The sequence below is a fragment of the Bradyrhizobium sp. 613_E4_N2_2 genome (genome assembly GCF_052075995.1).
GTDB classification, from domain to species: domain Bacteria; phylum Pseudomonadota; class Alphaproteobacteria; order Rhizobiales; family Xanthobacteraceae; genus Bradyrhizobium; species Bradyrhizobium barranii.
In genome coordinates this window covers 737540-852882 of the sequence record NZ_CP197234.1, presented here as the reverse complement: position 1 = coordinate 852882, position 115343 = coordinate 737540, and the positions used below count along the sequence as shown (strand labels likewise).

Here is a 115343-nt window from a genome sequence, read left to right as displayed (position 1 = left end):
TGATCCCGCAATACTCCACTTCGCGCCTGATCGACCGCCTGGTCGACGAGGGGCTCGCCTCCCGGCGCGAATGCAAGATCGACAAGCGCGGCCAGTTCGTGGAGATCACGGAAGCCGGCCGCGAGTTGCAGAAGCGGATGTGGGGCGCCTATTCGGCCGCAATCGAAAAATATGTCGGCTCGAAACTGTCCGATGCGGATGCCGTCAAGCTCAGCGGTCTGCTCGACCGTCTCGGCTGCTCGTGCGGCGAGATGAAACTGCCGCCCGTCCACGTCAACGAAACCACGCCGTCGCGATGATCGTGCGGCACACCAGCTCGTCCGTGCACCCCCTGGGTTCGCGGACCACCCCGTCACCCGCGCGCCTTCGATCGAAGCGCCCTTTTTGATTAGAGTTTGATATGGCGCGAGACCAGATCGATATGACGCCGCTGCAGTCGCGCGACGAGCTCGTCGCGTGGTTCGAGGCCGGCTGCAAGGACCCGTCCGAATTCCGCATGGGCACCGAGCACGAGAAGACGCCGTTCACGCTCGAAGGCCACCGTCCGGTGCCTTACGAGGGTGCGCGGGGCATCGGCGCGCTGCTCGAAGGCATGAAGCTCCTGCTCGGCTGGGAGCCGATCATGGAGAAGGGCAACATCATCGGCCTCTACGACGTCACCGGTGGCGGCGCCATCTCGCTCGAGCCCGGCGGACAGTTCGAGCTCTCCGGCGCGCCGGTCGAGAACGTGCACCAGACCCAGAGCGAGCTGATGGCGCATCTGGCGCAGGTGCGCGAGATCGCGACCCCGCTCGGCATCGGCTTCCTCGGGCTCGGCATGACGCCGTCCTGGTCGCGCGCCGACATCCCGGTGATGCCCAAGGGCCGCTACAAGATCATGACCAATTACATGCCGAAGGTCGGCCAATACGGCCTCGACATGATGTACCGGACCTGCACCGTGCAGACCAATCTCGACTTCTCCTCCGAAGCCGACATGGTCAAGAAGCTGCGCGTCTCGCTCGCGCTGCAGCCGGTCGCGACCGCGCTGTTTGCCAATTCGCCGTTCACCGAGGGCAAGCCGAACGGCTTCCTGTCGTTCCGCTCCGAGATCTGGCGCGACACCGACAATGCGCGTTCGGGCATGATGCCGTGGGCATTCGAGGACGGCATGGGTTTCGAGCGCTATGTCGACTACGCGCTCGACGTGCCCATGTATTTCGTCAAGCGCGACGAGGATTACATCGACGTCTCGGGCTCCTCGTTCCGCGCCTTCTTCGATGGCCGCAACAACAATCTGCCCGGCGAACGTCCGACGCTGTCGGACTGGGCCAACCATCTTTCGACGATCTTCCCGGAGGTGCGCCTCAAGCGCTATCTCGAGATGCGCGGCTCCGATGGCGGCCCGTGGGGCCGCCTGCCGGCGCTGTCGGCGTTCTGGGCCGGGCTGCTCTACGACGATGTGTCGCTCGATGCCGCCTGGGACCTCGTGAAGCACTGGACCGCGCATGAGCGCCAGGCCCTGCGCGACGACGTGCCGCGGTTCGGCTTCAAGGCACGGATCAAGGACCGCTATCTGTTCGAGATCGCCAAGGAATGCCTCGTTCTGGCCCATGCCGGCCTGCGCCGCCGCGGCCGGATCGACCAGCTCGGCCGCGACGAAACCCGGCATCTGGAGCCGCTCGATCGCATCATCGATTCCGGCCGGACCCCGGCCGAGGAGATGCTGGAGAAGTTCAACGGCGCCTGGAACGGCTCCGTGGAACCGGCCTACGCGGAATACGCGTTCTAGGCCAGAGGCCGACGACCAGGACCTGAGCCGTTCATCGCCCATACAGGTTTGCGGCGATCAAATGACCGGCTGAAAAAACCTGAGCGCCGTCAATAACTCGAAAGCTGTTCCGATGGGGAAGGGCCGCCTGCGTGGGGCCGTCATGGCAAGCGTCGTGGCCTGCGCCACGTTGCTTGCGCTCGTGTTTGCGAGCGCGCCTGCGCGCGCCCAGACGGCGTTCGACCGGCCCGGCGGCGACTATTTCAGCTCGCCGGTGACGTCAGGTGACCCCGAGGATTGCGCGCTGCAGTGTGAGCGTGACCGCCGCTGCCGCTCCTGGAGCTTCAACTATCCCGACGTCGAAGGCGGCTCGGCTGTGTGCTGGCTCAAGAACACGGTGCCGCCGCGTGTCCCGGGCAGCTGCTGCATCTCCGGTGTGCGTGGCGCCGGCGTGATCGAGCCGCGGATCGAAGGCGTTGAAACGTCGATCGACCGCCCCGGCGGCGACTTGCGCAATTTCGAGATCAAGGACGGCGAAGGCGAAGAGGCCTGCAAGGCCGCCTGCATCGCCGACAACAAGTGCCGCGCCTTCACCTATGCCCGTCCCGGCTACACCGGGCGTGAAGCGCGCTGCTTCCTGAAAAAGGAAATCAAGCCGCCGCGCCGCAAGGCGGGCTTCACGTCGGGCGTGGTCAGATAGCGCGCTGCGAATCCGGTGACCCGCTCCTCAATTCGCCGCCGACACCAGCCTGTCCCCGCACGCATTCGCGTAGAACTTGCCGCCGCATTGGCGCTTGATGGCGGCGCAGCGCACCGCGGGAGACGCATTTTCCGGACCGCTGAAGCCGCAGCTCAGGCCGTCGGCACTGCGACCCGTCTTGCCGGCGGCAAAGGCGGCGCTGGAGGCGGTGATGCAGACGACGAGGAAGGCCGCGGCGGCGATTTCGATCAGCAGTCTCATGGACGTTTCCTCCACACTGATGGCTGAATCTGCCCTCAATCTAGCACCGAATCCGCATCTCTCCGTACGCTTCCGGGTTCCCAAATCGGCCCGTTCCTTGCATAAATTTACGCCAGCGCAGTGCACGGCCGCGCCAGCGATGGTTCCGGTGCAGGGGCAAGACGCGTAGAGTTAGTGGTGTTCTCGCGACCAGGAAGTGACGGCCTTGCAAGATCAATCGTTCCAGCCAAGTTTGCCGGCCTCCAGCCAGCCCATCGACGAGCTCGCGCTGGCTGACGTCAAGGGCGCGATCCTGGCGAAGCTGCGCCTTGCCATCGGCAAGGATGCGGGCATGGCCACCAAGCACGACTGGTACCAGGCCGCAGCGCTCGCGCTGCGCGACCGCATCGTGCATCGCTGGCTCACGGCCGAGAAGCACAGCTACGATGCGGGAAGCAAGCGCGTCTATTATCTCTCGCTCGAATTCCTGATCGGCCGTCTCTTCACCGACGCGCTCAACAACATGGGGCTGCTCAAGATCTTCGAGGTCGCGCTCGGCGATCTCGGCGTATCGCTGCCTGAGCTCCGCAAATGCGAGCCGGATGCCGCGCTCGGCAATGGCGGCCTGGGGCGGCTCGCCGCCTGCTTCATGGAGAGCATGGCCACGCTCTCGATCCCCGCGATCGGCTACGGCATCCGCTACGATTATGGCCTGTTCCGCCAGATCATCAATCAGGGCTGGCAGCAGGAATATCCGGACGAATGGCTGAGCTTCGGCAATCCCTGGGAATTGCAGCGGCCCGAGGTGATCTATCACGTCCATTTCGGCGGTGGCGTCGAGCATGTCGACGACAAGGGCCGCGACCGAGCGATCTGGCATCCCGCCGAGACCGTGCAGGCGATCGCCTATGACACGCCGATTGTCGGCTGGCGCGGCCAGCACGTCAACGCGCTCCGCCTGTGGTCGGCACGCTCGCCCGATCCGTTGAAGCTCGATGCCTTCAACAAGGGCGACTATGTCAGCGCCAGCGCCGAACAGTCGCGCGCGGAAGCGATCTGCAAATTCCTCTATCCGAACGACGAGAGCCCGGCGGGCCGCGAGCTGCGGCTGCGCCAGGAGTATTTCTTCGTCTCCGCCTCGCTGCAGGACCTGGTCAATCGCCACCTGACCTCCGACGGCCAGCTTCGCAGCCTCGCGATGAAGGTCGCGGTCCAGCTCAACGACACGCATCCGAGCCTCGCCGTCACCGAGCTGATGCGCATCCTGGTCGACCTGCACAATTTCCGCTGGGACGAGGCCTGGAAGATCACGGTCGCGACGCTGTCCTACACCAACCACACGCTGTTGCCCGAGGCGCTGGAGACCTGGCCGGTCGAGCTGTTCGAGCAGCTATTGCCGCGCCATCTCGAGATCATCTACCGCATCAACGTGCAGCATCTCGCGCTGGCCGAAGCGCGCGCGCCCGGCGACATCGATTTCCGTGCCTCGGTTTCGCTGATCGACGAGAGGAGCGGACGCCGCGTGCGCATGGGCCAGCTCGCCTTCGTCGGCTCGCACCGCATCAACGGTGTCTCGGCGATGCATTCGGACCTGATGCGCGAGACCGTGTTCCACGATCTCAACCATCTCTATCCCGGCCGCATCACCAACAAGACCAACGGCATCACCTTCCGCCGCTGGCTGATGCTGGCGAATCCGAAGCTGACCGACCTGCTGCGCGAGACCTGCGGCGAAGCCGTGCTCGACGATCCGACCCAGCTCAGCCTGATCGAAACCCGCGCCAGCGACGTCGAATTCCAGAAGAAGTTCCGCAGCGTCAAGCTTCACAACAAGACCGCGCTGGCGCGCCTGATCGGCGAGCGGCTCGGCATCAAGGTCGATCCGACCGCGCTGTTCGACGTGCAGATCAAGCGCATTCACGAATACAAGCGCCAGCTCCTCAACATCATCGAGACGGTGGCGCTGTACCAGGCGATGAAGGACGATCCCAACGGCAACTGGGTGCCGCGGGTGAAGATCTTCGCCGGCAAGGCGGCGGCGAGCTACCGCTACGCAAAATTGATCATCAAGCTGGTCAACGACGTCGCAGAGGTCGTCAACAACGATCCCGCGATCGGCGGCAAGCTCAAGGTCGTCTTCCTGCCCGACTACAATGTCAGCCTTGCGGAGGTGATCATTCCCGCGGCCGATTTGTCCGAGCAGATCTCGACCGCCGGCATGGAGGCCTCCGGCACCGGCAACATGAAGCTGTCACTGAACGGCGCTCTCACCATCGGCACGCTCGACGGCGCCAACATCGAGATCCGCGACCATGTCGGCGCGGAGAACATCGCGATCTTCGGCATGGAGGCCGGCGACGTGATGATCCGCCGCAAGCAGGGGCTGGATGCCTCCGACGTGATCCGCAATTCGCCAAAGCTCCAGCGCGCCATCAACGCGATCGGCACCGGCGAGTTCTCGCCCGGCGATCCCGGCCGCTTCGAATCAATCGCGCACGCGCTGCGCTATCTCGACCACTACATGGTCAGCGCCGATTTCGATTCCTATTACGAAGCGCAGCGCAGCGTCGACGCACGCTGGCAGGTGGCGCCGGCCTGGACGCGCGCCTCCATCCTCAATGTCGCGCGCATGGCCTGGTTCTCCTCGGACCGCACCATCCGCGAATATGCCGAGGAGATCTGGAACGTGCCGGTCAATCCGACCACGCCGCTGCTGCCGGATCTGCGCGACGTCGCGGGCTGATTTTCCGCAACGTGAAATCGGCGATACCTGCGAGGTTATTGATTTGGCAGGATAGGCATCATATTACGGCTTGAGCTTTTTCTGGCCGGAGTCGATCGTGCCTGTCGGCGAGTATACGAGCCCGGATGGGCAGCTTCGATTGCTGGTCATATGTCCCGACGGGGACTGGACGCTGGGGTTCGACGGATTCTCCTGGCACACGCACGGCAGCATCCTTGCCAGTCTTTCAGGCAAGGACGAGGAAGCTGCCATCGGCGACTTCGTCGCCGATCTGATCAGCGGCAAGAGTATCATTGCGCTGAAGCGCATAGGAGGCTCCGTCGCGGATGCCTGGGTCACAGATAATCCGGCAGACGATGTTTTGAGTTCGCAGCAATATGGCCCTGGTGATGAGACGATGGAGTTTCGTCGTTGGGACGGAAGCTCAGTAGAGGTCTAATCCCATGCACGCCAAGCTCCCGCACCCGTTCGACGACGCCACCCGCATCAGCGCCGGTGACTCCAGCTGGCAGGGGCACACCAGCGACGACTACTGGGCGTTTGTCGGCCCGTTCGGCGGCGCCACGGCCGCGACGATCCTGCGTGCGCTGATCGACCATCCGCAGCGCGCCGGCGATCCGCTGGCGCTGACCGTCAATTATTGCGCGCCGATCGCCAAGGGGCCGTTCGATCTGGACGTGCGGCTGGTGAAGGCCAATCGCTCCAGCCAGCATTGGAGCGTCGAACTGTCGCAGGACGGCGCAGAGGTCGCAACGCTAGCCACCGCCGTATTCGCCGAGCGCCGGCCGTCCTGGGAGCACAGGGTGGCGCAATATCCGAACGCCACGGCGTTCGAGGCAACGCTGCCATTCCCAAAGATCTCGGCGTCCTGGGCCAACCAGTATGAATTCCGCTTCGTCGAGGGCGAGATGCGGATCGGCCCACCGCAGACCGAGCTCGCCAGCACCTATTCCAAGCTCTGGATCGGCGACCGCACGCCGCGCAAGCTCGACATGCTGTCGCTGATGTCGATGTCGGACGCCTTCTTCGGCCGCATCTTCCACGCCAGGCGCGAGCTGGTGCCGTTCGGCACGGTGTCGCTGACGACGTATTTTCACACCGGCAGCGAGGAGCTCGCCGCCGAGGACATCACGCGCGTGCTCGCGACGGCCGATTCGAAGATCATGCACAAGAGCTATGCCGATCAGAACGCCGAGCTGTGGTCGCCGAACGGCAGGCTGCTCGCGACCACGACGCAGATTGCGTATTTCAAGGCGTAGATGCTCTTCCCCTCTCCCCTTGTGGGAGAGGGTGGCTCGTCGCGAAGCGACGAGACGGGTGAGGGGTCTCTCTCCGCGAGCGCTTCTCTTGCAGTTGAACGCGCGGATACAACCCCTCATCCGGCGCTTCGCGCCACCTTCTCCCACAAGGGGAGGAGGAAGAAACAAAAAGGGCGGCCTCGCGGCCGCCCTTTTGCCTTGAAGACAGAGCGAGCGATTACTCCGCCGCGAGCTTCACGTCCGGCGCGGCTGCGCGCACTTCGGCGTCGACCTGGGCTTCGAACTTGGCAAAGTTCTTCTGGAACATGCCGACCAGCGCTCGGGCGGTCTTGTCGAACTCGTCCTTGTCCTTCCAGGTGTTGACCGGGTTCAGGATCTCGGCCGGCACGCCCGGCAGCGCGGTCGGGACCGCGAAGCCGAAATATTTGTCGGTGCGGAATTCGACGTTGCGAAGCGAGCCGTCGAGCGCGGCGGTGAGCAGCGCGCGCGTCACCTTGATCGGCATGCGCGAGCCTGTGCCATACTTGCCGCCGGTCCAGCCGGTGTTGACCAGCCAGCAATCGACATTGTGCTGGGCGATGAGGTCGCGCAGCATGTTGCCATAGACGCTGGGGTCGAGCGGCAGGAAGGGAGAACCGAAGCAGGTGGAGAATTCCGGCTGCGGCTCGTTGCCGAGACCGCGCTCGGTACCGGCAACCTTGGCGGTGTAGCCGGACAGGAAGTGATACATCGCCTGCGCCGGCGAAAGCTTTGCGATCGGCGGCAGCACGCCGAAGGCGTCGGCTGCCAGCATCACCACGTTCTTCGGCTGCGGCGCGCGGCCGGTGCGCGAAGCGTTCGGGATGAAGTCGAGCGGGTATGCGGAGCGCGTGTTCTCGGTCTTGGAGCCGTCGTCGAAATCGACGATTCGGGTGTCTTCGTCGAGCACGCAGTTCTCGAGCACCGCGCCGAAGCGCGTCGACGCCGCATAGATCTCGGGCTCGGCTTCCTGCGAGAGCTTGATGCACTTGGCGTAGCAGCCGCCCTCGAAGTTGAAGACGCCGTTCGGGCCCCAGCCATGCTCGTCGTCACCGATCAGCGTGCGGTTCGGATCGGCCGACAGCGTGGTCTTGCCGGTGCCTGATAGCCCGAAGAAGATCGCGGTATCGCCATTGGCGCCGACATTGGCCGAGCAGTGCATCGGCATCACGCCGCGCTCGGGCAGATAGTAGTTCAGCGTGGTGAAGACGGACTTCTTCATCTCGCCGGCATAATAGGACCCGCCGATCAGGACGATCTTGCGGGCGAAATCGATCGCGACGACGTTCTCCGACTTGCAGCCGTGGCGTTTGGGATCGGCGCGGAAGCTCGGCATGTCGATGATGGTGAGCTCCGGCGTGAAGCTCGGCAGCTCGACCGCCTCGGGGCGGATCAGCAGCGTACGGATGAACAGCGAGTGCCAGGCGAGCTCGGTGAACACGCGGGTCTTGATCCGGTAGGCCGGATCGGCGCCGCCATAGAGGTCCTGCGCGAACAGGCTCTTGCCTTCAGCGTGCTTGAGGAAGTCCTGGTAGAGCGCCTCGAACTGCTCGGCGGTGATCGACTGGTTGCCGGCCCACCACATCTTCTTGTCGGTGGTGGCGTCACGCACCGTGAACTTGTCCTTCGGGCTGCGGCCGGTGAACTCACCGGTGTCGGCGCAAAGCGAACCGTCTGCCGACAGCACCGCCTCGCCCGCAGAAAGTGAGTATTGATAGAGTTGCGGCGCGCCGAGGTTCCAGTGAACCCGTTTGAGATTCTTTAAGCCGAATTTGTCGGCACCGAAGGCACCGTTGCGCACGCCCGTCTCTTGCACGAAAAATCCTCCTAGAACCCGCGACACTCAGCGCGATCAAGCTTTGGCGCCATCGCAGTCACCGTGAATTATAGGCCGTCCGGCCTCGGTTGAACGACGTAATAATGGTGAACGCTGGCGTTGCCAAGCCGATCTCGCAGGATTTGGTTTATTCAAGGACCGCGCCAAATGCCGCGCATGTCAGCTCTGAGCGAGCGTATCAAAAAAACACGAATGATCGCGCAACCAAATGCGCAATTCGGCGTTTCCTCTGGTTATTGCGACGCACAATCGCGGGACCGTCCTATCGTACCTCGCCTTCGCCGATGAGCGCGAACGGCCCCCACATCGCGGGATAGGCGTTGCGCGGTGACGAGGTGTCATCAACGTACGTCAACATCGCGCGGCGCAAGGCTTCGGCACGGCCGATTTTTGGTTCGTTCTTGAGCAGTTCGAAAGTCGACGTGGTCAAGCGGGTGGCAGCTTCCGAATCCACTGCCCAATGCGAGACCAGCAGCGCACGTGCACCCGCGTAGAAGAACGAGCGCGCCAGCCCCGACAGGGCCTCGGCGCCGGGCTTGTCGCCGGTGATGGTGTTGCAGGCCGATAGCACAACCCAATCCGCGTTGAGCTTGAGCTGAGCGACTTCACTTGCCGTGAGCAAGCCGTCATCCAGCTCCGTCGGCCGATCGGGAATGGAGAGCGCAAGCGAGGGCTCGCCCAATCCCTTGATATCGCCGGCAACGAGACCGTGGGTGGCAAAGTAGATGATACTGTATTGAGCAAGCGCTGCACGCTTCAGCGTCGTTTCGCTGGCATCGCGGCCGAGATGGATGTCGGCCTCGGCCGCGCCGACATCCTTTGCCACCGCGTTCAACTCGTCCGCGGTATCCGGCAGTTGCGGCAGCGCCTGCGCAAGCCGCGCGCGATCGACGCCGGCACCGCGCCAAAAATCGCTATAGGCAATTGTTGCAATGTTGCGTGCAGCGACCTTGCCGCTTGCCGCGCGACGATCGGCCGGCCCTTCCAGCGCGGGATTGAACACGGGATCGCCAAAGCCGGTCATCGGCTTCACGCCCTGCTCCCGGCGCGCGACGGCACGCAGCGATTTCAGGCTGACCACCGAGGGCAGCACCGACACCGCCTGACGCCGCAACAGCCAGGCGGCGCTGCGATAGCCTTCGAGCGTGTCCGGGATCGCAGCTTGCGGCGTCTCCGTGACGAGCAGATGAAACGGCAACGCCGTCAGCGCGGCCGACGGCACCACCAGCAGGTTGCGCTTGTCCTTCGTCAGCCCTTCGACCGGGCCGAGAAGCGCGACATAAAGCTCGTTGGCGAGCCCGAGGTCGAACAACCCTGATTTGCCGGAGGCATCACGCGCCTTGCCGACATCGAGCCCCTTGCGGAAGGCAGTCACCTTCTGCATCAGCGCGTCCGCGCCGAGCGGAATCTCCTTCCAGTCGACGCCTTCGCGCGTGATCGCGACGACATAGCTCTGCTTGTCGACGACGGAGTAGAGCACCATCGCCTCGTCGGGCGACAGCAAGGGCTGGATATCCTTGACCGCCAGCGGCAGGGGGTTGGAGAGCGACGCATAATCGGGAAACTCGACCGCGAGCGTCTTCTGCAAGCCTGTGCGCTCGTTCGCTATCGCCGCGATCCGCACCCGGCTGCGCTGCTCGGCCGCGACGTCGCGCTGGGCCGACTGCTTCGACACCGCGGCGATGATCGCCTTGTCGAGCGCCTCGGACTCGGCCGCAAGATCCTGGTCCCGGCGCACGAGCTCAGCGAGCCTGTCGCTGCCCGCAGCAAGGCGCACGGCCAGCTTGTTCACGGCGGAGGCAGCGGAGGATTGCGTGCCGCGCTGAATCGCGGCAAGCGCCTCGTCCAGCGCCCTGTCGTCAGGCAGCAGATATTGCTGTCGCGCGGCGAACAGGACCGGCAGCACGACGCGCAACTGCGCGCGATTGGTCGCAAGCGTCTTTTCCGCGAGCGGCAGCGCGTCGGCGTTCCGGCCGGAGACGTAGAGGAAATAAGCGAGATTGCTGGTCGAGGTCGTGACGTCCGGATGATCGGGACCGAGCGCACGTTCGCGGATCGACAGCGCACGGCGATAGAGCGGCTCCGCATCGGCATAGCGCTGCTGGTGCTCGTAGAGACCGGCGAGATTGTTCAGCGAGCGCGCGACGTCGGGATGGTCCGGTCCCAGCACTTTTTCGCGGATCGCGAGCGAGCGCCTGATCGGCGCCTCGGCATCCGCATCGCGGTTGAGGTCGCGATCGAGCTGGCCGAGATTGTTCAGGAGCGTCGCGACCGCCGGATGCTCGGGGCCACCGGCCTTCTGGTAGATCGCGAGCGCGCGCTGAAACAACGGCTCGGCTTCGGCCTGACGCTGCTGCTTGACATAGTATGTGGCGAGATTGTTGAGGGACTGACCGACGTCGGGATGCTCGCGCGACAGCGCCTTCTCGCGCACGGCGAGCGCACGCTTGAACAGCGGCTCGGCCTCTGCAAAGCGGCTCTGCCTCTGATAGAGCGCGGCGAGGTTGTTCAGCACCGGTGCGATCTCGACACTGTCGAGACCGGTCCCCTTCTCCATCAGTGCAATGGCGCGCTTGTAGAGCGGCTCGGCCTGGTCGTCGTGGCCCTGGTCGGCGTAGATCTGCGCGAGGTTGTTGAGCGCACCGGCGAGATCGCGATTGTTGGCGGTCTTCTCGAGAGACGCCACCATGGCCTGCGCCAGCGGCAGCGCCTCCGAATATTTGCCGGCGCTTCGGAGTGCGTTGATCCGCGCGCTCTCCGCGGCGAGACCTTTCTGGGCAAAGCCGGGCGTGGCAAGCGATGCGGTGATCGCGAGCGCCAAACCCGCAACCAACGTCAAATAGCGGCGTGTCATGAACCCTCTCGCTGCCGACTTCGAACCATTACGGTCTTGGGTCGCAGCGATGGGGGGCAGCGTTCAAATTGTTGCGCGCTAGTCCACCTTAGCGCGCGCTTCGCCAGCAAGGCGGACCAGCATCTTGCGGAGCTCCGTGCCGTCAGTCACCCGCTCCGGGAAGTCCAGCCGCAGCGCCGTCTGACCATCCTGCATGTCGAGGCCTTCGGGGTCGCAGCCGGTGCAGCGCCAGTCGCCCTCCGCCGCGCCGAGGAGTTTTGTTGCATAGAGGCCCATGGCGTCGCGGTGGTCGGCATTCATGTGCGCGACCGCCCCCTCCTCTGCCGCCAGCAAATCCTCGGCACCTGTTAGGTCCGTCAGGAACTGCTTGGGCTTGAGATCGACGATGCGGCCGAAGCCGGCGACCAGATGGGTTCCCGTGGGCCGAATTCTGAAGAAGGAGAAATCCTTAAACGAAACAAAGGCTTCGGCCGATGGATGGGCATTGAGATACCGCCGCTGGAGTAGATCCTTGTCGGCATCGGCCTGTTCCGCCCGACCGGACAGCATGATTCGGGCGCCCTCCAGCGGATCGCCGGCCGCGCGCTCGTCCAGCATCAGGGAGACCCGGTGATCCGCCAGGATGTTCCTGGTGTGCACGGCCAGGCCCGAGATCAGCAGGATCGGCGAGCCGTCGGGGTGGCTCGCCAGATTGACGAGGGAGCAATAGGGATCGCCGCTGCCGGCCATCAGCGTTGCCAGCGCGCCCTGGCGCGAGCGCCTGAGCAGCGATTTGGCGAGCTTTCCGGGGTCGAAATCAGGGGTCGGGTGCATCGGCTTTCTCGGGTCAGGTGGTTGCAAGGGAGGTCTTTTTTCGGGTAAACGGGGGTCAGGTTAAGGGTCGAAACGCGGCGAATCTGCTGCGCTTCGTGGAACTTGGTCACACTTCAGCCCAGCTTGCATTGCTCGGTGACAAGGTTCGACCGCCGAATTCGGCACCCGTGTATGCGGCGCATCAGTGAATTGCTCGCCGTTTCAAGCCACGACCCAAACGGAAAGCAGAAAGCAGAGGCTCATGCCCACAATCGCTTTGGTCGACGACGACCGCAACATTCTCACATCCGTCTCGATCGCGCTGGAGGCCGAAGGCTATCGCATCATGACTTACACCGACGGCGCCTCCGCGCTCGACGGCTTCCGCACCACCCAGCCCGATCTTGCCATCCTCGACATCAAGATGCCGCGCATGGACGGCATGGAAACGCTGCGCCGGCTGCGGCAGAAATCCGACCTGCCGGTGATCTTCCTGACCTCCAAGGACGAAGAGATCGACGAACTGTTCGGCCTCAAGATGGGCGCCGACGACTTCATCCGCAAACCCTTCTCGCAGCGCCTGCTGGTCGAGCGCGTCAAGGCTGTGCTGCGCCGCTCTGCGCCGAAGGACCCGACCGTCGCGCCGAAGGAGAACGATGCCAAGGCGCTCGACCGCGGCCTGCTGCGCATGGACCCCGAACGGCACACCTGCACCTGGAAGAACGAGCCGGTGACGCTGACCGTCACCGAATTCCTGATCCTCCAGGCGCTGGCGACCCGGCCCGGCGTGGTGAAGAGCCGCAACGCGCTGATGGACGCCGCCTATGACGACCAGGTCTATGTCGACGACCGCACCATCGACAGCCACATCAAGCGGCTGCGCAAGAAGTTCAAGGTGACCGACAACGAGTTCGAGATGATCGAGACGCTCTACGGCGTCGGCTACCGCTTCAAGGAAGCCTGAGGCTCACGCGCCTTCACGAAAGACTGAGAGCATCGCCGGTTCTCGTTCCATCGGGACCGGGATGGCTCTAGGATGCGGGGACCCTTCGCACGAGATGTCCTAACGCGGGCGTAAGCATTGCTTGACCGAACGCAGCCTGACGAGAACCAGAATGCCGGGGATATCGCATCCGACGGCGTACCGGAGCACGTCGCCGACGACAAGCCGGCCGCGCAAGGTTGGCGGCCGCTGTCCTGGCTGACGCGCGCCGGTCAGTATTTCTTCGCACTCTCCTTCTCGAGCCTGACCCGCCGCATCGTCTCGCTCAACCTCGCCGGCCTCGTCGCGCTGGTCGCGAGCATTCTCTATCTCTCGCAGTTCCGCGCTGGCCTGATCGACGCGCGTGCGCAGAGCCTGCTGGTGCAGGCCGAGATCATCGCCGGTGCCATCGGAGCGTCGGCGACCGTGCAGACCAACGCGATCACGGTCGATCCTGACCGCCTGCTCGATCTGAAGCTCGGCGACAGCTACGGCGAATCCGACGATTATTCGGCGCTGAACTTTCCGATCAGCCCGGAGCGCGTGGCACCCGTGCTGCGCACGCTGATCTCGCCGACCAAGACCCGCGCACGGATATTCGATCCCAACGGGACGGTGCTGCTCGACAGCCGCGACCTCGAGAACGTGCTGATCTTCCCGTTGCCGCCGCCATCGCAGAAGCCCGGCGTGATCGAGCGCGGCCTGACCTCGGTGCGCCTCTGGATCAACCGCGGTGACCTGCCGCTGTATCGCGAGCTCGGGCGCGAGAATGGCAATGGCTATTCGGAAGTGAGCGACGCGCTCCAGGGCCAGAAGCGTTCGATGGTGCGGGTCAATTCGCGCGGCGAGGTGATCGTCTCGGTCGCAGTCCCCGTGCTGCGCTCGCGCGCCATCCACGGCGCCCTGATGCTGTCGACGCAGGGCGACGACATCGACCAGATGGTCACCGCCGAGCGCCTGGCGATCCTGAAGGTCGGCGGCGTCGCTGCCGCGGTCATGATCATGCTGTCGCTGCTGCTCGCCAGCACGATCGCAGGTCCGGTGCGCCGGCTCGCCGACAGCGCCGAGCGCGTCCGCCGCCGCATCAAGGCCCGCATCGAGATTCCCGACTTCACCCGGCGCCGCGACGAAATCGGTCACCTTTCCGGCGCGCTGCGCGACATGACCAGCGCGCTCTACAGCCGCATCGAGGCGATCGAGATGTTCGCCGCCGATGTCGCGCATGAACTGAAGAACCCGCTGACGTCGCTGCGCTCAGCGGTCGAGACGCTGCCGCTGGCGCGCAACGAGACCAGCCGCGCGCGCCTGCTCGAGGTGATCGAGCATGACGTCAAGCGGCTCGATCGCCTCATCTCCGACATCTCCGACGCCAGCCGCCTCGACGCCGAATTGCAGCGCCAGGATGCGGTCCGGGTCGACCTGCGCCGCCTGCTGACGACGCTCGTGTCCGTCGCCAATGAAACCAAGCTCGGCCATGACGTCGCGGTCGAAACGCGCTTCGAAGGCCGCGGCGCGACCGACGCGTTCTCCGTGACCGGGCACGATTCGCGGCTCGGGCAGGTGGTCTCCAACCTGCTCTCCAACGCGCAGTCATTCTCCGAGCCCGGCAGCAAGGTGCGCCTCACCTGCCGCCGCGTCCGCTCCGAGATCGAGATCGTGGTCGACGACGACGGTCCCGGCATCCGCGACGACGCGCTGGAGCGCATCTTCGAGCGCTTCTACACCGACCGTCCGCACCAGGGCTTTGGCCAGAACTCCGGCCTCGGCCTGTCGATCTCCAAGCAGATCGTCGATGCCCATGGCGGACGCATCTGGGCCGAGAACCGCCCGGGCCCGGCGGACGAGGACGGAGCGCCTACGGTTGTCGGCGCGCGTTTCGTGGTGAGGCTGCCGGCGCTATGAGCGACGGTGGCCCCAGCGTTCACGCCTCCGCAGTCAAGGTCGGGACTCTGGCGGTGCTGATCCGCGGGCCCTCAGGCTCCGGCAAGTCGCGCCTTGCCTTCGATTTGATCATGGCGGGACGCGCTGGCGTGGTCGAAAGGGCCGTTCTGGTCGGCGATGACCGTGTCCATCTGGCGACAGTCGGCGACGAAATTGAAGTCCGCCCCGCGCCGCTGCTGGCCGGCCTGATCGAGATTCGGGGACTGGGAATCCGCCGCTGCGACTTCGTGGAGCATGCGACCGTCGGCCTCGTGGTCGATCTGGACGCCGCCGACGCAGAACGGCTGCCTGCGGCGGAATCGCTGAAAACAAGCATTTTCGGTGTCGAAATACCGCGAATCCCCGTCGGGCGCGACTATTCGCCCCTCCCTTTGGTTGTTGCGGCCTTGACCACTACCAAGAGTTCATCTTCCGTTAACCCTTCAGGCGATTGTTTGAAGGGAAATGGTAACCATATGAACCCCACTATCGCGACCGAATAGACCGGCGCAGCTCCCCTCATCCATCCGTCTAGTTTCAGGGAGATACGCAACATCCCCTCTTGCGCGGGGGCTCTGGATGGTCAAAGTGGCGCGTTCGTGCGGTGCACCAAAAGCGCCCGCGAGGAGTTTTCCGATGATTGGTCTAGTACTTGTGACCCACGGGCGCCTTGCCGACGAATTCAAGGCAGCGCTTGAGCATGTCATGGGCCCACAAAAGCAAATCGAAGCGATCACGATCGGTGCCGAAGATGATTCCGATCTCTGCCGAAGCGACATCATCGAGGCGGTCAACCGCGTCGATTCCGGCGACGGCGTCGCGATCCTCACCGACATGTTCGGCGGCACGCCGTCGAACCTTGCAATATCCTGCATGAGCCGGCCGAAGGTCGAGGTGCTCGCGGGCATCAACCTTCCCATGCTGGTGAAGCTTGCCAAGGTGCGCGAGGAGCGTCCGCTGCCCGACGCGATCGCGATGGCCCAGGAAGCGGGTCGCAAATACGTCACCATTGCCAGCCGCGTGCTCGCCGGCAAATGAGCGACGACGCGCCGCTCGGAAACCAGGCCGGGACAGGCGTGCCGGCGGGAGCCATTTCCAAAGACCTCCTGATCATCAACAAGCGCGGCCTGCACGCCCGCGCCTCGGCGAAATTCGTCCAGGCGGTCGAGCGCTTCAACGCGCAGGTGTGGGTGACGCGCGGCGGCGAGACCGTCGGCGGCACCTCGATCATGGGCCTGATGATGCTGGCCGCAGGACCGGGCACGACGATCACGGTCGCCGCCGCCGGTGACGATGCCCAGGCTGCGCTTGCGGCGATTACCGAGCTCGTTGAGAGCAAGTTCAACGAGGAAGGGATCTGAGCCACGCGCTCAGTGCCGTAGGGTGGGCAAAGGCGCGAAGCGCCGTGCCCACCATCTCGCGACAATCGCCATAGAAGTGGTGGGCACACTTCCGCCGTCGCTCTTCGAGCTATGGCGGACAAGTCGCTTTGCCCACCCTACGAGACCGACAACGCCGAAATCACTTCGCCGGCGGCGCGATGTAGATATTCCAGCTCATCGCCGGGCCGGCCTTGCCGTGGGTGAAGCGGCGCGTCGTCATCACGATGCGCTCGGCGTTCGGCGCGATCTCCGAGACCCATTTCTCGAACGCCGGGAGGCGGCCATCGGTCGGATCGAACACGCCGATGAAGCCATACTTCTTGGCATCCTCGCGCGACGTCAGCCCGGAATCCCAGGCTTCGAGCGGCATCAGCGCGGCGGGATGATCGGGGCTGTAGAACACCATCGGCTGGATCGACTCCATGGTGCCGGCGACGACCGCCCAGCGCGAGCCGAAACGCGTGTGCCAGGCCTGCGTCAATTCATGCGCCAGCTCCGAGCGCGCGCCGTAGGTCGCCGTATTGCTGGCATTGGCCGCCATCTCGCGCGCGGCGATCCAGGGCGAGGCGGCGAGCGTGGCGACGCTGAGCACGAGCCAGATCGCGGCGATGTTGAACAGGGCCGCACTCTGCACCCGCAGCGCCGGGATCGCGACCAGTGCCAAGGGCACCAGGAAGAACAGCGAGATGCCCCAATCGGTCTTCATGTAGATGCTGAAGGCCAGCGCGCCGAGCGGCGGGCCGACCGCGACGATGATCTGGATGATCCAGACGTTCAACGCCTGCGCAACATTGACGCCGGGATTGGCGCCGCGCCCCCAGGCGCGCGTGACGATGCGTAACGGTGCGCGCAGCAGCAGCGTGAACCAATGCGGCACCAGCGCCATTGCGAGAGCGGCCAGCGCCACCGGCAACGCCAGCAGCGCCAAATTATGCAGGGCGTAGCCCGCCACGAGCTGATGGACCTGGCGGCTGTCATCGAGGCTGTAGGTATCGCCGGCATAGGTCAGCGGCACGAAATGCACGCCCGCAAGCCAGACGATGTGCGGGATCATCGCCACCACCATCGTCACGATCGCCACCCACGGCGCCGGCGACAGCAGGAATCGCAGCCGATCGGGATGAATCAGCGCGGCAAGGCCGATGGCGCCGATCATGGTCAGCACCCAGTATTTCGTCATCAGCGCCAGCGCGCCGGCGAGCCCGAACCAGATACCGGACTGCCAGGTCCGCTTCTCGAAGGCGTTGAGATAGGCGAGCACGAGCAGCGGCAGCGTGACGAGCTGGAGCAGGTCGGGGTTGTACTTGAAACCCTTGAAATTGAAGATCGGATAGAGCGCGACCATCACCACGACCAGGAACGCGCGCCGCGCGTCCACGACGCGCAAGCTCAGCAGCCAGCAGATCACCATGCCGACGCCGACGGTCGCCATCGCCAGCGCATAGGTCGCCCAGTCCGCAGCCGGGAACACCTTGAACCAGAGGCCGGCGACCCAGCCCGACAGCGGCGGGTGCTTGCCGTAGCCCCACAGGAACTCCTGGCCCCAGCCATAGGCTTCTGCGACGTCCATGTGAACGTCCTGCGCTGCCTTGAGATTGATCAGGATGAAGGTCCAGATCACCGCATGCAGGATGGCGAGCTGGATCACCAGCCAGAGCCGCGCTTCGGGCCGGATCGCGCAGGCGACCAGCCAGGCCCGGAAGCGGTTAAGGCTCACCCGGGCTTTTACGCGTGTTCGGGCGGAGGGGATCGAGGTCGTGGACATGAGCCTGGACATGGGCCGTTGCGTAGCGCGTTTTGGGCCCTCGTGGAATCAGCTTGGCGTGAAGAAAGGCCCTGAAAATACAGCAATATGGTTGCCGCACGGGGATGTGAGTGGTATCCCGCGCCCATGACGACCGTCCCCATTTCCAACATCCGCAACTTCTCCATCGTCGCCCATATCGACCATGGCAAGTCGACGCTGGCCGACCGCCTGATCCAGATGACCGGCGGCCTCACCGACCGCGAAATGGCGGGCAAGGAGCAGGTGCTCGATTCTATGGACATCGAGCGCGAGCGCGGCATCACCATCAAGGCGCAGACGGTCCGCCTTGCCTACCACGCCAAGGACGGCAAGGATTACATCTTCAACCTGATGGACACGCCCGGCCATGTCGACTTCGCCTACGAAGTCTCGCGGTCGCTGGCGGCCTGCGAGGGTTCCCTGCTGGTGGTCGACGCCAGCCAGGGCGTCGAAGCGCAGACGCTCGCCAACGTCTACCAGGCGCTCGACAACAACCACGAGATCGTCCCGGTCCTGAACAAGGTCGACCTTCCCGCGGCCGAACCCGAGAAGATCAAGCAGCAGATCGAGGACGTCATCGGCATCGATGCCTCCGACGCCGTGATGATCTCGGCCAAGACCGGCCTCGGCGTCCCCGACGTGCTGGAAGCCATCGTCACCCGCCTGCCGCCGCCAAAGGGCGACCGCGACGCGACCTTGAAGGCGCTCTTGGTCGACAGCTGGTACGACGTCTATCTCGGCGTGGTCGTGCTGATCCGCGTCGTCGACGGCGTCATGAAGAAGAGCCAGCGCATCCGCATGATGGGCACAGGCGCGGCGTATGACGTCGAGCGCGTCGGCTTCTTCACCCCGAAGATGGAGCAGGTCGACGAGCTCGGCCCCGGCGAGATCGGCTTCATCACCGCGGCGATCAAGGAAGTCGCCGACACCCGCGTCGGCGACACCATCACCGACGACAGGAAGCCGGTCACCGAAATGCTGCCGGGCTTCAAGCCGGCGATCCCGGTGGTGTTCTGCGGCCTGTTCCCGGCCGACGCCAATGACTTCGAAACGCTGCGCGGGGCGATGGGCAAGTTGCGCCTTAACGACGCGAGCTTCTCCTACGAGATGGAAACCTCGGCTGCGCTGGGCTTCGGCTTCCGCTGCGGCTTCCTCGGGCTGTTGCACCTCGAGATTATCCAGGAGCGGCTGTCGCGCGAGTTCGACCTCAATTTGATCGCGACCGCGCCAAGCGTGATCTACAAGATGCACCTGACCGACGGCCAGGAGATCTCGATCCACAATCCCGTCGACATGCCCGACGTGGTCAAGATCGCCGATATCGAGGAGCCCTGGATCGAGGCCACCATCCTCACTCCCGACGAATATCTCGGCAGCGTGTTGAAGCTGTGCCAGGACCGCCGCGGCGCGCAGAAGGAGCTGACCTATGTCGGCTCCCGCGCCATGGTGAAGTACGATCTGCCGCTCAACGAAGTCGTGTTCGACTTCTACGACCGCCTGAAATCGGTCTCGAAAGGCTACGCCTCGTTCGACTATCACCTGACCGACTACAAGGTGGCCGATCTCGTCAAGATGCAGATCCTGGTCAACAACGAGCCGGTCGACGCGCTGTCGATGCTGGTGCATCGCACCCGCGCGGAGGGGCGCGGCCGCGCCATGGTCGAGAAGATGAAGGAGCTGATCCCGCCGCACATGTTCCAGATCCCGATCCAGGCGGCGATCGGCGGCAAGGTGATCGCGCGCGAGACGGTGCGCGCCCTGCGCAAGGACGTCACCGCGAAGTGCTACGGCGGCGACATCACGCGTAAGCGGAAACTTCTGGAGAAGCAGAAGGAAGGCAAGAAGAAGATGCGGCAGTTCGGCAAGGTCGACATCCCGCAGGAAGCCTTCATTGCCGCGTTGAAGGTGGATAGCTGAGGCGAACGCTCAGGCCACTCCGGACCCGACGAGATCGGGGCCCGGCCCGACATAGCGGGGGCAAGCAAAATTCGCGAAAACAACCCCATGCACAGTAGCCGCGCCCTTGTCGGCATTGGGTTTTTTCGATTTTACGAAATCGATTTGACCCGTCGGGCAAAACAGGGGCATGATGGCATCATGGCAGCGGGTGTCCAGCAGGCGTCCATCAGAACGCACCATCTCCGCCGCCGACCGATTGGCAACCTTTGAATTCGATATCCAGGCGCCACGTCGGTGACGGCCTGCTTCGGCTTCTGACCCGTCAGCCGACCTGCCAAGCACTGCTCCTCGAAGACCGCTTTTGACCCGAAGGCGACATTGGAGCAACTCCGTCCATTGCCCTTCGGGAATAAGGTTGTTATGTTTAATCGACGCCACCACTGCTTGTAGCTCTCTTGAATAGTCGCCCACTTCGAGGTGGAGTTGTGGAGGACATTACTATGAGATTTTCCTCGCTGTTCCTTGTGGGCTTAGCTGTCGCCATCTTGTCGAATGCACCCGCCAACGCCGTGAAGAAAACTACGAGGCCGAACACTCCATCGACAGAGATATTTTACTCGGGTGCGCATGCCAAAGTGCTTGACCCGGATATAAGGGCGTTTGCGCCAGCCAAGGCCAGGACGTACGTGGAATGCAAACAAGGGTTATGGGCGCAAGGTGCAAACCCCAACTATCAATACGCGGTCTGTAGCAGTATGGGGTACAAGAACTGACCAATTCACGCACGCAGCAGAGGCCGCCCTCAGATGGTGGCCTCTCTGTCATATCGGGTCTTATGAGGCGAGCAGGGAACGTCGCCTCCTGGCCCGTGTGAGACATGGCGGTGCAGTCCGACGATTTCCGTTCACAGGGGTAAACCGGAAGAGAACGGCACGCGGCCATAGTGACGCGATAGACTGATCGCCGGCATCACCCCTCCGGTACTCCGGCGATGTATAATCCCCTAACCAAGCGCCTGGCTCCTGCAACGAAATTCGCGTTGCCGCGCACTGGAACGTTTCTGACGCGACGGATCGTAAATGTTGGATCAAGTGCAAGTCCAGTTTTGGCGGCCACTTGCGCCTCGTCCAGCCTCCCAAGAAGCGCGAGCGCTGCAGCGTACCCGAAATGCAGCAGCGGATAGTTTCGGTTGGCCTCGATTCCTCGGGCACACCAAGCGGCCGCTTCAGCGTCTGCTGAGATCTGGAGCTTGGCAAAGCCCGCCGTATTCATCCATCGGAAGGCGGAGATATCGCGAGGGGAAAGGCGCAGTGCTTCGTTGACGTGGAACTCGGTATCCGCACCGCAACCCATATAAAATTTGGCCTGACCCATCATCTCGTGAGCGTCAGCCAAATTGCGATCCAGGGCCAAGGCTCGCTCGCACTCAGCTACGCCTTGGGCCGTCCGGTTCGTATAGATGAGCACCATGGCCAAGGTGAAATGAGCCCAGGCATGGTCCGGAGCGAGGCGGAGCGCCTTTAGCACCATGGTCTCTGCCGCTGCCAGATACGGAGGCCCGTTGTCTTTCAAGAACGCCGCGACAAGCACCGTCTCGACCAACGCTCTCCAACTCATGGCGTCGACATTTTGCGGATCAGTCGCCAGAGCCCGTTCAAAAGAATTGCGAGCTTCTGTCAAATTCTCGAGTGTCACCCCCCTATTGCAAGAATGGCGGCCCTGGAAATAGAGATCCATGGCATCGGGATTCAACGTTCTTGCCGCGCGACGCGCCTCGGCCACGATGAGTTGGTTGTCTAAGGTCCGCGCAATCCTGGCTACGATTTCGTCCTGCATATCGAGCAGATCGGCGAAGGGCTTGTCGAAGCGGTCGGCCCACAAATGATTGCCCGTCGTCGCGTCGATCAATTGAACATTCACCCGGAGACGATTGTCGCAACGCTGCACCGAGCCTTCAAGCGCGTAGCGAACATTCAACTCACGACCGATCTGCCTGACATCGACCGATTTGCCTTTGTAGGTGAACGCGGTGTGTTGGCCGATGACAAATGAGCCACTGATGCGTGATAAATCCGTGGTGAGGCTCCCGGTCACACCATCGACAAAGTAGTCCTGCTCGGGGGCGCTGCTGAGATTGACGAAGGGCAACACAACGATGGAAAGGCGAGGTGGTGAAAGCGACCTCTGCGCCGTATAATCGTTCTGCGCCACATGGCCAGGGGGGACGGTTGTGGACCTTTGCGCCTCCTGCACTGTGCCAACAAAGCGGAAACCCTTGCGGGGCATCGTCCTTATCAGACGCTGTCTCTCGCCCGTGTCGCCAATTGCGCCGCGAGCAGCATTCATGCGCGTCGTGAGCGCGGCATCCGAGACGATGCGACCACTCCAGACAGCGCCGAGGAGGTCGTCCTTGCTGACAACCCGCTCCCTGTTGCGAATGAGGTAAAGGAGCAAGTCAAACGTTTGTGGCGCAGTAGCAATCAGCACGGCTCCGCAGCGCAGCTCGCGCTGGTCCGTGTCCAATACGTAGTCTTCGAAGAGATAGCGCAAGGCCGTCTTCTCCGCCCGATAGACCACATTTCTTCCCAAACGCGCTCATCGCAGAAGGACACCAAGAATAGGCCGGAGACGAGAGAAAAGTAAGCTGTTCGTTCAGGGATGACCGACGGCGGCCGATATGGAGCGGCTAGGCACTTCCGCTCGTGCCCCATCGCTTCCGTTGACGCGGTGCAGCTATGTCGGGTGATGGCGGCAGAGCGGAAGTTTGCCCCTGAGCGTCAAACCGACGCTTTTGACCCAACCCGGACATCGCAGAGCCACCTTTGATTTTCAGTATGGCCTTTTAGACGCTAAGATGCGTTGACCTAGACTCTGGCTAGGGGGCGAACATGAGGCGGCGTGCTTTTCTCGGTGCCGTTTGTGGTGCGGTAGCATTGCCGCGGCTGGCTGCGGCGGCGGAGAGCGCCAAGAAGAAACTTCTTGCTATTTTCGTCCCGTCAGAGCCGAGCGCGGACTGGCACGAGCTTAGCGGGAAAAGGTATCCTCGAGCCCTCTTCGCCGAGCTGCGACGGTTGGGACAGATCGAGGGACAAAACCTCAAAGTCGAAAGTTATGGACGAGAGCAAAACACGTCCGGCCTCGAGGCCTTGGCGACGGAAATCGTTAGCAGCAACCCGGACGTCATTCTCCTCGGTGGTCCTGGCGCACTCATCTTCAAAAAACTGACATCGCGTATTCCAATCGTAACGATAACTGCCGACCCCGTTCGACTGGGGATTGCCGAAAGTCTGGCTCGCCCGGGCGGAAATTTTACGGGAGCCAGCATCGACGCCGGTCCATCAATTCATGGAAAGCGGATTGCACTGCTGCGCGAAATCTTTCCTTCAATATCAAAACTTGGCTTGCTCGCTCTTCACATCCAATACAGCGGGCTCGTCAAGGATTCGCCTATCCCCGCAGCGGCCCAGGAGGCTGGCCTACCTATCGCGGTGTCGCTACTGGATGTTGGTGCTCAAGAAAATGACTGGCGGGCAGCGGTAGAGAGCCTTTCCGGCGAAGGCGCGAATGCAGTCATGGTGGTCGACTCCCCTGAAACTTTTCAAAACAGCGCTTTGATCGCCAAGTTGCTGACCGACGCGAGACTTCCGGCGATTTTCGCGTTCACCGAATCCGTCGAAGCCGGGGGCCTAATGGCCTACTCCTTTGATCTAGTCGAATTGTATAAGCGCGCGGCCAACAACATCGACGCAATTTTCCGCGGAGCAAAAGCTGGCGATATTCCATTCTACCAAGTGACCAAATTCGATCTGTCCATCAACTTGAAGACGGCCAGGCAGCTGGGCCTTTCCGTCTCTCCTGCACTCTCGGCCAGCGCCGACAAGGTCATCGAGTGAACAGGTCCGGTTATAACCCGCGGGTGACATGCCCGCGCAGTCTGACGATTTCCGTTCACAGGGGCAGACCGGAAGGGAGCGGCACGCGGCCATAGTGACGCGATTGATCCGAAGGCGACACGGCGAGCTTCAACTTCGGGACGTCAACCCTATTGGCCAATCATAGTTCGAGATTACTGAGCCTGCTTCAAGTAGGCTTCAACCTCGCGCAGGTCGTTCTGCGGAGGAAATGACAGGAGAGCCTGAGACGGACTGCACCACGGATAGGGAAGCGAAGATAGCCAGCGCATCACGCCATCGAGTTCGGCGCCCGATAAGACTTTCATGACTTCAATGGTGATCACCAGCCTCACCACTTTTCCGTGCTCATTGAAATGCCAGTCGTAACGTCCGCATCCAACTCGCAGCGCTTGCCCGCTGGCCTTTGCGGACATCCCCACCAACCAATGGCACTGAAAGCGCGCTCGGTCAGTCTCGGAAGGCCGGGATAGGCAGAACGTGTAGATGTTCTCGTATTCGACACCAAAACGACGCACCAAAATTTCTTCCACGGCGTTCAAGCCGGAAGCCGTGGTGGGGAACGAAATGGCGTCGGTCTTGACCACCATTTCGAGCGCAATGTCTTCAGAGAACGCCCGCCTCATCAAGAACGGTCGGTTGCCGTCCTTGGCCAAGATATAGGTTCTTACTGCTTCGGCAGGTGTGGGCATGGTGCCTCAGGCTAGCACACTCAGGCTCCAAACGGGAATGTCCGCTTCTCGCCCATCAGCGAAGTGGCAACACCTTTCATTGAGGTCCGCTTGGTGGGGTAGAACGGACTGACTTTGCTCACTCTGAGTTCTTCGCATTTTGACCCAATTGAGACATCGGTCGCGTTCCAGCGTACCCAATATGAAGAGCTACAACCCGCCGATTCAGGCCCCGACCAAATTTGACTGGTGATCAACTTCAAGATCGCCAAAAAGCGCTCGACCTCGACGTGTCGTTGCATCTCCAGCGGCCCCACCGACGAGGTGATCAAACCAAATTGGAGATGCTGTTTGCCGCCGGTTCCAGCCAGCCGATGATCTCTTTGTTGACGTGGTGAATTGCGAATGCGAGGTGCGTGTCGGTGGACTTAACGCCGCCGAAGCAGATGACTCCGCAATCGTTGAAGCGGTGAGGATTGGTGCAGTCAGCCGCCCAGGGAACTGGTTACGCGCCAGTCGTCACGATGCAGTTGATCACAGACGGGTAATCACTTTGCTCCTGTAAGCGAATAAATTCTTTGATTGCGCGATAACACGTCGGCATCGACGCACTTCCACCCATGCTTTGGTTCGCCCAACGATCCAACATGACATGCGTCTTGACAATTTCTGCGTTCGCCGCACGCAGTATGCCGATGGAAGGCGAAGCCGTTTCAAACAGATACTTGTGGAAGCTGATCACGAAAGTATCGCTTCTCGGTAACCCGTTGCCATACGGAAGAAGGTCCACATCCCGCACAGTCTTGATATTTTTATAGAGCCACTGCGAATCGATCAACGCTTTCCCAATCCCTCTTCCCTCAACGCCAAGCGGAGCAACCCACTCGGGGCCCGGGGCTATGGTGGACCAAAAGATCACGCGATCATCACGGCGGTTCTCCATCGCCTTGAGCATGCAGAGGAATCGTTCCTTTTGTGGATCGTTCGAATGCTCCACATCGTACTGGAGCTTCTTGAGTTTGTCGGGCCAAGGTATGGGTGCAGGTGGGGGCGGCGGCGGCACAGCGGGAAGATAGATTTTGCGCAGCTTCGGGTCAGCCCCGATAAACGCGTAATTGCGCCCCCCGTCACGGCTGTGGCGGCAACCCACGAGCTCTCGCAAATACCAATTCACCTCCTCAGGAACGTGCGTTTGGAAATTGAACTCGATTAACGCCCACGCATCTATGTGCTCGCGCGCCGCAATTTTCCACCAGTCGTCCGTATCTAAGACCGGATATTCGCGCCCGCCTTTGGGCGGCCACAAGCCGCGTTTCTGCACTGGATTAAGAGGAACTTTGATATTGACCATTCAACGCCTCCCGCACAGCCCGAACCGTAGCGCGATACGCACCGGCCACGGTGGCGAAAGAAATGAAGTTTCGCCGGAAACATCGGAATGGCAACACGTCGGCGACGCGCCGGATATGAACTATCTCACATTTGTTCTGGCGCCAGCCGCTCGCGGACAATGTCGCCCCTTGGCGCCACGAGAGAACTTCCGAAGCTGGCGCTAGACCGGAAGTCGTCGGCTAAGGTCCAGGCTGGTGCTTCTGACCCAAAGCGGAAAATCAATGCGCTATCACCTTACCTCGTCAGCGCGGGGCGGGAACAATACGGGACTTTTCTCTGGCATGTCTCCTCTTCGATTTGTGGCGCAATCGAACAGCCACCGCGGCGGCAAATCCGTGAGTAGCGCCACCAAGTGACATGCAGCCTGTTCCTTTGAGACGCCCGGCGGGTAATAGATTGAGGAGTCGCGATCGATTCCGGCATAGAACTGAGCCCGTTTGGCGATGATTTCGCGCTCCTTCTCGTCCGCGAGCTTGAAGCACAAATCTATCAGCCCCCCGTCCGCCGTGCCTCGCGACAAATCAGTTGAGAACGCCTTTTGAACGGCCTCGATGGCCAAGGATCTCTTTTCCTCATCGACCGCTTCCTTCTTACGCTTGATCCACGTCCTCGCGCACCAGGTCGCAATGACTGCGAGCCCAAAAGCAGCCAGCGTAGCCAATACCGAGGCCTCCGGAGCCAGCCAAGCCGACAACGACGCCAAGACCAGGAAAAGCCAAACAGCGATGGACGCAAGGTAAATCGTGCCGACACCTACTCGGTGGTCGACTTTCCACGGGATGCCGAAAAGACGAAACTTGAGCGACGCGCGCGGGCGGTTGGCAAATGCTCCATCCGCGAGACCAAGGCTTCGTTCAATGTATGCGGCACGTCTCACGAGTTCATCATACAGCTCGTCATTTCTCGTATTGTAGGTCACGAGCCCGATCGTTGCGATCAGGCCAAACAACGAGAATACAAAGCTCCGGCCATCAATGTGGTCGACTTTGAGCGCAATGGCTACGGCGGTCGCGATCGGCAGCAGACCCAGCAACTTGAACCGGATGTCGGTCAGCGTCCGAAAGTTGCTGCAGACCTCGCCGTATTCCGTGGAAAGTGCGTTTCGACGATCTTGGTCCATGGCCTGCTCCGCGAAACGTCCAGTTCTTGTCGAACCGAAGTTAGTTGGCGCGCACAGTGCAGTTTAGCACGCGCGCGGGTCTACCAAATGTGGGCTAGTTCACGCTTGCGCTCCGGCATACTGAAGTCAGTCCGCCCCCCAACGACGTTGGTGAAGTTGGGTTTTCGTCTCTGATCAATGTCTGCTGCTGGCCCATCAGCGAAGTGGCGACACCTTTCATTGAGGTTCGCTTGGCGGAGTAGAGCGGGCTGACTTTGCTCACTCTGAGTTCTTCGCATTTTGACCCAAAGCAGACCTAATCTGTTCAACTTCTCAAAATTGGATTATAGTGCCACTACAACCATTCGGTGCGCAGTGCTGTAGATGAAATCGGTCAAGCGAAGCCTAGCTCTTGTCGCTGCGATGACGAGCGCAATCATTGTCGGTCCGCCGCGTTCCTCGGCGATGGAGAACAAGACGCCCATTGCGTATTTTTCAGAAGGCGCGCCAGACAATCTCGTAGAGGCACTGAACAATTTGTCTCCCGACGCTAGGGATGTCGTCGTTGCGAGAGTTCGCTTGCAGCAACCCGTAATATGGATGGGTGGCCGTCACTGCGAGCTTTGTACCAACGATGTATGGTTCGCCCGTCTGAGAATCACGGAGACTCTCAAAGGCAAAGCTGAAGTCGGCCAAGTGCTCGATGTTTTCCTAGGCCAGCGTAGCGAACACCGAAGGTACATCGCCATTCCCCGCACACCGGATCAACGGGGCCGAGAGTACACGGTGGCGATCTATTCTATGGGAGATGGCATTCAGCGGCTCGCTTCATTTCCAATAAGTAAACCACAATACGACAGATTATCCTCTGATTGGCTTGCATATGAAGGCGAGCGGTCGAGGGCAGGATTTCGGGATTAGGTCGTGGGTCCGCTTCTGGCCCGTGTGAGACGTGCCGGTGCAGTCTGACGATTTCCGTTCACAGAGGTAGACCGGAAGAGATCGGCACGCGGCCATAGTGACGCGATTGACCCACAACGGAAGTCGGCTGGCCAGGTTTACTCAAGCGCGCGCCCGCCACAGCGTAACCGCAAGCAGGATATAGGCCGCACAAGTCCACAGCGACTGCCAATTGTTCGGTCCTTCGCTAAGCGCCGCATAGATGGCTGCCACCAGGAATACGACGGCAAACATCGCTTCCGCCATGGGGCGGATTCCTTTCTTCGGGCGATTGAGCTGCGTCATCGCCGCAAAAGGGACCGCCGCCATAGTGAGCGCCGCAAAGGGAAAATCCTTTTCGCGCGGGTCAAACATCAAGCCCAGCGCGGTCTCCGTGCCGATCACGATGATTACGATCAAGATCAATCCGTGCATGATCGCCAACCCCGATGGGGTCCGGTAGTCCTCCGGACCCAGCAATTCCAGAAATGTGGGCGGTGCGCGCCCGGACATCAGGGCGTTGGCGCCGAACAGCGGCGAGGCAGTTGCCGCCGCCAGAAGTGCGCCCCACAGAAGCCAGCTGCCCGCGCCGTAGCTTTCATAGAACATCTTTTGAGCGGCCACCCCGAACAGGACTCCGGCGGTGGTTGCCGATATTCCGACCGCAAGCCACGAGACGAGCCGGGGCTGCGAGAGCTTCCGGCGCAAGGTCAGCCATGCAGCGCCGAACACCAGGATCGCCAGCGCCATTCCGCTGCTCATTTGCAGTTTCCAGAGCGGATAATTGCTGACGGGGATGCCGGGCGGATATTTCAGCGTGCGCTGCGCGGAATCGAATAAGCCCCACGATCCGCCGACGGTGCCCTCGAACTCATGCTTCCACAATTCATCATACGCCTCGAACAGGTTGACGCGGAAATTCTCGCGCCGGGCAAGATCGAGGACCTCCGAGATCACCCGCGCCTGATTGGTGCGCGATGGTAGCGCCGACTCGCGCATCCGCCCTTCGCTCGGCCAACCTGTTTCTCCAATCAGGATTTCCTTACCCGGAAACGCCGACGCCACCTGCTTTCGGACGGCGTCGACGTGAGCAGCGGCGGATTTCGCCGCGACCGGGACATTTTCCCAATATGGCAGGATATGAAGGGTGACGAAATCGACGGCGTCACCGAGTTCCCGATAGCGCAGCCAGTACTCCCAGACGTCGGAATAGGTGACGGGGACCGGCACCTGTGCCTTGACCGAGCGGATCAAGGCAGCAAGATCGGAAGGTGTCATCTTCCGATGCAACAGAACCTCATTGCCGACCACGAGTGCGGTGATGGTTTCCGGATATTGCCGGGCGAGGCGTATGCCCGTGGATATCTGCGTCGCGCTCTTCCGTCGGTCCCTATCGAGCCAAATTCCCTGAATGACTTTCAGCCCCACCTTGGACGCAAGTTCGGGGATCTGATCGAGACCAAGATCAGTCGCATAGGTACGGATACATTCGGTTATTTTGGCAAGCTGGGCGAGATCTTCCGCGATCTGGTCCCGCGGCACCGGTGTCGGCGACTCCGACGTTTGGTTGTTGCGGAAGGGCGCGTAGGATATGCATTGCAGCTTGGCATTCGGATCGATCGGCGCGCGCGCCAGGTTGATCGGTATGGCCAGCCACCACCACACCGCGGCGATCGCACCCAGGGATATGATGAGAAGCGCCAGAGGCGTGCGGGGCGAAATAGTTGACCCTCCAACGTAGAGATCGTCGGTCAACCGGCATGTTGTCGTGACCCGACAACAACAGAGATCATCGTCCGCCGGTCCCTACCTGACGTGTGAAAGCTGGTGCCGGATCGTCCGTGCCGCAAGAGGCGAGTCAACGTCAAACAAAGGCCTTAAGGGCTACCGCGGGGCGGGTAGAAATAATCCTCCCCATCTCCCGAGATGGCCTTCGGGGACCGGCAGCAGAGTGGCCTTGCTCTGACGGTCGCCGTGCCGGCTAACGGACGCCGCCTGTTGGCCCGAATGCGAAGTCCAGATCGGTCACGGGTGGTCCGGTAGTAAGGGCACGCTGGCAGCGGGCTCACCCAGCGCGTAGCAGACGCGATTGACCCGAAGGCGACAGATCCCCATTGCGGCCTGCTCGTGTACAGCTCGCCAATTGTGGGTTAGGTTCCGGCGTTGTCGTGTGCCGCACGTAGCTGATCCTCCAGCAGGCCTGGGAGTTGGTCATGCAGCCGATGAACGAGGTCCCCTTCGAGACGTCCCTGGCTGAATATGCCGAAGACATGCTCGACGCCTGTACGCGATGCGGGAAATGCGTCGAGGCCTGTCCGAGTGTCGAGCCGGCCGGCATCTCGCGGACGACAAAGTCCGAAGACATCATCGGCGGCATTCTCGAGCTGGTGCGTACCGGCAACGGCCCGGAAGCGTCGCGCAAATGGGCGCAGTCCTGCATGCGGAGCGGGGCATGCATCAAGGCGTGCAGCTATGGCGTCAATCCGCGTTTCCTGCTGAGCATGGCGCGGCTTGGCATCGCGAAGTCGGACAATGAGCTTGCCGAACGGCGCCGGCGGGGTGTCGAGAGGTATCGCGACGGCAGTCGTGGCGTGAACGCGCTTTCGCGCCTGCAACTCGATACGGACGTGCTCGAACGACTGGGTCAGAGATCGGCGTCGGTCGCCACGCCCGTTGAAGCGCCGGATTTCGTGTTTTACACCGGCTGCAATGTGCTCAAGACGCCGCACATCGCCTTGCTTGCCCTCGATATCATGGACGCGCTCGGCGTCAGTTACCAGGTGATGGGCGGGCCGAGCCATTGCTGCGGCATTCTCCAACTCAAGTCTGGCGACGCAGAGATGGCCGGTCGTATGGGATCGAGTACGATGGAAAAGCTGTCGCACTCGAACTCGGGGCAGGTGATCTCCTGGTGCCCGTCGTGCTACGTCCAGTACACGGAGACCATCCTGCCAACGGTGGAGCGACAGCACGGGTCGCGCCCGTTCGAGATGAGCCCATTCATGCGCTTTCTCGGCGACCGGCTGGGGCAGCTCAAGCCGCACCTTCAGCGCAGGGTCGAAATGCGGGTCGCGCTGCACAGGCATCCCGGCGTGGCCGGCGTCGTGGAATCCGCAGCTGAGATCTTGACGGCGGTACCCGGTATCGAACTCGTCGATCTGAACCAGCCGGCGGTGGGTTTGCAGAGCGTGGATGTCGGCGCGCTTCCAAAGTACAAGCGCGAATTGCAACTTATGGAGCTTGAGGCGGCGCGCGATGCAGGTGTCGATGCACTGGTCGCGGTCTATCATTCCGATCATCGCGAACTGTGCGCGCACGAGCGCGACTGGCCATTCCGTATCGTAAATATCCTTGAAGTGGTTGGCGAAAGCATGGGCCTGCATCGGCACGATCGCTACAAAGAGCTCAAGATCATGCAGGACGCCGACCAGATCGTCGCCGACTGTAGCGACCTGATCGCAAAGCACTCGCTTGATCCCGGCAGTGCGCGTGACGTGGTGGTGAAGGTGTTGCTTGGCGACCAGCCACTTCCCCTGAGGCGTGGCGCGCCCCCGGAGACGCGCGCCGGGGGCGTGGAGCCGTCGTAGCAGCTTGACGTCACCTGTTGGCCCACCGCGCCGGTGAGCCCGGCGCAAACCGGAGGTCGCCGGCTGAGGGGTCAACCGACGCGACTGACCCCGAAGCCGGCTATTCCTCGACTGATCAATTTCCGTCAGGTGCTCTGCGCGGAAAGCCGACGACGCCCGTCAAGGACGTCGATCTCCTGCCCCCGCACGGCTTCACGACGTCTTCTGCTTCGCCTGCACGTGTCGCGCGAAGTTGTCGAGGATGGCCTGCCAGCCGCCCTGCTGCTGCTCAACCGAGTGAGTCGGTTCGCTATCGAAGACAACGCGGACGACGACGCCCTTCGCCCCGGGCACGAACTCGACTTCGGCCTTGCGATCGCCGAATGAATATTCGATCAGCTTGTGTTCGACAATCGTCGTGTAAGTCCCGGCGAAGTCAAAGCCCATGCTGCCGTCCTTGGCTTCCATGCGCGACGAGAAGACCCCGCCCTCCCGCAGGTCGACCGTAGCCTTGGTCGTATGCCAGTCGTCGGACGCGGCGTTCCACTCCATGATGTCAGCAGGTGTCGTATAGGCACGCCAGACCTGATCGATGGGGGCTGCTACGGTGGTTTCGACGGTGATCCTCATGAACATAAGCTCCTGGTTCAATTTTCTAGGTGACGGCATCACTGACGTGTGCGGGGTCCATCCAAGGACGATCGAGACTGGTCCAAGCCGACAGGGTCGAGCCGTCAAAGCGTTGAAAACACAAAAATGTCAAAACGTCTGTTGGCCACCCACCAGCGGCCGCGAACAAATTGGGGATGAGGGTCACATTTGTTCGATGCGGCCCGTGGCCATTGAACCCGACCCGGGCTCGACGACACTATCTCCCTGCGTCCTAAGCGGCCCCGCCCATCCGTGGGCGATACGGGGGAGTGTCTGTCATGCGAAAGCGAAACTGGCGATTGATTGCCGTAGGCTCGGTGCTGCTGGTGCTCGCCGTCCTGTTCTTCCTCTCGATGCGGGACATGACGCCGTGGTCCAATGATCCTGCCGCCCTGATGCGCACGGTCGGAGAGGTCTCGGGCGCTGTCGGCGGCATCAGCCTCGTCATGATCGTCTTCGGTCTGATCGGCAGGAAAGCGCCGGCCTGACAAACGTCGTTCCGGAAGGCCGGACCACGGCGGCATCACGCCTGCGCGATGACAGGGAATAGCGGGTCCTCGATGCAAATCTGAATGTCTGAACCGCACATGCAGGGCGGGATGCATTTGGAGACACCTATGATCACCTCAAAGATGCTGATTGTGGTCACGATCGTATCGACGATGGGCGCAGCTTCGGCGCAACCTTTCCACCCGTCGCTGCCCGGAAAGGAAACGACCACCAGGCCGTGGACGGCCCCGGTCGGTCACCGCCAGCCCCACGCCTCCGACGTGCCCTCGGCAAGTTCGGGATCGCTGGATTTCCTCGACCAAGAGGATGCCGACGTCGATCGCAAGATCTCCGGCGTCTGCCGGGGCTGCTGATCGATCCTGCGCCAAGGCCTGATGGAATGAGACTCGACTGCCGCCCCAACGGACGGCAGTCAGTGTCCGACCTTTCGGAATTCGACCAGGCTGAACGAGCCGACACCGCTGGTGCCGACGAAGGCGAAGCCGGCCAGGACGCCAAGCCTGCGATACTCGGCTTCCGTCCGCTCGCGGCCGCCAAGTCCCCGCAGCATATTGAGGTCGCTCATGGCGCAGGAGCGGTCCTGGCTCTCGGTCGTCGCAGGCTCCGGCATGATCCGTTCGATCATGATCAACGTTCCGCTGGCCGGCAGCGCGTCCCGGCAGTTGCGCAGAATGACTTCGCAACGATCGTCTCTCCAATTGTGCAGGATGCTCTTCATCAGGATCGTGTCGGCGCCGCCCAGGACCTTCTCGAAGAAACTGCCGGCGACGAACCGGCAGCGATTGGCGATGCCAAGCCGGTCAAAATGCGCCCGCGCTCCCGGCTCGCAGCGCGCCAGATCGAAGGCGATGCCCTCAAGATGCGGGTTGTGCTGGAGCACGCCGCCGATCAATTCGCCGGTGCCGCCACCGATATCCATGACGACGCGCGCGGTCGCGAAGTCGTGGGCCGCAACGATCCTTGGAACGATGCTCCGCGTCAGGCTGACCATCGCGGCGTTGAAGCGGCGGGTGAATTCCGGCGCATTGCTCGTCGCGGCATAGCGATCGTCGCCATCGCCGCGCAGCTCGCCCGCGCTCTTGCCCGAGCGAACCGACTCGACCAGTCCGATCCAGGATTGCGCGAGCATCTCGCCCTCGAAGAGAACCCAGTCCTTGAAGGAGGGATCGGCGGTCTCGTCGAGCTGCCGGCCGAGCTCGGTCATGGCAAACCGGTCGCGGTCGGCCTGCCTGCACAGGCCAAGTGTCGTCAGGCCAACGAGCAGCCTGCGCAGCGCACTTTCATCGGCGGACACCAGCCGGGCGAGCTCGGCCACCGATTTCGCCTCGTGGCCGATGGCCTCGGCGAGATTGAGCTTCGCCGCCGCATAGATCACCGCGGTGATGCGATGCGACTGCACGAGATCATGCACGGATGCCGGCCCGCTCATGTGTTGCCTCCTGTCAATGCCGGTTCAATCGGTCGGGACGAACCCCGTTGTCTGCACGATCGCCTTCCACCGGTCGGATTCGGATGCGATCAGCCGGGCGAAGTCTTCCATGGCGATCGCGTCGGGCTCGACGGCCAGCTTTGCCATGCCGGCCTTGACCTCGTCGGTGCGCAAGGCCGCCTGGATCGCGGCGTTGAGCTTATCGACGATCGGCGCCGGCGTCTTGGCCGGAACGAAGAACGCAAACCATGTGAGGTCCTCGAGCGACGGATATCCGGCCTCCCGCATCGTCGGCACCGCCGGAACAAACAGGCTGCGGCGCGGTCCGGTGGTCGCCAGCGCGCGAAGATCGCCGGATTGGACGAGCCCGAGCGAGCTGCCGATCGGCATGACGGTCGCGGCAATCACGCCCTTGACCAGATCCTGAATCGCACCGCCGCCCTGATAGGGAACGTGAAGAAAATCGAAGCCGGCGCTGCGGCCCAGCATCGCACCGAGAAAATGCAGCGAGGTTCCGGCGCCCGGCGAACCAAAGGTGGCGTGCTTCGGATTGGCGCGGCACCAGGCCACGAAGTCCGCCAGCGTCTTGACGTCGGCCGGCACGCTGGGACCGACCGTCAGCAATGTCGGGGTCGAGGCGACGGTCGACACAGGTATGAAATCCCGCGGATGGTATCTCAGCGTCTTGTAGACGTGCGGAAAGAACATCATGAAGCCGAGCGGCGCGAACAGCATGACCGATCCGTCGGCGTCGGCGCTCTTCACCGCCTCCACCGCGATGCGACCGGCCGCGCCGGGACGGGTCTCGACCACGATGGTTTCCGCATAGCCGCTCATATGGCCGGCCACGAGCCGCGCCAACCCATCCTGCAGCCCCGGCGTGAAGCCCGTCAGGATATGCGCGGTTCTCGCGATCGGCTGTGCAAGCGCCCGCGGTGAAATATGCGCAGCGGCGAACGCGGCAGCTGCCGCTGACAACACATCACGACGCGTGATCATCACCCGTTTCCCTGATCGAGCCCAGACCAAATGAGATCGCCGCATGCTACCTGGCCATCGCTGCGGTCTCTGGAGCCATGGATGAGCCGGGTCGCACGAACACAAAACGGGATATCGCAGATATCTGCGCGTCCTCACGGCCATCCTGGCCGATCAGGATGAGGCCTGCTCCGCCATTCGCCACCGTCAGGACGACCGCTTCGCCCGCCCACGTTCCGATAGGCTCCATCCCGATGGTGAGAAACTCACCGATCGGCTGGTCCAAATACTGAAGTCTCAGCTGCGGCGCGATTTCGGCGGGCGCCAGAGCAAGACCGAGCTGTTGTGCACGCGCATAGATTTCCCGCAGCGAAGCCTCGCCTTGAAAGCCGAGCTCGGCAACCGACACGGCAACAAGCTCAACCTCCGCCTTCTTGCGACTTAGCGTAAAGGCCGGTCGAGCGAGTATCTCATCAGCCGAATTTCCGACGCCGCAGCCCATTGCGCTCATCGCGCTGCGAAGAGCGAACGTGTCCGTGAATGTTCCTATCCGGATCGTCTTCCACGCCAGGACATCTGCAGCCGAGCTGATCGGAATCTCCGATCTGCGAGCCGGCGGGTCGACCTTGACCGCCAGCTGCCTCCGCAAACCATCCTGCGCAGTGCATTGAGCCTCGGCGCGATCTACGGAAATCAAGCTGAACAGGTTGACGACCAACAGGATCGCAAGCGCACTGCCAATGCGCCAGGGTGCCGGACGATCGGGCCTTGCGCGGCCTTGCTGCAAGGCAATGTAGTCAATCTCGGCGCGCGTCGCGCCGAGATCAATCAGCTCCCGATCGCTGAGGGCACAGAGAGCGGTTTGTACCTTCAGTCGTCTTCGGCGCTTCTGCCATGCGCTCCAGACCCGCAGGAAAAGGCTGGTCACTTGCTGCACGGGTGTGGCAGTCCGTCGCACCTGTGCAACGCCGTTGATGGTACTCATCGGCGATATCCCTTGGCGATACCTTTACCGAGGGCAGGATGTCAGGACTTCGCCGGGCACGCTTGACGTGCAGCTTACATTTTCCTGACCGGCGCCTTACTTTACGCCCCAGCAGGTGCAGAGGCGGCTTCATCCAACGACGGGAGTGGCAACTTGCGCTATCTCTTCGATGAATACGTGCTCGACACGGATCGGCGCGAGCTGCATCGCGGGGCCGATGCTGTTTCCGTTGCGCCACAGGTCTTCGACATTCTCGACTACTTGATCGGCAACAGGGAGCGTGTCGTCAGCAAAGACGACCTCATGAACGCGATCTGGAAGGGGCGCATCGTATCGGAGGCCGCGCTTGCGACCCGCATCAATGGCGTCCGCACGGCAGTCGGCGATTGCGGGGAAGCGCAGCGCCTGATCAAGACGATCCCGCGCAAGGGCTTCCGTTTCGTCGGAGCAGTTCGGGAAGTACGGGAGCCGGATCCTTCAACCGTCCCTCACCGGTCAGAAGCGAGAGGAGCGGCCCTCCCGCTACCGGATAAGCCCTCGATTGCCGTACTCCCTTTCGTCAGCCTCAGCTCCGATCCCGAACAGGAGTATTTCGCAGATGGCATCGTGGAGGAAATCACGATGGCTCTGGCTCATTTTCGCTGGCTGTTCGTGATCGCACGCAATTCGAGCTTTGCGTATAAAGGCCGGGTCGTTGACGTAAAGCAGGTCGGCCGCGAGCTTGGTGTACGCTATGTCCTCGAAGGTAGCGTGCGCAAAGCCGGAAATCGCATTCGAATCGCGGGGCAGCTGATCGATGCCGAAACTGGAACGCATCTCTGGGCAGACCGCTTTGAGGGCCCGATCGAGGACATGTTCGATCTGCAGGACAATCTGACGTCCAGTGTCATAGGCGCAATCGCCCCGAGGCTGCAGCGTGAGGAAATCAAGCGGGCAAGGCGGAAGCCACCCGAAAATCTGGATGCGTATGATCATTATCTGCGCGGGCTGACGAAATCCCGTTGGTCCAACAACGCAAACACCGAGGCGTTGCAGCTCTTTTGCAAGGCGACCGAACTCGACCCTCGACTGGCTTGTGGCTATGCCATGGCCGCCTGGTGCTATACCCGGCGCAAGGCGAACGGCTGGATCAGCGATCCCGCGAAGGAAATTGCGGAAGCCACCCGGCTGGCCCGGAAGGCCGTAGAACTGGGGGCAAATGATCCGGTTGCACTGTCCGTGGGTGGATATGCGCTCGCCTTCATAGCCCACGAGTTCGACGACGCGGCTGCTTTCGTGGATCGAGCTTTGGCTGACAACCCTAACTTCGCGCAAGCCTGGGCCACCAGTGCCTGGCTGAGAGTTTGGAGGGGAGAGCCGGATCTCGCCCTCGAGCACTCCGCACATGCCGTGAGATTGAGCCCGCTCGATCCGCCCATGTACTACGACGCGCAGGGAGCCATGGCGTATGCGCATTTTCTGGCGGGCCGCTATGACGCGGCAGTATCATGCGCCGAGACCGCATTGCGCGGTCAGACGAGTTTCCTGCTCGTGACCTGCATTGCCGCAGCCAGCAACGCATTCGCTGGGCGGCGTGAACGAGCGCAACGATCCCTCCTGCAAGCCCTTGAATGCAATCCAGATCTTCGTGCCAATCTCGAAAATCTGGCACCGTTTCGCCGGGCAGATGACTTCGCGATCTTCGAGAAGGGTCTCTGCGAAGCGGGCCTTCCGGAAAAGCACGACGTTGGCACCCCCTGACGGGGTGGACCAATGTTCGCGGCTTACATTTTCGGGAGCGAAGGCCTATTCTCCACGGATTATTGCTCCCGCGCCCTCGGAGAATAGAGGGCAGGCTTGGAGAATGGTGCCATGCGCTATTTCTTCGAGGACTGTGCGTTGGACACCGAGCGGCGCGAATTGCGGCGCGGGCTCGATGTGGTGCCCACGACACCCCAGGTTCTCGATCTGCTCGAACATCTGATCCGCAGCAGGGATCGCGTCGTCAGCAAGGACGATCTCGTCAACGCGATTTGGAATGGCCGGATCGTATCCGATGCGGCGCTGACGACCCGGGTGAACGCCGTCCGGCGCGCGATCGGTGACTCCGGTCAGCAACAACGTCTTATCAAGACATTTCCACGCAAGGGCTTTCGTTTCGTGGGCGCCGTGCACGATGAGGATCGGCAACCAGGAACCACGGCAGCAGTCATGGTCCCGGTTACCTCTGCAAACGCTGTTGGCGAACGGCGATCCGCAGGCTGGCTGGAGGACCTCAGAGGCCGTTTGAAGCTCGTCGGCAGCGTGCTGGCGTCGGTCGCCGCCATCGGCGCAATTGCCGGTGGCGTTGCCGGATACTGGAATGCCTGGAAGACGGTCCGTACCGACGCACAACGGGAAGCTCAAAATATCCAGCCACAGCCGACAGTCAGGCCCGAGATCGCGCCTCGCCTCTCTCTCGTCGTGTTGCCCTTCGCCAGCCTCAACGACGGTCCGGCGCAGGACTCCTTTGCCGACTTGATCTCGACAGGCTTGACCACCGATCTCGCGCGAACGCCCGCCACTCTCGTTGTTGGACGCGACACCGCCTTGACCTACAAGAAGAAGGTGATCGATTTGCAGCAGCTCGGGACGGATCTCCACGTCCGCTGGGCCGTGCGGGGCGCGGTGAGACGCAACGGAGACCAGGTGCGGGTCAACGTATCTCTGACCGACCTTCAGACCGCCCGCGACATCTGGTCGGATCGGTTCGACGGCGACCTCGCAAACCTGGCCGCCTTGCAGGATACCATCGCAGCGCGGCTTCTCTGCGTGGCACACTTGCACCTCCGTCAATATGAAGAAGCCCTTCAACAGTGCAGCCGCTCCCTCAATATGACCGGCACGGATTTTGAGGCCTACATGAGCCTGATCTCGGCTTACGGGTGGCCGGGGCAACGGGCACGCGGGGGCAGCGAAACTGCGGCACAAGACACATCCTAAGCCGACGTTGCGGCGGCCCATCGCGCGTGCCGATGCTCAAGGCGCTGCAAGGTAACGAGCTCTGTACCCGCGCATTGCGCGTAACCTTGCCCTCCGCCGATAGATGGGCCACCATCCCCGCGCGCACCATCAACAAGAGCAAAAGCGCAGAGGAAACGCATGAGCAAGCCGTCAGGGTTCGACTATGGCTGGGTCGTTGTCGCCGCGGGAGCGCTGATGACCTGTGTCGGCTTCGGCACGATGCTGTCGCTTGCGGTCTTCCTGCAGCCGATCTCCGAAGCGATGGGCTGGTCGCGCGCGGGCGTGTCGGCGGCGGCGACGCTGGATTTCCTCTGCATGGGCGTTGCCGCGTTCTTCTGGGGCACGCTGTCGGATCGATTTGGCACCCGCATCGTGGTGCTTGCCGGAAGCCTGCTGCTGGGCCTCGGTCTCGTGACTGCGAGCCAGGCAACCAGCCTGTGGCAATTCCAGCTGTTCTTCGGCGTGCTGATCGGCGTCGCTGCCGGCAGCTTCTACGCGCCGATGATGGCGCTCGCGAGCGCCTGGATCGAAAAGAACCGCAGCCTCGCGGTGGCGCTGGTCTCCGCCGGCATGGGCGTGTCGCCGGTGACGATCGCGCCGACCGCAAGCTGGCTGATCACGGCCTATGACTGGCGCACCGCGATGCTGGTGATCGGCATCGCCGCGTGGGCGCTGCTGATCCCGGCCTGCTTCCTGGTGCGGCCGGCGCCGCAGGCGGCTGGCCCAGCAAGCACCGACGCGGCACCGGAGATCGAGCTGACCGCGGCACAGGCGCTGCGCACGCCGCAATTCATCGTGCTCGCAGCCGCGCATTTCGCCTGCTGCGCGGCGCATTCCGGCCCGATCTTTCACATGGTGTCCTATGCGATGGTGTGCGGCATCGCCCCGCTCACGGCAGTGACGGTCTACAGCGTCGCCGGCGTCTCCGGGCTCGGCGGACGCCTGCTGCTCGGCGCGGCAGCCGATCGCATCGGCGCAAAGCCCGTGCTGGTCGGCGGCCTGTTCGTGCAGGCGATGTGCATCGCGACCTATCTCGCGGTGGCGCAGCTCGGTGAATTCTATGCGCTCTCGGTCGTGTTCGGCCTCGCCTATGGCGGGGTGATGCCGCTCTATGCAGTGCTGGTCCGCGAGTACTTCGGCGCGCGCATCATGGGCACCGTGTTCGGCGCGGTGTCGGCCTTTGCCAGCCTCGGCATGGCGCTCGGTCCATGGGCCGGCGGGCTCGCGTTCGACAATTTCCAGCGCTACACATGGCTGCACGCCGGCTCCTTCGCGATCGGGCTTGCCGCCGTCGCAGTGGCGCTGAGCTTTCCGACCAAGCGCAGGCAACAGCTCGACCTTGGCCGCGCCGCGGCCTAACGAGGCAACGCATGAACAGGCCGCAGGGCTTCGATCTCGTTGAACGTGCCCGCGCCATCGCACCGCTGATTGCGGGCGAAGCGGACGAGATCGAACGGACGCGGCGGCTGACGTCCACGGTCGTCTCCGCGCTGATCGAGAACGGGCTCTATCGCGCGCTGCTGCCGCAAAGCCTGGGCGGCGCCGAAGTCCCCATCGAAATCTTCATGGAGATGCAGGAGGAGATCGCAAAGGCCGATGCCTCCACGGCCTGGTGTCTCGGCCAATGCAGCGTCTGCGCGATGATCGCAGCTTCGCTCAACCACGACATTGCGTGCGAGATCTTCGACACGCCGCCCGGCATCCTTGCCTGGGGCGCGATCGCGCATGAGGCGCGTGCGGTCGAAGGCGGCTATCGCGTCACGGCGCGCTGGGATTTTGCCTCGGGCTCGCGGCAGGCGAGCTGGCTGGGGGCGCATGTCCGCATCGTCGGAGCCGACGGGACGCCGCGCAAAAATGCCGACGGTTCGCCGGAGGTTCGTACCATCCTGTTTCCGGTCGCGAGCGCGGTGCTGCATGACGTCTGGCAGGCGATCGGGCTCGCCGGCACAGGCACGGACTCCTATGAGGTGAGCGACCTCTTCATCCCCGAGCGCTTCACGGCGTTCCGTGACGTGCCGTCCGCGCTGGTTGAGACGGGTCCGCTCTACAGGATCGGCACCGGATCGACCTTCAGCCTCGGCTTTGCCGCTGTCTCGCTGGGCGTGGCGCGCGCGACGCTGGATGCGGCCATCGCTTTGTCGCGGGCAAAGCACCAGTCGCTGGCAGCGAGCGCCATGCGCGACAACCAGGCCGTCCAAGGCCTGATCGGCCGCACCGAGGGCGATCTGCGCGCCGCGCGCGCCTATCTCTATGCGACGGCGAATGCGATGTGGCGCGACCTCTGCGCGACCGGCCAATTCAGCCCGGCGCATCGCAGCGCCGTTCGCCTCGCCGCGACCTGGACCATCCATCAATCGGCCAAGGTGGTCGACGCCGCCTATCACATGGCCGGCGCGACTGCGGTGTTCCGCAGCAATCCGTTCGAGCGGCGCTTTCGCGACATGCACGCGATCGCGCAGCAGATCCAGGCGCGGGATACGCATTATGAGGATGTGGGGAAGGCGATTTTGGCGGAGGGACGCTGAACTACAGCCGCAACGACGCTGCGCTCCCTCGCCCCGTTCTTACGGGGCCGCGACGAGCTTCGCTCGCGCTGAGAGGGTTGGGGTGAGGGGCATCTCTCCACACGGGCGGTCGTTGAAGGACCTGTACCCACTCACCCGGAATCCGCGCTACGCGCGCATTCCGATCTCTCCCCGCAAGCGGGGCGAGGTAAGGGGCAGCGCACCTCACGCCACCATCGCAGCCTTCTCGTCACCATCGATGCCGCGCTGGGCGGCGAGCAGGCTGATGATCTCGGCGTTGGGCCGGGCCTTGCTGAACAGAAAGCCCTGGCCCTCGTCGCAGCCCTCGGCACGCAGGCAGCTCAGTTCGGCTTCGGTCTCGACGCCCTCGGCGGTGATGGTGACGCCAAGGCCTTTGCCGAGGCTGACGATGGAGCGGATGATCGCCTGGGCCTCGCGGTTGGCGCCGAGATCGCGCACGAAGGACTGGTCGATCTTGATCTTGTCGAACGGGAAGCTGCGCAAATAGCTGAGGCTGGAATAGCCGGTGCCGAAATCGTCCATGGAGATGCGGACGCCGAGCGCGCGTAGCGCATGCAGCGTCGCCAGCACCTGCGCGCTCTTTTCGAGCAGCAACGTCTCGGTGATCTCGAGCTCCAGCCGCCGCGCCGGCAGGCCGGAATGTTTCAGCGCGTCCGTCACCACCGAGAGCAGATTGCCGCTGCGGAACTGGAGCGGCGACAGGTTGACGGCGACGCGGACATCGTCCGGCCAGGTCGCGGCATCCAGGCACGCCCGGCGCAGCATCAGGCCGCCGAGCGGATTGATCAGCCCGGTTTCCTCGGCGACCGGAATGAACTCGGCCGGCGAGACCATGCCGCGCTCGGCATGCGGCCAGCGCACCAGCGCCTCGAAGCCGGTGATGCGGCCGCTCGAGAGGTCGATCAGCGGCTGGTAATAAGGGCGCAGCACGTCGTTCTGGATCGCGTCGCGCAGCTCAACCTCGATCTTGCGGCGGCTCTGCGCCTTGGCGTCGAGCGCGGCCTCGAAGAACGCAAAGGTGCCGCGGGCATCGGCTTTGGCGCGCGACAGTGCCATGTCGGCGCTCTTGAGCAGTTTTTCGGAATCATCGCCGTCGCCGGGCGCCATCGCGATGCCGATGGAGGCGCCGATCACCACGGAATGGCCATCGAGCAGATAGGGATCGGCGATGGCTTCCAGTAAGCGCTTGGCCAGCATCACCGCATCCTCGGGACGCGTTAGCCCGCTCTGCACGATCGCGAACTCGTCGGAGTTCAGCCGCGCCAGCGCGTCCTCCTCGCGCAAGGTCGAGCGCAGCCGCTTGGCGACGCCGCGCAGCAGCTTGTCGCCGACCGCGTGTCCCAGCGTGTCGTTGACCGCCTTGAAATTGTCCAGCCCCAGCATCAGCAGCGCGACCTTGTCGGAGCTGCGCCGCATATGCAGCAGCATCTCGTCCACCTGCTGGCGCAGCAGGTTGCGGTTCGGCAAGCCAGTCAGCCCGTCATGCTGGGCCATGAAGGCGAGCCGCGCCTCGGCGCGCTTGCGCTCGGTGATGTCCATCAGCGCCAGCAGCACCGCGGGCCGATCGGCATAGGTCAATTCGCGCGAATAGATCGCAAGGTCGATCAGCGCGCCGTTGGCCTTGACGTGCTTCCAGGTGCGCGCGGCCTGCTCCTCGCTGGACCGATCGGTGGTCCAGGGCGGCTCGCTGTCGAAAGCCTGCAACGAGCGGATCTTCAGCTTCTCGAACTCGGCGCGGCTATAGCCGTAATGGGAAATCGCGGCATCGTTGACGCCGAGGATGCGCTCGTCGTCGAGCGCACAGACGATCATCGGGACGGGATTGCCGTCGAACAGCAGGCGGAACGAGGCCTCGCGCTGCTTCAACTCGGTGATGTCGACGCGCAGGCCGACCACGCCGCCGTCGTCGGTCAGCCGCTCGTCGATCAGGATGACGCGGCCGTCCGCGAGCATCTGCTCGTGGCGCGCGCCGGGCTGATAGAGTTTCTGCAGCCGCTCGGCGATCCACTCGTCCTCGTGGCCGGCAGCCTCGGGATAGTCGCCACGCGCGACGCCGATGCGCAGCGTGTCCTCGAGGCGCGCGCCTTCCTCGAACAGATCGGCGGTCTTGCTGTAGATCTCGGCGTATTTCCTGTTCCAGAGCACGTAACGGCCTTCGGCATCGAGAAACACGATGCCTTGCGGCAGGATGTCGATGGCCTGGCGCAGGCGCTCATGGGATTTGCGGGCCTCGGCAATCGCGGCTTCCGCCTCGGCGCGGCGGCGCAGGAGTTCGTCGCGTTCGGAAACGGGTTGAGGCGCGCGCGCGAAGCGCGGCTTGCGCGGCTGTCGGCGAGCCCGGGGCGAGCACGCCTCTCTTTCGCTTTGCTGTTTTTCGAGACCCCAAACTCAACTCTATGCGTCCCAGTCGCGCCCAGTGGCAGCAAGTTTTGGGGCAAGTGTCTGAAAAAAAAGTAATCTTGGGTGGCTTGTCGGTCGGTCGCACAGTCTGGTGGCCGCAGAAAAGCAGCCCTCATTGCCGCTTTGCGCGGCGCGACAGCGCCGCCGGGCGTGCCAAGCCCATCACATCGTCGTCATCGGAGAACGCGATGGCGCAAAATTGCGCGCTGCCTTGAATCATTTCCGAGATCGCGCGCGAATGCATACAGAGGGCTGGGAGCACGCCTCCCACGCACGAATTTTGGTCAATGCACGAGAGGGTTATCGCGTCGTTAAAAATCGGCCGGCCGCGCGTAGGGAACTGCGACTTTCGGACAATATTTCGGCCGAAGGACTGTTTCTTAACCCTGACGCAGCGTTGCGTTATAAGGATGACAGCATGAGTCCCCGCCGCCTCGCCCCTCTCCTCCTTGTCATGACGTTCCTGACCGTCGGCGCCGCGCTGGCCCAGGACAAGGGCAGCGTCAACTCAAAACCGCTACCGCCGCTCGCCAACCCAAACGATCCCAGCATCGGCGCCAAGGAGCTGTTCGCGCGAAAGCTGCTGCCGTCGAAGGGAACGGCTCATGTCATCGGCTCCTACACCAAGGGCTGTATCGGCGGCGCCATGCAAATGCCGCTCAACGGCGACAATTGGCAGGTGATGCGGCTGTCGCGTAACCGCAATTACGGTCATCCCGACATGATCGCGCTGATCAAACGGCTCGCGGCCAGAGCGCACAAGGACGCGGGATGGCCGGGCATTCTGGTCGGCGACATCGCCCAGCCGCGCGGCGGGCCGGCACTGTCAGGCCATGCCAGCCATCAAATTGGCCTGGATGCCGACATCTGGCTGACGCCGATGCCGGACCGTCGTTTGTCACGCGAGGAGCGCGAGGACATGTCGGCGGTGATGATGGTGCGCCAGGACCGGCTCGACATCGACCCCAAGGTGTTCACGCCTGCTCATGTGCTGGTGCTGCGCGACGCAGCGCAGGAGCCGGCAGTACAGCGCATCTTCGTCAATCCCGCGATCAAGAAGGCGCTGTGCCGGGAGGCCAAGGGCGACCGCTCGTGGCTGTCGAAAATCCGGCCGTGGTGGGGCCACGACTATCACTTCCACATCCGCATGCGCTGCCCTGCGGGCTCGAGCGAATGCGAAGGCCAGTCGTCGCAATCCGAGGACGAAGGCTGCAAGCCGTCCGACCTCGCCTACTGGTTCAGCGACGCCGTGCTGCACCCGAAGCCTCCGCCGGAGCCGCCGAAGCCAAAGCCGCCGATGACGCTGGCGCAGATGCCGGCGGCCTGCAAGGCGGTGCTGCACGCGGTGGATGCGAAGCAATAGGCGGCTGGCTGGGCAAGCTGCCGCCTCGCCCACCGCTGTCGTCCCGGGGCGCTTGAAGCGCGAGCCCGGGATCCATAACCATAGGGGGCGGTGGTTGAGCGAAGCGGTAACTCCGAGTCTTCGTCAAATTCCTCCCTGGGACTATGGATCCCGGATCTGCGCTCCGCTTCGCTGCGCTTGTCCTGGATGACAGAGTCATTACTGGCTCCCATCCTCTGAAATGCGCTAGGATCGCCTTGCCGCTTTGCCGTAAGCCGAGCGGCCCTGTCGGGACGCGCATCCCGCCCTTCAGCAATGACCGCAAGCCCCGCATCGTTCGCGTGGCCAACGATGAGATTTGACATGCGCGTCCTCACCTTCCTCGCCGTGCTCTCGCTCAGTGCGACCTCCGCTCTGGCCGCCGAAGAGCCCAGCGGCTGCGACAAGTTCAAATGGCCGATCGAGCGTGAGCGCGCCGCGCTCACCGCGCCGGACCGCGCCAAGCTCGTCTCGGGGAGCGAGCAGGCGGCCTTGCCGTCGTCGGCCATCACGCTGGGGCTGGTGGCCCCCGCGGACGCAAAGCTGCCGACGTCGCCCGAAAGGGCGCCGAAGGACGGCACCTTCGCGGGCTTCACCAGCATCAAGGCGCCGAAGGCCGGGCTCTACACCGTCAGCCTGTCCAGCGGGGCCTGGGTGGACGTGGTCCAGGACGGGCATTTCCTCAAGCCCGTGGCCTTCAGCGGCGCGACCGATTGCGACGGCATCCGCAAGACCATGAAATACGAGCTGTCGGCGCAGCCTTTCGTGCTCCAGGTCAGCGGCGCCAAGGACAATTCGCTGTCGATCGCGATCCTGCCGGCACAATAGGCCAAACGGTCGCCTTTGACCTCGGGCTCCGGCCTGCTATCTTCGCAGCTGCGATATCCCTGCCGGCCGTAAGCCGTCGCAAGGCCCCGTGGAACAGCGCTTTCCGCCCGTCGCACGCCAACCCACCCAACGCCAGATTTGCGCGTGCATTCGCGCGCGCGAACTCGCACGGAGCGCACTCCATGATTCGTATTGCCGGACTTTTCACCGCTTTCGTCCTCCTCGCAGGCGCGAGCCTTTCGCCCGCCGCCGCCGAGGACAAGACCATCACCGTGTTCGCCGCGGCCTCGATGAAGAACGCGCTCGACGAGATCGACGCCGCCTACACCGCCAAGACCGGCGTCAAGTTCAGCGTCAGCTATGCCGCAAGCTCGGTGCTTGCCAAGCAGATCGAGCAGGGCGCGCCGGCCGACGTGTTCGTCTCCGCCGACACCGACTGGATGGACTACGCGATCTCGAAGAAGACCATCAACGAGCCGACCCGCGTCAATTTGCTCGGCAACAGCATCGTGCTGATCGCGCCGAAGGACTCCAAGATCGACAACGTCACGATCGCGCAAGGCTTTGACCTCGCCAAGCTCGCGGGCGACGGCAAGATCGCGACCGGCGACGTCAAGTCCGTGCCGGTCGGCAAATACGCCAAGGCGGCGCTGGAGAAGCTGGGCGCATGGCAGGCTGCGGAGCCGAAATTCGCCATGGCCGAGAGCGTGCGCGCCGCGCTGACGCTGGTGGCGCGTGGTGAGGCCAATCTCGGCATCGTCTATTCGACCGACGCCAAGGTCGAGCCCGGCGTGAAGGTCGTCGGCACCTTCCCGGCGGATTCGCATCCCGCGATCATCTATCCGGTTGCCGCGACCACCACCGCGAAGCCCGAGACCAACGACTATCTCGCCTTTCTGCGCTCGACCGCTGCCAAGACCATTCTGGAAAAATACGGCTTCAAGTTCCTGATCAGCCCGACGACTTGATATCTACAACTTGATGCTCGAGATCTCTCCCGCCGAATGGACGGCGATCCTGCTCTCGCTCAGGGTCGCCGTCATCGCCACGCTGGTCGCAACGCCGTTCGGCATTGCGCTGGCATGGCTGCTTGCCCGCCATGATTTCTGGGGCAAATCGGTGCTCGATGCGCTCGTGCATCTGCCGCTGGTACTGCCGCCTGTCGTTACGGGCTATCTCCTGCTCCTCACCTTTGGTCGCAAGGGACTCGTCGGCGGATTTCTGGCCGACTATCTCGGTATCGTCTTCGCGTTTCGCTGGACCGGGGCGGCGCTCGCCTGCGGCCTGATGTCGTTTCCGCTGCTGGTGCGCCCGATGCGGCTGTCGATCGAGGCGATCGACCGCCGACTCGAGCAGGCGGCTGAGACGCTGGGAGCGGCGCCCTGGAAAGTGTTCTTCACGGTGACGCTACCTCTGGCGCTGCCCGGCGTGCTAGCCGGCATGGTGCTGGGCTTTGCCAAGGCGATCGGCGAGTTCGGCGCGACCATCACCTTCGTCTCCAACATTCCCGGCGAAACCCAGACGATTTCCTCGGCGATCTACTCGCTAATCCAGACGCCCGATGGCGACGCGGCCGCGGGACGACTCGTGATCATCTCGATCGTGCTCGCGCTCGGCGCGCTGATCGCCGCCGAATGGTTCGCCCGCCGCGCCACACAGCGCTTGCACGGGAACTGACCATGCTGCGCGTCGACATCGAAAAACAACTCGGCGAATTCTCGCTCTCCGCAACCTTCACCAGCGAAGGTCGCGTCATCGGCCTGTTCGGCGCGTCGGGCGCCGGCAAGAGCTCGCTGGTCAACATGATCGCAGGCCTGCTGCGGCCCGACCGCGGCACCATCGTGATCGACGGCGAGACCGTCGACGACACCGCGGCCGGCATCCATGTGCCGACCTATCGCCGCCGCATCGGCTATGTATTCCAGGACGCGCGGCTGTTTCCGCATCTCAACGTCGCGCAGAATCTCGACTATGGAAGGCGGATGAACGGCCTCACGCCCGATCCTGCCCAGCACAAGCGCATCATCGAGCTGCTCGACATCGGCGCGCTCCTTGATCGCCGTCCAGGAAAGCTCTCCGGCGGCGAACGCCAGCGCGTCGCGCTCGGGCGCGCGCTGCTGTCGAGGCCGCGCCTGCTGCTGCTCGACGAACCGCTCGGCGCGCTCGACGAGGGCCGCAAGCTGGAGATCCTGCCCTATCTGGTGCGGCTGCGCGACGAGGCCAATGTCCCCATGGTCTATGTCAGCCACGACGTCGCCGAGCTGCGCCAGCTCGCGACGCAGATCGTGATGCTGAAGCAGGGCCGCGTGACGTCGTTCGGCGGGGTGAAGGTGTTGACGTGAGGGGCGCTGACGGCTTGCCGAGACACCTCGCCCCACCATCGCTGTCATGAAGGCGGGGCATCCAGTACGCCGCGGCTTCTCGGTTCAATCACAATCGTCTCGGATTACTGGATCGCCCGGTCAAGCCGGGCGATGACAGCGAGGTTGTGGCGGCGGCGCGCAAGCAATGGTGAGCGCTAAACCCCCGCCACCGACGTCCACAAATCCGCGAGCTTGCGCTGCAGCGCCTGCCGGCGCGTCAGCGGCGCGGGCGTTTCCTCGTCCTCCGGCAGACGCAGGCCGACGAGGTTGACGCGGCCGCCGGAGATGCTGCGCGCGACCAGCACGATCTCGTCCAGCGGCAGCTCGGCGCCCTCCTTCGGCGCGCGGTCGAGATGGACGTCGAAATAGTCGGCGAGGGTCAGCTTGCCGTCATCCTCGCCGACCTTCACGCCGTAGATCTCGGCAAGCTCGGCCAGCGTGTGCTCGCCGGAGACCATGAAGTCGCCGAGCAGATGCGGATCCGGCGCCGAGCTCGGCTGCATGTCGACGAAGAAGCGGTCGAGCGACTCGGCCTTTTCCGGCGGGGCCAGCAGATAGATGTAGTCGCCGGGCGCGATCGGCTCGGCTTCCGTCGGGGTCAAGATGTTCTCATTGCGGATGACCAGCGTCGGCTTGGACCAGGACGGGATCAGACCGCGGCGGAAATACAGGCTCTTGGGCCGCACCGGATAGCCGACAAGTTGCTGCTCGAGCTGGCCGGGCAGATCCAGCTCGACGCGGCGTGGACCACGCTCGGCGCGCGGCAGCGCCACGTGCAGCTTGCGCGCCGCGGGCGCAAGCGTCCAGCCTTGCAGCAGCAGTGAGATGATGACGACGACGAAGGCGACGTCGAAATAAAGATAGGCCTTCGACAGGCCGACCAGCATCGGGATCGACGCCAGGAAGATCGCGACGGCACCGCGCAGGCCGGTCCAGGCGATGAAGATCTTTTCGCGCCAGTTGAAGCGGAACGGCGCCAGGCACACGAACACCGCGATCGGCCGCGCGACCAGCATCAGGACGAACGCAACCCCGACCGCCGGCAACACGCTGGTGCCGAGCCGGCTCGGCGAAACCAGCAGGCCCAGCAGCACGAACATCACGATCTGCGCCAGCCACGTCGCGGCATCCAGGAATGCCACCACGGAATTATGCGCGCGGGTCGGGCGGTTGCCGATGATGATGCCGGCGAGATAGACCGCGAGGAATCCGGAGGCGTGCATGATCTGCGAGCCGCCGAAGATCACGAGCGCCGCGGTCGTGACAAACGGCGCATGCAGGCCCTGCGGCAGCGCAACCCGGTTGAGCGCGACGACGACGAGACGACCCCCGAGGAAGCCGACGACGGCGCCCAGCACCGCCTCCTGGATGAACTCCATCGCCACATGGCCCGCCGAGCTCGATCCCAGCGAGATGTATTCGACCAGCATCAAGGTGAGGAAGATCGCGAAGGGATCGTTGGTGCCGGATTCGGCCTCCAGCGTCGCGCCGACGCGCGGACGCAGGCGCAGGCCCTGGGTGTGCACCAGCAGGAACACCGCAGCCGCGTCGGTCGAGGCCACGACGGCACCGACCAGCAGCGCTTCCGTCCAGTTGAGGTCGAGCGCGTATTTGGCGAACGGCGCCGTGATCAGCGCGGTCAGAAGCACCCCGACGGTCGCGAGCACAACGGAGGGCGCGAGCACGGTGCGGATGCTGGCAAAGCGCGTCTTCAGGCCGCCGTCGAACAGGATCAGGGCGAGCGCCACCGAGCCGACCAGATAGGTGGTGCGGACATCGTCGAACTGAAGCTGCCCGGGGCCGGAATCGCCTGCGAGCATGCCGATGGCAAGGAAGACGAGCAGCAGGGGCGCGCCGAAGCGCAGAGCAAGCAGGCTCGACAGGATACCGGCCATGACGAGGACGGCGCCGAGCAATATGGCGAGGCTGACAGAGTCGAGGGAAGCCATCCACCTTCCGGGTACAAATCGCTGGAATTGCATCCTTATCGTCGGCAGACTCCCACGCCAACCCATTTTCTCCCGCTCGCGGCAATCTGCCCGTATTTTGCGGCCTTAACGCGCTTCACTTAGCGGTGTATCGATGGCCCGGCGGCGCCCTTTGTGGAATTCTGCGCCGCCCTCGAATCAAATCCTCCCGCCTGCTTGCCGACGAGACCGATGGACATGGACCTCAAAGACTTCATGGAGTTCGTGCAGACCACCGCGCGCAGCGTCGGGGCGGAAATCTCCTCGCCCTGGTTCTACCTGCAATTCGGCCTGATCCTGGCCGCGGCCGGCATCGCCTATGCCGCGGAAGCCGGGGTTCGCAACCGCATCGACATGACAACGCTGGCGATACACTGGCCGCTGCCGCTCCGGCACTTCGCCCGGGTGATGGTCTCGAGCGCCTCGACGGCGGTGTTCACCCTGATGGTGATCCTCTCCCGCGTGGTGATGTATCACGCGACCTGGCCGAGCCGCAGCTATCTCCTGATGGTCGCCGCCAAGCTGGGACTGGCCTGGCTTGCGATCCGGCTCGTGACCTCGGTGCTGCGCAACGCCTTCATCGTCAAGCTGGTGTCTATCTCGGCGTGGTTCGTCGCGGCGCTGTCCATCATCGGACAGCTCGACACGACGGTCGAGCTGCTCGATTCCTTTGCGATCGTGCTCGGCGGCCTGCGGCTGACGCCGCTGCTGGTGATCAAGGCCGGCGCGCTCCTGCTCATCGCGCTCTGGGCCACCAACATCGCCAGCAATTTCGCCGAGAGCCGGATCAACTCGACCACCGATCTGACCCCGTCGGTGCAGGTGCTGCTGGTCAAGATCATCCGGATCGGGCTGCTGGCCATCGCAATCGTCATCGCGCTCGGCGCGGTCGGTATCGATCTCTCGGCGCTCGCGGTGTTCTCCGGCGCGGTCGGCGTCGGCATCGGTATCGGCCTACAGAAGATCGTCGCCAACTTCATCTCGGGCATCATCCTGCTTGCGGACAAGTCGGTGAAGCCGGGCGACCTCGTCACCATCGGCGACAATACCGGGCGCATCAGCGCGATGAAGACGCGCTATATTTCCGTCGCCGCCGGCGATGGCCGCGAATTCCTGGTGCCGAACGAGGACCTGGTGACGCAGAAGGTCGTCAACTGGACCTATACCGACAAGAACACGCTGGTGAAGATCGCCTTCGGCACCAATTACGACGCCGACCCGCGGCTGGTTTGCAAGCTCGCCGCGGAGACCGCGGCCGCCCATCCCCGCGCGCAGAAGGGCAAGCCGCCGAACAGCATCCTGACCGAGTTCGCGGAAGCCGGGATGAAGTTCTCGCTGACCTTCTGGATCGCGGACCCCGACGGCATGGATGGCGTCAAGAGTGACGTGATGCTGGCGCTATGGGAGGCCTTCAAGCGCGAGGGCATCCGGGTTCCCTATCCCGTCCGCGAGATTCGCGTCCGGGGCGGCGCCCTGCCGGTGGAAACCACCGTAGAAGTCCCGAATTAGGCCCTGTTTCGGGCGCAAGAGCCACACCTGACTTGCATGAGGGCCCGTGATCATTAGATTATGGCCCTGAAATCAAGCCCTTCCGCCGACATCGAGACCAGCCCCGCATGAGCTACGTCGAAGCCTCCGATACCTCCCTGCGCAAGACCGGACAGATCAAGCTGCACGGGCCGAGCGCCTTCGCCGGCATGCACAAGGCGGGCGCGCTGGTGGCGAAGTGCCTCGACGAGCTCACCGATATCGTCGGGCCCGGCGTGCCGACCGAGCGCATCGACCAGTTCGTCCGCGACTTCGCTTTCAGCCACGGCGCCTATCCGGCGACGCTGATGTATCGCGGCTACCGCTACTCGACCTGCACCTCGCTCAACCACGTGGTCTGCCACGGCATGCCCGGTGACCGTCCGTTGAAGGAAGGCGACATCGTCAACATCGACGTCACCTTCATCGTCGACGGCTGGTACGGCGATTCCAGCCGGATGTATGCGGTCGGCCCGATCGCCCGCAAGGCCGAGCGGCTGATCGAGGTGACGTATGAGGCGATGATGCGCGGCATCGCCGCGGTCAAGCCGGGCGCCACCACCGGCGACATCGGCCACGCCATCCAGAGCTTCGTCGAGCCGCAAGGCATGAGCGTGGTGCGCGATTTCTGCGGCCATGGCCTGGGGCGCATGTTCCACGACGAGCCGAACATCATCCATATCGGCCGGCCCGGCGAAGGCGTTCAGCTCAAGCCCGGCATGTTCTTCACCATCGAGCCGATGATCAATCTCGGCAAGCCGCACGTGAAGATCCTCTCCGACGGCTGGACCGCGGTGACCCGCGACCGCTCGCTGTCGGCGCAGTTCGAGCACTCCGTCGGCGTGACCGCGACAGGCGTCGAGATCTTCACGCTGTCGAAGCGGCACGGCGAGACGCAGATCGGGTGATGCCCGGCAGGACCGCGATGCGATCCTGCCATCCTGTTCGCCGGCGACGATCCGTCGTCAGAGGCGGACCTCTTACAGCACGTAGCCACCATCGATGGTGAGGCTGGCGCCGGTCATATAGCCGGATTCCGGGCCCGCCACATATGACACCAGCGCGGCGATCTCGCCGGGCTCACCGACGCGCTTCAACGGAACGATCTCTTTCAGCCGCGACACCATCGTGGCCGTCATGTCGGTCTCGGTCGGGCCCGGCTGGACGTTGTTGACCGTGATCCGGCGAGGCGCCAGGTCGAGCGCAACGCCGCGGACCAAGGAGGCAACGGCGGCCTTCGTCATGGCATAGACGCTGCCTCCCGGCGTCCCTGTCCGGATCGCCGTGTTGCTCCCGATCGTGATGATGCGGCCGCCGTCACGCATCTGCCCGGCTGCCGCCTGGATGGCCAGAAAGACGCCGCGGATATTCACATCGAGAATGAGGTCGAGGTCTTCCAGGCTGAACTGCTCGACGGGACCGAGGCGGAGAATGCCCGCGTTGACGACGACCGCATCAAGCACCCCAAGCCGGCTCACGGTCTCGGCGACGGCCGCGCGAATCGCGGCGGGATCGGCGCTATCGGCCTTGATCGCGATGGCCTTGCGGCCAGCGTTCTCGATCGCGGCCACGATTTCGGCGGCACTGTCCGGTCGCGACACGTAGGTTAGCGCGATATCGAACCCGTCCCGTGCGAGACGGACCGCGATCGCGGCGCCAATGCCGCGCGCTCCACCAAACACCAACGCGACTTTGCTGCTCATTTTCTCTCTCCTCTTTTTGAACGATCGTTCCAGATTTGACAAAAAAAAATTACCCGAGGGCGCGCAATGCGATTGCGCCGAGCGCCCGTAATTGGCGCGGCCTGGCGCCACCGCGCGCGGCGATTCGAATACCGGCAACATTCGCCAGCAGAAACTCGGCTGCGTCGTCGGCGTCGAGATCCCGCGCCACGTCGCCGTCGGCCTGCGCTTCGCGCAAGCGTTTCGAAACAGCGCCCTGGAGCGCGCGGCCTGACGCCGCATGGATGCTGGTGAGGTCATCCCGCGAGCGGCCGAACTCGCTGATCGAGCCGATGCCCAGGCAAGCCTCGTTCGCGTCGCGAACGACGCGGTCGATCATCGCCCTGAGGCCGTCAATCGCGCGCGGCGGCGCCCGCAGCGCGGCAAGATGGGCTTCGACCTCGCTGGCCGCGTAGCGGCGCACCGCGGCGCAATAGAGTTGCCATTTGTCGCCAAACGTATCGTAGATGCTCTGGCGGCCGATCCCCATGGCGTCAACAAGCATCGGCGTAGAGGTTCCCTCGAAACCGTGCTCGCGAAACGCACCGATCGCGGCATCGAGCGCCTCGTCCTGATCGAATTCCTTGGTCCTTGCCATGATACGACAATAGTTATTCTGGAACGAATAGTCAATTATCAAATGCAGCGGCATTGCCCGCGACATGGCGGGAAGCAGATCGGGTGATGCCTGGCTCGGCGGCCTAGTGGCGGCGCCGGAATGACGACGGCGGCCGCTTGTAGGTCGCGACAAATGCATCGTTGAATCTGCGAACGCTGCCGAAACCGGCGGCGAAGGCGATCTCCGACAATGTCATGCTGGTCTGGTCGATCAGACGCTTGGCTTCCTGCACACGGCGGGTCGCGGCGATCTCGCTCGGGCTCGCACCGGCGTGGCGCATGAACAGGCGGAGCAGATGGCGCGGCCCGACTCCCAGGACTTCCGCAAGGTCCATCATCGACGCGCGATCCAGGAATCCGTCATTGATCAGGCGCATCCCGCGCGCGACGGTGGTGGCCGTTCCCATCCAGGCCGGCGATCCCGGCGCGGTTTCCGGCCGGCAGCGCAGGCACGGGCGAAAGCCGGCGCGCTCGGCGGCAGCGGCGGTCGCATAAAAGGTGACGTTCTCGGAGCGCGCCGGGCGAACCGGGCAGACCGGCCGGCAGTAGATCCTCGTCGAGCGAACGCCGGAGAAGAACAGCCCGTCGAACGCGCGTGCCCGCGCCAGCCGCGCCCGATCGCAGGTGTCCCAGTCGAGATGCGGCGGCAGCGTTTGCCGATGTGCCGAGCCTGTTGCCATGGCGGAAGAATAGTTTCATCGCAGCCCGCCGAGTAGCTGGAATCGGACTCGATCGGGCGATGAGGTCCGAATCCAGCCAGCCTGCGCCACCACGCCGGATCATGGTCCCGGTCCATCCCGGAGCAGATTCGCAATGCACACGCAGGCCCAACAAACGACGTCAGGACAAACCACGCTCACGTTCGAGATCGGGCTCCTGCTCCTCCTCTCATTAATCTGGGGCAGCTCGTTCACGCTGATCAAGGTCGCAATCCCGACGATCCCGCCGTTCACGATGGTCGCCGCGCGCGTGACGATCGCGGCCATTCTCCTGATCGCGATCGCTCGCGCTCAGGGGCACGCTCTTCCCGCCCGGGGACCGGTGTGGGCGGCTTTCTTCGCGCAGGGGCTGCTACAGAGCGCGCTGCCGTTTACCCTGATCAGCTGGGGCGAGCTGCATATCGCAAGCGGTCTCGCCGGCGTGCTCAATGCGACCCCGCCGATGTTCGTGCTCGCGATCGCGATGATGACCGGACGCGGGCGACAGGCGATCAGCAGCCGGAAGATCATCGGCGTCGCGCTCGGTCTTGCGGGCGTCGCGGTGACGATCGGCATCGATGCGCTGTCCGCCTTGGGCACGACGGCCCCGCTGGCGCAGGCCGCCGTGCTCGGCGCAAGCCTCTGCTACGCGCTCGCACCGATATGGGGGCAGCGGTTCTCCGGCTTTCCCGCCACCGTCACGGCGGCCGGCGCCATGAGCTGTGCCGCGATCCTCATGGTCCCTGCCGCACTCGTCCTCGAGCGACCCTGGACGCTGGCACCGACTTCGCACGCGGTCGCGGCCGTCGTCAGCCTCGCGGTGATCTGCACGGCGCTCGCGATGGTGATCTATTTCCGCCTGATCCGCACGCTCGGCCCACTCGGCACGACCAGCGGCAGCTATCTGCGCGCCGGCTTCGCGGTGGCGCTCGGCACGGCATGGCTTGGCGAACGCTTCACCTGGTCGGCCCTTGCAGGCATGACGCTCATTCTCGCCGGGGTCATCGCCATCACGATGCCCCTGCCGGCGCGGCAGCGTGGTCTCGAACAGTGAGAGCGTCAGCGGGGCGGTCTCTTGGACCGCCCCCGAACCGCCGTTACCGATCAGGCGTGATTGACCTCGACGACCTCGCACAGGATCGTCTCGGCCTTCGACAGCGCCGCAAGGCTCTGGATGTACGGCGCAAATCGCGGATCCCGGCGAAAATTCTCGATGTCCCCCGCGCTTGCCCATTGCGAGTAGTTGATCGCGCGCCGGCCCTCCTTGCTGGCGTGGACGCTGGACGAGATGAACCCGGGCTGCTTGCTGAAGAAGGTCTCGGTGCCCTCCTTCAGCAACTGAACCAGCTTTTGCTGGTTGTCCGGCTCGACCGTGAAGACGTTGACGAGGGTCGTGACGTCGCTACCGGTGCGAATGGTCGCTTCCATTTTCGAACTCCTGTTCTGGCTGTGGGACGGCGCCGCTTGCGCGACGAGCAAGACGCCCGCTCCGAGGCCGGTGGCAACGAAGGCACGGCGCGACGGCTCAGGTCTGGTCCGGGACATTGATATTCTCCTGTTGCGGAAGATCGGCTGGCCACTCGACCGGCCAACAGCGCTGAGACGAACGAGGCAGGAGAACGAAGACAGCTGGTGTGAAATTTTTTCCGACGGCTCAATCGCCCCGAGCATAGGCGGCGCCGGGAATCCGGGCCGGCAACATCCTGACCGGCTCCCGGCGTTGCCGATGCGCGCGAACTCTGCTACCCGGAGCGCGCCGAAAAAGGCATGGCCGGATTGGTAAGCCCGGCCTGTTCCTGACTTGCCAGGAATTCTGCCACCGTCTCCACGGTAGGACCCACGGCCGGACAGAGTGACGCGATCGTCACGCTGCTCGGCGGGTCATGTCATCGTGTCAACTCGGCCGCCGCTCAGTGTGGAATCTCGTTCCGTCCGTTCCTTCACCTGACCGGAGAGCACCTATGCGACTGCAACATCTCAACCTCGTGACCTCGGACGTCACCGCGCTTGCCGCCTTCTTCCAGCGCTTCTTCCGCTTTGCACCCTATGCCTCGCGCGGCGAAGCCCTCGTCGTCCTGCGCAACAAGGAGGATTTCATCCTGACCGTGATGCGCGGCAAGACAGGCGAGCCGGCCGAATATCCCGCCAATTTCCATATCGGCTTCTACTACGACGAGGCCGCCGAGGTGGAAGCCAAGCACGCCGAGCTAAAGGCCGCGGGCCTCAACCCGAGCAGGATCGCCTCCATGGACCGTGGCGGCGGCGTCCGCGTCCCGCACTTCTATGTCACCGCGCCGGGCAATGTCCTGGTCGAGGTCTGCACCCCGCCGGGAGGGCTTTCGCCGTAGGCGGACGACGAGGCGCCGGCGGTCGTGCCAATGAGCGAGCCGCCGGGGCCGGACACTTCCCGGTTGCAAAACACGCGCCGTACGGCATGGTTATGCCTGATGCCCGCCAAGACCGACCACGACAAGAGCAAGCCCGAGGACGCGCCGCACTATCACGGCCATCGCGAGCGGCTGCGCGAGCGCTTCTACAGCGCCGGCGCGGATGCGCTCAGCGACTACGAGCTGCTGGAGATGGCGCTGTTTCCGGCGCTGCCGCGGCGCGACACCAAACCGCTGGCGAAAATGCTGATCAAGACCTTTGGCTCGTTCGCCGAGGTCGTGCACGCGCCGGTGGCACGCCTGCGCGAGGTCGACGGCATCGGCGAAGCCGCGATCCACCAGCTCAAGCTGATCGCGGCGGCGACCCATCGCGTCGCCAAGGGCGAGGTCAACAGCCGCAACGCGCTGTCGTCCTGGAACGAAGTAATCGATTATTGCCGCTCCAGCATGGCCTTTGCCGACAAGGAGCAATTCCGCCTGCTCTTCCTCGACAAGCGCAACCAGCTCATCGCCGACGAGGTGCAGCAAACCGGCACCGTCGACCACACCCCGGTCTATCCGCGCGAGGTGATCAAGCGCGCGCTGGAGCTGTCGGCGACCGCGCTGATCCTGGTGCACAACCACCCCAGCGGCGATCCCTCGCCGTCACAGGCCGACATCCAGATGACCAAGGCCATCATCGACATCGCCAAGCCGCTCGGCATCGCCGTGCACGACCACATCATCGTCGGCAAACAAGGTCACGCCAGTCTGAAGGGACTGAAGCTGATCTAAACGACGTCCCCTCTTGGGGGCTAAAGCGGACCTTACCGCGAACCTCGCAAAACGACGCGATTGCCCCAGAGCAGTCATCAGTCCCGCTGGCAACTCGAGGTTGTCCAGAGAGCACGGCGTAGATCCGTTGGATCAGCATTGTTGTCCCATGCGTGACTCGTAAGCGACAGCGGTCGGGATAATGGATTGCTGCCGCGATCGCCACAGATGCGGCGTCTTCGCACAACAATTCTGGTGCTCGTTGCCTTTCGCGATCGCGTGTGATCGGGCGCAACAAAATGGAACTGCGCAAGCCTTTGCGATTACTTGCCGGTCAGGCGCCGCGTCGGCACCCTCTGCGAGCACGGGTGCTTTCCGTTGTTCTGCCTTGCGTGATTATCATCGCCGCACCGCAAGCGGCCCGCGCTCAATGTACAACTGATCCCGTCAACGGCGGCATCCTTCAGAACGGCGGAACCTGCGTAGCCAATAATCCGGTGAGCACCGGTTTCAACATCGCGGTCAGCGCGTTGAACGGCGCAAACGTGACGACCAATGGCACGGTGTCGGCCAATGGTGGTGGAACAGGAATCCAGGCCACCACCAACGCCACGGTCACCGCAAACGCAAATGTAACCGCCGCCAGCACTGGCCTGATTGCGAACACCGGCGGCACGATCATCATTAATGCGATCACCCTGGCGAATTCTGGCGGCGGCGGCGCGGCCATGATCGCCACCACCGGCACGATCATCGCGAATAGCACGACCGTGAATTGGAACGGCGGCGCCGCGGTCGGGGTGGGCGGGGTAGTGCAGGCCACGGCGGGAGGTCTGATTCAATTCACACCTGGCTCGTCGATCAATCTCGCCGGTGGCTTCGGCAAGTTGATGACCGCCGACGGTGCGACAAGCCAAATCATCGCCAATGGTCTTTCCGTGAACATGGGTGTTTCGGGCGGCATGACCGCGGCTACGGCGCAGAACGGGGGGAGTATCCAGCTCGCGAGCGGCAGCAGCATCACGTTCGCCGGAGGCGGCGGGAATACCGGCCTATCGGCAACAGGGGCCAACAGTTCGATCACGGCGACCGATCTGAGCTTGTCGGTAGGTAATGGCGGTGGTGATGTCGGTGTGAACGCCGTGTCCGGGGGCCAGGTAACGTTGACGCGCGGCTCCGTTACCGTTCCGGGCATTGGCGGCGGGGAGATAGGACTTCGGGCGACGGGGGCGAACAGCCTGGTTACCGCAAACGATGTGGTCGTCAGCGTGACGGGAGGCGGTGGAAACGCTGGAGTGAATGCGACGACTGGCGGCACCGTTACGACGAGTGGTGGCTCGGTGTCCGTCGTCAACGGCGCGGGCGGGCTGCTGCAGAACGGCGGCAACGTAACTATGACCGGAACCGACGCGACCGCGTCAGGAAATGGCGGCTTCGGCTTTCTGTTCAACGGTAGCGGAAACACGTTGCAGTACAGCAACGCCACCATCGTGGCCAGCGCCGCCTCCTTCTCGGTGCAGGGCGCCGCGGCCAACATCAGTCTTAGTAATGCCGTCGCAGTAACAAATAACAACACCCTGCTCGAAACGGTGTCTGGAGCCAGCACGACGTTCAACGCACAGGCATCGACCTTGCGAGGGGTGATCACGACGGCGGCCGGCGGCATCAGCACAGTCACCCTTGCGCAGAATACCGTCTGGACGATGACGGGCAATTCGAACGCAACCAACCTGACCAACAACAGCAGTGAGATCATCTTCACCCCGCCGACCGCGGACCCCACACAACTGTCGAGCTACAAGACGCTGATTGCGAATAACTATGGGGGCGCAGGCGGCTCGATCACGCTCAATACTTTTCTCGGCAACGACACTTCGCCATCCGACAGGTTAGTCATCAACGGCGGCGCAGCGACGGGCTCGACAGCTCTCAGAGTATTGAACACGACCGGTCCCGGCGATCAGACCGTTGCGAACGGCATCCTTTTGGTGCAGACCGTCAACAACGCCACCACGGCGCCCGGCGCTTTCTCGCTCGCCGGCGAGGTGCGCGGCGGCGCTTATGATTACTTCCTGTTTCGCGGCGGCATTAACGGCAATGCGCCCCAGGATTGGTTCCTGCGCTCGACTTTCGATTCGGGGCCGACACCCCCGGACCCGCCGATTGTCCCGCCGCCGATCCTGCCGCCCGATCCGCCGCCGGACGGCCTGCCGCCCGGCTCCTACCCAATCATCGGGCCTGGACTTGCAACCTACGGGTCCGTTCAACCTATGGCCCGGCAAATCGGCCTCGCCACGCTTGGTACGCTCAACCAGCGAGTCGGCGACACAATGACATTGTTGAATGCGGGTGCCGACCCCAATGGCTGGGGCCGGTCAGACTGGGCGCGCGTTTTCGGTCAGCAGATCAACGGCCACTACCAGGCCTTCGCCGACCCGCGCACCGATGGCTGGCTGGCGGGCTTCCAAGGCGGAATCGATCTCTGGCGCGGCAGCACCATCCCCGGTCACCGCGACTCTGCTGGACTTTACTTCGCCTATACCCAGGCGCGGGCCGACGTGACCGGGCTGGTCACAAACCCGGCGGCCACTGGCTACATGCTCACCCACACCGGGACCAACGACATCCAGGCTTACTCGGCCGGCGGCTACTGGACACACTACGGTCCGACCGGCTGGTACCTCGACGCGATCCTGCAGGGGACGCTCTATCGCGGCAACGCGACGACGCAATTCACGCAATTGCCGCTCACGGGCGCCGGCTTCGTTGCTTCGCTGGAGACGGGCTATCCAATCCCGATGCCGCTTGGCCCAGGCTTCGTGCTCGAGCCGCAGGCCCAGATCATCTGGCAACGGGTCTCGTTCGACGAAGCCAATGACGGCCTGGGCCCGGTCGGGCTGGGCACGACGTCGGGTCCGATCGGACGGCTCGGCCTGCGCGGGCAGTGGAATACCACGAGCAGCAACGGGATGCTCTGGCAGCCTTATGCAGGCGTCAATTACTGGCGCAGCTGGGGCGCGGGAGCGGACACCACTTTTGGCATCGATCAAGTGCTGCTGCTGCAGAAGATGCAGACGGTCGAAACTTTCGTCGGCTTCACCGGCAAGCTCGACAAGAGCTACAGCGTCTATGCTCAATTCGGTTATCAATTCGAGGTCGGCAGCACGGTCAACGCGGGCCCGCAAGGCGCCAAAGGCACCGCGGGCATACGCTACAGCTGGTGAATAGGGTTTCATCAAGCTGCTTGCGATCTCTACGCGCAGCGAGGCCCGCATTCCGCGGCCTGCCGTATACACTATGTGCATGTCCGGATGCGGCCCTGTTTGGCCGCTTCCATGCGGCCGTCTTCGCTTGGTCACCAATGCCCCGGATTGGCAGCCTACAACGCGCCGATCGCCTCGGCTAAAGCATGATCCGGAAAAGTGCGCAGCGGTTTTCCCTCGCGACAAACGCGGAGCGCGTTTGCGCGGAGATCATGCTCAAACAACAACCTAAAGCGCGATGACGATTCATCCCAATCTCATCGCGCTTTAGGCAAGATGACTGGCCAGCCGGAAGGTCTCTCAGCGAGCTCGGCAGGGCGGGCCGATGATCACTTCCTTACGGCAGCGACCCTCTAAGGTCCGCGACACCAAAATCTACCGTGGCTCCGCCACCGTTCTCAGAAGTCGTCTGGGTGCGGGCCTCGCTGTGCGCTGACACAGCGATGACCCGGTCGCCTTTCTTCTCCGCCAGTCCGACATTTCGAGCGAGGATCGCGCCAAGCAAAAGCATCGTGACCATCAGCCCGCTCACGGACGCAGTCACATAAACATTGGACCAATTGCGCATCACTACACCACCCATGCGCATCGCCCCGGCCCGATGCAACATGCGTCGTTGAGTCGTTAGGCGATTTGGTGGCGCGGCAGTGGCGTTCTGGAGTTCACCTCACTTGTTACGCGGTGGCGGCCACTCGTTGCATGTTCGTGGCGAGCGGATTGCTTTGAGCAGCCTTTCCTGTGGACCGCCGCACTTCCATCACAGGAGGCAGCATGGACTCAGGCATACTCCGAAATTGCGCGGCTTGCTCTCCCGGCCGCGCGGATCTGGCCTGGAGCCCCGGCTGTTACGGTCGGGGCTCTCTTTGGAGCGGCTCTCTGAGACCGTTCAGCTTGGCCTCGGACGGCGGTCTTGGTGCTGCCAGTCGCCTAAGCCACTAACCCGATCACTAGCTCCGTCAGAACTGCTGACGTTGCTATCCGCTTCCGGGATTTCAGCGCTGTTCGTCTGGATCAGACATAGCTGTTTCTGCATCTCGACGAGGCGCGCGCGGCCATACTGCCACCGGATAAAGCCGCAGCCGCGCCGTGCTAATTGTTGCGCGCAGCTCAAATGACGACAATTCCGGGCTGCATCGTGCGCGTCGGACTGAAGCATCACTTGCGCTGATCTGTTTACGGCGACTTCCGCTTCTGGCCCGTCTCGGACCTCACGACGCCGAAGCAGAATGTCCGCCACTGAGGTGAGAGCTGAAGTCCGCTGATGGTCCCTAGTGAGTGAAATGGCTTATAAAGGCGCTTCCACGTGTTAACGTGATCATCACGAACGATCACTGCTTACAGTCCCCTGCTACTACCCAACCTAAAAAATCTATTGTGTGTTCAACGCATTACGTGAAGCGATAGATTCATCCACAATCACCCCTCAGGCGATCCCTCGCCGTCACAGGCCGACATCCAGATGACCAAGGCCATCATCGACATCGCAAAGCCGCTCGGCATCGCCGTGCACGACCACATCATCGTCGGCAAGAGCAGGCATGCCAGGCTGCGCGGGATGCGGTTGATCTAGAGCCTCAAATCAGATGACAAGGACACAATGAGCGACTGGCTGCACAATCTGCCGGTGCCTGCAATGGCGCTGGTGATCTTTGGATTCACGTACCTGCTCGCCGCGGCCATCTTCGCAGGCATCGCGCTGGTCGCAACGGAGGAGCGCGCGAAGTCGCTGAAGGCGATCTCGCCGGGCATGCTGCCGGTGCTCGGCATCATCTTCGGCCTGTTCGTCGCCTTCATCGCCGCGCAGGTCTGGGGCGACAGCGACCGCGCCAGCGCTGCGGTGAGCCGCGAGGCCAGTGCGCTGCGCAGCGCCGTGCTGCTGGCCGCCGGCCTGCCGGCGGAGCAGGAGACGAAGCTGCGCGGCCTGGTGCGCGACTATGTCGGGCAGGCCGTCGCGGTGGAATGGCCGATGATGGCGCATCAGGAGGTGTCGCTGAAGGTCACACCGCCGGCGCTCGCCGAAGCCCTGCAGTTCGTCGTTGCCATGACGCCGCAAGGCCCCGGGCAGGCGAATGTGCAGCGCGAGCTCATCGCCGCGCTGGAGCAGGCGCTGGACGCGCGGCGGCAGCGGATCATCGTCAGCCTCGCCGCAGTGAACCCGGTCAAATGGTGGTGCCTGTACCTCCAGGCGGCCTGCGCGCTGCTGGTGATCGGCCTCGTTCATTGCGACAACCGGCTGGGATCGGCAATCGCGATGGGCCTGTTCGCCACCGGCGTCGCCACCTCCGTGCTGCTCATCGCCGCGCATGACCGGCCGTTCGCCGGCCAGATCTCGATCCAGCCGGAGCCGCTGCTCCAGATCATGCCGGCAGACCCCGGCAAGAGTTGAGCAGAGCGGCCGCCCGAGAGGGCATCTCACCGGACGAGTTGCCATCCCTTCGGCGTCCAGCGCAGCAGCGTGCCGGACAGCGGCTTCGGGGCGCGCGCCATCATGTTCCGGGCCAGCGTCCGCAGCGCGTCGATCGCGGCACTGCCGTCTTCGCTTGCATAGAGCACGAGATCGGCCGACGGCGCCGCGACGATCAGGACACCGCCCTGGGCCTGCGCGAGCGGCGCCCAGCTGTCGATCAGCGCGAGCCGGCTGGTCTGATAATAGTCCCCCGTCAGCGTGCCAAACTGTCCTGATGGGACCGCTTTTGCAACGGTCGTGAGCGGCTTCACGCTGCTGCGCAGATTGGCGATGGCGATGTCGAAGACCTGGTCCTGCGTCAAGCCGAGCGCGGCACGATCCTTGTCGTTGAACACCTTGACCGCCCGCGGCGAGTCCAGCACCGGGACGATCACCAGCCCCTCTGCCAGGGGCCGCGTCTGCGCCGGGCCGCGCGCATCGACCTCCCGAAGCGCCTGCCGCATGTAGTCAGCCGAGCGCACGACCACGCGAAGGGCTGCTCGGGTCGGCGGATCGTTCCGGCTGCTCGCCGTTGCCTTGACGCCGCTGACATAGGCGCCGATCTCCCTGGCGCAGCCGCCCGTATTGGCCTTGCAGAAGGCGTAGATGCGGTCGATGTTGGTTTGCAGTGGACCGACCGACAGCGTCAGCGGTCCCTTGATCACGACCGGGGTGTCACGAATCTCGGCGCGGATACGCTCGGCCACGAAAGCCGTAAACGCGGGTTCGTCGGCTGGAATCTGTTGCGCCCGGGCAGCCCCGGCTCCGACGAGATCGCCGGCCACGATCGCGGCGATCAGCCACCGGCATATGCGAGATCGGATGCTCATGCGAACCACCAGCTCGGGAGAGCGGCTCGCCGGCCGATACTCACCCCTCCGCGTCCAATCTACTGCCGGGCGCCGTCAATCCTGTGGGCGCCGGCGGTTGATCGATCAATAGCAATAGCGTTGGCTGACCCGGACGTAATAGCCGTCGGGACGCTGCACATAACAGCCGCGCTGATAGGCGTAGTAACCGGAGCGGCGGCGCTCGCCCTCGGAAGCGATCGCAGCGCCCGTGCCGGCACCGACGACGGCGCCGATTGCGGCGCCGCGGCCTCCGCCGAGCGCACCACCGAGGATCGCCCCGCCGACACCGCCGATGATCGCACCGCCGATGGCATCCTGGGCTGCAGCCTCATGCGCCGGCATCGCCATCGCGACCGTCAGACATGCCGCGATTCCAAAACTTCCAATGCGAAGACCTCGAAGCATGCTCGCCCTCCCTGTGATGAGCCAGTCATAGCGCCGGAAGCGGATTCGGACCAGACAAATAGCCGGCAGCGCGGCTCGCGACGCCTACGCGATGGCGCCGGAGGCGCAGCGCGAAGACGGCTCAAACCATGCCGCGAGCGACGCACAGGCCGGCCAATCGGACGTCAGGGATAGATCCAGCGCTGCACGGCCTCGGCGGTGTCGGCCGGCGTGAAGTTGAAGCAGATCGCGGCGTCAGGCGCCAGTTGATGGACGAGGTTGAGCACCTTCTCGAACAGCAGCGGGCGCTCTTTCGGCTCGCGCAGCCCCGCGCCGATCACGATGCAGTCGAAGCGCTCGTCGCGCAGTGCGGCCGTGACGCCGGCTTCGGCGGTCGCGTCGAGATCGATCAGGCAGCTCGTGACCTCGTAGCCGAGATCACGCAGGCGCAGCAATTGCGCTTCGATGTAATGGCGCACGAGCTCCGGCGTGAGCTGCGGAATGCGCTGTAATCCGCACTGCCGGGTTCGATGCCGATCGCGAGGACGCGCTTGGCCATGCAGGGCTCCCTACCGCATCATCTAAAATGCTAACGGACGAACGACCTTGCCGGTTCCCCCACTGGCGGGTCGCGCCGCCGGCGAAGGCGCGGGTCCCGTCCTGCGGCACATTTTCCCGCCCAGGCTGTAAGCCATTTCACATGCGCCGGGCCGGCAACCTGCCACATTTGCCGGAGATCCCGTTGGAGTCACACCCCTATCACGGCGCCTCGTCCATATCTGACTTGCACGAAATTTCGATAATTCATCAATTTTCGGGAGCGGAAGATGGTCTCATTCGAGAATCTGAAAAGCGAGTACGAGCGGAATTGGTCCAATCTCGAGATCCGGCCTTCCCGCCTCGCCGACGCGAATGGAGTCGCGCGCAAGGCGATCAACGGCAAGGCGACCTATCAGCAGATCGAGCGGCTGACCGGAGTCCCCTGGTATTTTGCCGCGCTGTGCCACTACCGCGAATCCAACTTCGATTTCGACACCTATCTCGGCAACGGCGAAACGCTTCATCGCGTGACGAGCATCGTTCCGAAGGGGCGCGGCCCCTTTACCACGTTCGTGGACGGCGCCGTGGACGCGTTCAGAATCGAGAACTTCATCGGCGCCCACGACTGGGGCATCGCGCGGATGCTGTTCCGGCTCGAGGCGTTCAACGGCTTCGGCTATCACTCGAAGGGCTGCAATTCGCCCTACCTCTATGGCGGTTCGACGCTGTACGGCCCGCCCGAGGCGAGGGCCGGCAAATTCGTCCGCGACCACGTGTTCGACTCGAACCACGTCGATTCCCAGCTCGGCACGGCGGTGATCTTGCATGCGATGATGTCGCTCGATTCCTCGATCACCCTCGACGGTAGCCCGCAATTCGCCGGCCGCACCGAGCCCGAGGACGATGCCGCGTCGACGATTGTTCTGATGCAGCAGGCGCTCAACAAGCTCGGCGCCAATCCGCCGCTCGTCGAGGACGGCATCAGTGGACCGAAGACCGGGGCCGCGGTCTCGCAATTTCAGCAGCAGAACGGCCTGAGGGATACCGGGCTTCTCGACGGGGCCACGGTCGCGGCGCTCACGCGTGCAACGCAGGCGGGAGGCTCCCTGCCGAGTGGCGATATTTCCAAGGTCCTGAAGCGGCTGGAAGACCTCGCACAGTTGCTGCGACCGGCAGCCGGCGGCGTAACACCGGGAACGACGACACCGGGCAACACGCTGCCCGCCACCAACGATCCGATCAGCCTGTTCGAACGGCTCTTCTCCCTCATCAACAAGACGGCGCCCGTGCCAGGACCGGTCAGTCCGACCAACCCGGCCCCCGTCGATCAGTTGAAGCAGGTCGTCGACCTGCTCAGCACCTTGCTCAACAAGGACGGCAAGCCCATGCTCGGCCAGGTCAACGGCGCGCTCGGCGAGACCATCGGCAAGCTGCTCGACGGCAAGAAGACGGCACTTGGCATCGGCGGCTCGGTGCTCACTGCGCTGCTCTCTTCGGTGACCGCGAGCCCGAATGCAGGCGGTATTGCCGGACTGCTCGGAACGATCGTATCGGCGGTGCCGGGCCTCGGCCAGTTCGCGATGCCGATCTCGCTGGCGCTCACGGCCTGGGGCGTGCTCGGCAAGTTCGAGAAGTGGGCGCAAGGCACCGCGCCGCCGCCGAAGCCGACGACGTAAAGCCGTTTGCGTCTTCAGCCGTCGGCATTGGCAATAGCTGCCGCACGCCGCTCCATCAACACGCGCTCGCGCGCATTGTTCGCGAGACGTGCGGCGGTCTCGAACGATAATCGCGCCTCGGCGAAGCGGCCGAGCTTCTCCAGGAGGTCGCCGCGGACGGAATGGAGATGGTGGTAGGCCCCGAGCGCCGGTTCGTCAGCGATCATGTCCACGAGATCGAGACCGGCCTGCGGCCCTTCGGCCATGCCAAGCGCGACCGCCCGGTTGAGCTCGATCACCGGCGAGCGCACCAGCGCCGCAAGCTGGCCATAGAGTTCCGCAATGCGGCGCCAGTCGGTGGCAGCGGCCGTCTCCGCCGTCGCGTGACACGCGACGATCGTGGCCTGCAGCGTGTAGAACCGGCCGGCACCACCGAGCTCGCGCGCGCGATCGAGCGCGCGAAGGCCGCCACCAATCTGGCGCCGGTCCCAGAGCCTGCGGTCCTGGTCCATGAGCAGGATGGGCTCGCCATCGATGCCGGTGCGCGCCTGCTTCCGCGCGGCATTCAGCTCCATCAGCGCCATCAGACCGTGGACCTCGGGCTCGAGGGGCGCGAGCCCGACCAGCACCCGCCCCATGCGCAGAGCCTCGTCGCAGAGCTGCGGCCGCAGCCACTCCTCGCCGCCTGAGGCCGAATAGCCCTCGTTGAATATGAGATAGACGACCTCGAGCACCGAGGCGAGACGCTCCGAAAGCGCCTCGCCGCCCGGGATCTCGTAGCTCAGGCCCGACCGCGACAGCGTGCGCTTGGCGCGGACGATGCGCTGGGCGATGGTTGCCTCCGTGACCAGGAAGGCGCGCGCGATCTCGTCGGTGGTCAGGCCGCAGATCATGCGCAATGCCAGCGCCGCGCGGGCCTGCCGCGGCAGCAGCGGGTGACAGGCCGTGAAGATCAGCCGCAACCATTCGTCACCGATATCGTCGTCGAGGGCGGCGTCGAAATCCGGCATCGCGTCCTGCTCCTGCATCAGCTCGTGCGTCAGCAGGTCCTGCTTGCGGGTGAGCATCTTTGCCCGGCGCAGATGATCGAGCCCGCGGCGCTTGGCCGTCGCAACCAGCCAGGCGCCGGGATTGTCCGGCACCCCGCTGTGCGGCCACGCTTCCAGCGCTGCGACCAGAGCGTCCTGGGTCAATTCCTCCGCCAGCGGCACGTCGCGCAGCATGCGCGACAGCGTGGCGATCAGCCGTGGCTGCGCGACGCGCCAGGTTGCGTGAATCGCGGCGCGGATCGCGTGATCGATGTCGGCGGTCGTCATCGCCGCCGACCAGAGCCCTTTCCGTTCCGATGGAATCGGAACGGGGCTCTAGATTCTTGTTTTGACGCGTTTTCTTGACGCGAAACGGTATTCACTTCGCGAGAAAACGCTCCAGGACGAGCGGTGGTGTCCATCAGGCGTGGGCAGCCACCCTGGACTGCGCGTCGACCTGGCAGGCGATCTCCACGCCCGGCGTGGCGAATGCCCGTAATTCGCAGGTCCCCTCCCAGCCCGGCATGTGATCGAGGTGCAGCTGCATGAATTCCTTCGCCATGGCCACGGCTTCCGCCTTGTCGCGCAGCTCGAAAATGGCATAGCCGCCGATCACTTCCTTGGCCTCGACGAAGGGGCCGTCGATGACGCTGAGCTCACCGTCGACGATTCGCACCCGTGCGCCGGTCGCAAGCGGCATCAGGCCGCCATTGTCGATCATTCGACCGGCCTTGATCTCCCGCTCGGATATGTCCTGCATGGCCTCCATCAGCGCCGGGCTCGGGGCAGCCATCGGCTGGCTGGAGGTGACGATGTACATGAAGCGCATGAAAAACTCCCTTGGCGAGCAGCAGCCGCTCCGGCTGCAAACCGGCTCGCTATGGATGTGACGATTGAGCCTTGGCTAAATCGACATCGACCGGAAGATTTATTGCCGCAGCATGATCAGGGGATCGGCGGTATCGGGGACGCGCCGCCATTGCGCGTTGTCATCGGCCTCGAACTGCCAGGCCTCGCCTGATTTCGACATCAGGACGATCTGGCCGCGCTCGAGCCGCCATTGCGCCGGATTGAACTGAGCGATCGCCGGATCGCATTTCGGCTTGACGAAGACCTGGAAATTGTCCGGGCCGGCTTCCGTGTTGGTCAGCGTCAGCCCGCACACCGGCTGGCCGTTGCCGCGCACCATCGACCAGTCGCCGATCATCTGGTCCATCGACTTGGCCATCGAGCGGGCGGCGGCGAGATCCTGGAGGATGTAGACGCCCTCGCCCTGCCGCAGGCCTTCGAAGATGCCGGCCTCGACCTCGGTGAAGTCGATCACGGCTTCACCGGTCGCGTCCTGCAAACGAACGATGTCGAGGCCCCTGACGCTCCAGGCAACGATATCCTTCGTAAAGGGCAGCGTGGTCTTGCAGGCCGGCTCCAGCTCCAGCTTGAAACCCTGCGCCGCGGCATCGCCCTTCATCGTGACGACGCAGGTCTTGCTGCGCTCGGTGGTCGAGAGCTCCCACTGCCCGGGCATCGTCTTCTTCAGGGTCGTCGCATCCTGCGCATGCGCGATGCCGATCGCGGCCACGCAGGCCGCGACGGCGAATGCAACGACCCGAAGACCTCTCATCAGCGCCCCTTGAACGGCGTTTCCGCAACCGGCGTCAACGGCGCCTTGCCGGCGAACCAGGACTTGAGGTTGTCGACCACGAGCTGATCCATCGCGTTGCGCGTCACCACCGACGCCGAGCCGATATGCGGCAGCAGCACGACGTTCTGCATGGTCTTGAGCTCGTCCGGTACGCTCGGCTCGGCCGCGAACACGTCGAGACCGGCGGCGAGGATGGTGCCTGATTTCAGCGCCTGGACCAGCGCCGCCTCGTCGACCACCGAGCCGCGCGCCACGTTGACCAGCACGCCGCGCGGACCGAGCGCCTTCAGCACCTCGGCATTGATCATCTTGTTGGTCGAGGCGCCGCCGGGCACGATCACCATCAGCGTGTCCACCGCCTTCGCCATCTCGATCAGATCGGGATAGTGCTTGTAGGAGACGTCCTTCGACGGATTGCGGGAGTGGTAGACCACCGGCACCAGCGAGGCATCGAGCCGGCGCGCGATGGCCTGGCCGATCCGGCCCATGCCGACGATGCCGACCTTGCGGTCGCGCAGCGAGCCGACGCTGAGCGGATAGTTCTGCGTCTGCCAGAGGCCGGAGCGGACGTAGCGGTCGGCCTTGATGAACTCACGCACGGTGGAGATCAGAAGACCCATCGCGACGTCGGCGACCTCCTCGGTCAGCACGTCGGGCGTGTTGGTGACGATGATGTTGTGCTCGGCCGCGTATTTGGCGTCGACGTGGTCGTAGCCGACGCCGAAGCTCGCCACCATCTCGATCTTGGGCAATTGCGACAGCGAGTCCCTGTCGGCACGCACGGTGTGATAGGTCACCGCCACGCCGCGGATTTTTTCGCGGATCGCCGGTGTCAGCCGCTCGAGATCGCCCCGGGTCTCCGCCTTGTGCACGACGAAATGATCGGAAAAGCCGTTGTCGAGAATTGGCCGCACCGGCCCATAGATCAGAAGGTCGATCTTTTCGGACGAAATCGAACCGGTAGTCATCAGTTTTCCTTTCCAAGCGCGCTCTCGTGCCAGCGCCGTAAAACGAGGTGGGAAACTAGCGCCAGCACCCCATAGATGACAATCCCGGCCAGCGACAACAGCAGCAGCGCTGCGAACATGCGGGGTATGTTCAATCGATAGCCGGATTCGGCGATCCTGTAGGCGAGTCCGGAGCCTGCGCCGGCCGTTCCGGCCGCAATCTCAGCCACGACCGCGCCAATCAGCGACAGGCCGCCGGCAATGCGCAGGCCCCCGAGGATATAGGGCAGCGCCGCCGGCAGCTTCAGGAAGCGCAGGGTTTGCGGCGGCGAGGCGCCATAGAGCTGGAACAGGCCGGCAAGGTTGCGATCGACCGAATTCAGCCCGAGCGTGGTGTTGGACAGCACCGGGAAAAAGGCAACGATGAAGGCGCAGACGACGACCGCGGTCTGCTGCTCCAGATAGATCAGGAGCAGCGGTGCAATCGCGATGACAGGAGTCACCTGGAGGACGATTGCATAGGGGAATAGCGAATATTCCACCCATTTCGACTGGTTGAACAGCAGCGCCAGCGCGATGCCGCCGATGCTGGCGGCGACAAAACCTTCGAGCGTGGTCAGCAGCGTGGTCGCGAGCGATTGTGACAGCACCGCCCAGTCCTTGATCAAGGTCAGGAAGATGACGGAGGGTGCTGGCAGAACGTAAGGCGGGATGTCCTTGATGCGGACGACCAGTTCCCAGGCCGCGAGTCCGGCTGCGAACACGATGACGGGAAGCACGAAGCGCATCGCGCGTTGCGCGCCGGATGGTTTTGCGGTGACGGTAGCTTGCGCGTTCATAGCATCGATTTTCCCGAATAGGACGGCGCCAGCGCGGCCGACACTTTCCGGCAATAATTGGAATAGGCGGCCGAGGTCCGAAACTCCTCACCGCGCGGCTCGACCGTCTCGATGCGGATATCGGCCTGGATGCGGCCGGGCCGCGCGGTCATGACCACGACCCGCTGCGACAGGTAGACGGATTCGAACACCGAATGGGTGACGAAGATGACGGTCTTGCCCAGGGCTCGCCACAGCGCGAGCAGGTCGTTGTTGAGGCGAAAGCGCGTGATCTCGTCGAGCGCGGCGAACGGCTCATCCATCAGGAGGATATCAGGGTCGGTGACGAGCGCACGCGCCAGCGACACTCGCATCTTCATGCCGCCGGAGAGCTCGCGTGGGAAAGCATCGGCGAAATCGGCAAGACCCACGCTGGCCAATGCCTCATCTGCCCGCGCGCGCGCCTCCGCCTTCGGAACGCCTGCGAGCCTCAAGGGCAGCCGCACATTCTCGCGCACGCTGGTCCAGGGCATCAGCGTCGGCTCCTGGAACACGAAGCCGATGCCATGCCCCGGCAGCACATCGCCCTCGTGGCGCGCCACCCGCACGATGCCGGACGATGGCGCGCTGAGCTCTGCGATCAGGCGCAGCGCAGTGGACTTGCCGCAACCGGACGGGCCCAACAGCGAGATGAACTCGCCCTTGCGAACGGCAAGGTCGAGCGGGCCGAGCGCCATGACGCCATTGTCATACGCCTTCGTCACGCCGCGCAGGCTGACGGCGAGAGCCGTCAGTCCGGCCTCGACCCCGGACGAGCTTTTGACGGATGACATGGACCTTGCGCTACGGCTTGCTCGGGCGCAGCTCGACGCCGACGCCCTTGTTGACGAAGCGCAGCGTATAGGACTTGCGGAAGTCGAGATCCGCCTTCACGACGCCGGCCTTCACCATCTTGTTGAAGAAGGACGTGTAGCGCTCGTCGCTCATCGCGCCGATGCCGTTCTTCAAGGACTCGCCGGAATCGACGATGCCGTATTCCTTCATCTTGGCGACGGAATAGGCGAGCAGCTCGTCGGTCATCTCCGGGTTGAGCTTCTTGATCATGGCATTGCCCGCGGAATTGTCGCGGTAGATGTAATTGTACCAGCCGACCATGGAGGCATCGACGAAGCGCTGCACCAGGTCCGGCTTCTTCTCGACCATGTCGCGGCGGGTCTCGATCAGGGTCGAATAGGTGTTGAAGCCGTAATCGGCGAGCAGCAGCACATTCGGCTTGAAGCCGGCGGCCTTCTCGACCGCGAAGGGTTCGGAGGTGACGTAGCCCTGCATCGCGCTCTTGGGGTTGGCGATGAAGGGCTGCGGATTGAAATTGTAGGGACGGACGTTCTTCTCGTTGAAGCCGTATTCGGACTTCAGCCACTGGAAGTAGCTGGTCATGCCCTCCTTGGAGACGAACAAAGTCAGCGGCTTGAGATCCTCGATCTTGGCGACCTTGGCGTCCGGCTGCGTCAGCATCACCTGCGGATCCTTCTGGAAGACCGCTGCGATGGTGACGACGGGGACGTTATTCGCCACCGCGTCGAACGACATCAGCGTGTTCGCGGCCATGAAGAAATCGATCTTGCCGGCGATCAGCAGCATCCGGTTGTTCTCGTTCGGACCGCCGGGAACGATGGTGACGTCGAGCCCGTATTTCTTGTAGGTGCCGTCGGCGACCGCCTGGAAGAAACCGCCATGCTCCGCCTCGGCGACCCAGTTCGTGCCGAAGGTGACCTTGTCCAGCGTCTCTGCACGCACCGGCGCGAGAGAGACGAAAGCGGCCATCAAGCTCGCCGTTAACGCTCGCCGCAGATGAGAGGGGGTCATGATGGCACTCCGTCGATCGTGGCTGGCCGATGTGAGGGCAACGCGATAGAACCGCATGAAGTTCGGGGACGCGAGCCGGCCAGGCCCGCGTCCCCTGATAACCCCAAAATACGCGACAAATTCGGGCAAAGAAACCACGATGACGCCGTCCCGCGACTGGATCGACATCAACTGGGCCGATGGGAGCCTTGCAGACGTGTCGCGCTGGATCGCGGTGCTGCCGCTGGCGGCGACCGAGCAGCACGGCCCGCATCTGCCGCTCGAGACCGACGTGCTGATCGCGGACGCGTATCTCGCGCGCGTGCGCGAGCTGTTGCCCGCAAATGTTCCGGCGACGTTCCTGCCCGTTGAACCGGTCGGGATTTCCACCGAGCATATCGACTTTCCGGGCACGCAGACGCTGCCGACCGAGGTGGCGCTGAAGCGATGGACCGCAATCGGCGAGGACGTCGCGCGGCGCGGCTTGAAGAAGCTCGTCATCATCACCAGCCATGGCGGCAACAGCGCGGCAATGATGCTGGTCGCGCAGGATCTTCGCGCGCATCGCAAGCTCTTTGTGGTGACGACGTCGTGGTCGCGGCTGTCGGGCGCGGAGAAACTGTTCCCGGCGGATGAAGTGCGCCACGGCATTCACGGCGGCGCCGTCGAGACGTCGATCATGCTGGCGCGCTATCCCGATCAGGTGCGCAAGGATGCGATCGCGGATTTTCCCGCGAGCAGCATCGCCATGGACAAGCAGTATCGCTGGCTGTCGACGCAGCGGCCCGCGCCGTTCGCCTGGCAGGCGCAGGATCTCCACACGAGCGGGGCGATCGGCAATGCGACGCTGGCCGTCCCCGAGAAGGGTGAGCAGCTCGTCGATCAGGGGGCACGCGCCTTTTGCGAGCTGCTCGCCGAGGTCGATAACTTCGACGTGAACAGGCTCGCCAAAGGGCCTCTCGGCTAGCTCGCATCCGACTGGAATCATTCAGGAAACAGCCGGGCTACACGCCTGCTTTTGCGGGATTCGAACCGGACGCGACAAGCCTCCGTCCAACTGGGCACGCGGGCCACAACGGACCGCCTCAACCCTGATGGAGTTTCACATGTCGATCAAGACCAGGATTGCCGCCGTCGCGCTCGCTGCCCTCGCCGTTACCGGCAGCATCGTGTCGACCACCTCCTCGGCCGAAGCCAAGCAGCCCGGCTGGGTCTGGGGTGTGGGTGCCGGCATCGCCACCGCCGCCGTCGTCGGCTCCGCGATCGCCGCCAGCAACGACCCCTATTACTACGGCTATCACCGCTGCGGCTGGGTCGCCCAGTACAACGCCTTTGGCCAGTACGTCGGCCGCGTTCGTTCTTGCTACTGATTTGGGTACCTGAGGCCGATCTCACGTGGATCCTGCGTTCGACACGGGCGCCTCATCCACCCCGTGTCGTGCCCCCGACCCGCCCGGCTGTCCCCCCGGGCGGGTCATTCATTTTGGACCTGAGAATTTGTTGCAGCTCCGTCACACAAGAGTGCGAACCATCCGCTGCGGCAATCGGCGCCAGTTGCTATTGCGAATTAATCGCAATAAGGTTGATAGCAGGCACAGGGGCTTGGGAAGAAATCGCGTCGAATCGGGATCGTCTGGTCCGATCGCGTGAACAACCAAGACTTCGTGACAGGGCCGCCGCGAATCTGCAGGGATATCGCGGCGAATGGGACACATTCGCGTTTGGGGGCGTGCGTTTTGAAGTTGAGAGGTCACCGACACCGGTATTTGCGAACGGCCGCGGCGATTGCCTCGGGCGTGCTGGCTTTTCCCGCCGCCGTACACGCGGCCGATCTGCCGCTGAAGGCGCCGGCGCTGAAAGCGGTCTATGACTGGACCGGCCTCTATATCGGCGCGCATGCCGGCTACAGCCGTGGCTCGTCCAGCTTCGCGCTGAACGACGGCACCGCGATCAACGGCAGCGGCGTCTTCAGCGGCATGATCGGCGGCGTGCAGGCCGGCTACAACTACCGGCTCAACTCCGGCTGGCTCGTCGGCGTCGAAGGCGATTTTTCGTTTCCCAATTACATCACCTCCAACTCGATCGTTTCCTTCCTCGCGACACCTGCCAACACGGTCATCCAGCAGTGGGACTACACCGCCAGCCTGCGCGGCCGCGTCGGCTACACCAGCGGTCCATGGCTCGTCTATGCCACCGGCGGCTTTGCGTGGATGGGCGAGCGCTATTTCGACACGCCGGCCGCGGGCGACGTCCCGAAAATCCTGAACACGCGGCCCGGCTGGATCGCGGGTGCCGGCATCGAATACGGCTTCGCGCCGCATTGGAGCGCACGGCTCGAATATCTCTATAGCCGCTTCGACGGCGCCAACGTCGCCTTCTCCACGGGGGCCCAATACACCTCCTCGTCGCTCGACTTCCAGTCGATCAGGCTCGGGCTCAACCGCAAGGTCGATTGGCCGGGCATGCCGAGCTACAATCCGAAGAGCTCCCTGATCGACACGGAATCGGATCGCTGGGAGATTCACGGTCAGAGCACTTATCTGCCGCAAGGCTATCCGTCGTTCCCCGCTCTCTACAGCGGAACAAACTCGCTCTCGCCTTCAACCCAGGCCAAGGCGACCTGGAGCAACAGCCTGTTCCTGAACGCGCGGCTGTGGGACGGCGGCGAGGTCTACTACAATCCCGAACTGCTCCAGGGATTTGGACTGAACGACACGGTGGGCGCGGCAGGCTTCCCCAACGGCGAAGCGCAGAAGTCGAACTTCCCCTATCCGCATTACAACACCTCGCGGCTGTTCGTGCGCCAGACGTTCGGCTTTGGCGGCGAGCAGGAAGAGCTCGCGAGCGGCCAATTGCAGCTTGCGCAGAAGGTCGACATTTCCCGCCTCATAGTGCAGGCCGGCAAGTTCGCGGTGATCGACGTGTTCGACGGCAATGCCTTTGCCAAGGACACCCGCAAGGATTTCATGAACTGGTCGCTGTGGGCGCCGGGCGCCTTCGACTATTCCGCCGACAAGGTCGGTCTCACCTATGGCGTCACCGCCGAGCTCAACCAGAAGCAATGGGCGCTGCGCGGCGGCTATTTCCTGATGGTCGCGGAGTCCAATTCGAATCATTTCGACACCAGGGTCGGGGAACGCGGTCAGTACGCGATCGAGCTGGAGACGCGGTTCTCGCTGCTCGGCCAACCTGGCAAGCTCAGGACCATGGGCTGGGTCGACAGCGCCAACATGGGCAGCTTCCGCGAGACGCTGGACAATCCTGCGCTCAATCTCGACATCGCGCAGACCCGCCGCGGCCGCCTCAAGGTCGGCTACGTCGTCAACCTCGAGCAGGCGATCACAGAAGATATCGGGCTGTTCGGCCGCTGGAGCTGGAACGACGGCAAGACCGAAACACTCGCCTTCACCGACATCAACAGCAGCCTAGCCGGCGGACTGTCGATCAAGGGCACGAAATGGGGCCGGCCTGACGACGTCGTCGGCATCGGCGGCGCGGTCAATGCCATCTCGCAGGATTATCGCGACTTCCTGGCCGCCGGCGGCCTCGGTGTTCTCATCGGCGACGGCGCTCTCAACTACCGCAAGGAGCGCATCCTTGAGGCCTACTATGCCTATTCGGTGAACAAGAACGTCACGCTGACCGCGGACTATCAATTGATCACAAACCCGGCCTATAACGCCGACCGCGGGCCGGTCTCGATCTTCTCGGGCCGCCTGCACGCAGAGTTCTAGCCCAAAATTCCAGCCCAAGGGCGGGCCTATGAAGCCGAGAGATATCCGCACGGCCGCGATCGGCCGGGCGCTACTCCCCAATGTCTGGGACGTCGCGGCGCTGATCCTCGTGATCGGCGCCATGGTCCTGATCGTCTATGGCGGCGAGCAGACCACGGTGCCGCTGTCCGAGCTCGAGCGCGCACCGGTCACGCTCGATCCGGCAAACCTTCCGCTTTACGCCTTGCGCACCGTCTTACGGATGCTGCTCGCCATCGTCTGTTCGACGGTCTTCACCTTCATCTACGCGGCGATCGCAGCCAAGAGCCGGCGAGCCGAATTGGTGATGATCCCGCTGCTGGATATTTTGCAATCCGTCCCGATCCTGGGCTTCCTCACCTTCACCGTCGTGTTCTTCATGAATTTGTTTCCGGGGCAGGTGCTCGGCGCCGAGCTCGCCTCGGTGTTCGCGATCTTCACCAGCCAGGCCTGGAACATGACGTTCAGCCTGTACCAGTCGATCCGCAACGTTCCGAAGGATCTGGAAGAGGCCACGCAAAGCTTCCATTTGTCCGGCTGGCAGCGCTTCTGGCGCCTCGACGTCCCCTTCGCGATGCCCGGCCTGATCTGGAACGCGATGATGTCGATGTCGGGCGGCTGGTTCTTCGTGGTGGCCTCGGAGGCGATCACGGTCGGCAACACCACGGTGACGCTGCCGGGCATCGGCTCCTATGTCGCGATGGCAATTCAGCAGCAGGATTTGCCGGCGATCCTCTACGCCATGCTGGCGATGCTGCTCGTGATCATCGCCTATGATCAGCTGCTGTTCCGCCCCATCGTCGCCTGGGCCGACAAATTCCGCTTCGAGCAGACCGCCTCAGGCGAGGCGCCGGCCTCCTGGATGCTCGACCTGTTCCGCCGGACTCGGGCGCTGCGTGCGCTGACCCTTCCTTTCGCGGCGCTGAACCGCGCGATCTCGAACTTGCGCATTCCGCTGCCAAAGCTGCCGCCCGCGGCACCAGGTAAAGACCAGACGTCACGCCTCGTCGATACGGTCTGGATCGCATTGATCCTCGCCGGCACGGCCTATGCCGCCTGGCTGACCTATCGCTATCTCTCGGCCAGTCTCGGAATGTCCGACGTTCTCGTCGTCATCAGGGACGGGCTCATCACGTTGTTGCGCGTCGCCATCCTGATCAGCCTCGCCACGCTGATCTGGGTGCCGGTTGGCGTGTGGATCGGGCTTCGCCCGAAGCTCGCCGAACGAATCCAACCGCTGGCCCAGTTTCTGGCGGCCTTCCCGGCCAATCTCGCCTTCCCCGTCTTTGTCGTCGCCATTGTCAGCTTCAAGCTCAATCCAGACATCTGGCTGAGCCCGCTGATGATCCTGGGCACGCAGTGGTACATCCTGTTCAACGTGATCGCGGGCGCGAGCGCCTTTCCGACCGATCTGCGCGAAGCCGCCGGCAGCTTCCATCTCCGGGGATGGCGATGGTGGTTCAAGGTGATACTGCCCGGCGTCTTTCCTTATTACATCACCGGCGCGATCACGGCGTCCGGCGGCTCCTGGAATGCGTCGATCGTCGCGGAGGTCGCAAGCTGGGGCGACACGCATCTGAAGGCCACCGGGCTCGGTGCCTATATTGCTTCCGCCACGGAAGCCGGTGACTTCCCGCGCGTCGTGCTCGGAATTGCCACGATGTGCATTCTGGTGACGTTGTTCAATCGTCTGGTCTGGCGGCCGCTCTATGCCTTCGGCGAGCGTCGCCTGCGGCTCGGCTGACGAGGAGACCCTCATGCTCGATCAACCCTCTCCGCTCATCGACATCCGCGGTGTCTGCCGATCCTTCCCGAAAGGCAGCGGCGAACAGCTCCTGGTGCTGGACAAGGTCGACCTGACGATCCGCTCGGGCGAGATCGTCGGCCTGCTCGGCCGCTCCGGCTCCGGCAAGTCCACCTTGCTGCGGATCATCGCCGGTCTGGTCAGCCCGTCTGCGGGACAGGCGACCTGTCGCGGCGAGATCATCGTCGGGCCACCGAACGGCGTCGCCATGGTGTTCCAGTCATTCGCGTTGTTTCCCTGGTTGACCGTGCTCCAGAACGTCGAGCTCGGGCTCGAAGCGCTGGGCGTCGATGCCACCGAGCGCCACAAGCGCGCTCTTGCTGCGATCGACCTGATCGGCCTTGACGGGTTTGAGTCCGCCTTCCCGAAGGAACTGTCGGGTGGCATGCGGCAGCGCGTCGGCTTCGCCCGCGCGCTGGTGGTGCATCCGGACCTCCTGCTGATGGACGAGCCGTTCTCGGCACTCGACGTCCTCACGGCCGAGACACTGCGCACGGACCTGATCGACCTCTGGATCGAGGGCCGGTTGCCGATCAAATCGATCCTGATGGTGACGCACAATATCGAGGAGGCGGTCCTGATGTGCGATCGCATCCTGGTGTTCTCATCCAATCCAGGGCGTGTCGCCGCCGAGATCAAGGTCGACATGCCGCATCCGCGCAACCGGCTCGACCCCCATTTCCGGCAGCTCGTCGACAACATCTACGCGCGCATGACCCAACGCGCCGAACCGAAGGCGCCCCCCGTCGAAGGCATCCTCGGCTCCGGTGTCGGCATGACCCTGCACCACGTCTCGTCCAACGTGCTGTCGGGCCTGATCGAGACGCTGGCGGGGCCGCCCTATCACGGACACGCCGACCTGCCCGTGCTCGCAAGCCAGCTCCAGCTCGAGGCCGACGAGATCCTCCACCTCGGCGAGTCCCTGCAACTGCTGCGCTTCGCCCAGCTGAGCGAAGGTGACCTGATGCTCACCGACACGGGCAAGCGTTTTGCCCATCTCGAAACCGACGCACGCAAGAAGCTGTTCGCCGAACATCTCGTCACTTACGTGCCGGTGATGGGATTGATTCGCCGCGTGCTCGACGAACGTCCCTCCCATACCGCCCCCGCGGCACGGTTCCGCAACGAGCTCGAAGATTACATGTCCGAGGACTATGCGGACGAGACGCTCAGGACCGTCGTGTCCTGGGGACGTTATGGCGAGCTGTTCGCATATGACGAGCAGTCGGAGACGTTCAGCCTCGAAAACCCGGGCGAGAGCGCTTGATCCCGCCTGCGGCAATTTGGTCGGGAACCGGACAAATTGTGCATCGAGTTCATATATAAGGGGCTTGGTCCGGCGTTCGCCGGGTCAAGTATCCCTTCTCCTTGCGCACAATGTTGTCCGTCGAAATCATCATCGTCGTCGTCCTGATCGTCATTAACGGCCTGTTGTCCATGTCCGAGCTGGCCGTGGTCTCGTCCCGCCCGGCCCGGCTGTCGCTGCTCGCGGCCAAGGGGGTGCGCGGCGCCGAGCGGGCGCTGACGCTGGCGGCCGACCCCGGAAAGTTCCTCTCGACGGTGCAGATCGGTATCACGCTGGTCGGCGTGCTCTCCGGCGCGTTCTCCGGCGCGACGCTCGGACAGCGGCTGACGCAATGGCTGGTCGAGCTCGGCCTGTCCTCAGGGATTGCCGACATCGTCGGCGTCGGCATCGTCGTCACGCTCATCACCTACGCCACCCTGATCGTCGGCGAACTGGTGCCGAAGCAGGTGGCGCTGCGCGACCCCGAGAGCATCGCGGTCAAGGTCGCGCCCGCGATGCACGTTCTGGCGCGAATCTCGCTACCGCTCGTCTTCCTGCTCGATCTCTCCGGCAAGCTGATCCTCACGCTGCTCGGCCGCGGCGGCAAGGCCGAGGAGAAGGTCTCGGAGGACGAGATCCATCACCTCGTCAGCGAAGCCGAGAACGCGGGCGTGCTGGAGTCGGGCGAAAAGGAGATGATCGCGGGCGTCATGCGGCTCGGCGACCGGCCGGTCGGCGCAATCATGACGCCGCGCACGGAGGTCAACGAGATCGATCTGAACGATACGCCGGAGGCCATTCAAGCGATCATCGCGAAGAGCCCGCATTCGCGCTTTCCCGTCTCGGACGGCGATCGCGACAAGCCGATCGGCGTGCTCCAGGCCAAGGACCTGCTGGTCGCCTACATGAACGAGCGCACGCCGGATCTGCGAGCGCTGGTGCGCGAGGCGCCCGGCATTCCGGCATCAGCCGACGCCCGCGACGTGCTGGCGATCCTGAAAGCCGCTCCGGTTCATGTCGGCCTGGTCTACGACGAATACGGCGCCTTCGAGGGTATCGTGACGACGGCTGACATTCTGGAATCGATCGTCGGCGCCTTCCATTCCGAGGAGGGACCGCCGGAGCCGGCCTATGTCAGGCGCGATGACGGCTCGCTGCTGGTCTCCGGCTGGATGCCGGTCGACGAGTTCGGCGAGTTGCTCGGCGTCGAGCTGCCGCCGCACCGCTACAACACGGTGGCGGGCCTGGTGCTGCAACAGTTCAACGTGCTGCCTAATGTCGGCGATGCCTTCGACTTCGCCGGCTGGCATATCGAGGTGGTCGATCTCGACGGACGCAGGATCGACAAGATTCTGGCGGGCCGGTTGAGTGAGGTCGAGACGGGGTGATCGCGCACCCAACCCTCCACCCGTCGTCCCGGACAAGCGCGCCCTAAGCGCGCGACTTTGTCGTGCCCCGGGACGACAGCGGAGCTTGTGGTGCGCGCTCGCGCCAAACGCGCACCCATCACCCGAACCGCACCCCGATCCGCTTCTCCTTGCGCCAGACGACCGTGCAGGCGAGATGCGTTCCGTCGGCCTGGATGACCAGGGTGAACCGCTCGGGGATACCGACCGGACTGGTGACATCGAGCGCGGCGCCGGTGTCGGAGAAATTACGGATGGTGCAGTCGATCGCGCCGCCGCCGAACTCGATGGTTCCGGCTTTCAGCACGCGGCGCCTAGCTTTGTCGCGTCGCTCGTCCATGGGGCCAATCTACACCCCAAGCTGACACAGACGTTAAAACACAACCACAATCCCCGATGAATTTTCACCGCCGCAGGATGCGGCCGTATCATGCGGTGCCCCCTACGGCGCCGGCTGGAACGTCTCCGCCCGCGCCATCTGCCAGGCTTCACGGAAGCGCGGATCTTCGGTGCCTTCGAGCAGCTCGCCCGGACGCAGCGACGGATAGAGCTGTGCAAAGGATCGCACCTGGGTGGTCGATGTCCGCTGGCTAAAGTGGATCGGGCGCAGCTGCTGCGGGTGTTCGAGACCGGCCGCGGCGATCAGCTCGGTGAGCGAGTGCAGCGTGGCATGGTGATAATTATGCACGCGGTCGATCTTGAGCGGCACGTAGAGCGCACGCGCACGCGTCGGGTCCTGGGTCGCAACCCCGGTCGGGCAGCGGTCGGTGTGGCAGCTCAGCGACTGGATGCAACCCAGCGAGAACATGAAGCCGCGCGCCGAGTTGCAATAGTCGGCGCCGATCGCCATCGCCCGCGCCATGTCGAAGGCAGTCGCGATCTTGCCGGACGCGCCGATCCTGATGCGGTCGCGCGCATTGATGCCGACCAGCGCGTTGTGGACGAAATTGACGCCCTCGCGCATCGGCATGCCGAGGTGATCCATGAACTCCAGCGGCGCCGCGCCGGTGCCGCCTTCATTGCCGTCAACGACGATGAAATCAGGATAGATGCCGGTCTCCAGCATCGCCTTGCAGATCGCCAGGAATTCCCAGGGATGACCGATGCATAGCTTGAAGCCGGCCGGCTTGCCGCCGGACAAGCGTCGCATCTCGGCGATGAACTGCATCATGCCTGTTGGCGTCGAGAAGGCGCGGTGCGAGGCCGGCGAGATGCAGTCCTCGCCCATCGTGACGCCGCGGATTTTTGAGATCTCCTCCGACACCTTCGCGGCCGGCAGCACGCCGCCATGGCCGGGCTTGGCGCCCTGGCTGATCTTGAGCTCGACCATCTTGATCTGGTCCTGGCTCGCGACGCGCGCGAACGCCTCGGGATCGAACGTGCCGTCGAGATGACGGCAACCGAAATAGCCGGAGCCGATCTCCCAGATGATGTCGCCGCCCATCTCGCGATGGTAGGGGCTGAAGCCGCCCTCGCCGGTGTCATGCGCGAAGCCGCCCTTCCTGGCGCCGGCATTGAGCGCGCGCACGGCGTTCGGGCTGAGCGCGCCGAAGCTCATCGCGGAGATGTTGAACACCGATGCCGAATATGGCTTTGCGCAATCGGGGCCGCCGATGGGGACGCGAAACTTCTCCTCGGCGTGCGTCTTCGGCGAGACCGAGTGATGCATCCACTCGTAACCCTCGCGGTAGACGTCCTCCTGGGTGCCGAACGGACGCTTGTCGAGCTCCATCTTGGCGCGCTGATAGACCACCGCGCGGATATCGCGCGAGAACGGCATGCCGTCCTTCTCGCTCTCGAAGAAATACTGCCGCATCTCGGGGCGTATCTCTTCGAGCAGAAAACGGATGTGCGCCGAGATCGGGTAGTTGCGCAGAACCGCATGGCCCTTCTGCATGAGGTCGCGGACCCCGAGCAGCGTCAGCGCGCCAAAGATCAGGATCGGGATCAGCAGGATGTCGAAGATCTTGCCATCGGCGAGACCGATGCCGATCAGCAGCGCGGTGACGACCGCGCAGATGGTCAGCACGATGAAGCGCGGCGAGAACGGCAGCAGCAGGGTTTCCATCAGCCCTTCGGGCGAAGCTTGCGTCTTGTTATCGTTGGCCACGACCACATCCCTCTCGTCAGTCTGACAGGGCATGATACGCCCGCGCCACGTCCATGGTTATGACGCGGACCCCGCCTTGAGGCTACCGAATCCGGATGCCGCAAATCAATCCATCCCGCGGCGGGCTTCGCAGTGCAATAGATTCAAATGAAATGACAAATCAGTGACCATGAGGCTGCGCCTCGTGCGGAATGACGCCGTGCTGCTCGAGGCCGCCTCGCGCCAGCCAGGCATCGGTGCTCGCGACCGCACGCTCGATATGGTCGTCGGTCCGCGAAAAATCGTAGGGCGATCCCACCAGCGGACAGAGCGGCGGCACCACGACATATTCGATGTCGGACGCCACCCCCTCGAGCTCCGCCACCAATTGCCGGGCGATCAGCAGCGTCAGCGCATGCAGGGCATTGGCAACCGCGCCCACCGGCGGGTCCTTCACCGCGCAGGCGTGTCCGGTCGGCAGCACGACCAGCCGTTTTGCGCCTTTCTTGATCGCGACCCGGACCGGCGTGTTCGAGGAGAGCGCGCCGTCGGCCAGGAAACGATTGCGGTAGTAGACCGGCGAGAACGCGCCGGGGATCGCAGTGGACGCCAGGATCGCGTCCACCGTCGCCCCCTCCGACAACACCACGCTCTCTCCGGAGACGAAATCGGTGGTGACGATGTGCACCGGAAGCACGGCATCCTCGAGGTTGCGATAGGGGATGTGGTCCTCGACCAGCTTGCGGATGCCGTCATGGGGAATCAGGAAATCGCGCCGCCACATGAATCCGGCGAGGCTTTTCCAGGTGACCGGGAAGACATCATGACGCTTCAGGCCGCGCCAGACCGCCTCCAGCCCCAGCACGCCCTTGAGCGAGGGATTGCCAGCATAATAGGCTCCGTTGATCGCGCCGACGCTGGAGCCGACGACGAGATCGGCGACGACCCCGTGCCGCGCTAGCGAATGCATCATGCCGACCTGGATCGCTCCAAAACTGCCGCCGCCCGCCAGCACGAAGGCGGTCGGTTTCGGCGGACCATGGTCGATCACGGACAAGATTTGCGCAGCTCCCCTCTCGCATTGCAACATCGCGGCGAGATTTTGGCGCGAGCTTATAACAAGGGGCGCGCGAGACGCGCCAATAACAAAGTCGGGGGAGGATGGTGAGGGACGTGGATGGCTGGCGAGTGTGTGAGAGGCGAAATGGCAGCCCCACACTCAACTGACGTCCCCGCGAATGCGGGGACCCATAACCACAGGGAGAGGTTATGGCGCGAGCTGATAACCACTAGCCGTCGCCAAACCACTTCCTGTGGTTATGGGTCCCGGGCTCGCGCTTCCGCCTTCGCTCTTCGAGCTACGGCGGACAAGTCGCGCGCCCCGGGACGACACCGATGTTTTGGCTACGGAGCGCCAATCAAAAGCCGAACGGCGCTTACCGCTCGACGAACGCCTTCTCGATCACGAAATGGCCGGGCTTGTTGCCGCTTCCCTCGATGAAATCGCGACCTTCGAACATCACCTTCAGCTCTTCCAGCATCGCCGGGCTGCCGCACATCATGATTCGGTCGGTTTCGATGTCGAGCGGGCCCTGTCCGATATCGTTGAAGATCTGCTCGGAGTTGATGAGGTCAGTGATGCGGCCACGGTTCTTGAACGGCTCGCGGGTCACGGTCGGATAGTAGATCAGCTTATCCGCCAGCAGCTCCCCGAACAGCTCGTCCTCGCGCAAGGAAGCAACCAGCTTCTCGCCATAGGCAAGCTCGGAGACCTGGCGGCAGCCATGCACCAGCACGATGCTGTCGAACTGGTCGTAGACCTCGGGGTCCTTGATCAGGCTGGCGAAGGGCGCGAGACCGGTGCCGGTCGAGAGCAGCATCAGCCGCTTGCCGGGAATGAGGTTGTCGGTGATCAGCGTGCCGGTCGCCTTGCGGCCGACGAGGATGGTATCGCCTTCCTTGATCTTCTGGAGGCGCGAGGTCAGCGGACCGTCCTGAACCTTGATCGAGAAGAACTCGAGCTCTTCCTCGTGGTTGGCGCTCGCCATGCTGTAGGCGCGCAGCAGCGGACGGCCGTCGACCTCGAGGCCGATCATGGCGAACTGGCCGTTCTGGAAGCGGAAGCCGGTGTCGCGCGTGGCGCGGAAGCTGAACAGCGTATCGGTCCAGTGCTGGACGGAAAGAACCTTCTCTCGGTAAAACGCGCTCATGATTTTCGATATTCCGAATAATTGCGGTTTTAGGGCAAAAGCATTGCCCGGCCCCTGAAAGCGGGGCGGACACCATTGCCATGGCGGAGGATTTCGCGTGTGTGATCTACGCCATTGAGGCCAATAATCAACCTCGTTCCGGATGCAATTGATGCCGCTCAAACCGGCATTTGCGGCGGAAATGGCCACATCATTAATGAATCTGCTGCCGGGCATGCGCGGCGGGCAATTTCTTTTCCCTTCAGGGCCTGATTGCAGCACTTAATTTCCGTCGCGCTCGCGAGAATTTCATTAAGAATAGCTCTGACTTTCACCCCGGTTTGGCGCCGTTTCCCGCATTTTTGCGGCTTTTGGCGACAGGAACGACTGAACACATGGCGAGCGGCGAGCGGATCTTCGTCCAGGCGATCAGGCGCTATTGCGCGACCCATGGCATCGCGCTCGATGTCCGCGCCGGCGGTTGGCTGCTCGCGATGCGCAGCCGCGCAAAGCGCCACTTCGCGTTCGGCTACGACATCGGTCTCAACAGCGCCATCGCGCACCGCCTCGCCAACGACAAATCGGCCACTGCCGAGGTGCTGGCGCTTGAGGGCGTGCCATGCATTCCGCATCGCCTCTTCCTCAACCCAAAGCTGGGCAAGAACGTTGTTGGCCCCAATTGGCGAGACGCCATGCTCGAGCTGCTTCACGACCAACCGCAAGGCGTGGTGGTGAAGCCGAACGAGGGAACATCGGGGCGCTCGGTGTTCAAGGTGACGACAGAGGCGGAACTCGACCACGCGGCTGCCGAGGTCTTTTCAATGAGCGCCGGACTCGTGATCTCGCCCTATGTCGCGATCGAGCAAGAGGTGCGCGTGATCCTGCTCGATGACGTGCCACTCGTCGTCTACAGCAAGCAGCGTGGGTCGGCTTGGCGACACAATCTCGATGCCGGCGCAAAGCCGGTGCTGCTGGAGGACGACAAGGTTCGTACGGCCTGCGTGAAGCTCGCGACCGATGCCGCGAGCGCCATCGGCATCGCCTTTGCGTCAATTGACGTGATCCGTGTCGATGGCGAGTGGCGGGTGCTGGAAATCAATTCCGGCGTGATGATGGAAGCGCTGGCGAAGCTGCATCCGGAGCTGGTGCAGGCGACGTATGACGCGGCGCTGGATCGGGTGTTTGGGAACGAAACGCAATAGCCACGGCGAAGATCCCCACCCTCCCCTGGAGGGGGAGGGTCGCTGTGCATGGAGCGAAGCGGAATGCGCAGCGGGGTGGGGTGACAGTCTCTCCACCGAAGCAGTGCCCGCGTGGAGAGATCACCCCACCCCGCTCGCGCTACGCGCGATCGACCCTCCCCCTCCAGGGGAGGGTAAGAGAAACCGTCGCTAATTATTCGCGCTGGCGGAATCGTCCATCGCCTTGAAGGCTTCCTCCAGCTGCAGGGAGATCGGCACGTTCAGGCGTTCGCCGGTGGGCAGCCGCGCGGTGAACCATTTGTTGTAGAGCGGAACGAGATCGCGATTGGAGCCGAGCTTGCGGAAGGTGCGGTCGACCACCGCCGTCAGCTGAGGCTCACCCTTCCTGAACATGATGCCGTAGGGGTCATAGGACAGGTAATCGCCGGTGACGCGGAACTTGTCCTGCGCCTTGTGGCGCGCGATCAGGCCGGAGAGCAGGATGTCGTCGGTCGCGAATGCATCTGCCTTGCCGTCGACGAGCATCTGGTACGACTGCTCGTGATCCGGCGACGTGACGATGTTGAGGCCGAGCGAAAGCTTCTTGTCGGCCGCCTGGATCGCCTGCTCGTTGGTGGTGCCCTTCGTCACCACGATTGTCTTGCCCTTCAGATCGGTCAACGACTGGACCTTTGACGCCTTCGGCACCATCAGCTTGGTGCCGGCGACGAACATCAAAGGCGAGAACGCGACGCGCTTGCCCCGCTCGGCATTGGCGGTGGTCGAACCGCATTCCAGGTCGATCTTGTTCTGGAGCACGGCGTCGATGCGGTCGTCCGAGGTGACCTTGACGTAGTCGATCTTCAGATCGGGATCGTCGACCTCGACGCCGATCTCCTCGACGATGGCCTCGCAGAGTTCGAGGCTGTAGCCGATCGGACGGCCCGACTGGTCGAGGAAGGAGAACGGCGGCGAGCTTTCGCGATAGCCGAGCCGCACGGTGTGCCTGTTCTTGATGGCCGACAGCGTCGGGCTAAGCCCTTCGCTGCCGCCGGTCTGGGCGGAGGCGCCGGTTGCCAGCAGGCACGCCGCCAGCAACAGGCCACCCGATATCGCCGTTGAAAGGCGCATGATGCACTCCCGTCAATGGCCGGCCATCGCGGGCAGTTCGCCCGGAACCATGTCCGGCGTCGTCGCTTCGCCGGGTCCGAGCTCGTGCTCGGGCCCGAGCTCACCTTCCCACTTCGCGACCACGGCGGTCGCGAGCGAATTGCCGATGACATTGGTGGCGCTGCGTCCCATGTCGAGGAACGTGTCAATGCCCATGATCATCAGCAGGCCTGCCTCGGGGATGCCGAACTGCGACAGCGTCGAGGCGATCACCACGAGGGATGCGCGCGGTACGCCGGCAACGCCCTTGGAGGTGATCATCAACGTCGCGAGCATCGCCAGCTGCGTCGCGAGCGACATCTCGATGTGGTAGGTCTGCGCGATGAAGATGCTCGCGAAGGTGCAGTACATCATCGTGCCGTCGAGATTGAAGGAGTAACCGAGCGGCAGCACGAAGCTCGAGATCCGCGACGACGCGCCGAACTTGGTCAGCCCCTCCAGCGTCTTCGGATAGGCCGCTTCCGAGCTCGCGGTGGAGAACGCGATCATCAGGGGTTCGCGGATCAGCTTCAGCAGATGGCTGTATCGCGGCCCGATCACCATAAAGCCGACGATCATCAGGATGACCCACAGGATCCCAAGCGCGAGATAGAAGCCACCCATGAAGACGACGAGCTTCCACAGCACGCCGAGGCCGTTCTTGGCGACAGTGGCCGTGATGGCGGCCCATACCGCGAGCGGGGCGAACAGCATCACATAGCTCGTCACCTTGAGCATGATGTGAGCGACGTCGTCGATCATTGCCAGGATCGGCTTCGACCGTTCGGGCATCGAGCCCATCGCCACCGAGAAGAACACGGCGAAGATCACGATCTGCAGGATCTCGTTCTGCGCCATGGCGTCGGCGATCGAGGTCGGGATCAGATGGGTCAGGAATTTTTCGATCGAGAAGGCCGAGACCGGCAAGCCGGTCGATTGCCCCGCCTGCGGCAGCGTGCCGGGGAAGTTCGCGCCGGGCTGGAGCAGATTGACCATGACGAGGCCGAGCAGCAGCGACACGAAGGACGCGCTGACGAACCAGCCCATGGTCTTGGCGAAGATGCGCCCGAGCCGCGAGCCGCTGCCCATATGCGCGATGCCACCGACCAGCGTCGCAAACACCAGCGGCGCGATGATCATCTTGATCAGGCGCAGGAACATCATGGCGATCAGGTTGATGGAGGAAGCCCATTCGGCTCTGGTGTCAGGCAGGAAGTTGAAGATCGCCGCCCCCATGACGATGCCCAGCACCATCGCGGCCAGAATGTATTGCGTAAACTTGTTCGACATCGCTTACCCCCACCTACACCGGCGCTTCATGATGTCGCAGATATGACGACGACGCAACACGCTTGGCGTGCTCGCGCGATGGCCTGATGTTCCCGTTGCGAAACGGGTCGGCGCGATCTAGCCTTCATGCAGCGCACAACGAATGCGGCTTGCACGTTTTCTTTGCGGTGGCTGCATCAATAATCGTCAAGCAAACGAAGAGGAAACGCCATGAGCAGCAGCATCAATCGCCAGATTCTTCTGGTCGAAAAGCCCAGCGGCAAGCTCGGTGCCGAGCACTTCAAGATGGTCGAGGGTGCGATGCCGGAGCCGAAGGACGGCGAGGCCTTGCTGCAGGTGCGTTACATCTCGCTCGACGCCGCCAACCGCGCCTGGATGCATGGTGCGACCTATCGCTCCGCGGTCGAGGCCAACAGCGTGATGGCCGGCGGCGGCATCGCTGAGGTCGTCAGCTCGAAGGCGCCGGGGCTGGCTGCCGGCGACATCGTGTTCGGCGACACCGGCTGGCAGGAGTTTGCCGCGGTGCCGGCAAAGCATCTCACGAAAATGCCGAAGCTCGAACCGATGACGCATCTGCTCAGCGTGTTCGGCATCGCCGGCCTCACCGCCTATTTCGGCCTGCTGGAGATCGGCAAGCCCAAAGAGGGCGAGACCGTCGTGGTGTCCGCGGCGGCCGGCTCCGTCGGCTCGATCGTCGGGCAGATCGCCAAGATCAGGGGATGTCGCGTGGTCGGCATCGCCGGCGGCGCAGACAAGTGCAACTGGCTGACCTCCGAGCTCGGCTTCGATGCCGCCGTCGACCACAAGGACGGCGCGGTGTTCAAGGCCCTGCGCGCGGCGGCGCCAAAAGGCATCGACGTCTATTTCGACAATGTCGGCGGCGACATTCTGGAAGCCTGCCTGCCGCAGATGAACAATTACGGCCGCATCGCCTGCTGCGGCGCGATCTCGCAATATGACGGCGCACCTGCCGCGCACGGCCCGCGCGGCGTGCCCGGCCTGATCGTGGTGAAGCGGCTCGTCATGCAGGGCTTCATCGTGATGGACTACATGAAGGAGAGCCAGCGCGCGCTCGCCGACCTCCAGGGCTGGGTCGCATCCGGCAAGCTGAAGGTGCAGGAGGACATCATCGACGGATTGGAGAATACGCCGAAGGCGCTGATCGGATTGCTGGCGGGAGAGAACCGCGGCAAGCGCATGGTCAAGCTCTGACGCCGTATTGTTTGAGCATGATCTCCGCGCCAACGCGTTCCGCGTTTGTCGCAAGGGAAAGCCGCGGCACACTTTTCCGGATCGTGCTCTAGTTACGTCGCAATTGCGCCCGTATAATCTACTTGCGGTAGAGGCCGAGGCAGCCAATGATGCTGCACGCGGCATCACCCGCAATGATTGCTTGCATTACATTTAAAAATTGTCGGCGTGACCGACAGGGCAGGGAATTTACCCAAATGTTCAACACGTTGAAACATGCATCAACGCGTCGCGCGCTGCTGGCGGCAACGCTCTTCGCAACTGCAACAGGCGCATTCGCGCAAGCGCCGACCGAGGCTCAGAAGAGCGCCATCCGTTCCGCATGCCGCTCGGACTTCATGGCACACTGCGCGAGCGTCACGCCCGGTGGCGCGGAGGCGTATCAATGTCTCCAGAAGAACATGTCCAGCCTGTCATCGGGATGCCAGACCGCGGTTCGCGCGGTCGAGCCCGCTGCGGCGCCGAAGACTGAAGCTGCGCCCGCCAAATCTGAACCGGCAAAGACTGAAGCCGCCCCCGCCGCCGCAGCCGCTCCGAAAGCGGCGGCGTCAAAGCAGCCGAGCAGCACGCAGATTGCCGCGGTCAAGAGCGCGTGCCGCGCCGATTATCCCAAGGTGTGCGCCAGCGTGCCGCCGGGCGGCGCCCCCGCCCTCGAATGCCTCGAGAAGAACAAGGCCAAGGTTTCGCCGGCCTGCGAGAAGGCCGTGACCGCTGCGGCCGGTGGCGGCGGCGCCGCTGCAACGGCAGCGCCTGCGGGCGCAGCTCCGGCGGCGGCAGCACCAGCGGCGGCGCCGGCCGTCATCGCTCTGCGCCCGCTGCGGCCGCGCGAAGAGCTGTTCATCGTGCGCTCGGCCTGCGGTGCCGACATCCGCACGCTCTGCGCCGGCGTCGCACCGGGCGGGGGCCGCATCGTGCAATGCATCTCCAGCAATGCCGCGTCGCTGTCGCCCGCCTGCAAGGAAGTGCTGGCGCCATTCGCGGCGCGATAAGCGGCGCGTGATTGCGCGCCAAGCGCGCGCCACCGACCGGCCGCGCGCGAATGAATTTTCGCGCGCCTGCCGCGACAAACCCTTTGCAAGTAACCGATTTCGATCACGACAAGACCGGAGAAAGACATGCGTTCATTTCTGCTTATTGCTGCCGCGCTCCTCGCCTTCGGCGCGAGCATGACCTTTGAGTCTACCGATGCCAACGCGGTGGTGTGCGCCCGCGGCGTCTACCGCGCCGGCTGTGCCGGGCCGAATGCGGCCGTCGTGGTGCGCAAGCCGGTTCCCGCGGTCCGCTGTACCAGGGTGCTGGTGAACGGCGTCTACGTGAAGCGCTGCGTCTGACCCCGGATGGCCAAGCTCGCGCGGTTTGGCTATGGTTCGCAACGTCACTGCCCCGGACACGCGCCTGGCGCGTGTCCGGGAGTAAGCTTCGACGCGCCCCGCCTTCGATAATTCCGCTGGCGCGGACGGCCGGAGCACATTAGTGTACCCCTAGATAGTAAGTATACTGTCAATTAGGGAGGCAGACGTTGCGGATCGCCGTGATTGGCGGGGGGCCCGGTGGGCTCTACTTCGCCTATCTCTGGAAAAAGCGTCACCCCGAGGATCAAGTCGACCTGTTCGAACAGAACCCGGCCGACGCGACCTGGGGCTTTGGCGTCGTGTTCTCCGATCAGGCCCTGGAATTCCTGCGCGCCGACGACCCCGAAACGGTCGATGCGATCGCGCCGCATATGGAGAGCTGGGAGAACATCACGCTGAACCTTCACGGCGACAGCGTCGCCATCGACGGCGTCGGCTTCTCCTCGATCGGCAGGCTGGAGCTCCTGCAGTTCCTCCAGCAGCGCGCGCTCGACGCCGGCGTCACGCCGCGCTTCGACACGCAGATCCACGCCATCGACCAGCTCAACGGCCACGACCTGATCGTCGCGGCCGACGGGCTGAATTCGCTGGTGCGGCGCGCCTATGAGGGCGATTTCGGCACGTCGCTGTCCTACTCCTCCAACAAGTTCGTCTGGTACGGGACCTCGAAACGCTTCGACACCCTGTCGCAGACCTTCGTGAAGACGGACCGCGGCGCCTTCAATGCCCATCACTATCGCTACTCCCCGACCATGAGCACCTTCCTGGTCGAATGCGACCACGCGACATGGCAGGCCTATGGCTTCGCCTACAAGGATGCCGAGCAGTGCAAGGGCGTCTGCGAGGAGGTCTTTGCCGACACGCTGGGCGGCCACTGCCTGGTCTCCAACAAGTCGGTCTGGCGCAACTTTCCCTGGGTCTGGAACGAGCACTGGTCGTTCAAGAACATGGTGCTGCTCGGCGACGCCCTGCACTCGGCGCATTTCTCCATCGGCTCGGGGACGCGGCTCGCGATCGAGGACGCCATTGCGCTGGTCAAGGCGCTGGAATCGGATGCGCATCTGTCGACCGCGCTGCACCGTTATCAGGCCGCGCGAAAGCCGGTGGTGCAGAAGCTCGTCAATGCCGCGCGCACCTCCGCGTTCTGGTACGAGCACTTCGCCCAGCACATGCAGCTCGGCCTGATGGACTTCGCCTACAGCTACATCACCCGCTCCGGCCGCATCGACGACCCCCGGCTGCGCACGATGTCGCCCGCCTTCATGACGCGCTACGAGGCCGAGAAGAACGGCGGAGATGCCGCATGAGCAGCGAGATCCGCGATCAGGTGCCCGCCGACAGCCCGGGCGCCCGTGAAATCGGCTTTGCCATTCCGCAAACCTACAATGCCAGCCGCGTGCTGTTCGACCAGCTCGCCAAGGGCCGCGGCGACAAGCCCGCGCTGATCGGGTCAGCGGGGACGCGCAGCTATGCCGAGCTCTGCGCGGAAGCTTGCCGCTGGGGCAACGGTTTCGCGTCGCTCGGCCTGAAGCGCGGCGACCGCGTGCTGCTGTTCCTCGACGATACCCCGGCCTATCCGGCCGCATTCTTCGGCGCGGTGCGCGCCGGCTTCGTGCCGCTCCTGATCAACACGCTGACGCCGCCGGACCTGCTGCAATTCTATCTCGCCGATTCTGGCGCGGCGGTCGCCGTGGCGGATGCCGAATTCGCGACACGCTTCGATGCGGGGGCCTGCGCGGCGACCTGCCTGCGCACGCTGATCGTCGTCAACGGCGAAGCGCGCAGCCACGCCGCGCCTGCGGCGATCGCGGCGCCCAGCTGGCTCGCGCAGTTCCCGGCCGAGCTCGCGGAAGCGGACACCCATCGCGACGAGATGGCGTTCTGGATGTACTCCTCCGGCTCGACCGGCCGGCCCAAGGGCATCGTGCATCTCCAGCACGACATGGCCTACAGCGATGCCGCCTTTGCGCAGAACGTGCTGAAGCTGACGCCCGGCGACATCTGCTTCTCGGTGCCGAAGATCTTCTTCGCCTACGGTTTCGGCAACTCCGTCACCTTCCCGTTCTCCGCGGGTGCCACGACGCTGCTGCTGCCGGGCCAACCGAAGCCTGCATCGATCTTTGCCGCGATCGAGCAATACAAGCCGACGGTCTTCTTCGGCCTGCCGACGCTGTACACCTCACTGACAAAGGCGGAGGGGGCAGACAAGACCAACTTCTCGTCGCTGCGCATGTCGCTTTCGGCGGCCGAGGTCTTGTCCGCGGACGTCTTCAACGGCTGGAAGACGCTCACCGGCCTCGAAATCGTCGAAGGCCTCGGCTCGACCGAAGTGCTGCACATCTATCTCTCCAACCGGCCCGAGCAGAAGAAGCTCGGCGCTGCCGGCCTGCGCGTGCCAGGCTACGAGGTCGCACTGCGCGACAAGGACGGCCGCGACGTCGCCGACGACGAGGAAGGCATCTTGTGGGTGCGCGGCGATTCCAACACGCCGCTGTACTGGAACCGACCGGACAAATCCGCCGAGACCATCCGCGAGGGCGGCTGGATCTACACCGGCGACCGTTTCGTGCGCGATGCCGACGGCTTCCACTTCTTCCGCGGCCGTGCCGACGACCTCATCAAGATCTCCGGCCAGTGGGTCTACCCGCTCGAAGTCGAGCTGTGCCTCGCCGACCACCCCGACATCCGCGAATGCGCCGTGTTCGCCGCCGAGCTGCCGGACCGGCGCATGACGCTGAAGGCCGTGGTGGTGATGAACAACCGCGCGACCGATCAGAATGAGGCGACGCGGCGGCTACAGGATTACGTCAAGGGCAAGCTGCTTCCTTACAAATATCCACGCGAGGTGATTTTTATCGACGAGCTGCCGAAGACGGGGACGGGGAAGATTGACCGGCAGGCGTTGTTGAGGATGTAGCAGTCCCAAACTCGCTGTCATCGCCCGCGAAGGCGGGCGATCCAGTATTCCAGAGGCGGTTGTGATTGAACCGAGAAGCCGCGGCGTACTGGATTCCCCGCTTTCGCGGGGAATGACAGCGGAGATAAAGGCGACAGCGTCACCGCATCCGCCGACCATCCCGCTCACCCCGCCTTCCCCATATGCTCCAGCGCGTCCTCCGCGCGCAGCGGCACGCGCGAGGCCTCGTTGTTGAGGTCGACGAGCTGCACCAAAAGCCCCATCAGCGCCTTGCGGTCGGCGGGTTTCAGCGGCTCCAGCATGCGCGCCTGGGCGCGCTCGACGGCGGGGATGATCTCGCGCAGGATCGCGGCGCCTGATTTCGTCAGATAGAGCAGCTTGATCCGCTTGTCTTCGGGTGCCGGCTTGCGCTCGACAAAATCCTTGGCCTGCAGCCGCTCGATCACGCTGCCGAGCGTGGAGCGGTCGAAAGCGATCACCGCCGACAGCCGTGTCGCGTCGATGCCGGGATGGGTGTGGATCGCGATCAGCGCCGCATATTGCACCGGGGTGAGATCGAACGCCTTGCACTCCTCCATGAAGATCGAGACTGCGATCTGCTGCATGCGCCGGAACAGATAGCCCGGCGCGGCATAGACCGCGTCGATCGTGATCGGAGCGGCGGGCTTACTCGGCATCGGGCTGCTTCTCCGGCGCGGCATTTGCGAAGGCCGGCAGCGCCTTTGCCGCAGCCTCCGCCTTCAGCAGCCGCGGATAGGCCGACACATCGACGCCGAAGCGGCGGGCATTGGCGAGCTGCGGCACCAGGCAGAGATCGGCGAGCGTCGCCACATCGCCGAAGCAGAACGGCCCCGCCTCGTCCCTGATCAGCGTCTCGCAGGCCGACAGCCCCTCGCGGTTGACCCACGCCGCCCAGTCCTGGACCTTCTCCTCGGCAAGGCCGAGCTCGCGCAGCCGCGCCAGCACCTTCAAATTCTGCACCGGGTGGGTGTCGCAAGCGATCGCCAGCGCGAACGCCCTCACCTTGGCGCGCCGCAGCGGATCCTTCGGCAGCAGCGGCGGATTGGGATGCGTCTCGTCGAGCCATTCGATGATGGCGACCGATTGGGTCAGTACCGCTCCCGCATCGTTCTCCAGCGTCGGCACCAGCCCTTGCGGATTGATGGCGAGATAGGCGGGCGCACATTGCTCGCCCTTGCGAAGATGATGCGGCAGGTGCTCGGCGCCGAGGCCCTTGAGGTTCAGCGCGATCCGCACCCGATAGGCGGCGCTGGAGCGGAAATAGCCGTGCAGCTTCATCGGAACCCTCCCTTTTATTTTTCGTCATTCCGGGGCTCGCGAAGCGAGAGCCCGGAATGACGACCTTGTATGTCGTCCATTACGTTGACGCTACCTAGATCGTCAGTATACTGTCAATCAACAAAACGAACGGGAGCCGCACCATGGAAGCCGTGACCAAGACGCCGGAACGCGAGGCCTTCTACAAGAAGATCGACGGCGAAAACCTCACCGCGCTGTGGACGGTGATGGGCGATTTGATCACGCCGGAGCCGAGGAGCGCCTGCCGCCCGCATCTGTGGAAATTCGACGTCATCCGCGACTACATGACGGAAGCAGGCCGACTGATCACGGCCAAGGAAGCCGAACGGCGCGTGCTGGTGCTGGAGAACCCCGGCCTGCGTGGCCAGTCGAAAATCACGACCTCGCTCTATGCCGGCGTGCAGATGGTGGTGCCCGGCGACGTCGCGCCCGCACACCGCCACAGCCAGTCGGCGCTGCGCTTCGTGCTCGAAGGCAAGGGCGCCCACACAGCGGTCGACGGCGAGCGCACCGCGATGGAGCCCGGCGATTTCATCATCACGCCGTCGATGACCTGGCACGACCATTCCAACGAAACCGATAAGCCGATGTTCTGGCTCGACGGCCTCGACATCCCGCTGGTGCAGTTCTTCGACTGCTCCTTTGCGGAAGGCTCCAAGGAAGACCAGCAGAGGATCACAAGGCCTGCCGGCGACAGCTTTGCGCGCTACGGCCACAATTTGCTGCCGGTCGACGCGAAGCGATCGTCCAAGACCTCACCGATCTTCAGCTATCCCTATGCCTACACCCGCGAGGCGCTGGAGAAAGCACGCGCGAGCCAGGAGTGGGACGGCTGCCACGGATTGAAGCTGAAATTCAGCAACCCCGAGACCGGCGATTTCGCAATGCCGACCATCGGCACCTTCATCCAGTTGCTGCCGAAGGGTTTCAAGACGGCACGCTATCGCGCGACCGATGCGACCGTGTTCTGTCCGATCGAGGGCAAGGGACGCAGCCGTATTGGCGATGCCGTTTTCGAATGGGGCCCGCGCGATCTGTTCGTGGTGCCGAGCTGGCAGTGGGTGACGCACGAAGCCGAAGACGACGCCGTGCTGTTCAGCTTCTCGGATCGCCCGGTGCAGCAGAAGCTGGATCTGTTCCGCGAGGATCGCGGGAACGCGTAGGCGACGCCGCCAGCCAGCATCGTCATTGCGAGCGAAGCGAAGCAATCCAGAATCTTTCTGCGGAGACAGTCTGGATTGCTTCGTCGCTCCGCTCCTCGCAATGACGAGAGTATGCCTCACCGCCAGTGCAATAATTTGATCTCCAGCCAGCCGATCACCTTCCCCACCACAAGCCCGAACACCGACAGGATCACCACGCCCGCGAGCAGCTGGTCCGTCTGCATCAGATTGCCGGCCTGAAGCACGAAGGCGCCGATGCCGTACTGGGCGCCGATCATCTCGGCACTGACGACGAGCAGCAGCGCGACGGACGCCGTGATGCGGAAGCCGGCGAGGATGGCGGGCAGCGCGCCGGGCCAGATCACCTTGCGCACGATGGTGGCGAAGGGAACGTTGAAACTCTGCGCCATGCGGATGAGGTTGCGCGGCACCGCATCGACGCCGCTATAGACCGAGATCGCGGTCGAGAAGAACACGCCGAGCGCAATCGTCGCGATCTTCGGCTCTTCGCCGATGCCGAGCCAGAGAATGAGCAATGGCAGCAGTGCGATCTTCGGGATCGGGAACAGCGCCGAGATGAAGGTGATGCCGACGCTGCGTGCAAGCCGCGACAGGCCGATGGCGAAGCCGACCGCGACGCCGGCCGCCGTTCCCAGCACCCAGCCGACGCCGATGCGCAGGATCGAGGCCGACAGATGCTGCCAGAGCGCGCCTGACATCGCGAGCTCGTAGATCGCCCGTGCGATCGCAGCCGGCGCCGGCAGGAACAGCGGATTGACAAGCCCAGCGCTGCCGGCCGCCTGCCAGATCGCGATGACGAGGGCGAGCGCGATCCAGCCGCCGAAGCGGCTGCTGGCGGGCACGAAGCCGGCGCCGCGAAAACGGACGCGCCGCGTCGTGTCGTCCTTCGCAGACGTCCCCGCGCGATCAAGCATGCTGGACCTCGCGCTCGGCGTCGATCGCCTCGTTGCGGATCAGCGACCAGATCTGGTTCTGAAGCGCCAGCTTTTCACGCGCAGCGATCTCGCCGCGCTCGGTGCGCGTCATCGGTACGGTCACGACTTCGCGAATACGGCCGGGCCGCCGCGACAGCACCACGATGCGGTCAGCGAGCCGTGCGGCTTCCTCGAGATTGTGGGTGACATAGACCGCACCCATGCCGCCATCGGCGAGCAGGCGGACGAAGTCTTCCATCAGCAATTCGCGGGTTTGCGAATCCAGCGCCGAGAGCGGCTCGTCCATCAGCAGGATGGCGGGCTTGACCGCGAGCGCGCGCGAAATGCCGACGCGCTGGCGCATGCCGCCGGAAAGCTGCTTCGGATAGGTTGTGCGAAAATCGGTCAAGCCGGTGCGGCGCAAGGCGTCGTCGACCAGCGCGCGGCGCTGCACGGCCGAGAGCTGGGTATGCAGCAGCGGGAATTCGACATTCTCCTCCACCGTCGCCCAGGGCAGCAGCGCGAAATCCTGGAATACGAAGGTCAGCGGATTGAGGCTGTCCGCCGGCGGAGTCCCGCGCAGCTCCGGCGCGCCCGAGGTCGGCTGCAACAGCCCGCCGAGAATCGACAGCAGCGTGCTTTTGCCACATCCCGAAGGCCCGACGATCGCCACCACTTCGCCGGCACCGACGGTGAAGGAAACGTCGTCGAGCACGGCGAGGTCGCCGAAGCGATGGCTGATGTGGTTAGAGATCAGGTCCATAAGCTGCGTTCTACTCTCAATCCGCCTTCACAAAATCCTTGGCGATGATCGCGTTCACATCAAAGCCCTTGTCGGCAAAGCCCTGCTCCTGGAGCCATTTGATCTGGTTGTCGACGTTCTTGACGTCCAGCTTGCCGTCGGGATCGATATAGGCGCAATTGCCGACCACCTGCTCGACCGGCAAGTTGGTGTACTTCGCGATGATCTCCAGCAGCGGTTTCGTCTTGTCGTTGATGGGCGCGACGCCGTCCTTCATGGCGGCGAGGATGACGTCGTGATATTCGCGGTCGGCTTTCGCGAGTACGCCGAGAAATTTTGTCACCAGCACCTTGTTGGTCAGCGTCTTCGGCGAAGCGAACACTGCGCCGAGCTGCCACGGCGTCTCGTCGCCGACCCATCCCAAAAACTTCGCGCCGCCCTCGTCCATCAGCTTTCGCGCGGTGGAGATCGGCAGCAGCGCCGCATCCACGGTTTCGCCCTTCAGTGCGGCGGCCGCGTTCGACAGCGATTGCAGCGGCACGATCTTCACGTCGGCGAGCTTGAAACCGTATTTGTCGGCGAGCAGCCCCAGCGAATAGTGAAAGGACGAGCCAACCTGCGTCACGGCCACGCGCTTGCCCGCGAGGTCCTTCGGCGTCTTCAGCCCGGCGGCATAGGCGTTGTTGCTGGCGAAATAGCCGATCAGGGGATAACCGGCCTTCTCGCGGCTCATGCCGCCGATCACTTTCAGCGTGCCCTTGCCGGCGAGATTGTAGAGACCGGCGGTGAAGGCGGTGACGCCGAAATCGATGTCGCCCGAGGTCGTCGCGACCGCGATCGGCTGCGCCGCATCGAAGAACTTCAGCTCGACGTCGAGACCGGCCTCGCGGAAATAGCCCTTGTCCTGCGCAATGAAGACGGGCGCGGACGACGACAGGCGGAGCACGCCGATCCTGGCCTTCAGCGCGTCTTCGGCCCGGGCCGTGCCCATCGCTGTGATCGCCATCAGGCCAGCCAGTGCGAGCCGCGCAATCCCGATCATCCCGTGTCCTCCGTCGTCGTTCTCTCGGTCGTTCTGTTACAACCGTCACAAACCTTCAGGCACGGGCTGGTCCCGCCCGATGAAGGCGCCCTGTTGTTTCAACGTTTCCTGCAATTTTTCAATGGGGATGTCGCGCGGGATGCGGTTTCCTGAGAGCGCGAGCGCCGCGGCGGAACCGGCGGCCTCCCCCATCACGAAACAGGCACCGGAAACCCGCGCCGCCGACTGGCCCTCATGGGTCATCGAGGCGCAGCGGCCGGCGACGAGGAGATTGTCGACGCCCTCGGGCACCAGCATCCGGTAAGGCAGCTCGTTGTAGCCGCGCGATTCCGGGATTGGCGGGAACGTGAAGACCACGTCGCCGGGAACATGGGCCTCGATCGGCCAGCCATTGACGCCGATCGAATCCGCGAACGAGGCACAGCCGAGCACGTCCTCGCCGCTGAGCTGGTAGCCGCCCTTGATGCGACGGGTCTCGCGGATGCCGAGCTGCGGCGGCAAATCGACGATGTAGGACTTTTCAAAACCCGGCACGGTGCTGCGCAGGAACTCGAATGCAGCCAGCGCCTGCTTGCGGCCCTCGATCTCGCCGCGGGTGAGGTCGTCGGGCTCGATGCCGTTGATGGCATGGCCGTCCTCGCGCGCCACTTGCGTGAAATTCACCCGCCATTCGATCCCTGATTTCTGCGGCCGCACGATTGCGCTCTTGCGCGGGAATGTGTGGGTGCCGGCGGCGATCGCCTTCTCCATCAATTCCGGGATGGTCCGCCAGGCATCGCCAGCCTTCTCGGGATCGATGCCGTTGAGGCGGAGCATCATCGAGGGGTACATCGGATGGCCGTGCTCGTCGCCGAGCTCGAACGGCGCCCCGGCCCAGACCGCGAGGTCGCCGTCGCCGGAGCAATCGATGAAGATCTCGGCGCGAACCGCCTGCCGTCCGGCCTTGGTCTCGACCATCAGCGCATCGATGCGGCTGTTATCGCCCATCACGACGCCGGCACCGAGCGCATGGAAGAGGATGTGCACCTTGTGGCTGGCGAGCAGCTCGTCGGCCGCGATCTTGTAGGCCGCGGTGTCATAGGCCTGGGCGAAGACCTTGCCGAGGATCAGATGCGGCGCGTTGAGGCCGTTCAAATGATCGATCCGCGCCAGCAGTTCGGACGCCATGCCCTGCACCAGCCGGTGGGCCTCGCCGTAGACATTGCCATGCAGGCCGCAGAAATTGGTGACGCCGGCAGCCGTGCCCATGCCGCCAAGGAAGCCGTAGCGCTCGATCAGCAGCGTCTTTCGTCCCGCGCGCGCCGCTGACGCCGCCGCCACGATGCCGGCCGGGCCGCCGCCGAGAACGACGACTTCATATTCGCCGTAGAGCGGCACCTGGCGTGCCGGTTCTTCGATCATCATGGCCCGCATGCGCGTCCGCTCCCAAAATCTCTTGCTTGAAGCCGACTATGAATTAACGCAGGGCAAGCTACAATCCACCAAAATACGCGATCAGCTTTCTCGAATCGAGAAAGGTCGACATGGACATCCTGGTGAACCTTCAGGCCTTCCTCGCCACCGCGGATACGGCCGGATTCTCTGCCGCCGCGCGCAAGCTCAATGTCTCGACCTCGGTCGTGGCCAAGCGCGTCACGCAACTGGAGGCGCGGATCGGCGCGCCGCTGTTCCATCGCTCGACCCGGCAATTGCGCCTGACGGAGGCCGGCCAGCGCTATGTGCATCGCGCCCGCAGTGTCGTCGCCGATGCCACCGACCTGCTCTCGCGCATGGGCGAGAAGGGACACGATCTCGTCGATCACCTCCGCATCAAGGCGCCGACCTCGCTCACCGTGGCGCGCCTTGCCGACGCCTTCAGCGCCTTCCAGACGCAGAACCCCCGATTGAAACTCGAGATCGTGCTGATCGACCGTCCGGTCGATCCCGTCACCGAAGGCTTTGACATCGCCATCGGCGCCTTCCCTCATTCCTTCGGCGGCGTGGTCGACGAGCCGCTGTGTCCGCTGAAGCGGCTGCTCTGCGCCTCACCGGCCTATTTGAAGAAGCACGGCGCGCCAAAGCACCCGCGCGACCTCGTCGACCATCGCTGCCTCAGCTTCCTGCCGACGGGACCGGAGTGGATCTTCGACGGCCCGCGCGGGCGCATCAGCATTCAGGTCAGCCCGCTGCTCTCCTCCAACGAGGGCCATGTGCTGGCGCGCAGCGCGATCGCCGGTAACGGCATCGCGCTAATCTCCCATTATCTCGTGGCGGATGCCCTGCGCGAGGGTACGCTCAAGCCGGTGCTGCGCGACTTTCCAATTCCCGAGCTGTGGGTCAAGGCCGCGATCCCCGAGCGGCGGCGCAACGCCGCCGCGGTGCAAGCTCTCTTGCGCGAATTGAAGAGCGCGCTGCTACCGGTGCTGTAAGGCCGCCTCGTGCGCCCCCATGGCGTCGCCGGCTTCTCCGGGTTCAGGCAGCCGAGCGGATGGTGTGGAGGAAATCGTCGACGTTCGACCTCATCGAATCCGCCTGCTGCTTCAGGGCGGCTGCGACCGTGAGGGCGGCTTCGGCGCCGGCGTCGGTCTCGCCCGCCACGGCGCGCACCTGACCGATTTCCTGCGTCACCGCCGTGGTACCGTTGGCCGCCTCCTCGACGTTGCGCGCGATTTCGCCCGTGGCCGCGCCCTGCTCTTCGACGGCCGCGGCAATCGCCGTGGCGATGTCGGCCATTTCCTTGACGGTGGAGCCGAACTGCCTGATCGCCTGAACCGATTGGCCAGTCGCACTCTGAATCGTCGCGATCTGGCTGGCGATCTGCTCGGTCGCCTGCGCCGTCTGGGTGGCGAGACTCTTGACCTCGCTGGCGACGATCGCGAAGCCCCGGCCGGCATCGCCGGCGCGCGCCGCTTCGATGGTCGCGTTCAGCGCCAGCAAATTGGTCTGGCTGGCGATGGCCTGAATCAGCTGAATGATGGTGCCGATCTTCTCAGCCGCATCCGACAGCCCATGCATCAATTCGGAGGTGCGGTTGGTCTCGTCGGTCGCCCTGTTCGAGACCGCGACGGAGCGGTGCACCTGGCTCGAGATTTCACGGATCGAGGCCGCGAGTTGCTGGGTGGCGGAGGCGACGGTCTGCACATTCATCGATGCCTGCTCGGCGCGGGTCGCGACCGCTTCGGCGAGCCCGCGTCCGCGTTCGGCGACCTTTGCCAACTCCTCGGCGCTGCGCCCCATGTCGTCGGCACGGCCGCCGACACCGGAAATGACTCCCTGCATGCCCTGCTCGAAGCGGCCGGCAAGATCCGACATCATGCGGGCGCGGTCAGCCTCGCTGGCTTCGCGCTGTGCCGTCGCCTCACCTTCCATGCGGCGAACCGCTAGCGCGTTTTCGCGGAACACCTCGACGGCGCGCGCCATGCGGCCGATTTCGTCGCGCGAGTCGCCGCCCGGGATCGGCTCATCGAGCTCGCCCGCCGCCAGCGATTGCATCCGGTCGGTCATGCTGCGAATCGGACCGGACACGCTGGCGCCGATCAACCACGCCAGCACCGCTCCCAGCAGCAGCGCGCCGGCCGCGGTCGCGATGACGGTCTGCTTGGTCTGATCGACCGCTGCCGCGGTCTTGTCGCCCTGCTCGGCGCGCACGGTGCCGAGCTTCGCGTTGATCTTGTTGACGTGGTCGTCGATTGCCGCACTGGCTTTCTTCAATTCGGCCTGCCTGGCGCGCAGATCGGCGGCCACCTTGATGACCTCGTCCAGCGCGGCCGCGTCGGCAGTGATCGCGGTCTTGAGCGCGGCGACCAGCGCCTTCAGTTTGGCGTCGTTCGCCCCCGCCAGCTCAGCCTCGGTGTCCGCGATCGCCAGCTGGGCGTAGGACAAGGCCTGCTTGGCGTCGTCGGCATCGCCCGTCGACAAAGTGGAGCCATAGCGCATCACGGTGATCCGCAGTGCGTCAACGACGCCGGCCAGACGCATCGGGTTGACCAGCCGTTCCGCGTCTTCGGACCGGTTGGCGAGCGCAACCTGAATGCCGCTGACATTGAGGCCGGCGGCTGCACCCTGGGCGTCGGTTTTCGTGGTCGCGGCGCGCAGCCGATCCGCCGCCTCCGCTGCCGCGGTGAACGACGAGCGATAGGTTTCCAGCGCGGTCTTGACCGGGCCGATGCCTTCCGCGATCGCTTGCAGCTTGCCGAACTGCCGGTCGACCTGATCGGCCAGTTTGCCGACGCCGTCGATCGCCTTGGCCGCGGCATCCTTGTCGCCGACATTCCAGGTTCGGATGAATTTCTCGACCGCCGAGTTCGCCTCCAGAAGCGCGGCCCGCGCCTGTGACATGCCGGCGTCGCCGGCAGCGCTGGTCACGAGCTCATTGACCGTTCCGCCGATCCGCTCGACCTGGACCATGGCGAAGCCCGCGAGCAGGACCAGAAAGCTGAGAACCAGCGCGAAGCCGCCAAACACGCGCGGACGAACGCCGACGCGGGACATCATGTGCGATAATTTCATGGCAAATCCGAAATTCTTCAACGGGTGGAGCGGATGGCGGCGAGCAGATCCTTGCCAAACCGCTTCTCGAATTCCTGATCGAGCGGCTTGACCGCGTCGACGAAGGGCTGGCGATCGAATGTCTCGATGACGTCCATGCCGCCGCTACGCACTTGCTCGAGCGACGCGGCATCGAGCTTCGCCTGCCAGGTCGCCTCCGCTCCCTCCTTCGCCAGCGCGATCAGCATGGCCTGGTCGGCCGGCGGAAGCTGTTCGAACATGGCACGGTTGGCGACGAACGCGATCGGCGCGAAGAAGTGACCGGTCAGCGTGAGGTATTTCTGGACTTCGTAGAGCCGGGAGCCGGCGATGGTCGGCACCGGATTTTCCTGCCCATCGAGCCGGCCGTCCTTCAGCGCGGTATAGACCAGCGGAAATTCCATCGGGACCACTTCGGCGCCGAGCGCCTTGAACGTCATCTGGTAGATCTCGTTCGGAATGACGCGAATCTTGAGACCTTTGATATCCTCGGGCGTGCGAACCGGCCGTTTGGAATTCGTGACGTTGCGAAATCCCTGTCGGCCGATTGCCAGCAGCGTCAGCCCCTTGTCAGCGAATTTAGTGGCGATCGCCGCGCCGGCCGGACCTTGCGCCACGGCCTTCGCGTGGGCTGTGTCGCGGAACAGGAAGGGAATGTCGAACACGCCAAGTTCGGGGACGACCGAACTGACCACAGACCCCGACAGCACCGCCATATCGACCGAGCCGGCCCGGGTCGCCGCCAGGATGGCATTCTCGCTGCCGAGCGCGTTGGTGGCGCGCTCGTCGATCACGATGCGCTTGCCGGCCGATGCCACCAGCTTCTGGCGAAACTCATCGGCTCCGATTTGCTGCGGGCTCCCCAGCTGGGAATTGAATGCCAGAGAGATCAATCGCGGTGAAGCGGCAGCCGGTTGCAGAACCAGCAGCCCCGCCGCCGCGGCGACGATCGATCCGGCTTTCCAAAGTCCCAAAACTTGTCTGTGCATTCGACACCATGGCGTGACAATTGTCGTAACCCTAATGGCGGGGAATGATTGAACCCTTAAGGAAGGCCCCGCGGAATTACGGAGATTCGCTTCGAACCGCCGCCGACGAGAATTGGGACGGAGGTCCGATGCAGATGGTATCGGGTTGCTGTGGGATAATGTGTGGTTCGAGCGAATGACGATGGGATCAAGAATATGCGTGGCTGCCGTCATCGCGATCGGCATTATGGCCGGTACGGCCCCGGCCCGCGCCGAGGTCGCGCAATGCCGGTTCATCCAGGCCAAGCCGGAGCGCGAAGCGTGTTACCAACGTCAGGAAGCCGCGCTGGCCGCGAAGCGCAAGCCGGAGCCCGGCGCGGAAAGCAAGACGCTCGAATCGGTGCGCCAGATGCGGCAGGACGACGATGCCGTCTATCGCAGTATCAACAACATCTGCCGCGGCTGCTGAACGGTGCGACTTGTGACCGAACTGACGGAAGAGAACGTCGATGCAAATTGAGGACGTTGGGGCCCTGAAGAGCGCAATCGACTCCGGGTGGGCTCCCGAATTTCTGCTGTTTTGGGGGCATACCCCGAAGGATCAAAGGATCGATAAGCACGTGCTCAGCCAGTGGTGGCCGGCAACGTTCTCCGTTGACGCTCGGACATACGCGACCGCCGAACACTACATGATGGTCCGGAAGGCCGAGCTGTTCGGGGATCAAGAGACTCTCGCCGCCATTCTGTCTTCGTCCAGCCCCTCTGAGGCGAAGAGCCTTGGCCGGACCGTGCGCGGCTTTGATGAAGAGCATTGGATTGCACATCGCTTCGAGACGGCGGTACGCGGCAATTTTGCGAAGTTCGGCCAAAACGCCGAGCTTGAAGACTGGCTGCTGGTGACGGGCAATGCGGTGCTTGTGGAGGCCAGCCCTGTCGACAGGATTTGGGGCATCGGTCTTGCTGCCGACGACAAGCGGGCAAGAGAGCCTCACAAATGGCGCGGACTGAATCTGCTGGGTTTTGCGCTCATGAAAGTTCGCCACTTGCTGAGATCAAAACGGTAGGCGAGCCCCCCTTTCCCCTAGCCGCTACCCCAATTCGCCGCCCGCTTCTCCGCGAACGACGCCAGCCCTTCCGCCGCCTCCGCGCTCTGACGCTTGACTGAATGCAGGTGCACCAGCCGCTTGTACGCGGCATCGTCCACCGCCATCCCGCCGAACGAGCTCTCCAGCGCGAGCCGCTTGGTCTCGGCCATCGCCTCCGGTCCGTTGGCAAGGAGCTGCTCGACCACCTTGGCGCCGGCGGCTTCGAGGTCGGCGAGCGGGACGACCTCGTGGACGAGGCCGATGCGGCGGGCGTCTTCGGCGCCGAAACGTTCGCCGGTCAGCGCGTAGCGGCGGACTTGCCGTACACTAATGGTATCGCAAAGCTGCGGGATGATGATCGCGGCGGTCAGGCCCCAGCGCACCTCCGTGATCGAGAACAGCGCATTGTCCGCCGCGATCACGATGTCGCAAGCGGCGATCACACCGGTGCCGCCGCCAAAACAGCCGCCCTGTACCAGCGCGACGGTCGGGATTGGCAAGGTATTGAGCCGCTGTACGGCCTCGAAGGTCGCCCGCGACGCCGCCTCGTTCGCCTCAGGCGATTGCGGCCGCACGCCGTTGATCCATTTGAGGTCGGCGCCGGCCTGGAAATGCTTGCCATTGCCCCGGAGCACGACGACGCGAAGGTTGGACTTCCTGCCGAGATCGTCCATGGCGGCGAGCACGCCTGCGATCAATGCGCCGTCATAGGCATTGTTCACTTCAGGCCGGTTCAACGTGACGGTCGCAACCCCACGCTCATCGAGGGTCCACAGGACGGGGTTGGCAGTCATCGGCGATCCTCCGGTCATCTTGTTTGCCGCCCACTATGGCTGAGGCAACTCATCCCGATCCATATCTTTCCAGCGTAGGGCAGCCGCGTCCATCGCATGGCGGGTTGTGTCATGCTGCTGCCGGGCGACATCAAGGGATCAGGGACGGGACATCACACCATGCGCATCTGCATTTTCGGCGCGGGCGCCGTCGGCAGCCATATTGCGGTCAGGCTGGCCCGCGCCGGCCATGAGGTCTCGTGCGTGATGCGCGGCGCCCATCTGGAGGCGGTCCGCGCCAATGGCCTGAAGCTGCGCGTCGGCGATTCCGAGGTCACCGCCAAGGTGAACGCCTCCGGCGATGCGGCCCAGCTCGGCCCCCAGGACGTCGTGATCAGCACACTCAAAGCGACCGCGCTGACGGGGCTGGTCGCCAGCATAAAACCGCTGCTCCAGGACGACACCGCGATCGTCTTTGCGCAGAACGGTATTCCCTGGTGGTACGGCATCGGCCTGCCGCCGCGGCATCCGACGCCGCCCGACATTTCCTTCCTCGACCCCGGCGGGCGCTTGCGCGCTTGCATCCCGAAAGAGCGGATCGTCGGCGGCGTCGTCTTCTCCTCCAACGAGGTGACCGCGCCCGGCGTGGTGCAGAACCTGACACCGGACCGCAACCGCCTGCTGATCGGCGAATGCGACGACCGCAATTGCGAGCGCATCACCAGGCTTCGCGGCGTCCTCAACGAGGCACGGCTGGAATCGCCGCCGGTGGCGGAGATCCGCGAGGCGATCTGGTCAAAGCTCCTGACCAACATGTCACTGTCGGTGCTGTGCCTGCTCACCGGCCAGACCGCGCGCGGCGTGCGCGACGACCCGGCCTTTGCCGAGGTCATTCCGCGCATGCTGAACGAGGCCAACGACATCGCGCAGCACTTCATCCCCGAGGTCAAGCGCGTGACGCGCAGCGGCCCCGCCCCCAACCACAAGCCGTCGCTGCTCCAGGACTACGAGCTCGGCCGCGCCATGGAGATCGACGTGCTGGTGAAGGCGCCCGCCGCCTTCGCCCGCACCGCCGGCCTGTCGACGCCGACGCTCGACCTGATCGCCGCGCTCGCGATTCAGAAGGCGCGCGACAAGGGGCTTTATTCCGCTTGAGCCTTAAGCGAGCTCATCGATCCAGGCCGCGAGCGTGTCGAGCACCTCCGCAAGCGCCTCGTCATTGGTTCGGCCGGACTTCTTCAGCACCGCGAAGGAATGATCGCCGCCAGCGATCTCGTGTAGCGTCGCCTTCGGGCCGAGTGCATCGATCACGGGCTTGAGGAGGCCGAGATCGGCAAGCCCATCACGCGTGCCTTGCAGGAACAGCATCGGGATCTCGACATGGGCCAGGTGCTCGGCGCGCTCCGTGGACGGCTTTTTGTCGGCGTGCAGGGGAAAGCCGAGGAAGGCGAGCCCTTTGACGTCAGGCAGCGGCGCCTTGGACTGCGCCTGCGAGGTCATGCGCCCGCCAAACGACTTTCCGCCGGCAACGAGCTTCAGACCGGGGCAGAGCCGCGCGGCGTCCGCGACTGCCGCGCGGATGGTGGCGTGGGCGACCGCCGGCTGGTCAGGACGGCCCTGCTTGTTTTCCATGTAGGGAAAATCGAAGCGGAACGTTGCGATGCCACGATCGGCGAGCCCCTCCGCAATCTTGTCCATCGATGCATGCCGCATCCCTGCGCCGGCGCCGTGCGCGAGGACGTAGCAGGCGCGCGCATTATCCGGCTGCTTCAGGATCGCCGAGACCGTGCCGATGCGCTCGATGTCGAGCTTGAGCTCTTGAGTTTTGGTCGCCACAATCAGCCATCCTGCAGACGCGTTTCCGGCCGCCTTGGTAGCGTCGCCGGCGCAGCCTGAAAACACAATAATTGCCGCCGCCGACCAGCCTACCAAGGCCGGAAAGCCGCATTGACCGAGGTGACCATGTCCTACCGCTCCTCCTGGATGACCGAAGAGCTCGAAATCTTCCGCGACCAGTTCCGGAAATATCTGGCCAAGGATCTGGCGCCACATGCCGAGAAATGGCGCGAGCAGAAGATGGTCGACCGCTTCGCCTGGCGTGGGCTCGGCGAGATGGGCGCGCTGCTGGCGAGCGTGCCGGAGGAATATGGCGGCCTCGGCGCCACCTTCGCCTATGACGCCGCCGTGCTCGACGACCTCGAAAGCACGGTGCCGGAGCTCACCACCGGCGTCTCCGTGCACAGTGCCATCGTCGCGCACTACATCCTCAATTATGGCTCGGAGGAGCAGAGGAAGCGCTGGCTGCCGAAGATGGCTTCCGGCGAGATGGTCGGTGCCATCGCTATGACCGAGCCCGGCACCGGCTCGGACCTGCAGGCCGTCAAGACCACCGCGAAGAAGCAGGGCAATTCCTACGTCATCAACGGCCAGAAGACTTTTATTACCAACGGCCAGGCTGCCGATCTCGTCGTCGTGGTCGCGCGCACCGGCGATGTGGGTGCCAAGGGCATTTCGCTGATCGTGGTCGAGACATCAGGCGCGGACGGCTACAAGCGCGGGCGCAACCTCGACAAGATCGGCCTGCATGCCTCCGACACGTCAGAACTGTTCTTCGACAACGTCACGGTGCCGCCGGAAAACCTGCTCGGCAAGGAGGAAGGCCAGGGCTTTGTCCAGCTGATGCAGCAATTGCCGCAGGAGCGCCTCGCGCTTGCGGTTGGCGCGGTCGCCTCGATGGAGCGCGCGGTCAAGCTCACCACCGAGTACACCAAGGAGCGGAAGGCGTTCGGCAAGCCGCTGATGGACTTCCAGAACACCGCCTTCACGCTCGCCGAGCGCAAGACCGAAGCGATGATTGCGCGCGTCTTCGTCGACTGGTGCATCGAGCGGCTCGTCGCCGGGGATCTCGACACCGTCACGGCGTCGATGGCGAAATACTGGTGCTCGGACAAGCAGGTCCAGACCGCCGACGAATGCCTCCAGCTGTTCGGCGGCTACGGCTACATGCAGGAATACCCGATCTCCCGCATCTTCATCGATTCCCGCATCCAGAAGATCTATGGCGGCACCAACGAGATCATGAAGCTGCTGATCGCGAGGTCGCTGTAGCTCTGTTCATCGCGCACGCCAATCGCGTGGGCGGCAGCCGAAGCGCTGCTTGAAGCGCCGCGCGAAGTGGGAGAGATCCGAGAAGCCCCAGTCGAACGCGATGGCGCCGATCGCGCGGCCGCCCGATGCCGGATCCTTCAGGTCGGCCGCCGCGCCCACGAGGCGACGATCGATCACGTAGTCCGAAAATGTCGTGCCGGAGCGTTCGAACAGCTTGTGGACATAGCGCTCGCTGATACCGACGGAGCCGGCGACCGCCGCGACCGTCAGTCCCGGCTCGCGCAGCCGCTCGTGAATGGCGCGGCGCAGCGCCAGCACGGTCGCGTCTGCAAAGCTTGCGGCTTCCGCCGTCTGCGCCCGCGAGCGGCGCGACAGGCTGAGCGCAACGAGATCGAGCAGCACGTCGAACAGCCGAATGCTGTCCTCTTCCGCCATCCGCAATGCGCCGGCATTCAGCGATCGTGCGGTCTCGACGATGAGGTGACCGACATGGGGATCGTCGGAGACGCGCTCGGCCCTGAAATCGAACGACGGCGGCAGCCGGTCGCGTAAGGCGCGCGACGGCACCCAGAACGAAGCGACCTCCAGCGTCGGACCGCGATCGTGCAGCAGCGTCACCACGCGGTCGCTGTCGACGATGCCGACCTGGCCGCGCGACAGGCTGACCTCGCTGTCGCCCTGGAGCATGCGGCAGCGCCCGGCGAGCTTGAAGTTGAGATAGAAGCAGCTCTCGCGCGATGCCGCGATATCGGCACGCGAGCGATTGACGGTATGCTCGGGAAACATCACCCGGTTGATTGCGCCGGCGCCGAGCCCGATCGTCTCCACCTTGGCAATGAAGCGTGACGTCGTCGCCGATTCCGGCGTCAGGTTCATGAATGCCTGGCAGATCGCCTCGCGGTAATAGGAAAACTGCTCGTCCGGCCGGGTCACTGCGGTGTTCCAGATGACGTGCCGCGGCCGGCTTACGGGGGTGACCTGCTCCATCAGTTCGCTCCGAGACCAATCCGGTTCAGCGCCAGCCAAGCGGAAAATGGCCGGCCGGTTCACACTTCGCACAACAAGAATTGTCCGCCGCGCCTCGCGAGCGCCGCAAAGGACCCACGTCATGCCGATCTAACCACACCCTCGGGAGCAGCTACAACATGTCGACCTACGTTCTCGTCCATGGCGCCTGGCACACCGGTGCCGAGTTCGAACCCGTCGCGGCCCCGATCCGCGCCGCCGGCCACAAGGTCTATACGCCGACAATCAAGGGCAATCGCCCCGGCGATGCCAAGACGACCGGGCTGAAGGACGCGATCCAGTCGATCGCCGACTATCTCGCCGAAAACGATCTGAAGGACATCGTCCTGCTCGGCCATTCCTATGGCGGCATGATCATCACCGGCGTCGCGGACCTCGCGCCCGAGCGCATTCGCCGCCTGGTGTATTGGAATGCCTTCGTGCCCAACAACGGCGAATGCCTCAACGACATGGTGCCGCCGCACTTTATCGGGCTGTTCGATGCCATCGCGGCCGAACGCGGCGACAGCTCTGTGGTGTTGCCCTTCCCGATCTGGCGCGAAGCCTTCATCAACGATGCTGATCTCGAGACCGCGCAGCGCGCCTATGACGTGCTCAACCCGCATCCGTTCGCGACTTTCACCGACAAGATCGCGCTCAAGACCAATCCGGCGGAGATGCCGTTGGCAAAGTCCTACATCAACTGCACCGAGGACGTCGCGATGCCGCACAGCCATCCCTGGCATCCGCGGCTCTCGGAGAAGCTCGGCCTGTTCCGTCTGGTGCAGGTGCCGGGAAGCCACGAGCTGTGCTTCTCCGATCCGGCGCGGCTGGCCAAGGCGATCATGGAGGCGGGGCGCGACTGAGCTGCGTCCGTCAAGAGCGCGACGACTTTCGACGATTGCTCCTACCGCCGGCTTCGGCGGCACAGCCCTTGCTTGTCCGCTGACGAATCCAGATCGGTAGAAGCAACCCCTGCTTGTCACGTGTGGCTCCCGGCCATACGCTGCCCGTGTTCGGCAACCGCCATCTGGTTTCGTTTTGCGTCAAGTCAGGAGAAGCGAATGGTTCACGTCTCGCGACGGAAACTGCTTCAGCTTGCGGCTGTTGCGCCATCGGCACTTCCTCTGGCCTGGACGTCGGTTGTATCTGCCGCGACCGGAAAGAAGACCCTGAGCGCGGTGATGCAATCGGACCTTCGCGTCACCGACCCTGGCTTCACGACAGCCATCATCACCCGCGACCATGGCTACATGGTCTACGATACGCTGCTCGGCATCGATTCCAGCTTCAAGGTGCAGCCGCAGATGGCCGACTGGACGGTGTCCGCGGACAAGCTGACCTACACTTTCACCTTGCGCGACGGCCTGAAATGGCATGACGGCGCACCGGTGACGGCGGAGGATTGCGTGGCCTCGCTGAAGCGCTGGGGTACGAGCGTCGACGGCATGGCGCGCAAGCTGATGGACTTCACGGCCGGTATCGAAGCCGCGGACACCAAAACAATCGTCTTCAAGCTGAAGGAGCCCTATGGCCTGGTGCTGGAGACGATCGCCAAGCCATCGTCGGTCTGCGCCTTCATGATGCCCAAGCGGCTTGCGGAGACCCCGATCACCAAGCAGATTCCCGAGCAGATCGGCTCCGGCCCGTTCAAATTCGTCGCGGCCGAATTCCAGCCCGGCGTAAAGGCCGTCTACGAAAAGAACACCGACTATGTGCCGCGCAAGGAGCCGGCCGAATGGACCTCGGGCGGCAAGGTGGCCAAGGTCGACCGGGTCGAGTGGATCACGATGCCGGACGCGCAGACCGCGCTCAACGCGCTGCAGTCAGGCGATGTCGATTTCGTCGAGACGCCGCCGTTCGACATGCTGCCCGCGCTCGAGTCCAATCCGGACATCAACGTATCCATCCTGAACAAGTTCGGCTTCCAGTCGTTCGGCCGGATGAACTTCCTGCATCCGCCATTCGACAATGTGAAGATCCGCCGCGCCGCGATGCTGGCGATCAACCAGAAGGACGTGCTCGACGCGCAAATTGGCAATCCCAAATACTACAAGCTGTGCGGCGCGTTCTTCATCTGCGACACGCCGCTCGCCAGCGACGCCGGCGGCGAGACCCTGATCAAGGGCAACGGCATGGCGGACGCCAGGAAGGCGTTGGCCGAGGCCGGTTATGACGGCACGCCCGTGGTGATCCTGGCGCCGACCGATCAGATCCTGCTGAAGGCGCAGCCGGTCGTGGTCGCACAGCTGTTGCGCGACGCCGGCTTCAAGGTCGATCTGCAGGCGATGGACTGGCAGACCGTGGTCACCCGCCGGGCAATCCAGAAGCCGCCGAAGGAAGGTGGCTGGAACATGTTCTTTACCTACCAGGGCGCCGCCGACTCCTTGAACCCGCTGGTCAACGTCCCGATGGTCGGCAAGGGCACGAGTGGCGGCTGGTACGGCTGGTCCGAGGACCCCAAGCTCGAGGAGTTGCGCGATTCCTTTGCCCGCGCGACCTCGCCCGAGGAGCGCAAGAAGATCGCGCTTGAGGTGCAGAAGGAAGCCTACGACCAGGTGATCTACGTCCCGCTCGGCCAGTTCCAGGCGCCGAGCGCCTGGCGCAAATCGCTCACCGGCGTGATCGACGGCCCGGCGACGCCGATGTTCTGGAATGTAGACAAGAACGAGTAGCTTCCTCTCCCCGTTCTCACGGGAAGAGGCAAAGCCCTAATTCGGATGCCACCAGCGGCCGCCGATCACGACGCCCTCGGAGACGATCTTGCGATCGCCGATCAGGTGCTCGCCGACGACGTCCTCATAGTCGAACTGGCCCTGCCTGACCGTAACAAGCGTGGCGTCGCCGACGCTACCGGGCTTGAGGCTGCCGAGCTCGGGACGCCGCAGCGCCATGGCCGCGTTCACCGTCGAGGCGGCGACGACGTCCGACAGCTCCATGCCCATGCACAGGAATTTCGACATGGTCGTGACCTGGTCGAAGGCCGGGCCGTCGATGCAGAGCTGATGGATGTCGGAAGAGATCGTGTCGGGATAGAAGCCGTTGGCGAGCATCGCGCGCGCGGTCTTGAAGGCGAACGAGCCCTTGCCGTGGCCGATATCGAACAGCACGCCGCGCTCGCGCGCGTCCAGCACCGCCCTCTTCACTG

At 63.9% G+C, this 115343-nt stretch carries 103 protein-coding genes and 2 pseudogenes (2 of these 105 running past the window's edge); 55 read left to right on the top strand and 50 right to left on the bottom strand.

Features of this window, described 5'->3' with window-relative positions; translation table 11 throughout:
• The 3 genes from AB7290_RS03985 to AB7290_RS03975 all read left to right on the top strand — a co-directional run.
• Positions 1-299: the 3' portion of a MarR family winged helix-turn-helix transcriptional regulator gene (locus AB7290_RS03985; protein WP_014498535.1), read on the top strand. Its footprint begins 196 nt before the window's first position; 299 of the gene's 495 nt are visible here — the last part of the coding sequence; its start codon lies off the left edge, out of view; it ends in the stop codon at positions 297-299.
• 101 nt (positions 300-400) lie between these two features.
• Positions 401-1771, top strand: a complete 1371-nt coding sequence (locus AB7290_RS03980; protein ID WP_038933719.1) for a glutamate--cysteine ligase — start codon at positions 401-403, stop codon at positions 1769-1771.
• Positions 1772-1883: 112 nt separating this feature from the next.
• Positions 1884-2450: a PAN domain-containing protein gene (locus AB7290_RS03975; protein WP_063980748.1), complete on the top strand. Its 567-nt coding sequence runs from the start codon at positions 1884-1886 to the stop codon at positions 2448-2450.
• Between the two features lie 27 nt (positions 2451-2477).
• On the opposite strand, the gene AB7290_RS03970 is transcribed toward AB7290_RS03975, so the two are convergent.
• Complete coding sequence (locus AB7290_RS03970) at positions 2478-2711, bottom strand: hypothetical protein (RefSeq protein ID WP_085402638.1); 234 nt, start codon at positions 2709-2711, stop codon at positions 2478-2480.
• A 205-nt stretch (positions 2712-2916) separates the two neighbouring features.
• On the opposite strand from AB7290_RS03970, the gene AB7290_RS03965 reads away from it, so the two are divergent.
• The 3 genes from AB7290_RS03965 (at position 2917) to AB7290_RS03955 (ending at position 6692) form a co-directional block, all read left to right on the top strand.
• Positions 2917-5433, top strand: a complete 2517-nt coding sequence (locus AB7290_RS03965) for a glycogen/starch/alpha-glucan phosphorylase (RefSeq protein ID WP_085402687.1) — start codon at positions 2917-2919, stop codon at positions 5431-5433.
• A gap of 70 nt (positions 5434-5503) precedes the next feature.
• Positions 5504-5872: a hypothetical protein gene (locus tag AB7290_RS03960; RefSeq protein WP_354115806.1), complete on the top strand. Its 369-nt coding sequence runs from the start codon at positions 5504-5506 to the stop codon at positions 5870-5872.
• A gap of 4 nt (positions 5873-5876) precedes the next feature.
• Positions 5877-6692: an acyl-CoA thioesterase gene (locus AB7290_RS03955; protein ID WP_085402639.1), complete on the top strand. Its 816-nt coding sequence runs from the start codon at positions 5877-5879 to the stop codon at positions 6690-6692.
• A 217-nt stretch (positions 6693-6909) separates the two neighbouring features.
• On the opposite strand, the gene AB7290_RS03950 is transcribed toward AB7290_RS03955, so the two are convergent.
• The 3 genes from AB7290_RS03950 to AB7290_RS03940 all read right to left on the bottom strand — a co-directional run bounded on the left by AB7290_RS03950 (position 6910) and on the right by AB7290_RS03940 (position 12214).
• Entirely contained in the window at positions 6910-8526 is a 1617-nt protein-coding gene (locus AB7290_RS03950; RefSeq protein WP_085402640.1) for a phosphoenolpyruvate carboxykinase, read from the bottom strand.
• A gap of 283 nt (positions 8527-8809) precedes the next feature.
• Entirely contained in the window at positions 8810-11401 is a 2592-nt protein-coding gene (locus AB7290_RS03945; RefSeq protein ID WP_085402641.1) for a CHAT domain-containing tetratricopeptide repeat protein, read from the bottom strand.
• Positions 11402-11479: 78 nt separating this feature from the next.
• Entirely contained in the window at positions 11480-12214 is a 735-nt protein-coding gene (locus AB7290_RS03940; RefSeq protein ID WP_085402642.1) for a HugZ family pyridoxamine 5'-phosphate oxidase, read from the bottom strand.
• A 241-nt stretch (positions 12215-12455) separates the two neighbouring features.
• Here AB7290_RS03940 and AB7290_RS03935 point away from each other — a divergent pair, with 241 nt between their 5' ends.
• The 5 genes from AB7290_RS03935 to AB7290_RS03915 all read left to right on the top strand — a co-directional run bounded on the left by AB7290_RS03935 (position 12456) and on the right by AB7290_RS03915 (position 16456).
• Complete coding sequence (locus tag AB7290_RS03935; RefSeq protein ID WP_038952081.1) at positions 12456-13157, top strand: response regulator transcription factor; 702 nt, start codon at positions 12456-12458, stop codon at positions 13155-13157.
• A 117-nt stretch (positions 13158-13274) separates the two neighbouring features.
• Positions 13275-15077 carry a sensor histidine kinase gene (locus AB7290_RS03930; RefSeq protein ID WP_085402643.1) on the top strand — a complete coding sequence of 601 codons (1803 nt, stop codon included), beginning with the start codon at positions 13275-13277 and terminating at the stop codon, positions 15075-15077.
• Positions 15074-15598 (top strand): HPr kinase/phosphorylase, encoded by a 525-nt coding sequence (locus tag AB7290_RS03925; protein ID WP_063980740.1) that lies wholly within the window; start codon positions 15074-15076, stop codon positions 15596-15598. The genes AB7290_RS03930 and AB7290_RS03925 overlap by 4 nt, the downstream gene beginning before the upstream one ends.
• A gap of 133 nt (positions 15599-15731) precedes the next feature.
• Positions 15732-16133: a PTS sugar transporter subunit IIA gene (locus tag AB7290_RS03920; RefSeq protein ID WP_007597752.1), complete on the top strand. Its 402-nt coding sequence runs from the start codon at positions 15732-15734 to the stop codon at positions 16131-16133.
• Positions 16130-16456, top strand: coding sequence for an HPr family phosphocarrier protein (locus tag AB7290_RS03915; protein ID WP_063980739.1), 327 nt, complete (start codon positions 16130-16132; stop codon positions 16454-16456). Before AB7290_RS03920 ends, AB7290_RS03915 begins: the two co-directional genes overlap by 4 nt.
• Positions 16457-16616: 160 nt before the next feature.
• On the opposite strand, the gene AB7290_RS03910 is transcribed toward AB7290_RS03915, so the two are convergent.
• Positions 16617-18242, bottom strand: coding sequence for a glycosyltransferase family 39 protein (locus AB7290_RS03910; protein WP_085402689.1), 1626 nt, complete (start codon positions 18240-18242; stop codon positions 16617-16619).
• Between the two features lie 126 nt (positions 18243-18368).
• Here AB7290_RS03910 and lepA point away from each other — a divergent pair, with 126 nt between their 5' ends.
• Entirely contained in the window at positions 18369-20180 is a 1812-nt protein-coding gene (gene lepA / locus AB7290_RS03905; RefSeq protein ID WP_085402644.1) for a translation elongation factor 4, read from the top strand.
• Positions 20181-20189: 9 nt separating this feature from the next.
• Here the strand turns inward: lepA and AB7290_RS03900 are convergent, their stop codons facing one another.
• Both AB7290_RS03900 and AB7290_RS03895 read right to left on the bottom strand, forming a co-directional pair.
• Positions 20190-20402, bottom strand: a complete 213-nt coding sequence (locus AB7290_RS03900; protein ID WP_135217216.1) for a hypothetical protein — start codon at positions 20400-20402, stop codon at positions 20190-20192.
• Between the two features lie 729 nt (positions 20403-21131).
• On the bottom strand, positions 21132-22712 hold the full coding sequence (locus tag AB7290_RS03895) for a winged helix-turn-helix domain-containing protein (protein ID WP_085402690.1): 1581 nt from the start codon (positions 22710-22712) through the stop codon (positions 21132-21134).
• Between the two features lie 338 nt (positions 22713-23050).
• On the opposite strand from AB7290_RS03895, the gene AB7290_RS03890 reads away from it, so the two are divergent.
• A complete protein-coding gene (locus AB7290_RS03890) occupies positions 23051-24055 on the top strand; it encodes an ABC transporter substrate-binding protein (RefSeq protein WP_085402645.1) in 1005 nt (334 codons plus the stop codon).
• Between the two features lie 173 nt (positions 24056-24228).
• Here the strand turns inward: AB7290_RS03890 and AB7290_RS03885 are convergent, their stop codons facing one another.
• The 4 genes from AB7290_RS03885 to AB7290_RS03870 form a co-directional block, all read right to left on the bottom strand.
• On the bottom strand, positions 24229-24765 hold the full coding sequence (locus AB7290_RS03885) for a hypothetical protein (protein ID WP_085402646.1): 537 nt from the start codon (positions 24763-24765) through the stop codon (positions 24229-24231).
• A 484-nt stretch (positions 24766-25249) separates the two neighbouring features.
• Positions 25250-26095, bottom strand: coding sequence for a hypothetical protein (locus tag AB7290_RS03880; RefSeq protein WP_135217265.1), 846 nt, complete (start codon positions 26093-26095; stop codon positions 25250-25252).
• 270 nt (positions 26096-26365) lie between these two features.
• Positions 26366-27256: a hypothetical protein gene (locus AB7290_RS03875; protein WP_085402648.1), complete on the bottom strand. Its 891-nt coding sequence runs from the start codon at positions 27254-27256 to the stop codon at positions 26366-26368.
• Between the two features lie 1041 nt (positions 27257-28297).
• Positions 28298-29929, bottom strand: coding sequence for a glycosyl hydrolase family 17 protein (locus AB7290_RS03870; RefSeq protein WP_434057407.1), 1632 nt, complete (start codon positions 29927-29929; stop codon positions 28298-28300).
• A 458-nt stretch (positions 29930-30387) separates the two neighbouring features.
• Between AB7290_RS03870 and AB7290_RS03865 the strand changes: the two genes are divergently transcribed.
• Positions 30388-31761: a (Fe-S)-binding protein gene (locus AB7290_RS03865; protein WP_135215883.1), complete on the top strand. Its 1374-nt coding sequence runs from the start codon at positions 30388-30390 to the stop codon at positions 31759-31761.
• 192 nt (positions 31762-31953) lie between these two features.
• Here the strand turns inward: AB7290_RS03865 and AB7290_RS03860 are convergent, their stop codons facing one another.
• Positions 31954-32370 carry an SRPBCC family protein gene (locus AB7290_RS03860; protein ID WP_085402692.1) on the bottom strand — a complete coding sequence of 139 codons (417 nt, stop codon included), beginning with the start codon at positions 32368-32370 and terminating at the stop codon, positions 31954-31956.
• Between the two features lie 299 nt (positions 32371-32669).
• Between AB7290_RS03860 and AB7290_RS03855 the strand changes: the two genes are divergently transcribed.
• Positions 32670-32879 (top strand): hypothetical protein, encoded by a 210-nt coding sequence (locus AB7290_RS03855; RefSeq protein WP_014498566.1) that lies wholly within the window; start codon positions 32670-32672, stop codon positions 32877-32879.
• 129 nt (positions 32880-33008) lie between these two features.
• Positions 33009-33254 (top strand): hypothetical protein, encoded by a 246-nt coding sequence (locus AB7290_RS03850; protein ID WP_085402649.1) that lies wholly within the window; start codon positions 33009-33011, stop codon positions 33252-33254.
• Between the two features lie 59 nt (positions 33255-33313).
• Here the strand turns inward: AB7290_RS03850 and AB7290_RS03845 are convergent, their stop codons facing one another.
• The 3 genes from AB7290_RS03845 to AB7290_RS03835 are packed head-to-tail and all read right to left on the bottom strand — an operon-like array spanning position 33314 to position 36293.
• Entirely contained in the window at positions 33314-34330 is a 1017-nt protein-coding gene (locus AB7290_RS03845; protein ID WP_085402650.1) for a methyltransferase, read from the bottom strand.
• Between the two features lie 24 nt (positions 34331-34354).
• Complete coding sequence (locus tag AB7290_RS03840) at positions 34355-35329, bottom strand: Bug family tripartite tricarboxylate transporter substrate binding protein (RefSeq protein WP_085402651.1); 975 nt, start codon at positions 35327-35329, stop codon at positions 34355-34357.
• Between the two features lie 46 nt (positions 35330-35375).
• Positions 35376-36293: a DUF1127 domain-containing protein gene (locus AB7290_RS03835; RefSeq protein WP_085402652.1), complete on the bottom strand. Its 918-nt coding sequence runs from the start codon at positions 36291-36293 to the stop codon at positions 35376-35378.
• A 153-nt stretch (positions 36294-36446) separates the two neighbouring features.
• On the opposite strand from AB7290_RS03835, the gene AB7290_RS03830 reads away from it, so the two are divergent.
• From AB7290_RS03830 to AB7290_RS03815, 4 genes are all read left to right on the top strand, one after another.
• Complete coding sequence (locus AB7290_RS03830; RefSeq protein ID WP_085402653.1) at positions 36447-38033, top strand: winged helix-turn-helix domain-containing tetratricopeptide repeat protein; 1587 nt, start codon at positions 36447-36449, stop codon at positions 38031-38033.
• 111 nt (positions 38034-38144) lie between these two features.
• Positions 38145-39254, top strand: coding sequence for a winged helix-turn-helix domain-containing protein (locus tag AB7290_RS03825; protein WP_085402654.1), 1110 nt, complete (start codon positions 38145-38147; stop codon positions 39252-39254).
• A gap of 159 nt (positions 39255-39413) precedes the next feature.
• Positions 39414-40634: an MFS transporter gene (locus tag AB7290_RS03820; RefSeq protein ID WP_085402655.1), complete on the top strand. Its 1221-nt coding sequence runs from the start codon at positions 39414-39416 to the stop codon at positions 40632-40634.
• An 11-nt stretch (positions 40635-40645) separates the two neighbouring features.
• Positions 40646-41800 (top strand): acyl-CoA dehydrogenase family protein, encoded by a 1155-nt coding sequence (locus tag AB7290_RS03815; RefSeq protein ID WP_085402656.1) that lies wholly within the window; start codon positions 40646-40648, stop codon positions 41798-41800.
• Positions 41801-42004: 204 nt separating this feature from the next.
• On the opposite strand, the gene AB7290_RS03810 is transcribed toward AB7290_RS03815, so the two are convergent.
• On the bottom strand, positions 42005-44089 hold the full coding sequence (locus AB7290_RS03810; RefSeq protein WP_441254510.1) for a putative bifunctional diguanylate cyclase/phosphodiesterase: 2085 nt from the start codon (positions 44087-44089) through the stop codon (positions 42005-42007).
• On the opposite strand from AB7290_RS03810, the gene AB7290_RS03805 reads away from it, so the two are divergent.
• From AB7290_RS03805 to modC, 6 genes are all read left to right on the top strand, one after another.
• On the top strand, positions 44000-44278 hold the full coding sequence (locus AB7290_RS03805; RefSeq protein WP_441253356.1) for a hypothetical protein: 279 nt from the start codon (positions 44000-44002) through the stop codon (positions 44276-44278). The genes AB7290_RS03810 and AB7290_RS03805 overlap by 90 nt on opposite strands.
• Positions 44279-44639: 361 nt before the next feature.
• A complete protein-coding gene (mepA, locus tag AB7290_RS03800; protein WP_085402658.1) occupies positions 44640-45584 on the top strand; it encodes a penicillin-insensitive murein endopeptidase in 945 nt (314 codons plus the stop codon).
• 342 nt (positions 45585-45926) lie between these two features.
• Positions 45927-46430, top strand: a complete 504-nt coding sequence (locus AB7290_RS03795; protein ID WP_085402659.1) for a hypothetical protein — start codon at positions 45927-45929, stop codon at positions 46428-46430.
• Between the two features lie 182 nt (positions 46431-46612).
• Positions 46613-47398, top strand: a complete 786-nt coding sequence (modA, locus tag AB7290_RS03790) for a molybdate ABC transporter substrate-binding protein (RefSeq protein WP_085402660.1) — start codon at positions 46613-46615, stop codon at positions 47396-47398.
• A 13-nt stretch (positions 47399-47411) separates the two neighbouring features.
• Positions 47412-48107 carry a molybdate ABC transporter permease subunit gene (gene modB / locus AB7290_RS03785; protein WP_028148288.1) on the top strand — a complete coding sequence of 232 codons (696 nt, stop codon included), beginning with the start codon at positions 47412-47414 and terminating at the stop codon, positions 48105-48107.
• A 2-nt stretch (positions 48108-48109) separates the two neighbouring features.
• Positions 48110-48772, top strand: a complete 663-nt coding sequence (modC, locus tag AB7290_RS03780) for a molybdenum ABC transporter ATP-binding protein (RefSeq protein ID WP_085402661.1) — start codon at positions 48110-48112, stop codon at positions 48770-48772.
• A 176-nt stretch (positions 48773-48948) separates the two neighbouring features.
• Here modC and AB7290_RS03775 read toward each other — a convergent pair whose 3' ends face one another.
• Positions 48949-50742 (bottom strand): potassium/proton antiporter, encoded by a 1794-nt coding sequence (locus tag AB7290_RS03775; protein ID WP_085402662.1) that lies wholly within the window; start codon positions 50740-50742, stop codon positions 48949-48951.
• Positions 50743-50952: 210 nt separating this feature from the next.
• Here AB7290_RS03775 and AB7290_RS03770 point away from each other — a divergent pair, with 210 nt between their 5' ends.
• Positions 50953-52269 (top strand): mechanosensitive ion channel family protein, encoded by a 1317-nt coding sequence (locus AB7290_RS03770; protein WP_085402663.1) that lies wholly within the window; start codon positions 50953-50955, stop codon positions 52267-52269.
• 107 nt (positions 52270-52376) lie between these two features.
• Positions 52377-53195, top strand: a complete 819-nt coding sequence (gene map, locus AB7290_RS03765; RefSeq protein ID WP_063980716.1) for a type I methionyl aminopeptidase — start codon at positions 52377-52379, stop codon at positions 53193-53195.
• Between the two features lie 72 nt (positions 53196-53267).
• On the opposite strand, the gene AB7290_RS03760 is transcribed toward map, so the two are convergent.
• The 3 genes from AB7290_RS03760 to AB7290_RS03750 form a co-directional block, all read right to left on the bottom strand.
• Complete coding sequence (locus AB7290_RS03760) at positions 53268-53990, bottom strand: 3-oxoacyl-ACP reductase family protein (RefSeq protein ID WP_094184218.1); 723 nt, start codon at positions 53988-53990, stop codon at positions 53268-53270.
• A 49-nt stretch (positions 53991-54039) separates the two neighbouring features.
• Positions 54040-54606: a TetR/AcrR family transcriptional regulator gene (locus AB7290_RS03755; protein ID WP_085402664.1), complete on the bottom strand. Its 567-nt coding sequence runs from the start codon at positions 54604-54606 to the stop codon at positions 54040-54042.
• Between the two features lie 103 nt (positions 54607-54709).
• On the bottom strand, positions 54710-55306 hold the full coding sequence (locus tag AB7290_RS03750) for a bifunctional transcriptional activator/DNA repair enzyme AdaA (protein ID WP_085402665.1): 597 nt from the start codon (positions 55304-55306) through the stop codon (positions 54710-54712).
• Between the two features lie 133 nt (positions 55307-55439).
• Here AB7290_RS03750 and AB7290_RS03745 point away from each other — a divergent pair, with 133 nt between their 5' ends.
• Complete coding sequence (locus AB7290_RS03745) at positions 55440-56378, top strand: DMT family transporter (RefSeq protein WP_085402666.1); 939 nt, start codon at positions 55440-55442, stop codon at positions 56376-56378.
• A 50-nt stretch (positions 56379-56428) separates the two neighbouring features.
• Here AB7290_RS03745 and AB7290_RS03740 read toward each other — a convergent pair whose 3' ends face one another.
• The gene (locus tag AB7290_RS03740; protein WP_244623290.1) at positions 56429-56869 is read right to left on the bottom strand and encodes an antibiotic biosynthesis monooxygenase family protein; all 441 of its coding nucleotides are present in this window, start codon (positions 56867-56869) and stop codon (positions 56429-56431) included.
• 416 nt (positions 56870-57285) lie between these two features.
• Here AB7290_RS03740 and AB7290_RS03735 point away from each other — a divergent pair, with 416 nt between their 5' ends.
• From AB7290_RS03735 to AB7290_RS03725, 3 genes are all read left to right on the top strand, one after another.
• Complete coding sequence (locus tag AB7290_RS03735) at positions 57286-57672, top strand: VOC family protein (protein WP_085402668.1); 387 nt, start codon at positions 57286-57288, stop codon at positions 57670-57672.
• 99 nt (positions 57673-57771) lie between these two features.
• Positions 57772-58485: a RadC family protein gene (radC, locus tag AB7290_RS03730; RefSeq protein ID WP_085402669.1), complete on the top strand. Its 714-nt coding sequence runs from the start codon at positions 57772-57774 to the stop codon at positions 58483-58485.
• A 278-nt stretch (positions 58486-58763) separates the two neighbouring features.
• Positions 58764-61688, top strand: a complete 2925-nt coding sequence (locus tag AB7290_RS03725; RefSeq protein WP_244623291.1) for an autotransporter family protein — start codon at positions 58764-58766, stop codon at positions 61686-61688.
• Between the two features lie 376 nt (positions 61689-62064).
• Here AB7290_RS03725 and AB7290_RS03720 read toward each other — a convergent pair whose 3' ends face one another.
• Positions 62065-62310 (bottom strand): hypothetical protein, encoded by a 246-nt coding sequence (locus AB7290_RS03720; protein ID WP_135215889.1) that lies wholly within the window; start codon positions 62308-62310, stop codon positions 62065-62067.
• A gap of 825 nt (positions 62311-63135) precedes the next feature.
• On the opposite strand from AB7290_RS03720, the pseudogene AB7290_RS03715 reads away from it, so the two are divergent.
• Positions 63136-63297 (top strand): annotated as a pseudogene (locus tag AB7290_RS03715) (JAB domain-containing protein); the annotation flags it as partial.
• Positions 63298-63324: 27 nt separating this feature from the next.
• Positions 63325-64113, top strand: coding sequence for a bestrophin-like domain (locus tag AB7290_RS03710; RefSeq protein WP_085402671.1), 789 nt, complete (start codon positions 63325-63327; stop codon positions 64111-64113).
• Positions 64114-64139: 26 nt separating this feature from the next.
• Here the strand turns inward: AB7290_RS03710 and AB7290_RS03705 are convergent, their stop codons facing one another.
• The 3 genes and pseudogenes from AB7290_RS03705 to AB7290_RS03695 form a co-directional block, all read right to left on the bottom strand.
• The gene (locus tag AB7290_RS03705) at positions 64140-65003 is read right to left on the bottom strand and encodes a hypothetical protein (RefSeq protein WP_244623292.1); all 864 of its coding nucleotides are present in this window, start codon (positions 65001-65003) and stop codon (positions 64140-64142) included.
• Positions 65004-65108: 105 nt separating this feature from the next.
• A complete protein-coding gene (locus tag AB7290_RS03700; RefSeq protein WP_063980706.1) occupies positions 65109-65429 on the bottom strand; it encodes a hypothetical protein in 321 nt (106 codons plus the stop codon).
• Between the two features lie 164 nt (positions 65430-65593).
• A pseudogene (locus AB7290_RS03695) lies at positions 65594-65967 on the bottom strand (hypothetical protein).
• A gap of 268 nt (positions 65968-66235) precedes the next feature.
• Between AB7290_RS03695 and AB7290_RS03690 the strand changes: the two are divergent.
• Entirely contained in the window at positions 66236-67624 is a 1389-nt protein-coding gene (locus AB7290_RS03690) for a peptidoglycan-binding protein (RefSeq protein WP_085402672.1), read from the top strand.
• 14 nt (positions 67625-67638) lie between these two features.
• Here the strand turns inward: AB7290_RS03690 and AB7290_RS03685 are convergent, their stop codons facing one another.
• The 7 genes from AB7290_RS03685 to AB7290_RS03655 form a co-directional block, all read right to left on the bottom strand.
• A complete protein-coding gene (locus AB7290_RS03685; RefSeq protein WP_085402673.1) occupies positions 67639-68919 on the bottom strand; it encodes an RNA polymerase sigma factor in 1281 nt (426 codons plus the stop codon).
• A 133-nt stretch (positions 68920-69052) separates the two neighbouring features.
• Complete coding sequence (locus tag AB7290_RS03680; protein ID WP_085402674.1) at positions 69053-69460, bottom strand: YciI family protein; 408 nt, start codon at positions 69458-69460, stop codon at positions 69053-69055.
• Between the two features lie 99 nt (positions 69461-69559).
• On the bottom strand, positions 69560-70252 hold the full coding sequence (locus AB7290_RS03675) for an AprI/Inh family metalloprotease inhibitor (RefSeq protein WP_085402675.1): 693 nt from the start codon (positions 70250-70252) through the stop codon (positions 69560-69562).
• Positions 70252-71241 carry a 2-hydroxyacid dehydrogenase gene (locus AB7290_RS03670; protein WP_085402676.1) on the bottom strand — a complete coding sequence of 330 codons (990 nt, stop codon included), beginning with the start codon at positions 71239-71241 and terminating at the stop codon, positions 70252-70254. Before AB7290_RS03670 ends, AB7290_RS03675 begins: the two co-directional genes overlap by 1 nt.
• Positions 71241-72059 (bottom strand): ABC transporter permease, encoded by an 819-nt coding sequence (locus AB7290_RS03665; RefSeq protein WP_085402677.1) that lies wholly within the window; start codon positions 72057-72059, stop codon positions 71241-71243. The genes AB7290_RS03670 and AB7290_RS03665 overlap by 1 nt, the downstream gene beginning before the upstream one ends.
• Positions 72056-72871, bottom strand: coding sequence for an ABC transporter ATP-binding protein (locus AB7290_RS03660; protein WP_085402678.1), 816 nt, complete (start codon positions 72869-72871; stop codon positions 72056-72058). The genes AB7290_RS03665 and AB7290_RS03660 overlap by 4 nt, the downstream gene beginning before the upstream one ends.
• A 10-nt stretch (positions 72872-72881) precedes the next feature.
• Positions 72882-73904 carry an ABC transporter substrate-binding protein gene (locus AB7290_RS03655; RefSeq protein ID WP_085402695.1) on the bottom strand — a complete coding sequence of 341 codons (1023 nt, stop codon included), beginning with the start codon at positions 73902-73904 and terminating at the stop codon, positions 72882-72884.
• Positions 73905-74043: 139 nt separating this feature from the next.
• Here AB7290_RS03655 and AB7290_RS03650 point away from each other — a divergent pair, with 139 nt between their 5' ends.
• The 6 genes from AB7290_RS03650 to AB7290_RS03625 all read left to right on the top strand — a co-directional run bounded on the left by AB7290_RS03650 (position 74044) and on the right by AB7290_RS03625 (position 82112).
• Positions 74044-74850, top strand: coding sequence for a creatininase family protein (locus AB7290_RS03650; RefSeq protein WP_085402679.1), 807 nt, complete (start codon positions 74044-74046; stop codon positions 74848-74850).
• A gap of 139 nt (positions 74851-74989) precedes the next feature.
• Entirely contained in the window at positions 74990-75253 is a 264-nt protein-coding gene (locus tag AB7290_RS03645) for a hypothetical protein (RefSeq protein ID WP_028170409.1), read from the top strand.
• A 396-nt stretch (positions 75254-75649) separates the two neighbouring features.
• Positions 75650-77617, top strand: coding sequence for a carbohydrate porin (locus AB7290_RS03640; protein WP_085404098.1), 1968 nt, complete (start codon positions 75650-75652; stop codon positions 77615-77617).
• Between the two features lie 28 nt (positions 77618-77645).
• Positions 77646-79379, top strand: a complete 1734-nt coding sequence (locus tag AB7290_RS03635) for an ABC transporter permease (protein WP_085404099.1) — start codon at positions 77646-77648, stop codon at positions 79377-79379.
• 13 nt (positions 79380-79392) lie between these two features.
• Positions 79393-80706, top strand: coding sequence for an ABC transporter ATP-binding protein (locus tag AB7290_RS03630; RefSeq protein ID WP_085398312.1), 1314 nt, complete (start codon positions 79393-79395; stop codon positions 80704-80706).
• 110 nt (positions 80707-80816) lie between these two features.
• On the top strand, positions 80817-82112 hold the full coding sequence (locus tag AB7290_RS03625) for a hemolysin family protein (RefSeq protein ID WP_135215892.1): 1296 nt from the start codon (positions 80817-80819) through the stop codon (positions 82110-82112).
• A 118-nt stretch (positions 82113-82230) separates the two neighbouring features.
• Here the strand turns inward: AB7290_RS03625 and AB7290_RS03620 are convergent, their stop codons facing one another.
• The 4 genes from AB7290_RS03620 to AB7290_RS03605 form a co-directional block, all read right to left on the bottom strand.
• Complete coding sequence (locus AB7290_RS03620) at positions 82231-82470, bottom strand: PilZ domain-containing protein (protein WP_085398309.1); 240 nt, start codon at positions 82468-82470, stop codon at positions 82231-82233.
• 102 nt (positions 82471-82572) lie between these two features.
• Positions 82573-84198 (bottom strand): FMN-binding glutamate synthase family protein, encoded by a 1626-nt coding sequence (locus tag AB7290_RS03615; protein WP_085398313.1) that lies wholly within the window; start codon positions 84196-84198, stop codon positions 82573-82575.
• 202 nt (positions 84199-84400) lie between these two features.
• Positions 84401-85309 (bottom strand): patatin-like phospholipase family protein, encoded by a 909-nt coding sequence (locus AB7290_RS03610; protein ID WP_085398310.1) that lies wholly within the window; start codon positions 85307-85309, stop codon positions 84401-84403.
• A 346-nt stretch (positions 85310-85655) separates the two neighbouring features.
• Positions 85656-86429, bottom strand: a complete 774-nt coding sequence (locus tag AB7290_RS03605) for a ferredoxin--NADP reductase (protein ID WP_014490313.1) — start codon at positions 86427-86429, stop codon at positions 85656-85658.
• Positions 86430-86803: 374 nt separating this feature from the next.
• Between AB7290_RS03605 and AB7290_RS03600 the strand changes: the two genes are divergently transcribed.
• On the top strand, positions 86804-87610 hold the full coding sequence (locus AB7290_RS03600) for an ATP-grasp domain-containing protein (protein WP_085398311.1): 807 nt from the start codon (positions 86804-86806) through the stop codon (positions 87608-87610).
• Between the two features lie 189 nt (positions 87611-87799).
• On the opposite strand, the gene AB7290_RS03595 is transcribed toward AB7290_RS03600, so the two are convergent.
• Positions 87800-88720 (bottom strand): amino acid ABC transporter substrate-binding protein, encoded by a 921-nt coding sequence (locus tag AB7290_RS03595; RefSeq protein WP_085398799.1) that lies wholly within the window; start codon positions 88718-88720, stop codon positions 87800-87802.
• A gap of 12 nt (positions 88721-88732) precedes the next feature.
• Positions 88733-90028: a dicarboxylate/amino acid:cation symporter gene (locus AB7290_RS03590; protein ID WP_085398800.1), complete on the bottom strand. Its 1296-nt coding sequence runs from the start codon at positions 90026-90028 to the stop codon at positions 88733-88735.
• Between the two features lie 210 nt (positions 90029-90238).
• On the opposite strand from AB7290_RS03590, the gene AB7290_RS03585 reads away from it, so the two are divergent.
• The 5 genes from AB7290_RS03585 (at position 90239) to AB7290_RS03565 (ending at position 95548) form a co-directional block, all read left to right on the top strand.
• A complete protein-coding gene (locus AB7290_RS03585) occupies positions 90239-91240 on the top strand; it encodes an NADP-dependent oxidoreductase (protein ID WP_085398801.1) in 1002 nt (333 codons plus the stop codon).
• Between the two features lie 236 nt (positions 91241-91476).
• Entirely contained in the window at positions 91477-92268 is a 792-nt protein-coding gene (locus AB7290_RS03580) for a cysteine rich repeat-containing protein (protein ID WP_085398802.1), read from the top strand.
• Positions 92269-92394: 126 nt separating this feature from the next.
• Complete coding sequence (locus AB7290_RS03575) at positions 92395-92610, top strand: hypothetical protein (RefSeq protein ID WP_028148322.1); 216 nt, start codon at positions 92395-92397, stop codon at positions 92608-92610.
• A 188-nt stretch (positions 92611-92798) separates the two neighbouring features.
• Positions 92799-93938, top strand: coding sequence for an FAD-dependent monooxygenase (locus AB7290_RS03570; RefSeq protein ID WP_085398803.1), 1140 nt, complete (start codon positions 92799-92801; stop codon positions 93936-93938).
• Positions 93935-95548 (top strand): benzoate-CoA ligase family protein, encoded by a 1614-nt coding sequence (locus tag AB7290_RS03565; RefSeq protein WP_085398804.1) that lies wholly within the window; start codon positions 93935-93937, stop codon positions 95546-95548. Before AB7290_RS03570 ends, AB7290_RS03565 begins: the two co-directional genes overlap by 4 nt.
• Positions 95549-95712: 164 nt before the next feature.
• Here the strand turns inward: AB7290_RS03565 and AB7290_RS03560 are convergent, their stop codons facing one another.
• Positions 95713-96225 carry a MarR family winged helix-turn-helix transcriptional regulator gene (locus AB7290_RS03560; RefSeq protein ID WP_085398805.1) on the bottom strand — a complete coding sequence of 171 codons (513 nt, stop codon included), beginning with the start codon at positions 96223-96225 and terminating at the stop codon, positions 95713-95715.
• A complete protein-coding gene (maiA, locus tag AB7290_RS03555; protein WP_085398806.1) occupies positions 96215-96847 on the bottom strand; it encodes a maleylacetoacetate isomerase in 633 nt (210 codons plus the stop codon). Before maiA ends, AB7290_RS03560 begins: the two co-directional genes overlap by 11 nt.
• 143 nt (positions 96848-96990) lie before the next feature.
• On the opposite strand from maiA, the gene gtdA reads away from it, so the two are divergent.
• On the top strand, positions 96991-98031 hold the full coding sequence (gtdA, locus tag AB7290_RS03550; RefSeq protein ID WP_085398807.1) for a gentisate 1,2-dioxygenase: 1041 nt from the start codon (positions 96991-96993) through the stop codon (positions 98029-98031).
• A gap of 116 nt (positions 98032-98147) precedes the next feature.
• Here gtdA and AB7290_RS03545 read toward each other — a convergent pair whose 3' ends face one another.
• From AB7290_RS03545 to AB7290_RS03530, 4 genes are read right to left on the bottom strand one after another with little or no spacing between them, the layout of a single operon-like run.
• The gene (locus AB7290_RS03545) at positions 98148-98966 is read right to left on the bottom strand and encodes an ABC transporter permease (RefSeq protein ID WP_085398808.1); all 819 of its coding nucleotides are present in this window, start codon (positions 98964-98966) and stop codon (positions 98148-98150) included.
• Positions 98959-99729 carry an ABC transporter ATP-binding protein gene (locus AB7290_RS03540; RefSeq protein WP_441253355.1) on the bottom strand — a complete coding sequence of 257 codons (771 nt, stop codon included), beginning with the start codon at positions 99727-99729 and terminating at the stop codon, positions 98959-98961. Before AB7290_RS03540 ends, AB7290_RS03545 begins: the two co-directional genes overlap by 8 nt.
• 16 nt (positions 99730-99745) lie before the next feature.
• Positions 99746-100750 (bottom strand): ABC transporter substrate-binding protein, encoded by a 1005-nt coding sequence (locus AB7290_RS03535; RefSeq protein WP_085398810.1) that lies wholly within the window; start codon positions 100748-100750, stop codon positions 99746-99748.
• Between the two features lie 45 nt (positions 100751-100795).
• Positions 100796-102163 (bottom strand): FAD-dependent oxidoreductase, encoded by a 1368-nt coding sequence (locus AB7290_RS03530; RefSeq protein ID WP_085398811.1) that lies wholly within the window; start codon positions 102161-102163, stop codon positions 100796-100798.
• 110 nt (positions 102164-102273) lie between these two features.
• Here AB7290_RS03530 and AB7290_RS03525 point away from each other — a divergent pair, with 110 nt between their 5' ends.
• Positions 102274-103158 (top strand): LysR family transcriptional regulator, encoded by an 885-nt coding sequence (locus tag AB7290_RS03525; protein ID WP_085398812.1) that lies wholly within the window; start codon positions 102274-102276, stop codon positions 103156-103158.
• Between the two features lie 43 nt (positions 103159-103201).
• Here AB7290_RS03525 and AB7290_RS03520 read toward each other — a convergent pair whose 3' ends face one another.
• Together AB7290_RS03520 and AB7290_RS03515 are read right to left on the bottom strand one after the other, a co-directional pair.
• Positions 103202-105238: a methyl-accepting chemotaxis protein gene (locus AB7290_RS03520; RefSeq protein WP_071916963.1), complete on the bottom strand. Its 2037-nt coding sequence runs from the start codon at positions 105236-105238 to the stop codon at positions 103202-103204.
• Positions 105239-105255: 17 nt separating this feature from the next.
• Positions 105256-106245, bottom strand: coding sequence for a TRAP transporter substrate-binding protein (locus tag AB7290_RS03515; protein ID WP_085398813.1), 990 nt, complete (start codon positions 106243-106245; stop codon positions 105256-105258).
• Positions 106246-106444: 199 nt separating this feature from the next.
• On the opposite strand from AB7290_RS03515, the gene AB7290_RS03510 reads away from it, so the two are divergent.
• Both AB7290_RS03510 and AB7290_RS03505 read left to right on the top strand, forming a co-directional pair.
• Positions 106445-106693: a hypothetical protein gene (locus tag AB7290_RS03510; protein WP_244623293.1), complete on the top strand. Its 249-nt coding sequence runs from the start codon at positions 106445-106447 to the stop codon at positions 106691-106693.
• Positions 106694-106733: 40 nt separating this feature from the next.
• Entirely contained in the window at positions 106734-107288 is a 555-nt protein-coding gene (locus tag AB7290_RS03505; protein ID WP_085398814.1) for an NADAR family protein, read from the top strand.
• A gap of 17 nt (positions 107289-107305) precedes the next feature.
• Here the strand turns inward: AB7290_RS03505 and AB7290_RS03500 are convergent, their stop codons facing one another.
• The gene (locus AB7290_RS03500; RefSeq protein ID WP_085398815.1) at positions 107306-108103 is read right to left on the bottom strand and encodes an enoyl-CoA hydratase-related protein; all 798 of its coding nucleotides are present in this window, start codon (positions 108101-108103) and stop codon (positions 107306-107308) included.
• Between the two features lie 159 nt (positions 108104-108262).
• Here AB7290_RS03500 and AB7290_RS03495 point away from each other — a divergent pair, with 159 nt between their 5' ends.
• Positions 108263-109237 carry a ketopantoate reductase family protein gene (locus AB7290_RS03495; RefSeq protein WP_085398822.1) on the top strand — a complete coding sequence of 325 codons (975 nt, stop codon included), beginning with the start codon at positions 108263-108265 and terminating at the stop codon, positions 109235-109237.
• Positions 109238-109240: 3 nt separating this feature from the next.
• Here AB7290_RS03495 and AB7290_RS03490 read toward each other — a convergent pair whose 3' ends face one another.
• Positions 109241-109918: an alpha/beta hydrolase family protein gene (locus tag AB7290_RS03490; protein ID WP_441253354.1), complete on the bottom strand. Its 678-nt coding sequence runs from the start codon at positions 109916-109918 to the stop codon at positions 109241-109243.
• Positions 109919-110044: 126 nt separating this feature from the next.
• On the opposite strand from AB7290_RS03490, the gene AB7290_RS03485 reads away from it, so the two are divergent.
• A complete protein-coding gene (locus AB7290_RS03485; protein WP_085398816.1) occupies positions 110045-111190 on the top strand; it encodes an acyl-CoA dehydrogenase family protein in 1146 nt (381 codons plus the stop codon).
• 6 nt (positions 111191-111196) lie between these two features.
• Here the strand turns inward: AB7290_RS03485 and AB7290_RS03480 are convergent, their stop codons facing one another.
• Positions 111197-112177: a helix-turn-helix domain-containing protein gene (locus AB7290_RS03480; RefSeq protein WP_085398817.1), complete on the bottom strand. Its 981-nt coding sequence runs from the start codon at positions 112175-112177 to the stop codon at positions 111197-111199.
• Positions 112178-112335: 158 nt separating this feature from the next.
• Between AB7290_RS03480 and AB7290_RS03475 the strand changes: the two genes are divergently transcribed.
• Positions 112336-113061 carry an alpha/beta fold hydrolase gene (locus AB7290_RS03475; protein WP_085398818.1) on the top strand — a complete coding sequence of 242 codons (726 nt, stop codon included), beginning with the start codon at positions 112336-112338 and terminating at the stop codon, positions 113059-113061.
• A 198-nt stretch (positions 113062-113259) separates the two neighbouring features.
• Positions 113260-114870, top strand: coding sequence for an ABC transporter substrate-binding protein (locus tag AB7290_RS03470; protein ID WP_085398819.1), 1611 nt, complete (start codon positions 113260-113262; stop codon positions 114868-114870).
• Between the two features lie 36 nt (positions 114871-114906).
• Here the strand turns inward: AB7290_RS03470 and AB7290_RS03465 are convergent, their stop codons facing one another.
• Positions 114907-115343, bottom strand: partial view of an amidohydrolase/deacetylase family metallohydrolase gene (locus AB7290_RS03465; protein WP_085398820.1) — the 3' portion only. 703 nt of this gene lie beyond the right edge of the window; the window shows 437 of its 1140 coding nt (coding positions 704-1140); its start codon lies beyond the right edge, outside the window; it ends in the stop codon at positions 114907-114909.

Coding starts and splice junctions, on each gene's coding strand:
- AB7290_RS03740 (WP_244623290.1), bottom strand. CDS start 56,869: ATGTCCCGGACCAGACCTGAGCCGTCGCGCCGTGCCTTCGTTGCCACC.
- AB7290_RS03685 (WP_085402673.1), bottom strand. CDS start 68,919: ATGACGACCGCCGACATCGATCACGCGATCCGCGCCGCGATTCACGCA.
- AB7290_RS03890 (WP_085402645.1), top strand. CDS start 23,051: ATGAGGCGGCGTGCTTTTCTCGGTGCCGTTTGTGGTGCGGTAGCATTG.
- AB7290_RS03575 (WP_028148322.1), top strand. CDS start 92,395: ATGCGTTCATTTCTGCTTATTGCTGCCGCGCTCCTCGCCTTCGGCGCG.
- AB7290_RS03940 (WP_085402642.1), bottom strand. CDS start 12,214: ATGCACCCGACCCCTGATTTCGACCCCGGAAAGCTCGCCAAATCGCTG.
- AB7290_RS03845 (WP_085402650.1), bottom strand. CDS start 34,330: ATGAGCGGGCCGGCATCCGTGCATGATCTCGTGCAGTCGCATCGCATC.
- AB7290_RS03670 (WP_085402676.1), bottom strand. CDS start 71,241: ATGACTACCGGTTCGATTTCGTCCGAAAAGATCGACCTTCTGATCTAT.
- AB7290_RS03690 (WP_085402672.1), top strand. CDS start 66,236: ATGGTCTCATTCGAGAATCTGAAAAGCGAGTACGAGCGGAATTGGTCC.
- AB7290_RS03955 (WP_085402639.1), top strand. CDS start 5,877: ATGCACGCCAAGCTCCCGCACCCGTTCGACGACGCCACCCGCATCAGC.
- AB7290_RS03735 (WP_085402668.1), top strand. CDS start 57,286: ATGCGACTGCAACATCTCAACCTCGTGACCTCGGACGTCACCGCGCTT.
- AB7290_RS03815 (WP_085402656.1), top strand. CDS start 40,646: ATGAACAGGCCGCAGGGCTTCGATCTCGTTGAACGTGCCCGCGCCATC.
- AB7290_RS03900 (WP_135217216.1), bottom strand. CDS start 20,402: ATGGTGCGTTCTGATGGACGCCTGCTGGACACCCGCTGCCATGATGCC.
- AB7290_RS03515 (WP_085398813.1), bottom strand. CDS start 106,245: ATGCACAGACAAGTTTTGGGACTTTGGAAAGCCGGATCGATCGTCGCC.
- AB7290_RS03665 (WP_085402677.1), bottom strand. CDS start 72,059: ATGAACGCGCAAGCTACCGTCACCGCAAAACCATCCGGCGCGCAACGC.
- AB7290_RS03885 (WP_085402646.1), bottom strand. CDS start 24,765: ATGCCCACACCTGCCGAAGCAGTAAGAACCTATATCTTGGCCAAGGAC.
- AB7290_RS03500 (WP_085398815.1), bottom strand. CDS start 108,103: ATGACTGCCAACCCCGTCCTGTGGACCCTCGATGAGCGTGGGGTTGCG.
- AB7290_RS03630 (WP_085398312.1), top strand. CDS start 79,393: ATGCTCGATCAACCCTCTCCGCTCATCGACATCCGCGGTGTCTGCCGA.
- AB7290_RS03525 (WP_085398812.1), top strand. CDS start 102,274: ATGGACATCCTGGTGAACCTTCAGGCCTTCCTCGCCACCGCGGATACG.
- AB7290_RS03865 (WP_135215883.1), top strand. CDS start 30,388: ATGCAGCCGATGAACGAGGTCCCCTTCGAGACGTCCCTGGCTGAATAT.
- AB7290_RS03875 (WP_085402648.1), bottom strand. CDS start 27,256: ATGGACCAAGATCGTCGAAACGCACTTTCCACGGAATACGGCGAGGTC.
- modB (WP_028148288.1), top strand. CDS start 47,412: ATGCTCGAGATCTCTCCCGCCGAATGGACGGCGATCCTGCTCTCGCTC.
- AB7290_RS03605 (WP_014490313.1), bottom strand. CDS start 86,429: ATGAGCGCGTTTTACCGAGAGAAGGTTCTTTCCGTCCAGCACTGGACC.
- AB7290_RS03590 (WP_085398800.1), bottom strand. CDS start 90,028: ATGTCGAACAAGTTTACGCAATACATTCTGGCCGCGATGGTGCTGGGC.
- AB7290_RS03600 (WP_085398311.1), top strand. CDS start 86,804: ATGGCGAGCGGCGAGCGGATCTTCGTCCAGGCGATCAGGCGCTATTGC.
- AB7290_RS03660 (WP_085402678.1), bottom strand. CDS start 72,871: ATGTCATCCGTCAAAAGCTCGTCCGGGGTCGAGGCCGGACTGACGGCT.
- AB7290_RS03540 (WP_441253355.1), bottom strand. CDS start 99,729: ATGGACCTGATCTCTAACCACATCAGCCATCGCTTCGGCGACCTCGCC.
- maiA (WP_085398806.1), bottom strand. CDS start 96,847: ATGAAGCTGCACGGCTATTTCCGCTCCAGCGCCGCCTATCGGGTGCGG.
- modA (WP_085402660.1), top strand. CDS start 46,613: ATGATTCGTATTGCCGGACTTTTCACCGCTTTCGTCCTCCTCGCAGGC.
- gtdA (WP_085398807.1), top strand. CDS start 96,991: ATGGAAGCCGTGACCAAGACGCCGGAACGCGAGGCCTTCTACAAGAAG.
- AB7290_RS03625 (WP_135215892.1), top strand. CDS start 80,817: ATGTTGTCCGTCGAAATCATCATCGTCGTCGTCCTGATCGTCATTAAC.
- AB7290_RS03565 (WP_085398804.1), top strand. CDS start 93,935: ATGAGCAGCGAGATCCGCGATCAGGTGCCCGCCGACAGCCCGGGCGCC.
- map (WP_063980716.1), top strand. CDS start 52,377: ATGAGCTACGTCGAAGCCTCCGATACCTCCCTGCGCAAGACCGGACAG.
- AB7290_RS03755 (WP_085402664.1), bottom strand. CDS start 54,606: ATGGCAAGGACCAAGGAATTCGATCAGGACGAGGCGCTCGATGCCGCG.
- AB7290_RS03970 (WP_085402638.1), bottom strand. CDS start 2,711: ATGAGACTGCTGATCGAAATCGCCGCCGCGGCCTTCCTCGTCGTCTGC.
- AB7290_RS03920 (WP_007597752.1), top strand. CDS start 15,732: ATGATTGGTCTAGTACTTGTGACCCACGGGCGCCTTGCCGACGAATTC.
- AB7290_RS03935 (WP_038952081.1), top strand. CDS start 12,456: ATGCCCACAATCGCTTTGGTCGACGACGACCGCAACATTCTCACATCC.
- AB7290_RS03495 (WP_085398822.1), top strand. CDS start 108,263: ATGCGCATCTGCATTTTCGGCGCGGGCGCCGTCGGCAGCCATATTGCG.
- AB7290_RS03915 (WP_063980739.1), top strand. CDS start 16,130: ATGAGCGACGACGCGCCGCTCGGAAACCAGGCCGGGACAGGCGTGCCG.
- AB7290_RS03825 (WP_085402654.1), top strand. CDS start 38,145: ATGCGCTATTTCTTCGAGGACTGTGCGTTGGACACCGAGCGGCGCGAA.
- AB7290_RS03485 (WP_085398816.1), top strand. CDS start 110,045: ATGTCCTACCGCTCCTCCTGGATGACCGAAGAGCTCGAAATCTTCCGC.
- AB7290_RS03545 (WP_085398808.1), bottom strand. CDS start 98,966: ATGCTTGATCGCGCGGGGACGTCTGCGAAGGACGACACGACGCGGCGC.
- AB7290_RS03620 (WP_085398309.1), bottom strand. CDS start 82,470: ATGGACGAGCGACGCGACAAAGCTAGGCGCCGCGTGCTGAAAGCCGGA.
- AB7290_RS03535 (WP_085398810.1), bottom strand. CDS start 100,750: ATGATCGGGATTGCGCGGCTCGCACTGGCTGGCCTGATGGCGATCACA.
- modC (WP_085402661.1), top strand. CDS start 48,110: ATGCTGCGCGTCGACATCGAAAAACAACTCGGCGAATTCTCGCTCTCC.
- AB7290_RS03770 (WP_085402663.1), top strand. CDS start 50,953: ATGGACATGGACCTCAAAGACTTCATGGAGTTCGTGCAGACCACCGCG.
- AB7290_RS03975 (WP_063980748.1), top strand. CDS start 1,884: ATGGGGAAGGGCCGCCTGCGTGGGGCCGTCATGGCAAGCGTCGTGGCC.
- AB7290_RS03750 (WP_085402665.1), bottom strand. CDS start 55,306: ATGGCAACAGGCTCGGCACATCGGCAAACGCTGCCGCCGCATCTCGAC.
- lepA (WP_085402644.1), top strand. CDS start 18,369: ATGACGACCGTCCCCATTTCCAACATCCGCAACTTCTCCATCGTCGCC.
- AB7290_RS03585 (WP_085398801.1), top strand. CDS start 90,239: ATGAGCAGCAGCATCAATCGCCAGATTCTTCTGGTCGAAAAGCCCAGC.
- AB7290_RS03835 (WP_085402652.1), bottom strand. CDS start 36,293: ATGAGTACCATCAACGGCGTTGCACAGGTGCGACGGACTGCCACACCC.
- AB7290_RS03675 (WP_085402675.1), bottom strand. CDS start 70,252: ATGAGAGGTCTTCGGGTCGTTGCATTCGCCGTCGCGGCCTGCGTGGCC.
- AB7290_RS03705 (WP_244623292.1), bottom strand. CDS start 65,003: ATGAGCATCCGATCTCGCATATGCCGGTGGCTGATCGCCGCGATCGTG.
- AB7290_RS03850 (WP_085402649.1), top strand. CDS start 33,009: ATGATCACCTCAAAGATGCTGATTGTGGTCACGATCGTATCGACGATG.
- AB7290_RS03840 (WP_085402651.1), bottom strand. CDS start 35,329: ATGATCACGCGTCGTGATGTGTTGTCAGCGGCAGCTGCCGCGTTCGCC.
- AB7290_RS03855 (WP_014498566.1), top strand. CDS start 32,670: ATGCGAAAGCGAAACTGGCGATTGATTGCCGTAGGCTCGGTGCTGCTG.
- AB7290_RS03505 (WP_085398814.1), top strand. CDS start 106,734: ATGCAAATTGAGGACGTTGGGGCCCTGAAGAGCGCAATCGACTCCGGG.
- AB7290_RS03610 (WP_085398310.1), bottom strand. CDS start 85,309: ATGTTGCAATGCGAGAGGGGAGCTGCGCAAATCTTGTCCGTGATCGAC.
- AB7290_RS03980 (WP_038933719.1), top strand. CDS start 401: ATGGCGCGAGACCAGATCGATATGACGCCGCTGCAGTCGCGCGACGAG.
- AB7290_RS03480 (WP_085398817.1), bottom strand. CDS start 112,177: ATGGAGCAGGTCACCCCCGTAAGCCGGCCGCGGCACGTCATCTGGAAC.
- AB7290_RS03635 (WP_085404099.1), top strand. CDS start 77,646: ATGAAGCCGAGAGATATCCGCACGGCCGCGATCGGCCGGGCGCTACTC.
- AB7290_RS03615 (WP_085398313.1), bottom strand. CDS start 84,198: ATGGAAACCCTGCTGCTGCCGTTCTCGCCGCGCTTCATCGTGCTGACC.
- AB7290_RS03470 (WP_085398819.1), top strand. CDS start 113,260: ATGGTTCACGTCTCGCGACGGAAACTGCTTCAGCTTGCGGCTGTTGCG.
- AB7290_RS03580 (WP_085398802.1), top strand. CDS start 91,477: ATGTTCAACACGTTGAAACATGCATCAACGCGTCGCGCGCTGCTGGCG.
- AB7290_RS03710 (WP_085402671.1), top strand. CDS start 63,325: ATGAGCGACTGGCTGCACAATCTGCCGGTGCCTGCAATGGCGCTGGTG.
- AB7290_RS03645 (WP_028170409.1), top strand. CDS start 74,990: ATGTCGATCAAGACCAGGATTGCCGCCGTCGCGCTCGCTGCCCTCGCC.
- AB7290_RS03925 (WP_063980740.1), top strand. CDS start 15,074: ATGAGCGACGGTGGCCCCAGCGTTCACGCCTCCGCAGTCAAGGTCGGG.
- AB7290_RS03560 (WP_085398805.1), bottom strand. CDS start 96,225: ATGCCGAGTAAGCCCGCCGCTCCGATCACGATCGACGCGGTCTATGCC.
- AB7290_RS03475 (WP_085398818.1), top strand. CDS start 112,336: ATGTCGACCTACGTTCTCGTCCATGGCGCCTGGCACACCGGTGCCGAG.
- AB7290_RS03680 (WP_085402674.1), bottom strand. CDS start 69,460: ATGCGCTTCATGTACATCGTCACCTCCAGCCAGCCGATGGCTGCCCCG.
- AB7290_RS03745 (WP_085402666.1), top strand. CDS start 55,440: ATGCACACGCAGGCCCAACAAACGACGTCAGGACAAACCACGCTCACG.
- AB7290_RS03700 (WP_063980706.1), bottom strand. CDS start 65,429: ATGCTTCGAGGTCTTCGCATTGGAAGTTTTGGAATCGCGGCATGTCTG.
- AB7290_RS03520 (WP_071916963.1), bottom strand. CDS start 105,238: ATGAAATTATCGCACATGATGTCCCGCGTCGGCGTTCGTCCGCGCGTG.
- AB7290_RS03760 (WP_094184218.1), bottom strand. CDS start 53,990: ATGAGCAGCAAAGTCGCGTTGGTGTTTGGTGGAGCGCGCGGCATTGGC.
- AB7290_RS03655 (WP_085402695.1), bottom strand. CDS start 73,904: ATGACCCCCTCTCATCTGCGGCGAGCGTTAACGGCGAGCTTGATGGCC.
- radC (WP_085402669.1), top strand. CDS start 57,772: ATGCCCGCCAAGACCGACCACGACAAGAGCAAGCCCGAGGACGCGCCG.
- AB7290_RS03720 (WP_135215889.1), bottom strand. CDS start 62,310: ATGGGTGGTGTAGTGATGCGCAATTGGTCCAATGTTTATGTGACTGCG.
- AB7290_RS03860 (WP_085402692.1), bottom strand. CDS start 32,370: ATGAGGATCACCGTCGAAACCACCGTAGCAGCCCCCATCGATCAGGTC.
- AB7290_RS03775 (WP_085402662.1), bottom strand. CDS start 50,742: ATGGCTTCCCTCGACTCTGTCAGCCTCGCCATATTGCTCGGCGCCGTC.
- AB7290_RS03820 (WP_085402655.1), top strand. CDS start 39,414: ATGAGCAAGCCGTCAGGGTTCGACTATGGCTGGGTCGTTGTCGCCGCG.
- AB7290_RS03725 (WP_244623291.1), top strand. CDS start 58,764: ATGGAACTGCGCAAGCCTTTGCGATTACTTGCCGGTCAGGCGCCGCGT.
- AB7290_RS03795 (WP_085402659.1), top strand. CDS start 45,927: ATGCGCGTCCTCACCTTCCTCGCCGTGCTCTCGCTCAGTGCGACCTCC.
- AB7290_RS03595 (WP_085398799.1), bottom strand. CDS start 88,720: ATGCGCCTTTCAACGGCGATATCGGGTGGCCTGTTGCTGGCGGCGTGC.
- AB7290_RS03945 (WP_085402641.1), bottom strand. CDS start 11,401: ATGACACGCCGCTATTTGACGTTGGTTGCGGGTTTGGCGCTCGCGATC.
- AB7290_RS03880 (WP_135217265.1), bottom strand. CDS start 26,095: ATGGTCAATATCAAAGTTCCTCTTAATCCAGTGCAGAAACGCGGCTTG.
- mepA (WP_085402658.1), top strand. CDS start 44,640: ATGAGTCCCCGCCGCCTCGCCCCTCTCCTCCTTGTCATGACGTTCCTG.
- AB7290_RS03910 (WP_085402689.1), bottom strand. CDS start 18,242: ATGTCCACGACCTCGATCCCCTCCGCCCGAACACGCGTAAAAGCCCGG.
- AB7290_RS03530 (WP_085398811.1), bottom strand. CDS start 102,163: ATGCGGGCCATGATGATCGAAGAACCGGCACGCCAGGTGCCGCTCTAC.
- AB7290_RS03650 (WP_085402679.1), top strand. CDS start 74,044: ATGACGCCGTCCCGCGACTGGATCGACATCAACTGGGCCGATGGGAGC.